Source organism: Blautia schinkii (assembly GCF_013304825.1).
Taxonomy (GTDB): domain Bacteria; phylum Bacillota; class Clostridia; order Lachnospirales; family Lachnospiraceae; genus Blautia_A; species Blautia_A schinkii_B.
In genome coordinates this window covers 173,014-288,356 of the sequence record NZ_JAAWUO010000001.1, presented here as the reverse complement: position 1 = coordinate 288,356, position 115,343 = coordinate 173,014, and the positions used below count along the sequence as shown (strand labels likewise).

Annotated in this window: 100 protein-coding genes, 7 tRNA genes and 3 riboswitches (2 of these 110 only partly in view); of the genes, 14 read left to right on the top strand and 93 right to left on the bottom strand. The window is 45.2% G+C overall.

Features of this window, described 5'->3' with window-relative positions:
- From HFM85_RS01290 to HFM85_RS01255, 8 genes are all read right to left on the bottom strand, one after another.
- On the bottom strand, positions 1-282 hold the 5' portion of the coding sequence (locus HFM85_RS01290) for a BMC domain-containing protein (protein WP_173736893.1). It extends 57 nt beyond the left edge of the window; the window shows 282 of its 339 coding nt (coding positions 1-282); the start codon lies at positions 280-282; its stop codon lies beyond the left edge, outside the window.
- A gap of 43 nt (positions 283-325) precedes the next feature.
- Entirely contained in the window at positions 326-601 is a 276-nt protein-coding gene (gene pduA / locus HFM85_RS01285) for a propanediol utilization microcompartment protein PduA (RefSeq protein ID WP_015525952.1), read from the bottom strand.
- An 86-nt stretch (positions 602-687) separates the two neighbouring features.
- Positions 688-1,002 (bottom strand): BMC domain-containing protein, encoded by a 315-nt coding sequence (locus HFM85_RS01280; protein ID WP_015525953.1) that lies wholly within the window; start codon positions 1,000-1,002, stop codon positions 688-690.
- Between the two features lie 24 nt (positions 1,003-1,026).
- The gene (locus tag HFM85_RS01275; RefSeq protein WP_144092302.1) at positions 1,027-2,256 is read right to left on the bottom strand and encodes a zinc-binding dehydrogenase; all 1,230 of its coding nucleotides are present in this window, start codon (positions 2,254-2,256) and stop codon (positions 1,027-1,029) included.
- Positions 2,257-2,274: 18 nt separating this feature from the next.
- Positions 2,275-3,663, bottom strand: a complete 1,389-nt coding sequence (locus HFM85_RS01270) for an aldehyde dehydrogenase family protein (RefSeq protein WP_092070142.1) — start codon at positions 3,661-3,663, stop codon at positions 2,275-2,277.
- A 33-nt stretch (positions 3,664-3,696) separates the two neighbouring features.
- On the bottom strand, positions 3,697-4,572 hold the full coding sequence (locus HFM85_RS01265; protein ID WP_173736892.1) for a class II aldolase/adducin family protein: 876 nt from the start codon (positions 4,570-4,572) through the stop codon (positions 3,697-3,699).
- A gap of 187 nt (positions 4,573-4,759) precedes the next feature.
- A complete protein-coding gene (locus HFM85_RS01260) occupies positions 4,760-5,551 on the bottom strand; it encodes a glycyl-radical enzyme activating protein (protein WP_173736891.1) in 792 nt (263 codons plus the stop codon).
- Between the two features lie 20 nt (positions 5,552-5,571).
- On the bottom strand, positions 5,572-8,097 hold the full coding sequence (locus tag HFM85_RS01255) for a glycyl radical protein (RefSeq protein WP_173736890.1): 2,526 nt from the start codon (positions 8,095-8,097) through the stop codon (positions 5,572-5,574).
- Positions 8,098-8,396: 299 nt separating this feature from the next.
- Between HFM85_RS01255 and HFM85_RS01250 the strand changes: the two genes are divergently transcribed.
- A complete protein-coding gene (locus HFM85_RS01250) occupies positions 8,397-9,119 on the top strand; it encodes a phosphatase (protein ID WP_173736889.1) in 723 nt (240 codons plus the stop codon).
- Between the two features lie 88 nt (positions 9,120-9,207).
- Here the strand turns inward: HFM85_RS01250 and HFM85_RS01245 are convergent, their stop codons facing one another.
- The 43 genes from HFM85_RS01245 to argC form a co-directional block, all read right to left on the bottom strand.
- A complete protein-coding gene (locus tag HFM85_RS01245; RefSeq protein ID WP_173736888.1) occupies positions 9,208-9,522 on the bottom strand; it encodes a cysteine-rich small domain-containing protein in 315 nt (104 codons plus the stop codon).
- Positions 9,523-9,788: 266 nt separating this feature from the next.
- A riboswitch (cobalamin riboswitch) is annotated at positions 9,789-9,993 on the bottom strand.
- 163 nt (positions 9,994-10,156) lie between these two features.
- Positions 10,157-11,635, bottom strand: coding sequence for a C40 family peptidase (locus HFM85_RS01240; RefSeq protein WP_173736887.1), 1,479 nt, complete (start codon positions 11,633-11,635; stop codon positions 10,157-10,159).
- Positions 11,636-11,946: 311 nt separating this feature from the next.
- Complete coding sequence (locus tag HFM85_RS01235) at positions 11,947-13,443, bottom strand: N-acetylmuramoyl-L-alanine amidase family protein (RefSeq protein WP_243873771.1); 1,497 nt, start codon at positions 13,441-13,443, stop codon at positions 11,947-11,949.
- Positions 13,444-13,732: 289 nt separating this feature from the next.
- The gene (locus tag HFM85_RS01230) at positions 13,733-14,719 is read right to left on the bottom strand and encodes a diaminopimelate dehydrogenase (RefSeq protein ID WP_173736886.1); all 987 of its coding nucleotides are present in this window, start codon (positions 14,717-14,719) and stop codon (positions 13,733-13,735) included.
- A 109-nt stretch (positions 14,720-14,828) separates the two neighbouring features.
- A complete protein-coding gene (locus HFM85_RS01225; RefSeq protein WP_173736885.1) occupies positions 14,829-15,479 on the bottom strand; it encodes a J domain-containing protein in 651 nt (216 codons plus the stop codon).
- The gene (locus tag HFM85_RS01220) at positions 15,473-16,321 is read right to left on the bottom strand and encodes a DUF5685 family protein (RefSeq protein ID WP_173736884.1); all 849 of its coding nucleotides are present in this window, start codon (positions 16,319-16,321) and stop codon (positions 15,473-15,475) included. Before HFM85_RS01220 ends, HFM85_RS01225 begins: the two co-directional genes overlap by 7 nt.
- A gap of 1 nt (position 16,322) precedes the next feature.
- Positions 16,323-16,736 (bottom strand): hypothetical protein, encoded by a 414-nt coding sequence (locus tag HFM85_RS01215; RefSeq protein WP_173736883.1) that lies wholly within the window; start codon positions 16,734-16,736, stop codon positions 16,323-16,325.
- Positions 16,737-16,779: 43 nt separating this feature from the next.
- Positions 16,780-17,982, bottom strand: a complete 1,203-nt coding sequence (locus HFM85_RS01210; protein ID WP_173736882.1) for a class I SAM-dependent rRNA methyltransferase — start codon at positions 17,980-17,982, stop codon at positions 16,780-16,782.
- Positions 17,983-18,296: 314 nt separating this feature from the next.
- The gene (locus HFM85_RS01205; protein WP_173736881.1) at positions 18,297-19,895 is read right to left on the bottom strand and encodes a DUF1002 domain-containing protein; all 1,599 of its coding nucleotides are present in this window, start codon (positions 19,893-19,895) and stop codon (positions 18,297-18,299) included.
- 347 nt (positions 19,896-20,242) lie between these two features.
- Positions 20,243-21,346 (bottom strand): ABC transporter ATP-binding protein, encoded by a 1,104-nt coding sequence (locus HFM85_RS01200; protein ID WP_173736880.1) that lies wholly within the window; start codon positions 21,344-21,346, stop codon positions 20,243-20,245.
- 3 nt (positions 21,347-21,349) lie between these two features.
- Complete coding sequence (locus HFM85_RS01195; RefSeq protein ID WP_173736879.1) at positions 21,350-22,369, bottom strand: FecCD family ABC transporter permease; 1,020 nt, start codon at positions 22,367-22,369, stop codon at positions 21,350-21,352.
- A gap of 96 nt (positions 22,370-22,465) precedes the next feature.
- On the bottom strand, positions 22,466-23,611 hold the full coding sequence (locus HFM85_RS01190) for an ABC transporter substrate-binding protein (RefSeq protein WP_173736878.1): 1,146 nt from the start codon (positions 23,609-23,611) through the stop codon (positions 22,466-22,468).
- Positions 23,608-24,543 carry a hypothetical protein gene (locus HFM85_RS01185; protein WP_173736877.1) on the bottom strand — a complete coding sequence of 312 codons (936 nt, stop codon included), beginning with the start codon at positions 24,541-24,543 and terminating at the stop codon, positions 23,608-23,610. Before HFM85_RS01185 ends, HFM85_RS01190 begins: the two co-directional genes overlap by 4 nt.
- A gap of 117 nt (positions 24,544-24,660) precedes the next feature.
- A complete protein-coding gene (locus HFM85_RS01180; protein ID WP_173736876.1) occupies positions 24,661-25,977 on the bottom strand; it encodes a sirohydrochlorin cobaltochelatase in 1,317 nt (438 codons plus the stop codon).
- 157 nt (positions 25,978-26,134) lie between these two features.
- A riboswitch (cobalamin riboswitch) is annotated at positions 26,135-26,309 on the bottom strand.
- 257 nt (positions 26,310-26,566) lie between these two features.
- The gene (locus tag HFM85_RS01175) at positions 26,567-27,952 is read right to left on the bottom strand and encodes an NAD(P)/FAD-dependent oxidoreductase (protein ID WP_173736875.1); all 1,386 of its coding nucleotides are present in this window, start codon (positions 27,950-27,952) and stop codon (positions 26,567-26,569) included.
- Positions 27,953-28,071: 119 nt separating this feature from the next.
- Positions 28,072-30,339, bottom strand: coding sequence for a DNA internalization-related competence protein ComEC/Rec2 (locus HFM85_RS01170; RefSeq protein WP_243873770.1), 2,268 nt, complete (start codon positions 30,337-30,339; stop codon positions 28,072-28,074).
- A 39-nt stretch (positions 30,340-30,378) separates the two neighbouring features.
- Positions 30,379-31,332 carry a GerMN domain-containing protein gene (locus HFM85_RS01165; RefSeq protein WP_173736874.1) on the bottom strand — a complete coding sequence of 318 codons (954 nt, stop codon included), beginning with the start codon at positions 31,330-31,332 and terminating at the stop codon, positions 30,379-30,381.
- A gap of 10 nt (positions 31,333-31,342) precedes the next feature.
- The gene (locus tag HFM85_RS01160; protein WP_173736873.1) at positions 31,343-32,773 is read right to left on the bottom strand and encodes a sensor histidine kinase; all 1,431 of its coding nucleotides are present in this window, start codon (positions 32,771-32,773) and stop codon (positions 31,343-31,345) included.
- 3 nt (positions 32,774-32,776) lie between these two features.
- Positions 32,777-33,466 (bottom strand): response regulator transcription factor, encoded by a 690-nt coding sequence (locus HFM85_RS01155; protein ID WP_173736872.1) that lies wholly within the window; start codon positions 33,464-33,466, stop codon positions 32,777-32,779.
- A gap of 10 nt (positions 33,467-33,476) precedes the next feature.
- On the bottom strand, positions 33,477-34,253 hold the full coding sequence (locus tag HFM85_RS01150) for a ComEA family DNA-binding protein (RefSeq protein ID WP_243873769.1): 777 nt from the start codon (positions 34,251-34,253) through the stop codon (positions 33,477-33,479).
- Positions 34,254-34,361: 108 nt separating this feature from the next.
- A complete protein-coding gene (locus HFM85_RS01145) occupies positions 34,362-34,793 on the bottom strand; it encodes a DMT family transporter (RefSeq protein ID WP_173736871.1) in 432 nt (143 codons plus the stop codon).
- 90 nt (positions 34,794-34,883) lie between these two features.
- Positions 34,884-36,167, bottom strand: coding sequence for a nitrogenase component 1 (locus HFM85_RS01140; protein WP_173736870.1), 1,284 nt, complete (start codon positions 36,165-36,167; stop codon positions 34,884-34,886).
- Positions 36,164-37,507 (bottom strand): nitrogenase component 1, encoded by a 1,344-nt coding sequence (locus HFM85_RS01135; protein WP_173736869.1) that lies wholly within the window; start codon positions 37,505-37,507, stop codon positions 36,164-36,166. The genes HFM85_RS01140 and HFM85_RS01135 overlap by 4 nt, the downstream gene beginning before the upstream one ends.
- Positions 37,501-38,268, bottom strand: coding sequence for a nitrogenase iron protein NifH (locus HFM85_RS01130; RefSeq protein WP_173736868.1), 768 nt, complete (start codon positions 38,266-38,268; stop codon positions 37,501-37,503). Before HFM85_RS01130 ends, HFM85_RS01135 begins: the two co-directional genes overlap by 7 nt.
- Positions 38,265-38,534 (bottom strand): TM1266 family iron-only hydrogenase system putative regulator, encoded by a 270-nt coding sequence (locus tag HFM85_RS01125; RefSeq protein WP_173736937.1) that lies wholly within the window; start codon positions 38,532-38,534, stop codon positions 38,265-38,267. The genes HFM85_RS01130 and HFM85_RS01125 overlap by 4 nt, the downstream gene beginning before the upstream one ends.
- A gap of 130 nt (positions 38,535-38,664) precedes the next feature.
- Positions 38,665-39,672: a hydrogenase expression/formation protein HypE gene (gene hypE, locus HFM85_RS01120; protein ID WP_173736867.1), complete on the bottom strand. Its 1,008-nt coding sequence runs from the start codon at positions 39,670-39,672 to the stop codon at positions 38,665-38,667.
- 24 nt (positions 39,673-39,696) lie between these two features.
- The gene (gene hypD, locus HFM85_RS01115; protein WP_173736866.1) at positions 39,697-40,740 is read right to left on the bottom strand and encodes a hydrogenase formation protein HypD; all 1,044 of its coding nucleotides are present in this window, start codon (positions 40,738-40,740) and stop codon (positions 39,697-39,699) included.
- Positions 40,740-40,949, bottom strand: coding sequence for a HypC/HybG/HupF family hydrogenase formation chaperone (locus HFM85_RS01110; RefSeq protein WP_173736865.1), 210 nt, complete (start codon positions 40,947-40,949; stop codon positions 40,740-40,742). The genes hypD and HFM85_RS01110 overlap by 1 nt, the downstream gene beginning before the upstream one ends.
- An 11-nt stretch (positions 40,950-40,960) precedes the next feature.
- The gene (gene hypF / locus HFM85_RS01105) at positions 40,961-43,345 is read right to left on the bottom strand and encodes a carbamoyltransferase HypF (RefSeq protein WP_173736864.1); all 2,385 of its coding nucleotides are present in this window, start codon (positions 43,343-43,345) and stop codon (positions 40,961-40,963) included.
- Positions 43,346-43,367: 22 nt separating this feature from the next.
- Entirely contained in the window at positions 43,368-44,405 is a 1,038-nt protein-coding gene (locus HFM85_RS01100) for a nitrogenase component 1 (protein ID WP_173736863.1), read from the bottom strand.
- Positions 44,402-45,700 carry a nitrogenase component 1 gene (locus tag HFM85_RS01095; RefSeq protein WP_173736862.1) on the bottom strand — a complete coding sequence of 433 codons (1,299 nt, stop codon included), beginning with the start codon at positions 45,698-45,700 and terminating at the stop codon, positions 44,402-44,404. Before HFM85_RS01095 ends, HFM85_RS01100 begins: the two co-directional genes overlap by 4 nt.
- On the bottom strand, positions 45,697-46,527 hold the full coding sequence (locus HFM85_RS01090) for a nucleotide-binding protein (RefSeq protein WP_173736861.1): 831 nt from the start codon (positions 46,525-46,527) through the stop codon (positions 45,697-45,699). Before HFM85_RS01090 ends, HFM85_RS01095 begins: the two co-directional genes overlap by 4 nt.
- A gap of 471 nt (positions 46,528-46,998) precedes the next feature.
- Positions 46,999-47,355, bottom strand: a complete 357-nt coding sequence (locus HFM85_RS01085; RefSeq protein WP_173736860.1) for a heavy-metal-associated domain-containing protein — start codon at positions 47,353-47,355, stop codon at positions 46,999-47,001.
- Between the two features lie 18 nt (positions 47,356-47,373).
- Positions 47,374-47,571 (bottom strand): FeoB-associated Cys-rich membrane protein, encoded by a 198-nt coding sequence (locus HFM85_RS01080; RefSeq protein ID WP_173736859.1) that lies wholly within the window; start codon positions 47,569-47,571, stop codon positions 47,374-47,376.
- A 218-nt stretch (positions 47,572-47,789) separates the two neighbouring features.
- Positions 47,790-49,973: a ferrous iron transport protein B gene (gene feoB / locus HFM85_RS01075; RefSeq protein ID WP_173736858.1), complete on the bottom strand. Its 2,184-nt coding sequence runs from the start codon at positions 49,971-49,973 to the stop codon at positions 47,790-47,792.
- A gap of 56 nt (positions 49,974-50,029) precedes the next feature.
- Positions 50,030-50,254 (bottom strand): FeoA family protein, encoded by a 225-nt coding sequence (locus tag HFM85_RS01070; RefSeq protein WP_118062707.1) that lies wholly within the window; start codon positions 50,252-50,254, stop codon positions 50,030-50,032.
- Between the two features lie 246 nt (positions 50,255-50,500).
- The gene (locus HFM85_RS01065; RefSeq protein ID WP_118062708.1) at positions 50,501-50,713 is read right to left on the bottom strand and encodes a FeoA family protein; all 213 of its coding nucleotides are present in this window, start codon (positions 50,711-50,713) and stop codon (positions 50,501-50,503) included.
- A gap of 269 nt (positions 50,714-50,982) precedes the next feature.
- A complete protein-coding gene (locus tag HFM85_RS01060) occupies positions 50,983-51,987 on the bottom strand; it encodes a cytidylate kinase-like family protein (protein ID WP_119238967.1) in 1,005 nt (334 codons plus the stop codon).
- A 15-nt stretch (positions 51,988-52,002) separates the two neighbouring features.
- Complete coding sequence (locus HFM85_RS01055; protein WP_173736857.1) at positions 52,003-53,442, bottom strand: sodium:proton antiporter; 1,440 nt, start codon at positions 53,440-53,442, stop codon at positions 52,003-52,005.
- 368 nt (positions 53,443-53,810) lie between these two features.
- On the bottom strand, positions 53,811-55,001 hold the full coding sequence (locus HFM85_RS01050; protein WP_173736856.1) for an aspartate aminotransferase family protein: 1,191 nt from the start codon (positions 54,999-55,001) through the stop codon (positions 53,811-53,813).
- Positions 54,988-55,884, bottom strand: a complete 897-nt coding sequence (argB, locus tag HFM85_RS01045; RefSeq protein WP_173736855.1) for an acetylglutamate kinase — start codon at positions 55,882-55,884, stop codon at positions 54,988-54,990. The genes HFM85_RS01050 and argB overlap by 14 nt, the downstream gene beginning before the upstream one ends.
- Before the next feature lie 310 nt (positions 55,885-56,194).
- Complete coding sequence (gene argJ, locus HFM85_RS01040) at positions 56,195-57,418, bottom strand: bifunctional glutamate N-acetyltransferase/amino-acid acetyltransferase ArgJ (protein WP_173736854.1); 1,224 nt, start codon at positions 57,416-57,418, stop codon at positions 56,195-56,197.
- A 64-nt stretch (positions 57,419-57,482) separates the two neighbouring features.
- Entirely contained in the window at positions 57,483-58,523 is a 1,041-nt protein-coding gene (argC, locus tag HFM85_RS01035) for an N-acetyl-gamma-glutamyl-phosphate reductase (protein WP_119238962.1), read from the bottom strand.
- Positions 58,524-58,953: 430 nt separating this feature from the next.
- Between argC and HFM85_RS01030 the strand changes: the two genes are divergently transcribed.
- Both HFM85_RS01030 and HFM85_RS01025 read left to right on the top strand, forming a co-directional pair.
- Positions 58,954-60,186 (top strand): argininosuccinate synthase, encoded by a 1,233-nt coding sequence (locus tag HFM85_RS01030; protein WP_015526007.1) that lies wholly within the window; start codon positions 58,954-58,956, stop codon positions 60,184-60,186.
- Positions 60,187-60,318: 132 nt separating this feature from the next.
- Entirely contained in the window at positions 60,319-61,260 is a 942-nt protein-coding gene (locus HFM85_RS01025) for a DMT family transporter (RefSeq protein ID WP_456298179.1), read from the top strand.
- A gap of 98 nt (positions 61,261-61,358) precedes the next feature.
- On the opposite strand, the gene HFM85_RS01020 is transcribed toward HFM85_RS01025, so the two are convergent.
- Complete coding sequence (locus tag HFM85_RS01020; protein ID WP_173736852.1) at positions 61,359-61,751, bottom strand: metal-dependent transcriptional regulator; 393 nt, start codon at positions 61,749-61,751, stop codon at positions 61,359-61,361.
- A 401-nt stretch (positions 61,752-62,152) separates the two neighbouring features.
- Between HFM85_RS01020 and HFM85_RS01015 the strand changes: the two genes are divergently transcribed.
- The 3 genes from HFM85_RS01015 (at position 62,153) to HFM85_RS01005 (ending at position 67,112) form a co-directional block, all read left to right on the top strand.
- The gene (locus HFM85_RS01015) at positions 62,153-63,904 is read left to right on the top strand and encodes an ABC transporter ATP-binding protein (protein ID WP_173736851.1); all 1,752 of its coding nucleotides are present in this window, start codon (positions 62,153-62,155) and stop codon (positions 63,902-63,904) included.
- Positions 63,905-63,915: 11 nt separating this feature from the next.
- Entirely contained in the window at positions 63,916-65,802 is a 1,887-nt protein-coding gene (locus HFM85_RS01010) for an ABC transporter ATP-binding protein (protein ID WP_173736936.1), read from the top strand.
- A 263-nt stretch (positions 65,803-66,065) separates the two neighbouring features.
- Entirely contained in the window at positions 66,066-67,112 is a 1,047-nt protein-coding gene (locus HFM85_RS01005; RefSeq protein ID WP_119238959.1) for a transglutaminase domain-containing protein, read from the top strand.
- Between the two features lie 63 nt (positions 67,113-67,175).
- Here HFM85_RS01005 and HFM85_RS01000 read toward each other — a convergent pair.
- The 7 genes from HFM85_RS01000 to HFM85_RS00970 form a co-directional block, all read right to left on the bottom strand.
- Positions 67,176-67,255, bottom strand: a tRNA-Leu gene (locus HFM85_RS01000).
- A gap of 230 nt (positions 67,256-67,485) precedes the next feature.
- A tRNA-Lys gene (locus HFM85_RS00995) sits at positions 67,486-67,558 on the bottom strand.
- Between the two features lie 7 nt (positions 67,559-67,565).
- Positions 67,566-67,637, bottom strand: a tRNA-Gln gene (locus HFM85_RS00990).
- Between the two features lie 10 nt (positions 67,638-67,647).
- Positions 67,648-67,721: transfer RNA gene (locus HFM85_RS00985), tRNA-His, on the bottom strand.
- 5 nt (positions 67,722-67,726) lie between these two features.
- Positions 67,727-67,800: transfer RNA gene (locus HFM85_RS00980), tRNA-Arg, on the bottom strand.
- Positions 67,801-67,818: 18 nt separating this feature from the next.
- Positions 67,819-67,889: transfer RNA gene (locus HFM85_RS00975), tRNA-Gly, on the bottom strand.
- A gap of 27 nt (positions 67,890-67,916) precedes the next feature.
- Positions 67,917-67,991 (bottom strand) — tRNA-Pro (locus HFM85_RS00970).
- A 247-nt stretch (positions 67,992-68,238) separates the two neighbouring features.
- Here HFM85_RS00970 and HFM85_RS00965 point away from each other — a divergent pair.
- On the top strand, positions 68,239-69,012 hold the full coding sequence (locus HFM85_RS00965; protein ID WP_173736850.1) for a hypothetical protein: 774 nt from the start codon (positions 68,239-68,241) through the stop codon (positions 69,010-69,012).
- A 273-nt stretch (positions 69,013-69,285) separates the two neighbouring features.
- Here the strand turns inward: HFM85_RS00965 and HFM85_RS00960 are convergent, their stop codons facing one another.
- From HFM85_RS00960 to pckA, 8 genes are all read right to left on the bottom strand, one after another.
- Positions 69,286-69,765, bottom strand: a complete 480-nt coding sequence (locus HFM85_RS00960; protein WP_173736849.1) for a metallophosphoesterase family protein — start codon at positions 69,763-69,765, stop codon at positions 69,286-69,288.
- Positions 69,762-70,346, bottom strand: a complete 585-nt coding sequence (locus HFM85_RS00955) for an XTP/dITP diphosphatase (RefSeq protein ID WP_173736848.1) — start codon at positions 70,344-70,346, stop codon at positions 69,762-69,764. The genes HFM85_RS00960 and HFM85_RS00955 overlap by 4 nt, the downstream gene beginning before the upstream one ends.
- Complete coding sequence (locus tag HFM85_RS00950) at positions 70,346-71,500, bottom strand: THUMP domain-containing class I SAM-dependent RNA methyltransferase (protein ID WP_173736847.1); 1,155 nt, start codon at positions 71,498-71,500, stop codon at positions 70,346-70,348. Before HFM85_RS00950 ends, HFM85_RS00955 begins: the two co-directional genes overlap by 1 nt.
- Positions 71,497-72,039 carry a phosphodiesterase gene (gene yfcE / locus HFM85_RS00945; RefSeq protein ID WP_173736846.1) on the bottom strand — a complete coding sequence of 181 codons (543 nt, stop codon included), beginning with the start codon at positions 72,037-72,039 and terminating at the stop codon, positions 71,497-71,499. Before yfcE ends, HFM85_RS00950 begins: the two co-directional genes overlap by 4 nt.
- 87 nt (positions 72,040-72,126) lie before the next feature.
- Complete coding sequence (locus tag HFM85_RS00940) at positions 72,127-72,459, bottom strand: rhodanese-like domain-containing protein (protein WP_173736845.1); 333 nt, start codon at positions 72,457-72,459, stop codon at positions 72,127-72,129.
- A gap of 183 nt (positions 72,460-72,642) precedes the next feature.
- Positions 72,643-72,834 carry a hypothetical protein gene (locus HFM85_RS00935; RefSeq protein ID WP_173736844.1) on the bottom strand — a complete coding sequence of 64 codons (192 nt, stop codon included), beginning with the start codon at positions 72,832-72,834 and terminating at the stop codon, positions 72,643-72,645.
- 319 nt (positions 72,835-73,153) lie between these two features.
- A complete protein-coding gene (locus tag HFM85_RS00930; protein WP_119238952.1) occupies positions 73,154-74,083 on the bottom strand; it encodes a cation diffusion facilitator family transporter in 930 nt (309 codons plus the stop codon).
- 201 nt (positions 74,084-74,284) lie between these two features.
- A riboswitch (NiCo riboswitch) is annotated at positions 74,285-74,414 on the bottom strand.
- Positions 74,415-74,632: 218 nt separating this feature from the next.
- Positions 74,633-76,237 (bottom strand): phosphoenolpyruvate carboxykinase (ATP), encoded by a 1,605-nt coding sequence (gene pckA, locus HFM85_RS00925; protein ID WP_173736843.1) that lies wholly within the window; start codon positions 76,235-76,237, stop codon positions 74,633-74,635.
- Positions 76,238-76,558: 321 nt separating this feature from the next.
- Between pckA and HFM85_RS00920 the strand changes: the two genes are divergently transcribed.
- Positions 76,559-77,887, top strand: coding sequence for a threonine/serine exporter family protein (locus HFM85_RS00920; protein WP_173736842.1), 1,329 nt, complete (start codon positions 76,559-76,561; stop codon positions 77,885-77,887).
- Between the two features lie 95 nt (positions 77,888-77,982).
- On the opposite strand, the gene HFM85_RS00915 is transcribed toward HFM85_RS00920, so the two are convergent.
- Positions 77,983-78,738: a DUF4866 family protein gene (locus HFM85_RS00915; RefSeq protein ID WP_173736841.1), complete on the bottom strand. Its 756-nt coding sequence runs from the start codon at positions 78,736-78,738 to the stop codon at positions 77,983-77,985.
- 15 nt (positions 78,739-78,753) lie between these two features.
- Entirely contained in the window at positions 78,754-79,401 is a 648-nt protein-coding gene (locus tag HFM85_RS00910) for a YoaK family protein (RefSeq protein WP_173736935.1), read from the bottom strand.
- Between the two features lie 166 nt (positions 79,402-79,567).
- On the opposite strand from HFM85_RS00910, the gene HFM85_RS00905 reads away from it, so the two are divergent.
- Entirely contained in the window at positions 79,568-80,446 is an 879-nt protein-coding gene (locus HFM85_RS00905) for a LysR family transcriptional regulator (protein ID WP_173736840.1), read from the top strand.
- A gap of 28 nt (positions 80,447-80,474) precedes the next feature.
- Here HFM85_RS00905 and HFM85_RS00900 read toward each other — a convergent pair whose 3' ends face one another.
- Genes HFM85_RS00900 through HFM85_RS00890 form a run of 3 tightly spaced genes read right to left on the bottom strand, consistent with a single transcriptional unit; the run spans position 80,475 to position 83,795 of the window.
- Positions 80,475-81,302, bottom strand: coding sequence for a PRD domain-containing protein (locus HFM85_RS00900; RefSeq protein WP_173736839.1), 828 nt, complete (start codon positions 81,300-81,302; stop codon positions 80,475-80,477).
- On the bottom strand, positions 81,274-81,507 hold the full coding sequence (locus tag HFM85_RS00895; RefSeq protein ID WP_173736838.1) for a hypothetical protein: 234 nt from the start codon (positions 81,505-81,507) through the stop codon (positions 81,274-81,276). The genes HFM85_RS00900 and HFM85_RS00895 overlap by 29 nt, the downstream gene beginning before the upstream one ends.
- 35 nt (positions 81,508-81,542) lie before the next feature.
- Entirely contained in the window at positions 81,543-83,795 is a 2,253-nt protein-coding gene (locus tag HFM85_RS00890; RefSeq protein ID WP_173736837.1) for a PTS transporter subunit IIABC, read from the bottom strand.
- A gap of 375 nt (positions 83,796-84,170) precedes the next feature.
- Between HFM85_RS00890 and HFM85_RS00885 the strand changes: the two genes are divergently transcribed.
- Complete coding sequence (locus HFM85_RS00885; protein ID WP_173736836.1) at positions 84,171-85,892, top strand: ABC transporter ATP-binding protein; 1,722 nt, start codon at positions 84,171-84,173, stop codon at positions 85,890-85,892.
- Between the two features lie 261 nt (positions 85,893-86,153).
- On the opposite strand, the gene HFM85_RS00880 is transcribed toward HFM85_RS00885, so the two are convergent.
- The 9 genes from HFM85_RS00880 to HFM85_RS00840 form a co-directional block, all read right to left on the bottom strand.
- Positions 86,154-86,603: a hypothetical protein gene (locus HFM85_RS00880; protein WP_173736734.1), complete on the bottom strand. Its 450-nt coding sequence runs from the start codon at positions 86,601-86,603 to the stop codon at positions 86,154-86,156.
- Complete coding sequence (locus HFM85_RS00875) at positions 86,590-87,381, bottom strand: ParA family protein (RefSeq protein ID WP_092070221.1); 792 nt, start codon at positions 87,379-87,381, stop codon at positions 86,590-86,592. The genes HFM85_RS00880 and HFM85_RS00875 overlap by 14 nt, the downstream gene beginning before the upstream one ends.
- A gap of 228 nt (positions 87,382-87,609) precedes the next feature.
- Positions 87,610-88,785 (bottom strand): multiple monosaccharide ABC transporter permease, encoded by a 1,176-nt coding sequence (gene mmsB, locus HFM85_RS00870; protein ID WP_092070224.1) that lies wholly within the window; start codon positions 88,783-88,785, stop codon positions 87,610-87,612.
- 4 nt (positions 88,786-88,789) lie between these two features.
- A complete protein-coding gene (gene mmsA / locus HFM85_RS00865) occupies positions 88,790-90,328 on the bottom strand; it encodes a multiple monosaccharide ABC transporter ATP-binding protein (protein WP_173736835.1) in 1,539 nt (512 codons plus the stop codon).
- A gap of 85 nt (positions 90,329-90,413) precedes the next feature.
- Entirely contained in the window at positions 90,414-91,442 is a 1,029-nt protein-coding gene (gene chvE, locus HFM85_RS00860; RefSeq protein WP_227588556.1) for a multiple monosaccharide ABC transporter substrate-binding protein, read from the bottom strand.
- A gap of 308 nt (positions 91,443-91,750) precedes the next feature.
- Positions 91,751-92,830, bottom strand: coding sequence for a sugar ABC transporter substrate-binding protein (locus tag HFM85_RS00855; protein ID WP_244092489.1), 1,080 nt, complete (start codon positions 92,828-92,830; stop codon positions 91,751-91,753).
- A gap of 5 nt (positions 92,831-92,835) precedes the next feature.
- The gene (locus HFM85_RS00850; RefSeq protein WP_119238945.1) at positions 92,836-94,434 is read right to left on the bottom strand and encodes a response regulator transcription factor; all 1,599 of its coding nucleotides are present in this window, start codon (positions 94,432-94,434) and stop codon (positions 92,836-92,838) included.
- Positions 94,412-95,920, bottom strand: a complete 1,509-nt coding sequence (locus HFM85_RS00845) for a sensor histidine kinase (RefSeq protein ID WP_173736834.1) — start codon at positions 95,918-95,920, stop codon at positions 94,412-94,414. Before HFM85_RS00845 ends, HFM85_RS00850 begins: the two co-directional genes overlap by 23 nt.
- Positions 95,898-96,926, bottom strand: coding sequence for a sugar ABC transporter substrate-binding protein (locus HFM85_RS00840; protein WP_119238943.1), 1,029 nt, complete (start codon positions 96,924-96,926; stop codon positions 95,898-95,900). Before HFM85_RS00840 ends, HFM85_RS00845 begins: the two co-directional genes overlap by 23 nt.
- Before the next feature lie 141 nt (positions 96,927-97,067).
- Between HFM85_RS00840 and HFM85_RS00835 the strand changes: the two genes are divergently transcribed.
- Positions 97,068-97,652 carry a TetR/AcrR family transcriptional regulator gene (locus HFM85_RS00835; protein WP_119238942.1) on the top strand — a complete coding sequence of 195 codons (585 nt, stop codon included), beginning with the start codon at positions 97,068-97,070 and terminating at the stop codon, positions 97,650-97,652.
- A gap of 157 nt (positions 97,653-97,809) precedes the next feature.
- Positions 97,810-99,774: an oleate hydratase gene (locus HFM85_RS00830; protein WP_119238941.1), complete on the top strand. Its 1,965-nt coding sequence runs from the start codon at positions 97,810-97,812 to the stop codon at positions 99,772-99,774.
- Positions 99,775-99,917: 143 nt separating this feature from the next.
- Here the strand turns inward: HFM85_RS00830 and larE are convergent, their stop codons facing one another.
- The 12 genes from larE to HFM85_RS00775 form a co-directional block, all read right to left on the bottom strand.
- Positions 99,918-100,745 (bottom strand): ATP-dependent sacrificial sulfur transferase LarE, encoded by an 828-nt coding sequence (gene larE / locus HFM85_RS00825; RefSeq protein ID WP_173736833.1) that lies wholly within the window; start codon positions 100,743-100,745, stop codon positions 99,918-99,920.
- A 50-nt stretch (positions 100,746-100,795) separates the two neighbouring features.
- Positions 100,796-101,596, bottom strand: a complete 801-nt coding sequence (locus HFM85_RS00820; protein ID WP_173736832.1) for an MBL fold metallo-hydrolase — start codon at positions 101,594-101,596, stop codon at positions 100,796-100,798.
- 232 nt (positions 101,597-101,828) lie between these two features.
- Positions 101,829-101,951, bottom strand: a complete 123-nt coding sequence (locus HFM85_RS16395; RefSeq protein WP_264292053.1) for a hypothetical protein — start codon at positions 101,949-101,951, stop codon at positions 101,829-101,831.
- A gap of 112 nt (positions 101,952-102,063) precedes the next feature.
- A complete protein-coding gene (locus HFM85_RS00815) occupies positions 102,064-103,188 on the bottom strand; it encodes a DUF362 domain-containing protein (protein WP_173736831.1) in 1,125 nt (374 codons plus the stop codon).
- 39 nt (positions 103,189-103,227) lie between these two features.
- Positions 103,228-103,587, bottom strand: a complete 360-nt coding sequence (locus tag HFM85_RS00810) for an inorganic diphosphatase (protein ID WP_243873768.1) — start codon at positions 103,585-103,587, stop codon at positions 103,228-103,230.
- A gap of 70 nt (positions 103,588-103,657) precedes the next feature.
- Entirely contained in the window at positions 103,658-105,262 is a 1,605-nt protein-coding gene (locus HFM85_RS00805) for a xylulokinase (protein WP_173736830.1), read from the bottom strand.
- 165 nt (positions 105,263-105,427) lie between these two features.
- The gene (gene melA / locus HFM85_RS00800) at positions 105,428-106,753 is read right to left on the bottom strand and encodes an alpha-glucosidase/alpha-galactosidase (RefSeq protein ID WP_119238936.1); all 1,326 of its coding nucleotides are present in this window, start codon (positions 106,751-106,753) and stop codon (positions 105,428-105,430) included.
- Positions 106,754-107,064: 311 nt separating this feature from the next.
- On the bottom strand, positions 107,065-107,985 hold the full coding sequence (locus HFM85_RS00795; protein ID WP_173736829.1) for an AraC family transcriptional regulator: 921 nt from the start codon (positions 107,983-107,985) through the stop codon (positions 107,065-107,067).
- A 151-nt stretch (positions 107,986-108,136) separates the two neighbouring features.
- Positions 108,137-110,356, bottom strand: coding sequence for an alpha-galactosidase (locus HFM85_RS00790; RefSeq protein WP_173736828.1), 2,220 nt, complete (start codon positions 110,354-110,356; stop codon positions 108,137-108,139).
- 115 nt (positions 110,357-110,471) lie between these two features.
- Positions 110,472-111,311, bottom strand: a complete 840-nt coding sequence (locus HFM85_RS00785) for a carbohydrate ABC transporter permease (RefSeq protein WP_173754591.1) — start codon at positions 111,309-111,311, stop codon at positions 110,472-110,474.
- A gap of 15 nt (positions 111,312-111,326) precedes the next feature.
- A complete protein-coding gene (locus tag HFM85_RS00780) occupies positions 111,327-112,229 on the bottom strand; it encodes a carbohydrate ABC transporter permease (protein ID WP_021650445.1) in 903 nt (300 codons plus the stop codon).
- A gap of 99 nt (positions 112,230-112,328) precedes the next feature.
- Positions 112,329-113,582, bottom strand: a complete 1,254-nt coding sequence (locus tag HFM85_RS00775) for an ABC transporter substrate-binding protein (RefSeq protein WP_092070268.1) — start codon at positions 113,580-113,582, stop codon at positions 112,329-112,331.
- Positions 113,583-114,310: 728 nt separating this feature from the next.
- Between HFM85_RS00775 and HFM85_RS00770 the strand changes: the two genes are divergently transcribed.
- A complete protein-coding gene (locus HFM85_RS00770; RefSeq protein ID WP_173736826.1) occupies positions 114,311-114,955 on the top strand; it encodes a YesL family protein in 645 nt (214 codons plus the stop codon).
- A gap of 23 nt (positions 114,956-114,978) precedes the next feature.
- A protein-coding gene (locus HFM85_RS00765; protein ID WP_173736825.1) for an AraC family transcriptional regulator crosses the window boundary here: on the top strand, positions 114,979-115,343 show its start. The gene runs 454 nt beyond the window's last position; only the first 365 of its 819 coding nucleotides appear in the window; its start codon is at positions 114,979-114,981; its stop codon lies beyond the right edge, outside the window.

Sequence of the window (115,343 nt, the reverse complement as noted above, 5' to 3'; positions counted from 1 at the left end):
CTTCCACCGGCTCGCACTCAGCTCAACCAGTTTGACGATCTCCTCGTGAGGATTAGCAATTACCGCGTAACTGGCAGGTTTCTTAATGGCCTGCTCTACTGCTGCATTTACAGCTGCTGTAACTGCTGATACATCACCTTGTACGATCAGAGTCACCAGTCGTCCGCCCAGCTTACGCTCCCATGACGCCAGCTCAACGTCTGCCGTTTTGCACATGATATCCAGGGCATTAATAGCCGCAACGACACCTGTGATTTCTATAAATCCATATGATTTTCCCATGAGCGAACTCCTTAATTAATTTCTCTTTCTTTCAAAGCCTGAATTAAAGCTTCGGAAGAATTTTCTCAACATCTGTATGAGGTCTCGGGATCACGTGTGTAGCTACGAGCTCTCCAAGTCTGGATGCTGCTGCGCTTCCGCTCTCTACTGCTGCTTTTACAGCGCCTACGTCTCCACGAACCATAACAGTTACAAGACCGGAACCGATCTTCTCTGTTCCTACCAGAGCAACCTCTGCTGCTTTTGTCATTGCATCTGCTGCTTCGATTGCAGCTGTGAGGCCTCTTGTCTCAACCATTCCTAATGCTTCCTGTGCCATGATTCTATCCTCCTGAATCTTACATTCGTTACTTTTTTATCATATATGATTCCGCAACTTTTGTAAAGTTAAGTTCCGAAATCCTCTTAATCTTTATCCAGGGCGCTGATCTTCAGCATTTTCTGTGTACCTGGTTCCGGGTTGGGGATTATGTAATGCTGTACCACACCTGTCATGCTCTCTGCGACCTTCATGCCGGCTTCTACCGCTGCCGTGACATCTGACACGCTTCCGCGGTACTTGATGCAGACAAGAAGCGGTACTGGCAGGCTGTCCGCATTCGCCGGTTTATTCTTATCGAATACCTCCAGGTGGACATTTGCAGCCTTGCACCCGGCGTCAGCTGCCACAAAGGCTGTCGCAAGTCCGAAGACCTCCAGAATTCCTACAGCTTCTGCCATGTTGCTTCTCCTTTCCCGTTAAGGTTATTTGTTAACAACCGCAATCTTAAGACCTGTCATTGACAGGTTCTTCTCAAGTGCCTCGTTGATCTCTTCCAGCGGATACTTGTCAGTGATCAGCTCAGACATTGGAAGTCCGATTGCTTTTGCTCTCTTAAGGAAATCAAATGTTGTTGCATAATCTCTGAGGTTGTATACCCAGGAACCAACAAGGTTGATCTCTTTGGAGCAGAGGTCGAAATGCGGGTTGATGGTTGCATCTCCACCGTTGATGAAGAATCCAAGCTCGCAGAGGCCGCCGCCGTTGCGGATGAATTTGTAGATATTGGAATGAGCATGAGGATTTCCAGTGCACTGGAAAGCGAAATCTGCAAGATGTCCGCCCTGAGCCTCTTTCACAGCCTCAGTAAGTGCCTCAACACCCTTGAAGTTCATAAAGTTTACAGTTGTAGTTGCGCCCATTCTCTTGGCGAATTCAAGACGCTGCTCGTTTCCGTCTACTGCACAGATGTTGTGAACACCCATTGTATGAAGAACGGCGATACAGATCAGACCGATCGGTCCGCAGCCCTGAACAACAACTCTGCTGTTGAATTTCAGGATTCCCGTTGTTTTTGCTCTCTCTACTGCATGTACAAGTACTGCACATGGCTCGATGAGGATACGGGAATCAAGATCCAGATCACTTACATTGAAGAATGTGGAACCGAAGCTTCCGCCTCTGATGAAGATGTAATCAGCGAACCATCCGTTGAATTTAACATCATCGTCCGGAAGAAGTCCGTATACGTCAGCGCCGCCTACGTTTTTCTTGTTGAGGTCGAACATTGTGATTTCCGGATCATCTTTGAAGATCATACATGTAACGATCTTATCTCCGACTTTAACCGGTTTGCCAGCTGTATCAACCTTAACGTTTTTACCCATTTTTACGATCTCGCCGGTTCCCTCATGTCCGAGAACTACCGGAATAAGACCAAACGGATCATTTTTGTACTCATGAGCATCTGTTCCGCAGACACCGCATCCCTCAACCTTAACAAGGATGTCGTCGTCACCAACTTCCGGAAGATCATACTCCTGAAGCTCAAAATGTTTCTTCTCTGTCATCATTGCCACTCTTGCTTTTTTAGGAATTGTATTTCCTGCCGGAGCAGCCGGAGTGCTTGCAGCAGCTGCTGCAGGAGCGTTTCCTGTCATGCCGGAGAGAACCTGTTTAACGATTTCTTCGATATTTACATTGTTCATATCCATGATTTATGTTCCTCCTGATCAACGAATGCAAAGGCTGTCTGTCATTACGCAGCGTCTTCTCTTTGTGAATGTGCTTGCGCTTGTAAGTCCCTCACCTGTACGGCTTGCGATTGTAAATGTACAGAAGCCTTCTCCACCGAATCCAAGTGCGGAATAGGACGGACCGTTCTTTACAAGGATCGCTGTGTCGATTGCTTTCGCATATTTTGTAATGTTATCAATATTCTTGGAATGAATATGTGCGGAATGACGATTGCCATGCTCAAGCCATACAGCCTGCTCTACAGCGTCATCAAAATCCTTTGCTCTTACGATTCCGAGGATCGGCATCATAAGCTCTGTTGTGATAAGCGGATGTTCCTTCGGTCCCTCGAAGATGATGCAGCGGGTATTAGCCGGTGCCTGAACTCCGATCATGGAAAGAAGTGTCTTCGCGTCACGTCCTACACATTTACGGTTCAGCTTGCCGCCTGCAAGTACAGTCTCAACAAGCTTGTCCTGCTCTTCCTTGGATGCAAGGTAGCAGTCATTTTCTGTAAGCATGTAGTGCATTAACTCATCAACTACGGAGGATACTGCAACAACTTCCTTCTCTGCGATACATGGAAGGTTGTTATCGAATGTACATCCGTTTACGATATCCTGAGCTGCCTTACGGATATCAGCAGTATCATCAACCAGTGCCGGCGGGTTTCCTGCTCCTGCACCGATTCCTCTCTTACCAGAGGAAAGAACTGCTGTCACAACACCAGGACCTCCTGTTGCTGCGATCAGATGGATATCTTTATGTTTCATCATAATATTGCTTGTCTCGAGGGTTGGTTTCTCAACTGTGACAGCGATATTATCCGGGCCGCCTGATTCCAGGGAAGCCTCATTTAAAAGATTGATTGCGTAAATAGAAGTTTTAACTGCTGCCGGATGTGGATTGAATACTACTGTATTTCCGCCTGCCAGCATACCCATTGTGTTGCAGAGAACTGTTTCACTTGGGTTAGTGCATGGTGTGATCGCACCGATAACACCAAACGGTCCCATCTCGATCAGAGTCAGTCCTCTGTCTCCGGACCATGCAGTTGTTGTAATGTCTTCTGTTCCAGGTGTCTTGTCTGCTACCAGGTGATGCTTCAGGATCTTATCTCCCACATTACCCATACCAGTTTCCTCAACACCCATACGTGCCAGTACTTCCGCATTTTCTTTGATCTTCTTGCGGATGCAGGTGATGATCTTTTCTCTCTGGTCCATAGACATTGTCTTAACTACCAGCTGAGCCTTCTTGGCTGCTTCGATAGCATCATTCATATCCTTGAAAACGCCATGTTTTCCGGCCGGAGCATCTGCAATCTGCATCTTTGCCATAACTTCCTGTACAATTTCCTGTACCATATTCTCACTTATTGGCATGAGATTGTCCTCCTTAATTATTCCGTCAAAAGATTATTTCAGGCCAAGCTGAGCCATAACCTGTTTTGTGATCTGAGCTACAAGCTCTGCATCGTTGTTAGCCGGTGTTTCTGCTGGAGCAGCTTCTTTATCACAGTCTTTTCCAACGAAATCATACTGATATCCTGGGAACTGTTTGTAATCATCATTGTGGCATGCGCCGCCGCAGTTGTGGCAGTTCTTTCCGTCTTTGTTCAGGCAAAGGCTTGCCGGATGTTTACCTGGCATACCGAATTTACGACGGATAGCGTACAGTTTCTCGATGTTCTCTTTGTCGAATTCCTTCGGGCCACCAAGAAGTTTTGTCTGATACAGAAGCTGTGCGTAGAACTCTACAGACTCCATCTTCATGTATGCAGCGTTAAGGTCTGTGCTCCATGTAAGTGCTCCGTGGTTCTCAAGAAGTACTGCATCGAAATATGGAAGGTATTTCTCAAGGTTATCCGGAATCTCCATTGTGGAAGGTGTACCGTACTCAGCGATCGGAACACATCCAAGAGCGATAACTGCCTCTGGCATGATCGGCTGTGTAAGCGGAATTCCTGCGATTGCGAAAGATGTTGCATAGATCGGATGAGCATGTACAACAGATCCTACGTCCGGTCTCTTCTCATATACTCTCATGTGCATCTTGATCTCAGATGATGGTTTGAATCCCGGGTTAGCCTGGATTACATTACCCTTGCCATCTACTTTACAGATGAACTCTGGTGTCATGAAACCTTTAGATACACCTGTTGGTGTGCAAAGATACTCGTTCTCTGCGATCTTAACAGAAAAGTTTCCGTCATTTGCTGCAACCATGTTACGGTTGTAGATTCTTTTACCGATGTCACAAAGCTGTTTTTTGATTTCAAACTCGTTTACCATGCTTAATTTCCTCCTTGAGCATTGGATTGCACTATTTTGTTTCTGTCAATATTTTACTCCATACCACAGAATAAGTCAAGGGCAATCCGTTGTTTTATGTTGGTTTCTTGTTGCTTTTTATGTTGTTTTTATTGTTTTTTATGTTTTCTTTTGAAAAAGGATCTCATTCTTTATAAAGTGCTGTCTTTCAGCCTCCGATCTGGCAGTCCAGACCGCATACAGCATGTACAGCACCCTTAAGCATCTGCATATGTTCGGCAGTCGGTGGAAGAATTCCTTCCATTAAATAGGGTCTTCCAAGGCCTTCATACTTATCCTGTCCAAGTCTGTGATAAGGAAGCAGATGAATCTTATTTACGCCCGGAAGAGAATCCGCAAATCTGGCGATTGCCTGGATCTCTTCAACAGAATCATTAAATGTAGGAATAACCGGGACACGGATCACAAGCTTTGTTTTTCCATAGAGGGCAACTTTTCTTGCATTCTCCAGCATCAGTCCGTTGGCGCGTCCTGTGAATTCCTTGTGTTTCTCCTGATTCATGTGCTTGATATCCATCAGATATACATCCAGATACGGAAGAACCTGCTCGATCTTTTCCCACGGGGCACAGGCCATACTCTCCACGGCTGTATTGATACCGCGTTCTTTGGCTGCCCGTAGCAGATCTCTGGAAAAATCTGCCTGACACATACATTCACCGCCGGAGAGGGTGATTCCCCCTCCTGAACGGTAATAATATGCACGGTCTTTTTCTACTTCCTCGATCATCTCACGGACTGTCACATCACGGCCGATCACCTTGTCCTCGCCCAGTACTTTCATGTTCTGAATCCTGTACTCCTGCGATTCCGGATTACAGCACCAGCGACAGCGAAGGACACAGCCTTTCAGGAATACGATCGTACGGATTCCCGGACCGTCATGCACCGAATATTTCTGAATATCAAAGATCCTGCCCTTTGTATCCAAATAGTCCATAATTTACCTCTTAAATCCGGTTAAAATCCCTGTTCGGTACGGCGGATGATGTCATCCTGCAGAGAACGGGAAAGAGTTGTAAACAACGCACTGTAACCTGCAACACGTACGACCAGATGTTTATATTTCTCCGGATGTTTCTGTGCATCCAGAAGTGTCTCTCTGTCGACAACGTTAAACTGCATGTGCATACCCTTCTGATCGAAGTATCCACGGATCAGTGCCACGAATTTCTCCAGACCTTCTCTTCCGGCAAGTGCTGACGGATGGAATTTCTGGTTGAACAGTGTACCGTTAGATACAATGAAATGATCCAGACGTGATACAGAAGTAGCTGCCGCTGTCGGTCCCTTCACATCCTTGCCTGCTGACGGGGAAACGCCATCCGCAACAGGTGTATGTGCATAACGGCCATCCGGTGTTGCGCCGGTCTGTTCGCCAAGAGGAACGTTTGCAGATACAGGATAAAGTCCGGCCTGATAATGTCCGCCTCGTGGGTTCATATATTTCTGAAGCGGCTTGGTGTAAGTATAAGCCACATCTCTTGCAAAATAATCCACATCCGGGATATCGTTTCCGAATTTCGGAACCTCCTCGATCATCTTGTGGATCTCTTCGAATCTTGCTTTCTTCTCAGGAGATGGCTCTGTTCCGAGAGCTGCTGTCATAACAGCTGTTGCTGTCTGCTCATTCACACTGATACCGTTCTCCTGAAGCTTCTTCATTACAACGGTAGTGATATCTGCCGCAGACTGTGCATCAATACCCTTGCCATAGTTCCATGCCAGAGCCTCTTTCAGCTCTTCCATGGTCATCTTCTTCTCTTCATATACAAGCTTGCGGATTGCATACAGGGAATCTGCCATGTTGGCAATACCAAATCCCTGAGGACCTGTGAAGTTATAAACAGCTCCTCCTTCCTGAACGGATTTACCACGTTTCAGGCAGTCATCCACCATACATGAAAGGAATGGCAGCGGACATCTCTCCGCATGTGCCACATCAATGGCATTATCGGCATTTACAAGCAGGGAGATGAAATATTCCATCTGTTTCTTATATGCATCATAGAACTCGTCAAAAGTCTTCATCTCTGTGACATCGCCGGTCTGAACACTGATCTGCACCCCTTTGTCCATACCATTGGAGAAAACCATCTCCAGCGGACGGCACATGTTAAAGAATGCAGCATCATGCCAGCCCTCTGTCTTACCTGCTTTCTGCGGTTCTACGCAGCCGATGATATTATATTCTCTGGCATCTGCAAGAGAAAGGCCACGGTTCTGCAGTGCAGGAATGATAACCTCATCATTGTAGTAAGCCGGAAGTCCGATTCCTGTTCTTGTAAGCTCTGCTGCCTTGATCAGGAATTCATGCGGAGATCCGTTCCATACTCTTACTGAAAGAGATGGTGCCGGAAGATGTACATGCATAGATGCCTGGATGCACATAAAGGAGAGATCATTGGTCACATCCTCGCCTTCCTTGTTCTGTCCACCTGCGATCAGGTTCTGGAAAAGGCTGTAGCCTGCAAAGCCTTCTGCGGATGCAGCGTCACGGCATTTATTCAGGTCATTTAATTTAACCCAGATGCAGTCCATCAGTTCCTGGGCAAATTCTCTTGTAAGGTTGCCTGCCTCCATATCACTCTTATAATATGGATACATATACTGGTCAAAACGTCCCGGTGAAATGGAATGTCCGCTGCTCTCCATCTGGATCAGCTGCTGTACAAACCAGAAGGACTGGCATGCTTCGTAGAAGTTGCGTGCACCCTTAGCCGGTACGCGGCTGCAGTTGGATGCGATCTGAAGGAGCTCCTGTTTTCTTGTCGGATCCTGGCACTGATATGCCATCTGCTCTGCAAGCTCGGCATAACGATGTGCATAGTCGATAACCGCCTGACAGCTCATGATAACTGCTTCCAGGAAGCGGGATTTTTTTGCGTAATCGCCATCCCCTACATTGCACTCATCCAGCTCTTTCTGAGCTTTTGCAATGATTCCTTCATAACCGATAGCCAGCACCTCTTCGTATTTAACAGTTACATGACCTACACCATTGTAGAAATAATTTCCCGGTGTGAAGATGTTATGGTCAATAGCAAGAATTGCTTCCGGTGCCATATAGGAGGTTGCCAGTTCGCTGGTTGTCTTACCTTTCCAGTATTTATGTACCTCGCGAAGTTCGGCCTTAGTCTCCTCCGCAATATAGAATGGATCGGCTGTTCTGGTAGCTACTGTGTCCAGCTCATCCTCCAGCCACTGGAAGGAATACTCCGGGAATGTCTGACATCCTCTTGGTGCCAGTGTGCTGCTTCCTACGATCAGTTCCTCATCACGGATGATAATGGGAATATTGTGCAGGATGTGTGCAAAAGCCTTGGCTCTTCTTGTGATGATTGGCTCATCTTCTGTTGCCTTGTAGGATTCTGTGATCAGCTTGGCTCTGGCTGATTCGATCACCGGCATCTTCGCATAGAGGTTATCTACCAGATGGGTGATTCTGTCTGTTTTCGGGATATCTGCTATATGAAATTTCTCCATGATTCTCCTTTCTCACAACCGGTTGTTTCTGGTGATTTTTCCACACTTCCGGCTATGTGCTCATGTAATTTTATTATACCTCACCTGCAATTCAGTGTCAACGAAATCCAACACTCATTTATTGCTGTTTCTGTGGTTTTTATCAATCTGATTATGTCTGTTTTGTTTGTTTTGTGTAAATTTGATATTTTATATATTGACTTTGGTTTTCCGCTCTGCCATACTTGTTTTTATATAGGAAGTTCTTTTATTCTCAGTAAAAAACTCGTTATTTTAACTGTAAAAGAGGTGTTGATTTTATGTATCTTTCCGATATGCACACGCATTCCATTGCCAGCGGCCATGGCACTGAATGTACGATCACCAATATGGCCCGTGCTGCTGCTGCGAAAGGTCTTCGTCTCCTGGGGATCACAGATCATGGACCCGGCACTCTGGCAGCCGGAACTTCTTCTTATTTCCGCAGCCTTACCTACTCTCCCAAAAAGCATTTCGGAGTAGAGCTTCTCTACGGAATCGAACTGAATATCCTCGACAGAAACGGCAGCGTAGACCTGGATCAGGAATTATTATGTAAGCTTGATTATGCCATTGCCAGCATGCATTCCTGGAATTACCGTTGTGGCACCAGAGCCGAAAACACAGAAGCTTTTATCAATGTAATGAAAAACCCCTGTGTGAAGATCCTCGGACATAGTGATAACACTCATTACCCGGTTAATTATGATGTGCTTGCCAGGGCTGCTAAGGAAACCGGCACGATCTTTGAGATCAACGAGGCTTCTCTTGCACCATATGGCTATCGTGGTGATACCAGGGAGAACTGTTTCGAGATCCTTCATTACTGTCGCAAATACCGCCTACCACTGCTTCTTTCCAGCGACAGCCACGGACCGGAACATATCGGCGACTTTACATATGCCGCTGATTTTGTCCATCAGGCCATGTTTCCGGAGAGTCTGATATTAAACAACCAGATTCCGAAGCTGAAAGTATTTCTGCAGACAAGAAAACCGATTTAATTCTGCAAAAAGCCAGCTCTGACATTTTTATCCTGTGTCAGAGCTGGCTTTTATTTTATCTAATGTATTTATTTCTATATCTGTTTTCTTAATACGGTTTCTTCACATTTTCCGTGGAATTTTCCCGCTGTTTACGAACAAGTTCCGCAAGTTCCTTGTACTTGCCTGTGATATACCCGAAATTCTCTTTCTTATGCGGAACCTTACATCTGGAACAGTCCTTAATACCGCTGTCCAGGAAACGGAAATTACCACCGCATTTATCTCCCAGTGCATATAAAGGACAATAGCAGAACAGACAGTTGAAATTATCCGGATCTGCTCCTGTATGGCATGGAAAATATTCACAGTTCTTATGACTGAAATAGGAAAACTCCTTCCCCTCCCAATATGGTTTTGCCATGATCGTTACCTCCTCCCAAGGTTGTACACTCATGATTTTTCCCATAAAAAAAGAGGTAGCGATGCCACCCCGGGGTAGAAATATAATCCGTTCATGAGTGCGCGGAGGGAACGAATGTATCCGGAGTAGTATCGCCTGCCATTTAATCATGTATAATTCATATGAACAGGCGCATTCCATAAAAAAATGCCTACTCTCGTAAAAAAGTAGACAACGTCCCAGGGGTGCGGAGTCCCTGAAATGGTTGTTACACTTTACACGGAAGTTTAACCTCGCCATAACAAGCAGGTTTCCTGGCTCCGGGATCATGGCTTGTCTCTCCTTCTCATACATATGTACAATGGATTATGAGATTCGCTCCTCCGTTACAGTGACCGGATCGCTCAGGTTTCTCACCTGATTCCCTTTTCTGTGAGATTCCGATAATTATCAGATAACTGTCAGACTCCCGCAGCACTTGCTATGTTCAATATGGAATTATACTGACATCATAATAACACCATGTTAATTATATGTCAATATATTTTGAAAACTTTTTTCAAACTTTTCATCAAAAAACATCCCGGCAGAAAACCACCGGGATGCTGTATATTATTGTTATCAGACGGACAAAAGCATCCGCATTTGAACAAAATTATACAAGACGTCTTACAGACACGATTGTTCTGTATGTAGCATCATTGCTGACCTTGATTCCGTCCTGTGAGTTGGATGCATGGACGATCTGTCCGTTGCCCATGTAAATTGCAACGTGTCCACCGTAACAGATCAGATCTCCTGGCTGTGCATCTGCATAGGACACCTCTGTACCTGCATTCTGCTGCTCATAGGATGTTCTCGGAAGGCTGACGCCAAAGTTTGCATATACACTCTGCACAAAACCAGAGCAGTCTGCTCCATTAGTAAGGCTTGTACCGCCCCATACATATGGGTTGCCGACAAACTGTGTTGCATAATTTACAACCGAAGAACCGGAACCACTGCTGTAAGAGGAAGAAGAGCTCTCACTTTCGGAAGAAGATGTATCCTCTGAAGTATCTGCCTCAGAGTAATCACCGTTATCAGAATCAGCGTCTGTGTTGTCTTCTGCTTCATCTGTATTATCAGAGATCACATTTCCATCCTCGTCATACTGAACACCATCGTCCTCACTGTCATCTGTGTCTCCCTCTACATACTCATCATCGTCTTCTGCAGTGTCTTCGTCTGTATTCTCGATCACATCGCCATTCTCATCATACTGAACATCTTCACTCTGATCTTCTTCTGCCTGCTGCTCTTCTGCTTCAGCCTGGCGTCTTGCTTCCTCTTCTGCCTCAGCCTGTGCTCTCGCTGCAGCCTCAGCTTCAGCCTGACGTCTCGCCTCTTCCTCAGCAGCAATACGCTCAGCCTCTAATCTCTGAAGCTCTGCCGTCTGCTCTGCAAGAAGGTTCGCATAATCAGTTGCCTGCTGCTGTGCATAAGCAATCTCATTATCGTAATCTGCGGATGTGGCACGTTTCTCATCCAGCTGTACCTGCAGGTTCTGGGACTCCGCCTCATATTCCTGCTTCATTCCCTCAAGCTCTGCTTTCTCCTGTGTGTACTGTGTCTCCAGGTTGGCTACCTGCTGAATCGTGTTGGAATACTTCTCAAGACTTTTTCTATCCTGCTCATATGTCTTCTGTGTGTACTCAGCTCTTGTAAGAAGCTCTGACAGGTTCTCTGCATTAAGCATCATCTGAAACCATGCATCGTCGCCACCCTTCTCATAAAGATACTGAATACGTTTCTTCATTGCCTCGTACTGCTTCGCCTTGGCGTTCTTAGCCTTCTCAAGGTTAGTCTGTGTAGATGCAATGTCGGCTTCTTTATTGGAGATATCTCCTTCCAGTGTCTGAATAGAAACCATCACGTTTACAAGATTCGCATCAAGAGTAGAAATCTCACCTTCGATCTGGGATTTCTGAGCGGAAAGCTCATCCAATCTGGAGTATGTAGCGTTCAGCTGGTCATTGGTTGCATCCATCTCCTGCTGAAGTGCTGCTTCATCTTCTCTTGTTGCGCTTACGCTGACTACCTGTGCTCCGCTGATGATGAGCGCCAGTGTCAGACATAATATTCTTTTCTTCATGACTGTTCACCCTCACAATCTAATTCTGATTCTATAGCGGCAAAAGTTCTCCGCTGTTTCAAGTTTACTCACGTCTGTTGTTATTTCATTTTTAACAGTCCGTGTAATATTTTTGCAATATCTTGTTTCAATCTTTTTATATATTAACACAGTGTTATTTGGATTGCAAGGATTTTCTATTATTTAGTTTAAAACTTTGTAACATTTATTAATGGTTTTGACATTAAAAAACAGGGGAACCTGACGCATCAAGGATTCCCCTGTTCTGTTTGTTACATATTTTTTTCTTTTGTATCAGCTGTTCTTCTAATTTAGAACAGATCTGCAAGGATCTGATTCGCTGTCTTATTCAGATAGCCTTCCGGATCAGAAAGTGTATTTCTGTTCCATCTGAAGTATGCTCCGTTACGGATATAGTTACCACTTGACTCATGATAGTCATATTTGGTAACTCCAGGATACTTGGCCATATAAGTCTCTGCCAGTGCGATAGCCTGGCTACCATATGTTCCGCTCGGTGTCGGGGTTCCGGAAATCTGAACCCCCGCATTCGGTGTGCAGTGAAGGATCACAACACTCTTATCTGCACACTGTCCGAGAACCATCCATGTATGTCCGCCATTATATCCAATATCTCCAGGATAAAGCTTATATCCGGAGCTTGCAAGCTGCGCCTGTGAAACGATTGTTCCCATTCCTCTGCCTGAATATAAAGATCCGATGCTTCCTGAAACTGTTGTATAGTTCACACCGCCTGATTTATTCTGCATGATCTGATATACAGACCATCCTACATAGCCGGAGCAGTCAAGACCTTTCTGCTCTGTAGCTTCTGTAAGATCCATATAATATTTGTAATTATAAGAACTGGAGTTACTGTCGTACCACTGTTTCCATTTAGGGCTTACGCCCTTTCTGGTTGCATCGGAATCATTATGTCCTCCGCCCCATACATAAAGTGTCTGTCCAACCGGCTTCAACGCATTGGCCAGGAAATTCTTAATAGTTCTGGTTCCTGTGGATGGTGTCGTATTAGGATTATTATTCACCTGCAGAATTCCGCTGCTGTTGAATGTATATTTCTTACCGTCAATAGTCACAGTACCGGTTACCATGATACCAGTAGATGGATTAAAGTAATACTTATATCCCTTGGATGCATTTTCCACCCAGCCAGTTGCCATAACACCGCTGCCACTGTAGAAATAATATGTATTATTTCCAATCTTCTTAAATCCCTTGTACATAGCTCCTGTACTCGGATCAAAGTAACGTTTCTGGGACTTACTGTTTGTTGCCCAACCAGTTGCCATAAAGCACTTACTGGTAAAATACCGGGTAACCTTCTTGGTATCTGTAAGAAATGTGTTCTTGGCAGCAACACCATTGCCACTGTAGAAGTAATACTTCTTCTTGCTAATGGTCGCCCATCTGGTCGTCATGTATCCTGTGCTTGTATTGAAGTAACGGGTGTTCTTCTTACTGTCTGTAAGCCAGCCTGTTGCCATGTATCCTTTGACACCGTTGGCATTATAGAAGTAACGTTTACCCTTTCTGTCCTTGGCCCAGCCTTTTACCTGCACGCCTGTGGAAGCATTGAAGTAATACTTCTTGCCGTTCAGTGTAAGCCATCCCTTAACCTTCTTGCCATTCTTGTAGTAATAAGACTTTCCGCCTTCTGTCTTAAAGCCCTTCTTGGTTGCAGCCTGTACATCTGTTGCAGTTGTGTGTACAGTCGCCCCAGCTGCAAAAAACATCAAGATCAAAAAAAGTCCCCAAAATTTCCATTTCCTGCTTAATTTTCGCATACATACCTTCCTTTGATAGATAATTGATATTTACTATTTCTGAAGTCCGGCTGATCGTTAGCTGCTGAATTCATTACAATTCTGTTACAAATTTACGTCCATATTATATACCATTCTTTACTCTACGTCAACTATTTCCGTTTTTTCCACCATTTGCACATAACTATAACCAGCATTTTGTGATATTTTTACGTAGAAAATCCCCGGGACATCTGATATTCACAGACATTCCGGGGATATGATCATTTAACCAGCGTACAGCTGTTTATAACAGATCTGTTACAGACTCTTACAGGAATTTTTTGCGAAGCTCTGCTCCGTCAAGTGCACTTAAGTATGCAGGTGCAACATCAAATACAGTTTTGCAGCCCTTCTGTCCTTCCTGGTTCATGCGATATGCAGCTCTTGCATAGGCAACGATAACAGAAGATGTGAACTCCGGATTGGAATCCAGTTTCAGGCTGTACTCGATCACATGGCTGTTCTCGTTGTTCCAGCCGGTTTTGCCGCTGCGGATCACAAAGCCGCCGTGCGGGATTCCGCTGTGATCACGGTCAAGCTCTTCCTGGGAGATGAAATGTACAGTTGTATCATACTCATCAAAGTAGTTCGGCATAGTCTTGATCTCTTCCTCGATACGTGCAAGATCAGCACCCTCCTCAGCTACTACAAAGCACTCTCTAGTATGTTTCTGGCGTGTTGTAAGCTCAGGATTCTCTCCGTTTCTTACAGACTCAAGAGCAGCCTCTACAGGAATTGTATACTGTTTTGCGTCTTTTACACCTTTGATACGGCGAACTGCATCGGAATGTCCCTGGCTTACACCCTTGCCCCAGAATGTATAGTCATTTCCATTTGTAAGGATCGCATTTGCATACATGCGGTTCAGGGAGAACATTCCCGGATCCCAGCCTACAGAAATGATTCCTACATGTCCTGTCTCTTCTGCTGCCTTGTCAACATTCGCAAAATGCTCCGGAATTCTCTTATGTGTGTCAAAGCTGTCTACAACATTGAAATATTTTACATATTCCGGTGTCTGAACAGGAAGATCTGTTGCGCTTCCTCCGCAGATGATGAGAACATCAATCTCATCTTTCATTTTCTCAGCATCCTTTACAGAGTACACCTTAGCTGTCTCAGTAAGGATCTTTACAGTCTCCGGATCACGTCTGGTAAATACTGCAACCAGCTCTGTATCCGGATTATGTTTGATGGCGCACTCCACACCGCGGCCCAGATTACCGTAACCTAAAATACCAATTCTTATGCTCATAACGATTTCCTCCTCTTTTTCTTTGCAGATGCAGTTTCAGTCATCTGCAATCTATATCGCAAAACGGGTCTGCAGGATCCGTCTTACAAACTTTTTTAAATCCGCTGCATCAGCAGCAGAAAATACCGCCCGGCCAGCACATGGCACAGGCCATGGTCCTGCAACAGGCATCACACATATCATCCCCTGCTGTGGGCATACCTCCAAAAGGCCCCTGCTGCTGTTGGTACCAGCCGCCTCCGCCTTCCATACGCTGAAGCAGTATACGGTACTGCATGTTGTTCGGTTCCTGGCGGACTGCTTCCCGGATCTGATCCAGGGCTGTCACATTGTTTCCAAGTCCCATATTGGCCATGGCAGCCAGATAATACCACTCACCATTTTTCTGTCCAAGAGAATTCAGTACATTCATAGCTTCCTGATAATGACCGCTCTGTATATAATTGGCGGCTGCACGTCTGCGCATACTCTCCTCATCCTGGTAGGCCGTGGAATTACCATTGCTTCCATAGCCGCCGAATCCGCCGTAATTTCCGTATCCGCCATAATCACTGCCTGAGCTGCTGCCATACTCCCGTTCTTTCATGATCTGTTCGTATGCCTGCTGTACTTCCTTGAATTTCTCCTCAGCCTGATCCTTATTCGGATTGTTGATATTGGCATCCGGATGATACTTCCTGCTGAGTTTGCGGTATGCTTTTTTTATTTCGTCATCAGATGCGTTTCTGGGAACTCCCAGCACACTGTATGGATCTAACATTGTTTTTCTTTCTCCCGTTCTCCCTTGCGCTTCTGTCCGATTGCCGTAAAACGGCACCACACGCCGGAATATAAAATATTTCGGAGGATATCTCCATAACGGATAACAGGAAGTTTCTCGAATTCCCTGCATGCCTCGGAAAGCATCATGACCAGCATCCTGCGGATCTCCTCCTCGAACCCTTCCATCTTATATTTTTTGAGAAACGGATTGTAATTTCCGTTTTCTGCGTCTTTCTCCACATCATCGTAGGCATCCAGGATGTAAATAAATTTTCCCAGGTAAAAGCCCATTCTGCGAAGAGAGGATTCCCACATATCCTCACGAAAAGCCAGAATCTCTTCCATGATCCTGCCGGAGCAGCCGGCTACCAGATCCACATCTGTCTCTCCTTCTTTCTCCAGCCCGGAAAGCTCTGAAAGTGTTTCCTGAATCCTGCGCATTTTCTCCGGATAACCCGACATGTGCTTCCGACCGATATTCTTAAGAAGAGTGGCATAGGCATAACGGAAAGGCTTTCTTTCATCCTGCCAGTCATCCATACACTTATAATAAGAAAGGATCACATTCATATCTGCGCAGTACTCTGTCACTTCGTTTTTCCGCACAGGCTGCGCTTTCAGCGGATGGACGGCACAACGGGATTTTCCCTTTCTGGTAGGCGGCTCATAAAGCCCGCTTAAAAGCAGCACCACAAAGGTCATATCATAGGTCAGGGATACCTGTCCCGGAATCCCGTAACGCTCCCGCAGCTCCCGGCACAGGCCGCAGTAAAAAGAGCGGTACATATCAAAATCTTTGAATTTGATCTCAGGTTTGTTGACTGTCACATATCCAAACATGTCAGCTCCTCTTTACAAATTTCGTATGGCATTTGGGACATTCGATCTCGATTTTTCCCTTGCCTCGTGGAATACGGATCTTCTGTCCGCAGCCCGGACAGGCGTAGATGTGATGAGTTTTTCTCTGTTTCATTAAATTCTTTTCTTTATTGAAACGAAGACGGAGCTTCGATGTCATCTGAAGATATTTCTGGTTCTCTGCATAACGCTGCTGGATATTTCTGGAAAAAATACGGAAATACGCATACACGATAGCCGCGATTCCCAGGAAATCAAGCACACTTCCTACACTGCGGTTTACAATGTTCACAAACATAGTCAGTATGATAAGTGCCAGGGCAACTCCCATCGTAAATCTGGAAAGCTCATCCACACCGTAACGTCCCTGCATAAATTTATTAAATTTGTCTCTCATAAAAATCTGTCTCCTTTACATTTACCTCTCACAATGACAGTTCTTATCTGTCATTGCATACCTGGAAAATGTAGAATTTCAGATAATAGGACTCGTCTGCTGACCAGAGGATCGGATGATCCGGAGCCTGTGTGCGGTATTCTACCTGACGCAGTCTCTTATGAACGTTCTTCGCTGCCTGTCCGATGGTCTGTGTAAAAAGCTCATATGTCATAAAATGAGAACAGGAGCAGGTTGCCAGAAAGCCGCCGTCTTTTACAAGACGCATAGCACGGAGATTGATTTCACGGTATCCTTTTACTGCATTCTTCACAGAGCTTCTGGATTTCGTGAAAGCCGGCGGGTCAAGGATAACCACATCAAACTTCTCACCTTTCTCCTCAAGCTCAGGAAGCAGCTCAAAAACATCCTCGCAGATGAATTTCACTTTCCTGTCCAGCCCGTTAAGTTCTGCGTTGCGTGTTGCCTGCTTTACAGCTGTCTCAGAAGCATCTACACCCGTTACACTCTTAGCCCCTGCAATTCCCGCATTGAGGGCAAAAGATCCTGTATGGGTGAAGCAGTCCAGAACTTTTGCTCCTTTACAGAGTCTCTGGATCGCCAGACGGTTATATTTCTGATCCAGGAAAAATCCTGTTTTCTGTCCGTCTTTGATATCTACTTCGTATTTCACGCCATTTTCTTCGATCTGAACGATGGTCGGAAATTCTTCTCCGATAAATCCCTTGGTAAGTTCCATTCCTTCCTGGCGGCGTACTTTCGCGTCACTTCTCTCATACACGCCTCTGATATGGATCCCGTCTTCTTCCAGGATCTCTCTCAGCACGCGGATAATGGTGTCTTTCAGGCGATCGATTCCCAGAGCCAGGGACTGTACGACAAGAACATCCGAAAACTTGTCCACAACAAGTCCCGGAAGAAAATCAGCCTCACCGAAGATGATACGGCAGCTTCCGGTATCTACCACTTTCCTGCGGTAATCCCATGCGTCACGGACACGCTGTTTCAAAAATTCTTCGTTGATCTCTGTATGTTCGTCTCTGGTAAGCATACGAACCGCGATCTTGGAATTGGTGTTGATAAACCCTCTTCCCATGGGATAACCGTCAAAATCGTGAACCAGCACAATATCTCCGTTATTAAAACTTCCCATGATACTTGAAATTTCATTATCATATACCCATAGGCCTCCTGATTTCAGAAATCTTCCTTCGCCTTTTTTTAATGTTACTACTGCCAGGCTCATAAATTCTACCTTTTCCCTTTCTCATTTCCCGAGGCAGCGCAGAAATAAATTGGATAAATTCCTCTCACTGCCTGTGTATAAACCAATTTAAGGACAATTCTATCACAGAAAAAATCATTTTTCCAGTGCTTACCCAAATCCTTAATATAAATCACAGAAATTTCATAAGCTGCGAACTTGTCCGATTCCTTTAACAGAGTTCCCCGAATACTTATCCGGCAGATATTTTTCTTATATAAAAGACCCGCAGCAGAAGGTTAAAAAACTTCTGCCGCGGGTCATACTTGATTTTTTAATAAAATGCTGTTCTGATATTATTCTGCTGCAGACTCATCTGCTGCAGAATCTGTACTCTCACCATAAAGTCCTGCAAGAAATTTTATAGTGTCTTTATAGAGAGTCTTTTTATCTTCCTCTGTGACATCAGCAAGAAGGGCTTTAGTCTCGTCTGTAACATCTGTATCCTCCTCGGAATCGTCAATACCAAAAAGCTTCTTAAGCTTCTTATCCATCATGTTAAGCTCTGTGCTCTGGTAAGTTTCAGTTCCATCTGCCTCATAGGAATCTGTTCCATTATTGAGGATATCGTAGTAGTCCTTCTCAACTGTAGCAGCCAGATTCTTACCTGTCTGCTCATCCAGTGTCACTGTTGCAGCTTCTTCTGTATTCTCAGTTGCTGCAAGAAGAGAATCTGGATCTCCCTCATACTCTCCTTTTGCAAAAAGTGCAAATTTATCATAATTATTTCTGGCTTCCTCGCTGAGTACAGAAGTATCAGGTTCTGTGCTGTCAGTCTCTGTGGATGCAGCCTCATCAGATGCACTCTCATCAGAGCTGCCGCTTTCGTCAGATGTGCTCTCATCAGAGCTGCCGCTTTCGTCAGATGTGCTCTCATCAGAGCTGCCGCTGTAAGTTCCGTCATCTGTTGCATCCGGGATTCCTGTTCCGTTTCCGTCACTGCTGTCTGAAGAATTATCTGTCTCGATCTCAAGTGTGGGATCTTCTGTAGAACTCTGGATCACATCATCGCCAAGTACGCTGTCATCTACACTGTTTGTGATATCATCTGAATCACCGTCAACCTCTACAGTATCATCTTTGTTCTCTCCGTCCAGAGTATCATCACCTGAAGACGCCTGGCCGGTTGTGTTCTCATTAACCTGCTCCAGAGTTTCTTTTACATCATCGTAATTGTAGCCCTGCTCTGCAATCTTCTCGAGAAGAGATACGATCTTGTCAATCTCCTCCTGGCTTACAGAAACATTGTTCTGCTCTGCCACATTGATAACAATATTCTGGATCTCATCTGCATTCTGAACATTGTTCTGGATCACGTCCATCTTGGACTGGTTTACAACTGTAGTTGCCTCATTCTTTCCAACCTGATCTGCAAGATTTCCGGTAACTACCATCTCTTCGTTTGCAAGTTTTGTCTTGGTCTCGTCAAGCTTCTTTCCACTGGCCTGCTCATATGCCATCTGGATACCTGTAAGAGCACCTGTTCCGGATACTTCCATCGGGCAGGCTGCAACAACTTCACAGTTCTTTACGCCAGATGTGGAAAGTGTGGTTGCGATCATATTACCTGTTACCCAGTTCAGGTTCGCAGTACGTACCTTGATTCCTCCGGACTGTGTAGGCTTCACATATGCACAGCTCAAAGTTCTGGTACCGATCTGAGACTGCGGTGCGATATTGTCCAGATGGTTATGCTCATCCTGATTGGTAATGGTCATGATCTGTACCTGATCAGAACTTACATTAAAATATTTCATCATAGTCTGTTTCTGTGCATCTGTAAGGTCTGCACCAAGTGTTACAACTCTGGCTGCATCTGCCATTACTGGATTTACGCTGCCCGCAACAAGGCATGCACTGCAGAGTAATGCTGCGATCAAATTTCTTTTCTTCATTGAATTTCCCTCCAATTTATGACTTTTCAGGTTAATTGTACTATAGCTTTTTTATAAACTGCTGCTATAAGTTTACTGACGTTTTTTCTGTTTCATATTATAACACAGTTGTATAGATATTTGTAATTAAAAAAAGACCATCTCTGAGAAATGGTCTCTCCAAATGTTACTGTTCACTCCGTTCTCAGTAACACGCTTCGCGATGCACAGAATTTATGCTAATTGCATAAATTCGCGCGGTATGTCTCGGGTTTTCTGTGACCTTCGCTCACAAAAAACACCTCGCGGAACATTGCCAGTGAACAGTAACCTCCAAATACCAAATATCCTGTCGCTCCATATAGATATTATCCGATTTTCTTTAATTTTCCCAACTTTTCCGCTTCTTTCAGCAATTCCTGATTTCCGGCATTCATGGTGCCGAAATCTTTCAGCGGGCAGTAAACTTCCCGACATTTTTTCATGGCTTCCAGTGCCTTCTGATAATTCTCCCGTGAAATGCACTCAAAAGGTTTCTCTGCTATCACCTTACCGGCAAGCTCCCTTGCCACCTGATAATCCGCATCATTGGTATGAAGAACTCCTGTGATAAAAGGAATTCCCTGTCTCTGAAGTTTACGATATACCGGAATCCCACTTCCGTTGCCTCCGATCACAAATATCTCCGGTTCTCCGGATGGCGGCTCCATCTCCACACATCCAAACTCTGCATTATAGCTTCCGCGGGTAATTCCGTAAAGATTCTTAATATAATCTGATGTAAAAATCTCTTCCGGTGCGCCGTATTTTTCAATGTAATCTCCGTGAACACAGATCACCTGATCGGATATCTTCTGGGCAAGATCCAGCTCATGAAGAGACATGATTACTGTCACCTGTTTTTCCAGTACCATCTTTTTGAGGATAGCAAGAAGTTCCAGCTTATGGCGGATATCCAGAAAGGAGGTAGGTTCATCCAGGATAATGATCTCCGGCTCCTGGCAGATTGCTCTCGCCAGAAGGATCCTCTGTCTCTGTCCATCACTGATCGCTGTAAAATCCCGGTCTTTTAAGTCCCATGCGTGAACCATTTCCATTGCATTCTGAACCTTCTTTTTATCCTCCTCAGAAAGAATCCCCAAGGTTCCTGTATAAGGATAACGTCCGGTTGCTACTACATCTTCACATGTCATAAGTTCCGGGCGCATCCGTTCAGTAAGCACAACAGCCAGCTTCCTTGAAACTTCTTTATTTGTCATACGGCTCATTTCAGCCTGTTCCAGATAAACAGTACCACTGATCAGGGAAAGCTGTCTTGTGATGCTTTTCAGTATCGTGGATTTACCAGCTCCGTTTGGGCCGATCAGTGTCAGGATCTCGCCTTTGTTCAGTCTGATATTGATCTCTTTGATCAGCGGTTTTCCATCATAACCTACAGTAAGCTGATCTGTATAGAAAAAATATGATTTCATCTTTTATATCCTCTGTTGTCTGCGAATCATAATATAGATAACCACCGGTGCTCCGAATACCGCCGTTACAGAACTGATGCTGAGCTCTGTCGGTGCAAAAACAGTTCTTGCGATCAGGTCGCAGAACAGACAGAACACCGCACCCCCAAGAAAACAGGCCGGGATTACAAGGATCGGCTTTGCTGTTTTCAGAAGGCTTTTTGCAATGTGGGGAACTGCGATTCCAACGAAGGAGATCGGTCCTGCAAAAGCAGTAACACAGGCAGAGAGAATACTGGAAAGCAGGATCAGAAGAATCCGGAACAGCTTGATATTTACTCCCATATTCTGAGCGTAAGTCTCTCCCAGCTGGTATGCGCTAATGGGTTTTGACATAAAAAATACGATTACCATGGTAATCAGTACCACCACGACCATTGTCCGCACATTGCCCCAGGTCATACCGGAAAAGCTTCCCAGAGACCAGTTGTGGAGGTTGACGATATTGGAATCGTCCGCAAATGTCACCACAAAATCCGTGATGGCTGAGCAAATGTAACCGATCATAACACCACTGATAACCAGCATGGACATGTTGTGGACTTTTTTTGCCACAAGGAGAACAAAGCCCATGGAAATCATGGAACCTGCAAAAGCAGCCAGGATCATGGCTCCGGAACCGATGGATACGGATCTGCTTAAAAGAAAGATCATCAGCAGTGCCACGATCAGCTTGGCTCCGGAAGAAATACCCAGTACAAACGGTCCTGCAATAGGGTTGTTAAAAAATGTCTGCAGCAGAAATCCGGATACAGACAATGCCCCACCCAGGATGATAACTGCCAGAATTCGCGGAAGACGGATCTCCCACACAATATTATAGGAAGTCTGATCTCCCTGACGTTTGAATATGATATTCAGGATCTCATTCACAGAGAGATGGATACTTCCGGAATTTACATTCCATATAAATAAAATTATCAGCAGTACTGCAAGAATCACAAATGAGATTCCGTATCGGACTGCACGTTTTCGGTCGTTCATTTTTCTGTATGTCTCCCTCCGTGTTTATTTATAGCAGATCAGGCGGATCTTCTCAATCCGCCCAATCTGTTTTCCTGGTTTTAATAGTATTTTTATTTATTTCAGACGATGCATATAGGTCAACTCATCCAGAGAATCATCGTCACTGGTAAGCATGGTGTGGATATCCTCGATCATAGTTCCAAGCCCCGTTGTCTCCTGGAAAAGATTTTTACCTGTGCACCAGACATTGCCGTTCTTTACAGCCTTGAAATCTGCAAGAAGCTCGCTCTTGGAAAGAAGTTCATCTATAGTATTCAGCTCTCCGTCAATTGTGCTGTTGTAGATGATATAATCTGCATCTTTCGCTTTCGCGTAAAATTCTTCCATCTGCATATTCATGGTGGAAAGGGCATTATCATTCTCTCCTGTGTCTTCAGGGACATAATTGCCACCTGCAAGAGAAATCATCTCAGAAACATAATCTCCGCTCTTTCGCACATTTACTGCGCCTACAGAGTTGATATAAAAGAACGCTACGGTCTTGTCTGTCTTATCTGCTGTGAGAACTTTATCCAGCTTGTCTGTCTGCTCCTTGAAAACTTTTTCTGCGAGATCTTCTTTTCCAAGGAGAACTGCATAAAGCTTCATCCATTCTGTTCTTCCAAGCGGATGGCTCTCGTAGCTGGAACGCTCTACCATAACAGGGATTCCAAACTGCTCCAGTTTTTCCTGAACTTCCGGATTATGGTGGATCATGGTGGACTCGATTGCCAGATCACAGCCTTCATTTAAGATCAGCTCATAATCCGGTGCACTGTATTTGCCTGCATAGATCATCTTATTCTGTTCCATGGCATCCTTCGCTTCCTGGATATACCATCCGTCCTCTTTTGTACCGGAAAGATTGATGCTGTCGATTCCGTCAATAGCGCGGAAAAGATCCATAGCGGAAGTTGCCACCATATAAATATGATCCAATGGCTGTTTCAGCACTGCGATATCACTGTCCAGGCCTTCCGGAGCTTCTTTTCCCTCCGGAACTACAAGAAACTGTCCTTCCTGATCAATAGTGATCAGTGCGTAGCCGTCATCATAATAGTCTACATTGAACTCTTTCGCATAGGAAAGCTCCATGCTGTGGTCAAAAGTAAGTCCCGGGATATCTGCAGGCGTATGCTCTTTTTCAGCTGCCTGTACGCCTGATGTACAGCCCAGGATAAGAGCTATCGTCAGAAATATGTAGGAGATTATTTTTTTCATTTGTCTGCCTTTTTCATGCTTGAAGAATCAAAATTCAGGGTGTAGTCGATCTCATGAGGAGTGCTCATGGCCACTGTATCTGCAGTCACTTCCATCTCTGCATCAAAAACACTGACCGGAATTTCAAATGTAGAGTTTCCGTCTTTATTTACAGGCTCATATTTCTCACCGTCAACGATCATATAATCGTAATTCGGGCTGCTCCAGATGATGGTCGCTGTCGCTTCTTTGTCCTTGATCTCTACCTTTGCAGGAGATTCCACAGTTGCTTTTCCTGTACCGCCTGTAAGAGTTACTTCTGTCTCATAAGTTCCGTCCTCAAGCTTCAGATCTTTCAGCTTTTTGCCTTTGGATTGTTTATCGTCATCTTTCTCGTCGGAATCATCAGCAGTTTCTGCTGCATCTTCTTTTACCGGATTCTTAATACTTACTTTATGATCATACCATTTACCCTTTTCTCCCAGGATCGCTACATCAAACTCCTCGTCAATGGCAGGTACAGGGATATCAAATCCATACACTTCTTCTGTATAACCATCGCTGTATTTTACAGTATCTGTGGTCGGTTCAATGATATCTGCTCCGTCTTTCTGTGCATCTTCAGCTGTTCCCGCAAACAGATTTACGATTTTCTTGGAAACCAGGCTTACATGGATAGTCATCTCGCCATCTTTGACTGTGAGCTTTCCTTTTTTGTCATTTGCCTCATTTACATGGAACATGCTGCTGTCTGTGTCAAACTCAGCTGTGTAAACGCCATCTTCCAAGGTGTTCTCTTTATCTGTGGATACATCTTTCTCATCAGCTGCTTCTGCATTCTCCCCGGATTCCGTTTTCGCAGAATCACTCTCTGCCAGTACCGGTACGGAGCCAAGCATCAGGGCAGATGCACTTACCATTGCAAGAAGAAGATTTACGTAACGTTTTTTCATGATTGTTTCTCCCTTCCCTGTGACAAGAATCTGCCCGGAAGACAGTCTTTTTGATCTTTCCGGGCAGTTACTTTATTTCTTATATATATCCGCTTCTACACGGATATTCTATACTGTTTATTCTGCGGAATCCTCAGCGGAATCAGCCTCTGTATCTGCTGCTGCATCAGAATCTGCGGACTCATCAGTGCTTCCGATAGAATCGATAGCTGCTTTTGTGTGATCTACATAGATCTGCTCAACTGCTTCGATTCTTCCAAGACCTGCAATCTGAGTGTCAACATTCTCAAAGTTTCCGGATGCTACAAACTGGCTCTTCCAGGAATCCTCGTCATCACCAGCCATATCATTATTAGCGTGGTCTCCTGCAACAACCATCAGCGGACGAAGGACAACATTCTTGTATCCTGCTTCTTTTACTTTCTCGATAACTTTATCGCATGCTGTGTCTTCCGGCTTACCTTCTACAGTACCGATGAAAGCGTTCTTGAATCCAAGGTCTTCCATCTGTGTCTGCATCTGATCATATGTAATATTGGCTGTATGGGATGTACCATGTCCCATGAATACAAATGCAGTGCCAGCCTCAGCTGCTGCATCCATGCTGTCGAATCCGGCTTCTTTACAAGCTTCATCTGTGATTGCCTGAGCAACTGCTTTCTTGTCATCATTGATAACAGTTGCATCATCTCCAACCTCACCAAGCATTGGCTCTGCAATTGCCACAGACTCGAATTTATCTTTATATCCGTTAATAGCTTCTGTCATCTCATCATACTCAGCGCCATGCATCAGATGTGTAGGCTGAACAACAAGATTCTTAACGCCATTCTCTACTGCACGGTCAAGAGCCTGCTGCATGTTGTCGATGTTCTCCTCATCTCTTGCCTCAACATGGTTGATGATGATCTGTGCTGTGAAAGCTCTTCTTACAGACCAGTCCGGATATGCTGCTGCCAGAGCATCCTCGATTCCCTTGATATCCTCAGCACGGCTGTCGTTGAAGGAAGTACCAAAGCTTACAACAAGAAGCTCGTTCTCACCGATCTCATCCTGGTTACGCGGATCGTCTTTGGAAGCATCTCCTGTATCACGTCCGAAGTAATCCGGATCAGCATTCTCGCCTTCTACCAGCTCTTTCTGTGCGTCTGTCAGGGCATCCCATGCTTCTTTAGCTGCCTTGCAGTCCTCATCTGTTGTATCTGTTCTCTCCTGAACATAGATCTTGTCGATCAGTGCTGCTACATTATCAGCTGCTTTCTGATCCTCATCAGAAGCCTCTGTGGTATCAGCTGCCTCAGTATTTTCTTCTGCTGTGGTATCAGCTGCTTCCTCTGTAGCGGAATCATCAGCTGCCATTGCTGTTGTAGCTGCACCCATAGAGCATGTCATGGAAACTGCAAGCATCAGAGCTAACATAGTTTTTCTTTTCATTTCTTATAGTCCTCTTTTCATGTATTTCCAGATAACCAACATGTACAAAAAAGCGGCAGCTTAACGCGGCCGCCTGCTCCTACATAGGATTCTCTGCGCAATACATAAAAAGAAGTTCTGTATTGTTATGGAGAATACAGATTCGTAAACCGCGAATCTAAGATCTCACAATAAGGCAGTTCTCCTGACTTGGTTCAGCGTAGCCTTTCCTTCCCGGTCTCCCAGTGGTTCTCAAAAGCCACTCCCCTTCACAGTGACGGTATCGTTCCGGATTCGCACCGGATTCTCTTTTGCGCATCGGTTCTGATGCAACCTTATCGTTATAACATTTGCACATATTCAATTTAATCTGGTTTCTTCTTTTTTACCACAAAGTTACAAAAATGTCAAGCTTACTGTCGGACTATTCCAAAATCCCCCTCAAAATATTTGTGTTATTGTCAGAATGCTTTCAAATATTCATGCACACCAGGCATACCTATGCATGATATATGTTTTATTTTTATAGAATCTATAATTTCACCTGATCTGCGGTCTCTCTGGTTCAAATTATTTAGTCAGGCGAATATTCTCAATTGAAGCAGGGGACTTACTTGCTTCGATTAAAGTATTCCTGATCAAGATATCTTGCAACATAAACTCCGCTGGCTGATGCGTGGGAAAGAGAATGTGTCACGCCGCTGCAGTCTCCGATAACAAAGAGACCTTTGTGGCAGGTTTCCAGATTCTCATCGATCTCAACTTCCATATTATAGAATTTAACTTCCACACCATAAAGCAAAGTATCATCGTCTGCTGTTCCAGGTGCGATCTTATCCAGTGCATAGATCATCTCAATGATGCCGTCAAGGATACGTTTCGGCATAACAAGGCTTAAATCTCCTGGTGTGGCAGAAAGTGTCGGTGTTACAAAGCTCTCGTCAACACGTGCTTTTGTGCTTCGTCTTCCACGGATCAAATCTCCGAAACGCTGAACCATAACACCGCCGCCAAGCATATTGGAAAGTCTTGCGATACTTTCGCCATATCCGTTGCTGTCGTGGAACGGCTCGGAGAAATGCTTGGATACAAGAAGTGCAAAGTTTGTGTTGTTGGTGTGCTTTGCAGGATCTTCGTAGCTGTGTCCGTTTACTGTGATGATTCCGTTGGTGTTCTCATTAACAACAACACCTCTCGGATTCATACAGAAAGTACGTACCATATCCTCGAATTTCTCTGTTCTGTAAACAATCTTACTCTCATAAAGCTCGTCTGTCAGGCGGCTGAATACCTCTGCCGGAAGCTCCACACGCACACCAATATCCACACGGTTGGAAAGTGTCGGAATCCTAAGATCAGTACATACAGATTCCATCCATTTACTTCCGCTTCGTCCTGCTGAAATGATGCAGTATGTTCCCTCGTAACGCTGGTCACCTGTCAGAACTGCATAACCCTCTTCTGTTTTTTCCACTTTATCAACAGACGCATCAAAATAGAAATCTACATGATCTTTCATTTCATCATAAAGATTCTGAAGAACTACATAGTTGATATCAGTTCCCAGATGACGGACAGAAGCATCCAGAAGATGCAGCCCATTCTGAAGGCAAAGCTTGCGGATCTCACTGTTTGTTGTAGAATAGAGCTTAGTTCCCTCGCCACCATGCATCAGGTTCAGTTTATCTACATACTCCATCAGCTCTGTTGCTGTTTCCCTGCCGATATGCTGATACAAAGTTCCGCCAAACTGGTTGGTGATATTATATTTTCCATCGGAAAAAGCTCCTGCGCCTCCGAATCCTTTCATGATGGCACATGTTTTGCAGTGGATACAGGATTTTACTTTTTTTCCGTCAATTGGACATTTTCTCTTTTCCAGGGGATGACCAGCCTCAAAAACCGCGATCTTTTTCTCCGGATCATTATTCATCAGTTCATAGGCTGCAAAGATTCCTCCAGGACCTGCTCCTACGATCAGTACGTCATATTTCATAAATAAAAGCTCCTTATCTTGTGTTACTTTTATATGTTTCATTTTCACACAAACCCTGTTTATTCTACAACAAGTATCAGCAAAAGTCACCTGTTTTTTTCATGTTTTTCGGGGGTTTTTCAGTTGCTGTAAAATCTGAGGATCCTGAGATTTTTCCCATTGGTTTCCAGGGTGATCGCGCCATTTTTCATGGTGTATTCAATCTGACTTCCGCAGTCTTTCAGACGCTGTATCGTTTCCGGTGACGGATGGCCGTAGGTATTGGTGGATGAACAGGATATGATGGACAGCTCGGGTTTCAGTTTCTTTAAAAATGCCTCTGAGGATGAATATCGTGAACCATGATGGCCGACTTTCAGACAGTCAATATCACTAAGACATCCTGCAGTCAGAAGTTTTTTCTCCGTGTCTGCTCCGATATCCCCTGTAAAAAGCATCCGGAATTCGCCGTATGTAAGTTCCATAACCATAGCCTCCTCATTCACATCTTTTCCCCTGGCCGTACTTTCCGGCCACAGGATCTCAAATGTCGCTGTCCCGGAATGAATGATATCTCCTGTGTTTCCTGTCACTGTTTTTACCCCTGCTTTTTCGGCTGTCCTGGCAAGATCTGTCCAGGCTTCCGGCGGTTCTGACCATCCTGGCAGAACAAGATGACCGGCCCGGATAGTTGTGAGTCCTTTTTCCATATATTCCAGAAGTTCCTGCACACCACTTAAATGGTCTTTATCTGTGTGAGAAATGAAAATTCCGTCCAGATAGGAAATCCCCATACTTTTCAGAGCCGGAAGAAGGCAGTATCTTCCAAGCTCTGATTGGCTGCTGCTTCCTCCATCTATCAGATAATGTTTGTTATCCGGGGTCCGAACCAGGATTCCGTCTCCCTGACCTACGTCCAGACAGGTGATCTTCAGGGTTTCAGATTTAAAGAGATACCCGAAAGACCGAACGCCCAGCGTCAGTATACTCAAGGTCAGGAGAACAATGGCAGCTATACGAAGAATGTGTTGTAATCCCTTTGCCTCTCCCTTTTCCAGTTCTTTTTTCTTCTGATCTGATTCTTTTATATGCTGTCCAATAAACAGTACAGCAATTAATATCATATAATATACCAAAATCTGCCAGAGTTCCGGTTCGCCGCCAATCCAGGTGCACCAGCGGCTTCTTCCGGCCAGTTCACAGAGCTTTTCATATAGAAGCAGGACTCCCTTCGCAGGAAAAATCACAGCTCTGGCTGCCGGAATACTGACAAAGCCAAGAAGCATTGCAGCCACACCTCCTGAGAGAACAACTCCTACACTTGGCAAAACCGCAAGATTCAATATCAGTCCGGCCAGTGATACCTCACCAAAGAATTTCAGCATCACAGGAAGCGTCACAAGCCAAAGAGCCACCGATCCCCAGAAGGCTTTCGTAACCTTTCTCTTTGCTCCTGCGAGAGCGCAAATCCTTTCTGATGCAACACAGATTCCCAGAACACACCCAAATGACAGAAGAAATCCACTGTCCAGCAGATACGCCGGTGACTCTGCCAGGATCATCATGGCAGTGACAGACACTGCGCTTGGCATATCGTAGATCCTTCCTGTGATCCTGGCTCCCATTGCAATGAGAAACATGGTGACAGCCCGCATCGTAGACACACTTCCCCCTGTCATCATCCCATACTGCAGCATCACAGCCAGAGAAAAAATCCCTGCTGGCCAGATACCAAGCCCTGCACGTTTCAGCAGATTATAAAGCCCCATCCCCAGAATACTGATATGCAGTCCGCTGATCGCCAGAATATGTACGATTCCTGCCAGCTGATAACGCATCCGGATCTCCGGGTCCAGGCCTGTTTTCTCCCCAAGAACAATGGCATCAAAAACAGGTGCATCTTTTCCTGCTGTATTTTCCAGGATCTGTCTGCATTTCTCCTTCACCATAAGCATTGCCTGATGATAGCCGGAATATGTGGATGTTTTTTTCAGAAGTACAGCTTTTTTCATAAAATAATAAATATGGCGGCAGGCGTAATACTGACTGCTGTCAAAACCACCCGGATTTGTTGGGCCTTCCACTTCTTTCAGGATTCCTTTTACAAGAATCTGCATCCCAGGCTTCAGCTCTTCTTCTTTTTTCAGAAATACTCTTACATTATTAATTGGAAATTTTTTTGAATGATAGATGAGATATGTTTTTTTCAGATAAACAGACTGGGAGAATTCTGTGCTTTCGTACCGTTCCACCTCCCCGCAGATCTCGGAAGCGGGATGTACTTCAATCCAGGACTGCACACTGGCAGGAAGGGGATTCCCCCTGATAAGAGGAATCCCCGCCAGATCCGCAATGCCAAATGAAAGCATCATCAAAAAACACAGAAGACACATTGGACGTCTTATCATATGTTTCTCCCGTATTATATTTTTTTGCTGTCGGAATGATCAGTTCTCTTTCTTCTTTGCCGCTGAGCTGGCAAGAAGACTGTCATTCCATTCATAAAATTTATAAAGCTGCATATTTTTGCCGAAAGTTACTTCTTTGTTTCCTTCAATGGAAATCTCCACTTTATCCACTCCGGTGGCTGCGATCAGTGTATTTACCACCGAATAAACAGGAATCTCCTCAGAAACATTCAATGCATAATCCTGAAATACAGAATTGTAATCTACATAGCAAATGCCGTTCGCCCTTGTCAGGGAAAGCACTTCTGAGTTCTCCGGGATTGTAGGATAATGGCCTTTTTCCAGAGGGCCGCGCGCCAGCTGTTCCAGAACAACTGTCGCTTTCGGAAGATTTCGTCTGTACCGGACACTTCGCTGTTCTTCCACCAGCTTGTCTCCGTTTTTATTGGTAAAATACAAAGTAAAAGTGTCATAGCTGTATACATCGCCGTCAGAGCCGGAAAACTCCACAAAGGTATCGCCGTTCATAGCTCCGACTTCGTCACCTTTTGTATCTGTGAGAGGTTTTTTCCCAACATAGATTTCTACGGAATCGACTCCCGGAACCTGGACAAATATCTTCACAACTCCTGCTTTTACAAGAAGCTCCCTGGTACGGGACATCTTACCGAAGGCTTCATTGAATTCCAGACGGAGCACGCCGTCATTCACAGAATAGGAAGAAATCTTCACACCGTCAGGAAAAAGTGAGATTCCATCATCTCTTGTCTCACGATTATTCAGACTCTCTGAAAAATCACGGAGCATTACTTCTGCTGATTCTTTTTCAGGAACATATTTCTCCTCTTTCAGCTTTGTTTCTTCATTGTTGATATAGTAAAAACTGTACTGCTGCTCTTCGGTCTCTTTTTTACCTGAGAAGCTTATATACGCTACCATTCCCAGGAGAAGGCACGCAGCAGCCAGACAGATGATCCAGATCGTTTTTTTCATGCGCTACCTCCTAGGATGAGATATAAGACAGCGGAATCTTCACATTGAATGTGGTTCCTTCGCCTTCTTTGCTTGATACCTTGATGGTTCCATGGTGCATGACAATGGAACTTCTGGTGATGGCAAGGCCAAGACCAGTTCCGCCGATCTCCCTGGAATGGGATTTATCCACGCGGTAAAAGCGCTCAAAGATCCTCTCAATGGAATCCTCCGGAATTCCAAGTCCGGAATCTGCTACTGTCACATAAAAATACTTGTAGTCTGCATCCAGCGTTACCCGAACCCAACCTTCATCTACATTGTATTTGATTCCGTTTTCCACAAGGTTGCTGATAGCGAGCGTAAACTTCACCTCGTCCACATCAGCTGTAACCGGACGGAACGAATCCAGTATCAGGGCAATGCTTCTCTGATCTGCAATAGGTCGGAGACGCTTCAGGATATTCTCAAGAAGCTCATTGATATTCATATTGACAATGTTCATGTCTGCTGCTTTTTTGTCCATTTTTACAAGGGAGAGAAGGTCTGTGATGATCTTGTTCTCACGGTCAATCTCCTCTGTAATATCAGAAAGAAATTCCTGATAAAGTTCTTCCGGCACGCCCTGCTGTCCTACCAGGGAATCTGCAAGGACTTTCATGGAAGTCATCGGTGTCTTCAGCTCATGAGACACATTGGATACAAATTCCTGTCTGGATTCATCCAGAATCTTCATTCTGGAAAGCATCTTATTAAATGCCTCCGTAATCAGGGCTGTCTCTGTATAATCCGGAACTGAGATCTCTTCGTTCTGATAACCATCTGTAAGATCTTCGATTGCTTTCGTTACTCTTGCAAAAGGTTTCACAAGCACTGTGGACAAAATATATCCCAGGAAGATCGCCAGCACTACAATGATTCCGATGATCAGGATCCCTTTCTGTTCCAGCTCACGTATGGTCGCTGTTACTTCACTGGATGAAGCCATGATCATCATAGCCCCCTGCACCTGATTCACTTCCGGGCTTTTTACCGGGACTGCCAGAACGATCTTCTGGCTGGCCGAATCATAACGGTAGTCGTCTTCTCCCTTAAAACAATTCACTACTTTCTGGGATACAAGAGTCCTTCCTTCATCCACGCCGTAAGTATCCTTGATAATTCTGAAATCCCTGTCCACAATGAGAATTCTTCCCCCATAGATATTAGACAGCAGCTCCAGCTTGCTGTTTACCGTCTGCGAGCCGGAGTCATTCAGGTAATTCTCTTTGATCAGCAGGTCGCACATGATGTCACAGATATTCTCCATACTCTGCACACGGTTGGCAATGGCCCGGTCTTCATAATTGGCGATCACCATTTCCGTAACAATGACACTTGGTACGATTCCCAGTATGATCAGGATTATCATGATACGAAAGCGAAGACTTTTAAAGAATTTTCCGCTTTTTCTGAATTTCATGGATTATGCCTGAAAATAATATCCTACACCCCATTTGGTGTGTACATATTTCGGCTCACTGGGATTGGCCTCGATCTTTTCTCTCAAACGACGGATATGTACATCTACAGTACGTACATCGCCCGGGTATTCATATCCCCACACGATATTCAGAAGGTTCTCTCTGCTGTATACCTTGTTCGGATTAAATACAAGGAGTTCCAGAACATCGAATTCCTTGGCTGTCAGATTGATCTCTCTCCCGCCAATGAATACGCGACGTCCTTCACAGTCCAGCTTCAGCTCGCCAACTTCAACTGTTTTGGCCTTTTCTTTCTTATCCTGGCTGTTTCCTGCCCGGCGGATGATTGCCTTGATGCGGGCTTTTACTTCCAGAATGTTAAAAGGCTTGGTCACATAATCGTCTGCTCCGTATTCCAGGCCCAGGATCTTATCCATGTCTTCTCCTTTTGCGGTAAGCATGATGATCGGGACATTGGAAAACTCCCGGATCTGCTGACATACCTCAAGGCCATCCATCTTGGGCAGCATCAGGTCAAGAAGAATAATATCATATTCTCCTGCCTTCGCCTTCTCCAGAGCTTCCTCTCCGTCATAGGCGCAGTCTACTTCCATTCCATCCTGCTCCAGACTGAAGCGGAGTCCTTTGACAATCAGTTTCTCGTCGTCTACTACCAATACTTTCCTGCTCATTTAACGCTCCTTATTCTATTGCTATTTTATCCTTGATCTTCTCATAGGTGCCTTCCTTGATGCCGGGAACATTCATAATATCCTCGACGGAAGTAAAAGGGCCGTTCTCTTCCCTGTAAGCGATAATAGCCAGAGCCTTGGACTCCCCTACTCCTGTGAGAGTGGTAAGCTGGGATACGTCAGCTGTGTTCAGATTGATCCTGGAATCGGCAGAACCTCCTGCGCTGTCGGATGTCGGCTGCTGATTATCTCCTGATGCCTTACCGATTTTTGTACTGTCAGTACTGCCTGTACCGTTGACATTATTGTCAGCAATGGTTCCAGTCTGAGTCGTTCCGTCCTGAGTCGGTGGAATCGTCTGGCTGTCCACCTCCTCCCGGGTCGGCACATAGATCTGCTGTCCATCTGAAAGACTCCTTGCGCGGTTAAGATAGCTGACTGCTGCCTCCGGGAGATATCCTCCTGCTTTCTCAATGGCCTGAAATACCCGGCTGTCAGATGAAAGCTCATAGACACCGGGCTCTGCCACTGCACCGCAGACATCTACGTAGATTGTCTCTGGGACATCTCCGGACTCTGACTGTGTACCGGAACTCTTCTGTGAATCGGCTTTCGGCTGCTGCCGGCTTTCCTGCTCAGAGGAATCCTGGCTGTTCTCTTCCTGCTCCAGTTCTTTTTCCAGAAATTCCGAATCCTTGTCCCGGCAGCCTGTCAGTCCTGCAAAGGTCAGGAACATGATCACTGAAAAAATAAGCTGAACATTTCTGATATTTAATTTATTTCTCATGATATGGTGGGCACTCCTTTCCGCTTGTGCAGTGGTAAGTGTCCCCTTACTCATACAAAACCATATCTTATTTTAACGAAATATTACAAATATTACAATACTAATATTTTATTTCCATTTGAAAATCACCACGCCGGCAATGCAGATCAGCATTCCCAAAAGTTTTCTCCACTGAAAATCTGCTTTCTCCACGCCAAAGAGTCCCATCAGTTCTATGAGATACGCAACAGCCAGCTGAGAGATCACGATCAGCATAACTGCCCTGGCAGGGCCTAAGCTTCCCATACTCCTGATTACTGTTATGGTAATAAATGCACCTATCACACCCCCAAGAAGCGTGTATTTATTCTCCACCTGCCACAGTGCGCCAATACTTTCCCGCCCTGTAAAAAGCCAGGCAGCAACACACACCAGAAATGCTGAAAACTGCACCCAGCCAGTTGATACCCACAAACTGGTCTGTTTTGTTACATTTGTGTTAAATACTCCCTGAATACTCATCAAAGCCCCGGAAATCAAAGCCGACAGAAATCCCCACATAAAAAATCCCTCCATATCCATCCGTTCAATAGTTCCGCCGTTATAAAAAGGCGCTGCATGTTCTGCAACGCCTTTACGGTTTCTTATAGTTTATGTGGTTTTTATGAGATTATGCGCATACATCTCTTTTATTTTCCTGAGGTAGATCCTGCCGGAAAAAGCGATATGCGGGAGCTCATAAAATCTGGCGGTTTCCGGGCAGATGGGACGATAGAGGGGATCTGCTATAATGATCTTTGCAGTTTTCAGCCCTTCTTCTATGGACTCCTCACCCCGAATAGCCTGATCCCCTTCCCGGAGAAGCCCTTCTGTGATCTCCAGGGGACAGAGGAGCTGAACTTTTTTTTCATATTTATACTCTATGGCAGCTGCCAGGGAACCCATGGTGACTGGCTCACCGATTACTGTGATGTCGGGCTGAGATGATTCTGTGGAAATGTAGATCACCTGATCCGGAGTTACTTTCCAAAGATCAGGAATTTCCTCGCTGATCCGGCATTCTCCCGTAACTTTTTCCGCCATCTCCGCAAGTGCATCAGATATTTTTTCCACATATCCATCTACAGGTGTCCCCACCAGAAAAGGAGTTCCGAATTTTCCCTTCAGCACATTAGCCGCAGGAATTCCCACTGAGGATACCACCAGATTCACATCTGCTTCACCGGCCTTTGCCAGTGTTTCCAGCGTGTCACCCATGGCCCAGGTGGAAATTATCTCCCAGCCCTGGTTTTCCAGACGTTTTTTCATGATATCTACAATGGATTGCGGGCCGAAATCCAGGGGAGTTACACCCAGAAGATTTAATTTTCGTCTGTTCATTTCTGACTTTATTCCCACACATTTCACAGATTTTCCGGTACTACCAGGGATTTTCTCATCATTAGTTTTTATTGAATGTTCGGATCCTCCCTTGTTCTTCTCTTCTCCTGCTCCTGTAAAATGTTTCGCAATCTCTGCCAGCGCAAGCCCGGCACCGTACACATAATCATGCATTCCACTGGTCGGAACAGAAAAAGCCGGAATTCCCGTCCCCACTGTCAATGCCCTGGCAAGTCCCGGAAAATCGGTTCCATTCATAAAAGGAATCGGCGAACTGGCAAGGGCAATAAATCTCGGCTGCAATTCTTCTGTTGCGTCCTCAATATCCTGAAGAAATTTCTCATCATTTCCCATGATCGCATCAATATCCGTCAGCCCCGAAATAAAGATCAGGCTATCCTGATCGTACCACCGGATCTCATCATGTGTATTATAGGTAGAATTACACCCGGAAGGATCATGCATCACCGTCATTCCCCCCAGCTCATACAAGGCTGAGCAGACACCTGACACATCTGCTGTATAAATTGGTATGATTCGATATGCCTGTCTCATATGCAGCTTTCGCACCCCCATCCTTTTCGCACGATCAGATCTTCCGGATCTTTTTCTGCTTCAAAAGCTTCGATCATCAGCTGAGCAGTCCGGCGGATTCCGTCAAAGCCATAAAGCCCACCACCCTGAACCATATTTACAAAATTCCTGCTTCCGGTAAACCAGGCTGCTTTCTGTCCAATGGCAAGGATCTTATTTTCAGAGCATCGTGTTCTCACACGCATCTCAGGCCGTATCGTTGAGATCAGCTTCAATTCCGGAACATTCTCTTTCAGCCAGAAAAATACGTCTTTTTCCTCCGGACTGATACTGTCCAGATAAATGGACTCTACTTTGAATCCATGGGTCAGCAGAAGCTTTGCCAGCCCCAGCGGTCTTGGATGAAAAAGATAATCCAGTGCGATGGGTGTATCCCCGATAATTTTCTTTGCATGAGAAAGTGCTTCCTCGCAGAACCGGATTTCTTTTTTTATATCCGGACCTGTGATTTCTCCCTTTAATTCTTTCAATTTCTCCAGCAGCTGTTCCTCCTGCCACTGTATTTCCTCATAATCAAAGCTTCCCGGCAGATACAGAAAAGGCCTTCCAAGTCTTTCAGCCTGCTGCTGCACTCCGAATTTTCCTGCCGGGTAACAGTCAATGATCAGGCTTCCTTCTCCCAGTTTCTGATACTCTTCCCATGTTTCACAGGCAGCAGTCTCGCGAAGCTTAAATCCGTTATGCTCTGATATTCTTCTAATATCTGCATCTGCGTCCAGCACAAAATCACTTCCAAGAAGCGTCACACATCCAGGGTCTGCCTCAGCTTCCGGCACTGCATCATACATGGCACGCCGTAACTTCTGGTCTGGTGTGGGACCGGTTTTCTGCATGATCGGGTCCATAAAACATCTCATAAAAAAGATCTCCGGAAAACGGCTTTCCAGCTCTCCATAAATCCGGTCCAGATCACTTCCCAGAAAATGATGCAGACACACTGTAAAAAGCAGAACCGCTTTCGGCTTCTTCGGCAGGCGGTTCAGCACATCTGTCACACCCTCAATGGTAATATCCTCCAGATTCCCGCCCAGAAGATCCTTTTCCTCCACGATCACAAAAGAAAACCTCTCCACCGCATTCATCTCTGCCGCTGTCAGCACAACACCTCGCATACAGTTATCCGCGCAGACATATATCTGCTGTGCCTCCGGAACCAGCATTCCTGTATGTACAATGTTCCAGTTTCCATGAGCAGGAGAATTAAATTCCAATCCCGGCTGAAACGGTGCCGGAAAAGAAGCCTCTCCTATCGTTACCTCTGTTTTCTCCGAAATCGCTCTGATTCCAATTCTTTTTAACATGGAGCTTCCTCCCTGCATGCTTCCAGGATCTGCTCTGCCAATGTCCGATATTCTTCTGCCATCTCACTGTCAGGGTAGACTTCCAGAAGAGTTTTTCCCAGTACTTCTGCTTCCTGCACCAGCTCGCTTCGTGAAAGAGTTCCTATCACCTTCGTATGAAAATCTTCTGCCAGCTCCTGCACTTTTTCTTCCTCCCGCGGCACATTCCGTCTGTTCAGAATGATACCGCCAAGGGAAGCGTAGCCTCTGTTCCGGAAATTTTCCACTGCCATGGCAATGTTCGCGCCTGCATGGATGGCCATATTTTCACCGGAAGTAATGATAAAAACTTTATCTGCATACCCCTTTCGCATTGGCATGGAAAAACCGCCGCACACAACATCTCCCAGTACATCATAAAAAACAATGTCCGGTTTATAAGTCTCATATGCCCCTGTTTCCTGAAGTTTTTCCAGAGCTGTGATGATCCCGCGGCCAGCGCAGCCAAGTCCCGGAGCAGGTCCTCCTGCCTCTACGCATACCACACCGCCATATCCGATCTGCACCATATCTTCAAGCTTCAGATCCTGTCTTTTCTTATTATAAAGATCCAGAACTGTGGAAGCTTCTTTCCCATGGCGGAGCAGGATCGTTGAATCCGCCTTTGGATCACAGCCGATCTGCATCACTTTCATTCCTTTTTCCGCAAGGGCAACTGCCACATTGGAAACTGTTGTGGATTTTCCGATGCCGCCCTTTCCATATACTGCGATTCTGATCATTTTCTGTCCTCCGCCTTTGTGATCACATTAGAATATGCTGTTTTTGCAGAAACACCATTCAGCCGTCCGATCTTTCCGGATAAAGAGCTTATCACATCCTGCGGTGCATCAATGGCAATACTTATAATGTTGATACCTTTTTCCCGATAGGGGATCCCCATTCTCCCGATAATATATTTTCCCGCTTCGTGAAGAAAACGGTTGATATCATCGATCACGTCATTGTTTTCCACAATGATCGAGATCAGTGCCACTCTTGTCTCCATAAGGTCTGGCTCTCCTTTCCGGCATTCCGTATTACTGTCCATTTTATCGTACTCTGCTTCTATCGCTGATTTTTCTCTGCAAAAGGCGAATCTTTCTTCCTGACCGCCTTTCATATTCTGAGCTTATCTGTCAGCAGATTCTCGGCAGCAGCTCGCCGCCAGGCTGCGGAAGCAGTGCCTGGGTTCCGATCTCTGTAGTCATGACGACTTTTCCCGGCTGATCAGCTGTAACTTCACCGATTATGGCTGCATCTTTGGAGTACGGACATTTATGCAGTACTTCCACAATCTTCTCTGCCTCTGATTTCGGAGCCATGATGACCATGCGGCCTTCACATGCAAGATAAAGAGGCTCCAGACCAAGCATACCGCAAACACCTTTTACCCCAGGAGCTACCGGCACTGCTGCCGCATCCAGGCGGATTCCTACATTGCTCTGCCCTGCAATCTCATAGAGAACAGTTCCCACGCCGCCTCTTGTTGCATCACGGATCACATGGATATCATGTGTTGCATCCATCACTTCTTTTACAGTTCCCCAAAGTGGTGCACAGTCGCTTGTCACATCCGCATCAATTCCAAAATCTTCCCTGGCAAGAAGAATGGTACAACCGTGTCTTCCCACATCGCCGGTAACAATAATGGCATCTCCTGGTTTTGCAAGCTCACCGCCTACCTGGACTCCGTCCTGGATCTCTCCCATTCCGGTGGTAGTGATAAATACGCCGTCAACCTGTCCTTTTCCCGCAACTTTCGTGTCACCGGAAACAATCCGGACGCCTGCTTCTTTTGCTGTTTTTTCCATTGCGGACGCGATCTCCTCCAGTTTTTCCATTGGAAAACCTTCTTCGATCACGAATGCACAGGTGAGATACATTGGCTTCGCTCCCATACATGCAAGATCATTGACAGTTCCGCAGATAGAAAGTTTACCGATATTTCCCCCTGGAAAAAATGCCGGCGATACAATAAATCCGTCTGTTGACACAGCCATTTTTCCGGTCGGCGGAACAAGAACTGCCGCATCATCTGCAGTGAGATCCGGGTTTGCAAAATGTGCTTTAAATACTTCATCGATCAGTTCCGAGGTCTGGCGGCCTCCGGCACCGTGAGCCATGGTTACTGTTTTATTGTCCATAATTGTCATCTTCTTTCTATGATATTAATTTCCATACATAAAATACGCAGAACATGCTCCCTCATTTGACACCATACATGCTCCTACCGGATGCTGCGGGGTACAGACTTTTCCAAATACTTTACAATCGGATGGCTTACATTTTCCCTGGAGCACATCGCCGCAGCGGCAGGCCGGATTCGGTTTGCCCTGGATCGGCGGCACTGCATATTTTTTTCTCGCGTCAAAATTTTCCCATTCTTTTTTTAATACAAGTCCTGAGCCTGGGATCACGCCAAGCCCCCTCCATTCGGAATCGCAGGGTTCCATCAGCTCTTCCATCAGCTTCTGTGCCTCCGGACTTCCTTCTTCTTTCACCACACGGGGATAACAGTTCACAAAGAACGGCTTCCCCTCCTGAAAACGTACCAATGCAACAGCCAGTGCAGTTAACAGTTCTTTCGCAGTAAAACCTGCCACCACACCACTGACTCCGTCCTCTGCCAGCTGCTCACAGAGTTTTGTTCCTGTGATAGCATTCACATGTCCGGGATAAAGAAATACATCTGCACTTCCTTTTAACGCCTGGTATGCCTGAGGCATGGTTTTGTTTGCCACAAGAAGGGAATAATTGGAAATACCGTCTTCCTTCGCTTTTTTTACTGAAAGGCATCCTGCCGGTGTGGTGGTCTCAAAGCCCACGGAAAGAAATACCACCTGCTCTTCCGGGTGCTCTGCCGCATACTTTTCCGCGTCAGCAGGGGAATAGACAATACGGATCTTTGCCCCTTGTGCCCTGGCATCTGCAAGACTCTTTTTTGTTCCCGGTACACGGACAAGGTCTCCAAATGTACAGATGGTCGCCTTTTTTTCCAATGCAAGATAAACTGCCTCATCAATAAATCCTACCGGGGTCACGCACACCGGACATCCTGGTCCGGAGATCAGTTCTACCTGGGGTGTAAGAAGCTTACGGATTCCCAGACGGAATATCTCATGTGTATGAGTTCCGCAGACTTCCATGATCCGCACAGGCGGTCCCTGATAACCTTCTATGATCTCTCTTGCTGTTTTCTTCTTCTCTTCCATTACAGCAGTTCCTCCATCAGCTGATCTGTTTCATCTTCGTCATCATCTGTGATCTTTGCAATGGCCACACCAGCATGAACCATTACATAATCACCAGGCTCCAGATCTCCCAGAAGCTGTGCGGAGACTTCACGCTTCGCGCCTCCTGCATCTACAACGGCAGTGCCGTCACTGATCTTTACTACTTTTGCTGATAATCCTACACACATATTTGTGCCTCCTATCGTGTATTTCTGTTCAGATATGCCATCCCATATGCAGCCTGTCCCAGTGCGATTCCTCCATCATTTGGCGGGATCAGGCTATGCTTCAGAACCTGGAAGCCTTTTTTCTGAAGGCCTTCGTCCACCAGTTCCAAAAGCAATCTGTTCTGGAAAACACCACCGCTCAATGCTGCTTTACGGATTCCTGTCTGCCGCTTTGCTTCCTCACAGGCTGCAATGATCTGCTCTGCCAGCTCTGCGTGGAATTCATACGCAAGTTTCCGCGGATCCTCTCCTGCAAGTCTGCTTTCTGTCAGATGGCGAACGATTTCACCAGTATTTAAAATAAATTTCCTCAGATCCTCCGGGGCATCCTCACTATTCTTTGCGAGATCTGCTAAATTGCCGGGGGCTGCCAGATTATCCGTTTCCGGATTCCTCTGCGGACTTTTTCTCCACTCTTCCGCCGCAAACTCCAATGCCGTAGATGCCTCCCCCTCAAAGGTAGAAGCTTTCTGGATTCCCAGGATCGCGCTGACTCCGTCAAAAAGCCTTCCTGCACTTGTAGAAGTTACCGCATTGATCTTACGCTGTGCCATTGTCACCAGAACCTTGCATTCCTGCTCTGTACAAAGTCCGAGTTTTCGGACAGTAGATAACGTTTCCTGCAGACTTCCTGTATTCTGCCAGATCAGGGAAACTGCAATACGCCAGCCTTCTTTTGCTGAAATATCGCCGCCCACCTGGACAAAAGGCTGAATGCTTCCAAGTCTTGTAAATCCCTGATAATCTGCCAGAAGGATCTCCCCTCCCCATATGGTTCCGTCTGTTCCATATCCTGTCCCGTCAAAGGAAACACCAATCACTTTTTCCTCACAGTCATTCTCTGCCATGCAGGATAAAATATGTGCATAATGATGCTGCACTTTCAGAACAGACAGACCCATTTCCTCTGCTACTACTGTAGAATTATATTTCGGGTGAAGATCACAGACAACTATCTCCGGCTGGACTTCCAGAAGCGTTTCCAGCCTTCCCATCGTTTCTTTCAGGGCTTTTACAGTACGAAGATCTTCCAGATCCCCCACATATGGGGATGGATAAAAGCGGTTGTCCACACCAATGCAGAAAGTATTCTTAAGCTCTCCACCTGCTGCGATCACCTGTCCGCTCCATGGTGCGGAAACCATAAACGGAAGCGGTGCATAGCCACGGGAGCGGCGGATCATATACGGCTTCCCCTTATAAAAATCCATCACCGAATCGTCTGCCCGGATGCGGATCTTCCTGTCATGAGAAAGAATGCAGTCACATAAGTGTGAAAGCTCTTCCACCGCTTCCTCATCATCCCGGCAAATCGGTGCACCGGATGTATTACCGCTTGTCATAACCAGAAGTTCCGGCATTTCGATTCCGTCATCATAATGAAAAAGTAAAAACTGAACCGGTGCATAAGGAAGCATCACGCCAACCTTCGGATTTCCCGGGGCGATGCTCTCACAGAGCCCAGGATGTTTGTTATATCCTTTCCCATCCACTTTTTCTGTCTTATCCAGCAGCAGGATCGGTTTCTGATGCCCTGTAAGTATCTTCTCCTGTTCTTCACTGACTTCGCAGATGGCTTTCACTGTCTCAAGATCCTGTGCCATAACCGCAAATGGTTTCATTGGACGGCGTTTCAGTTTTCGCAGTCTTTCTACTGCTTCCTGACTTGTGGCATCACAGCAGAGATGAAAACCGCCGATTCCTTTGATCGCTGCGATTCCGCCGGAAGCGATCACGCGCCTTGTCTCAGTAATTGCTTCCCGCCCCCGCTCTTTTCTTCCGATCAGATACACCTCCGGACCGCAGTCGTTGCAGCAGACAGGCTGTGCATCATAGCGTCTGGTATCCGGATTATTGTACTCGTCTGCACAGGACGGACACATGGGAAATTCTTTCATGCTTGTCCGCTCCCTGTCATAAGGAAGGGAATCCAGGATCGTCAGCCTCGGCCCGCAGCAGGTACAGTTGATAAAAGGATGCAGATACCGCCGGTTTTTCGGATCAAACATTTCTTCTTTACACTCATCACAGATCGCAATATCCGGGGAAACAAAAATCTCGCCTTTCGTTTTCTCGCTTTCAATAATATCAAACTGTCCAAACTCCGGCGCGTCCTCCACAGGCTCCACAAGAAGCTTCAGGATTGCCGCACGCTTCGGCGGTTTCTCCTCGATATCCGAAATAAAACCATCTACGTCCCCCTCTTTTCCCTGGGCAAAAATCTCCACATAAGGTCCCTTGTTGGAAACGCTTCCCCGAATTCCCCTTGCCATGGCATGTCTGCTCACAGTAGGGCGAAATCCCACTCCCTGGACGATCCCGTAAACACGGATCATTTTTGTAATTTCACGCTCCATATATTTCTCCGTTCCCTGTTATTTACCGGCACTTCCCCGACACTGCGAAATGCACCGCATCCACAAATTCTCCGTCAAATCCCGGTGTCATACGCTTCATGCACGGATCTGCAAAGATCACATCAAATCCATTACTCTCTGCCAGTTCGATATAGTCTTCCTCATCTCTCAGAGATACATCCCCCTCCTCAAGAAGATCTTTGTCCATGGAAAACCAGCTGGCCACAGTAACTGCTGCCCCTTCGCCACGCTTCCTGATCTCCGCTCTTATAGAATCCGCGATCACCTGCTGATGCACTACAAGGACTTTTTTCCCTGCATAATCCATATCTGGCACCAGCTCGTCCGCAAGAGGATAACCAGCTTCATAAGGAGTTCCAAAGGTTTTTTTAAGGTACTTCGCACATTCCAAAGCTGCCTGAGAAACTACAATATTCTTCTCCACGGAAGAAGCTTTTTTTACCTCGTCCAGGCCATCACCCATTCCATAGCAAACTGCCGTCAGCCCCTGCGCACGGAATTTCTCTTGGATCTTATCTGATGCGCCAAGATCACTGACATCCTGAGGTGTCATTCCCAGAATCCCGATCCTTCCAGGCTCCACAGGCAGCTTTTCTTTTGCAAACCCCTTAAAAAGCTCCACATAAGCCTTCCGTTCGCCCACATCATAAAGCTCCATTCCGTCCGTATCTACAGTCAGAACAGGTAGTTCTGTCTTTTTCTCGCACATACGCTTCAATGCCTGATAATCCGTTCCGATCACTGCCGGCACCGGTGTTCCGATAATCGCTGCAAAACCTGCTTCTACTTTCTCTGCCGCGTCCACAAGCTTGTCCACCAGCCTGTCATCACGCCCCAGGATGGCATCCATATCCCGAAGTCCTGCACTGAACACCGCGCTTTTCCGTTCAAACCACCTTGGCTCATCAAAACCGCATACATTTCCTGTGCATCCTCCCGCATCACAGATCACGATGATCCCGCCAAGTTCATACAAAACTGACACTGCGCCCGACTGATCCGGTGCGAAAGGTGTCAGATATTTTCGAAGTCCTCTCATTCTTTTTCCCCCTTCACCGTTGCTGTCAGCGTCTCAAACAGCCTTCGCACGCCTGCGTAGCCGTATGGCTGACGATCCTGGTTCCACACTGCATTTGGCTGATCCTGATGATAATAGCCGGCATCCTTTCCTATTGTAATATTCACGCCACTTGAAACCGGATCGTAATACAGCATGGTAGGCTCCATATTGGAAAAAACTCTGGTGTTCGGGCTCAATTTTGCCAGATTCCGTATGTATACAAAATTCTCAGCAGTAATGGTTCCGTAAATCTCCGGCACTTTAAATCCATATCTCACCAGTGCAAGCCCCAGCTCAAACGGATCTCCGTTCATGCACTCCCCAACTGCAAAAACCGCATCCGGACAGTCTTCCCGGAACTGTTCCACTGCTTCCAGTGCTTCTGCCTTATACTTTTTCTGGTCAAAATCAACTCCAAGAACCTGCCCAAGTGCACGGTACTGATTCTCGATCTTATCCATCTGATAAAGTCTTCGAAGCTCAATAAACGGAATCTTCAGCCGGTCATGAAAATCCTCCGCTGCAAACCTGGCTTCCGGATGCAGCACCAGGTTAAAATTAGCCTGGGACATCGTCTGATACTCTTCGTAATCCCTGCATCTGGAAATCTCATGAACAGTCTTCACCCCGGCCTGATGCAAAAGCTCGTAAAGCTCACAGTCATCCACAAGCGGAGAAAAAAATCCAAGAAGATTGACCACATTTCCTTTTTTCTTCTGCGGTTCCAGAAGAGAATACAGAGACTGCCGCACATGGACCATCGGCGGCTTTCTGCCTTCACGGGTCAGCGCGTACATGTAGCATGGCCGCACCGGAATATCTACCTTCTCCTCTGCTTTTCGGCAGACACGCTCCATATCAGTTCCAAGAAGTGCATCCACGCAAGTGATGCAGATCATCACAACAGAAGGCTTTTTCTCACAACAGTCGCAGATCTCCTTTACTGCCTTTGGGATTTTCTTCAGATGACGGCCAGTAACAATATCCGTCTCATCCATCATCAGGTAAAAAAATCTGTCATTGTATTCCGGCATGGAACTGATAAGCGATGTATTTCTGCCACAGCATCCTGGTGCCACAATGAGCATAATAGAGTCCGGCACTGCAAGCCCTGCACGCTTCACGCCGAATCCTTCTGCACCTGGCGAATTAAATGCCAAAGTTGCCGGAGAACTGTAGATCAGATGTTTCCCGGAGATCATCTGAGACGGAATCGCTTCCAGTCCGCCCCGGGCCAGGTCTTCCACTGTTGCAAAATATGCTTCCTTTTTCATACGCCCTCCTTTTTATCTGAATCTGTTTCTGAAACAGCAATGACTTTCTCTACTGCATTTTCTTCTGCAGCTTCACCATCACTTTCTAGCAGCTTTCGCGCCAGCGCAAAAAATTTCTCACTGATCTCAGAACTCCCATCTCCCTCAATCACGGTCTTTCCCTGATCCTCCCAGCGGATGATCTCGTCGCTTCTTGGAATCTCACCGACAATAGGAATATTACTTTTCTCTGCAAAAGCCTGCACTTTCTCAGTCTCATTTTCCACATTCCTGTGGTTCAGCACGATTCCGAAGATTCTTGCATAGCTGCGGTCCTCAAAATTCCTCACAGCACTGGAAATGTTATTGGCCGCATAAAGTGCCATCTTCTCGCCCGATGTAACGATCAGGACTTTTTCTGCATATCCCTCCCGGATCGGTGCTGCAAAACCGCCACACACCACGTCACCAAGCACATCATAAAGTACAACATCCGGCTTCCAGGTCTCAAAAAGCTTCAGATCTTCCAGTAGCTGAAAAGTTGCGATAATTCCTCTTCCTGCACATCCAAGCCCAGGTGTCGGCCCACCCGTCTCAATACAGAGAACACCGCCAAAGCCCTCTTTTGAAATATCTTCCAGTCTCTCCGGCTCCTCATCTTCTTCCCTCATGTAATTCATCACCGGCCGCAGTGGTTCCCCGCCCAGCAGATTGATAGTAGAATCTGCCTTTGGATCACACCCTATCTGTATCACTCTTTTTCCCATGGCTGCAAAAGCTGCCGCCAGGTTGGAAGTCACTGTGGACTTTCCGATGCCGCCTTTTCCGTATATTGCTATCTTCAGCATATAATCCTCCCTTACAGAATACTTCCGCTCCCACAAATTTTTTCATAAAAAAAGCTCTTCCACGCACAAGGTGAAAGAGTCCCGTATTCCACTCACAAAGCATAGCCAAACGGATAAAATCATCCGCATTTGCTATGCAGCTCTGCGCCGAATAGCTGCATAGCAGTTGATTCGGTTAAACTGTGCCAGATGAACAACGATTACCGCTCGGATATTCCTTGCCGTCAAAGTATGTTTCCTGCTGTATTCTGTTTTCATCACACATCATCCGGATAGAAAGAATTTTTTTCATTCCGTCTGAATTTTTCTGTTTTTATTATACAATATCGTTTATTAGTGAGTCAATTGTAACTCTGACTTTTCATACAAAAAAGACCTCTTGCCGAAATATTTTTAAGCATTTCGACGAGAGGTTCTTTCTCTGATCTGCCAGATAAGAAACTCCGGCAAACTTATATTTCCTGTATATCTTTACTGAATAGAAACTACGTGATATCCCCGATCCTCAACGACCTTTTTCAGCTCCTCGTTGGAGATCTCTCTGTCGTAGGAAACCACTGCCTCACCCTTTTTTAGGCTTACTTTTGCTGCCGCACCGTCAATACGGTTGATAGCTCTTGTGACGCTGGCCACACAGTTTTCACAGTGCATTCCTGTGATCTTCATGGTTTTCTCACCAAGCTTGGTTCCATCCAGTTTCTTCTTCGGGATTTCCGGCTTGCTGCCGCCTCCGCAGCAGGTACCTTCGCCCTTCAGATGTTTATATGCACCCTTTCCGGCAAACAACATAATAATAACAACAATGATAATGACAATTGCATTTGCCATGATCTTTCTACCTCCTGGTTACTTCTTCATTGTGCTGCATCCGGAGCAGCCGGAACAATGGCCGGAGCAGCCGCCGCCACAGCCGCCTGTACGTGTATTACCTGCACAGCCGACACAGCTGAGCCCCTGTTTCTTTCTTGAATAGAGATAACTGATCACAAATACGCCATATGCGATCACCAGTGCCAGTACAATAATATCCGCTATCATACTCATATCTGTCACCCTTTCTTTTGCTGTGCAGCCTATGAGCCGCTGCCAGCTTCTGATGAATCCTTTTATAAAAAATTTCATGTTTCTTCAGGTTCATTATAACACAGAAAGCCAGGTATTTATATACCCGGCCTCCTATGTTCTTATCATTCATCTGTTTTCACAGTATCATTTCAAAGCTATCATATGTACCGGATCTTTGCTGTATGACCGGTTATCAATTACTCTGTTGCCTGAACTGATCTTCTTGTAACATCGTTCTGGTTCTTGTACGGATCTGGTCTGAACAGAAGGAAGAGAATGATTGCTACAAAGATCAGAGCTACGATCGTTCCGATTCCAAAGGAACCGGCGCCTGTAACAACCAGGCCGATCTGATATACGCAAAGTGTTACAACATAAGCAAAAATGTTCTGGAAGAGAATTGCAAACCAGAACCATTTTCTGGACTGCATCTCATGTGCCATTGTGGAAATAGCTGCAAGGCACGGAGAATCAAGCAGGTTGAACAGCAGGAAAGAAAATGCTGCTACTGCTGTCGGGAACCATGCTTTGATCGCTGCACCAACAATCATGGTATCTTCTGCATCATCACCAGCTACGTTTGCAAGAACACCCATTGTACTGACGATGGACTCTTTTGCGGAGAATCCGGAGATGGATGCTGCAACCGGCTGCCATTTGCCAAATCCAAGAGGAGCAAAGATCGGAGCAAGGATACCGCCAAGGATAGCCATGATACTGTCGTTGCTGTCCTCAACAAATCCGATTCCGCTTCCTGTATTTCCGATACTGGAAAGGATCCACATGATAACTGTTGCAAGGAAAAGAATTGTACCGGCTTTGATGATGAAGCCTTTCAGTCTCTCCCAAACGTGAAGCAGAACTGTCTTTACAGACGGAATATGGTACTGCGGAAGCTCCATTACAAACGGAGCAGGTTTACCGGAGAACGGTTTTGTTTTCTTCAGGATGATAGCAGATACAAGAACTGCTACAACACCGATGAAGTACATCAGTGGTGTGATGAAACCAGCAGCTACATAGTCACCGGTTGCATAAGCTGTCATGATACCACCCATAAGAGCGATAACAGGAAGTTTTGCACCGCAGGGAATAAATGTTGCTGTCATAATTGTCAGACGACGGTCATTATCAGCCTCGATCGTTTTGGAAGCCATGATTCCAGGGATTCCACAGCCGGAAGAGATAAGGAGCGGAATAAAGCTCTTTCCGGAAAGTCCGAAATGACGGAATACACGGTCCATGACGAATGCGATACGAACCATGTAACCGCAGTCCTCAAGGATGGAAAGGAACAGGAACAGAATCGCCATCTGCGGAACGAATCCAAGCACTGCACCAAGACCACCGATGATACCATCAGATACAAGGCTTACCAGCCAGTCAGCAACGCCAGCATTACCAAGCCCATCCGATACGATACCCTGAATACTTCCAACAAAGCTGTCGTTTGTCCAGTCTGTTACCATAGTACCAACTGTTGTTACAGATACATAATAAACGATGAACATGGTAAGGATAAAGATCGGAAGACCAAGAACACGGTTTGTTACGATACGGTCGATCTTATCGGAAACTGTCATCTTATTTCCGCTTCTCTTAACGTTTGCGGAAACAACCTTCTGGATATACTGATATCTTCCGTCAGTTACGATACTCTCTGTATCATCATCCTCTGCTTTCTCAAGATTGGAAGCGATCTCTTCGATCCTAGACTGTGCAGAAGCCGGAAGGCTCAGTCCTTCTTTTACCTTGCTGTCTCTCTCAAGAAGCTTAACTGCATACCATCTTCTGTTCTCCTGTGAAATCGTCTCAGGAACGAATCCCTCGATCTCGTTTACAGCTTTCTCAACTGCTTTCGGGAACTCCATCTGTTTGGATGGTACTCTGTGCTGGTTAGCACATTTGATCGCCTCATCAACAACCTCCTTAAGGCCTGTTCCCTTAAGAGCAGATGTCTCAACGATCGGGCATCCAAGCGCGGAGCTTAAGCCTTTTACATTGATGTTGATGTTGTTCTTCTTAAGAAGATCCACCATGTTAAGTGCGATAACAACCGGGATACCAATCTCAAGAAGCTGTGTGGCAAGGTACAGGTTTCTCTCGATGTTTGTTGCATCAACAAGATCGATGATCACATCCGGTTTTTCTTTCAGAAGGTAATCACGGCTGACAACCTCCTCAAGTGTATACGGGGAAAGTGAATAGATACCCGGAAGGTCTGTTACTGTTACATCCTTCTGGTTTTTCAGTTTGCCTTCTTTTTTTTCTACAGTAACGCCTGGCCAGTTACCAACGTACTGGTTAGCACCTGTAAGAGCATTGAACATTGTAGTCTTACCACAGTTCGGGTTTCCGGCAAGAGCTATTGTTACAGACATTTTGCATCCTCCTTTTTGTTCAGATCAGAGCCTGCCGCTCTGTCATTTTTCGAAGTTTATTTCTGCTTTACTTCCACACATGCTGCGTCATGCTTACGCAGGGAAAGCTCATAACCTCTGATGGTGATCTCAACCGGATCTCCAAGAGGAGCTACCTTGCGGATATAAACCTCGCTGCCTTTTGTGATTCCCATGTCCATGATACGGCGCTTGTAAGCCGGGTCACCGGTGATTTTGGACACAACTACTGTAGAACCTACTGCTGCATCACGTAAAGTCATTTCTCTTTTCCTCCCTGTTTATATTCCAAATCCATTACTGATCCTCGGCTGCATCAGCCTCCAAAGATCCTGAAAGCTGCCCATCTTGCGGAGCAGTCACAGTAAAACAGGCCTCTCAGGTCTGTCTGCTGTTCATTTGTCATTGAACGTACTCTGCTGTTTACAGATCCGTTCGTAATCTATCCTCAACTGTATTCCTGTACAGTCTTGGGCAAATTCATTACCGGATTACGAGATACAGTGCGATTACACCATAATGTGTCTCGCCATTTCCTTATTGACTGCCACTCTGGAATCCTTGATGTTCACGATCAGGTTACCGTCAAACTGGGAAACGACTGTTACTTCTGCATTCTCCACGAATCCAAGTCCTGCAAGAAATCTTCTTGTATCCTCTGCTCCGGAAATACGTTTGATCGTGCCGGTATCACCTGACTGTAAAAATAAAATCGGCTGCATAGAAGTCCCTCCGTTTCTTCCTATTAATTAACTTCATCTAATTAGTTAATTCTAACTCAAAGGTTAGTTTATACTAAGTTTTTTTAAATGTCAATCCCTAAAATGAAAAAAGTTAATCAAAATTAATTTTTTATAAAAAATATATAAAAAGCTCCTGCAAAAATGTCTCTGCCTTACGGACAGGTGACATTTTGCAGGAGCTCTGTTAGCATTATTTTCAATTCTTTTACGACATGCCTTTGAAAAATCCAGCCGGACGCTGTCTGATTTTAATGTATCTGATCATCCAGAAGTTTCAGGATCAGATTCTCTGTTTCATTGATTCCATAACTTGCACTGTTGATACACAAGTCATAATTATCCGGTTTTCCCCAGTGCGCACCGCCATAGAAATTGTAGTATTTTCTGTGCTGGTTATCCATCTTCTTTAAGAATCGCGTTGCCTGTTTTATATCCATCTTTCTCACATCCATGACATGCTGCACACGGATGGCAAAAGGTGCTGTGATAAACAGACTGATGTGCGGAATGTGATTATTTTTCAGGATTGCATCTGCGCATCGTCCCATAATGATGCAGTCCTCTCTGGAAGCCAGATCACAGATCAGATCACTCATATTGAAAAATACTGCATCCTGTTTCGGAAGGCCATGATATCTGTTAAATTCCCGGAGCCATCCCTTAGGATCAAACCTGTGCTTCTTCTCATATTTATTGAAGTCCGCAAAATATTCCGCATCATTGACTGCGCCTTTTTCTGCTTCAAGCCTTCTTAAAACCTGGTCAAAGATCTCAACATCATAGTAATTGACGCGAAGCTTATCTGCCAGTCCGAATCCGATATCATTACCTGCACTTCCCTGTGTACGGCTGATGCAGATAACAAGATGGTCATTCTCGGAGATCTTCTCTCTCCGCTTGATCATATGGTTCAGCGCCACACGTTCCTTATCCATGATATCCGTAGCAACAAAAGTTTCCGGAAGTGTAAGGATCTCCTGAAAGATCTCGTCATACTTCTTCATCAGACGGCTTTTTTCCTCTTTATCCTTGATGGTTCTGGCCATGTTGCTGATCAGCGCCATCTCGCTTCGAAGAAGATGTCCATCCGGTTTCGTGTACATCAGGGCACTTAAATTCCGGATGGTACTCTCTCTGTCACCGGTAAAGGTACGTCCAAGGGAAGATCCTACGCTTTCATAAACCTCGCCGTCCAGCTCGTAAAGCCTGGTGGCAAGCTCTCTGCATTTCTCTCGAATGTTGTTTTCCTGCATATTGATCCTCCTCCCTTATAAAAAGAATACCAGCATATCGATGATAAACACCGGTACCAGGAAACAAATGGACCAGCCCATGTATCCGAAGAAGGAAGGCATGTTGATACCATTTTCGTCAGAAAGTGTCTTGACCATAAAGTTCGGTGCATTACCGATATATGTATTAGCTCCCATAAATACGGCGCCGCAGGAGATCGCGGAAAGAAGCTTCACAGGAACTGTTCCCAGCGTTGTGGCAATTCCATTTGTAAATCCAAGAGTTCCTGCAGTTGTCAGGAATACAAGATAGGTTGGTGTATTGTCCAGGAAACTGGACAGTGCTCCTGTAGCCCAGAACATCTGATAAGGCTCGGTGATTCCAAGGTTCGGTCCAACTGCTTTCAGAAGCATCAGAGCCGGCTGCATGGTAATAAAGATTCCGATAAAAAGTACCGCAACCTCCTGGATCGCACCCCAGGTAAAATGGTTCCGCACACGGATCTTTTTGTCTGTTGTCTTAAAGGACAAAAACGCAGCTGCAAGGATCAAAATAATCTCGATGATCGACGGATAACTTAAAGTAACCTCACCAAAAATATGGATTCCTTTTACATTTCCGGCTGCATCCTGAAATGCCGGCATACCTGGAAGCATACCACTTAAGATAACACCCACAACGATCATCACAAGAAAAATAATGTTGTGAAGACCTTCGATCTTAAACTCTGTACCAGGCTTGCTGATGTCCGGTTTACGTCCGTCTGCAATATCTCTCTTATAAGAACGCATATCCAGATGATAGAACACAAACAGAAGGATCACCATATTAAAGATCAGTACCGGGAAAAGATGCAGGCTCCAGAAAAACGGAACGCCTCGCATAAATCCCATAAGAAGTGGCGGATCACCGATCGGAGTCAGGCAGCCTCCCATGTTGGATACCATGAAGATAAAGAAGATCATGATATGACCCTTTCTCTTTCTCCAGGAATTCATCTTAATAACAGGACGGACCATCAGCATACTGGCTCCGGTAGTTCCGATACAGCTAGAAAGCAAAGTTCCCAGTGCCAGCAGACCTACATTTACTCTTGGCGAACCCGCAAAATCGCCTTCAACCGTAATGTTACCGGATACACAGAACAATCCGAATAACAGGATAATAAATGTAAGGTAATCATTGATCACGCACTCAAGTACTGTTTCTGCAGTTTTTCCGGCACCGTAAACAACTGCAAACGGAATGATCATAAGAATGATCCAAAATGCAACCACAATCGGCTGATGTGACTCCCACCACTCACCTTTTACCAGAGGCATCACTGCAACGCACAGAAGAAGACCTGCAAAAGGAATACAAAGCCACAGCGGCACAGCTGCTGTTTTCTCACTGTTTCCTGCTGCCCATACACCCACAGGACATGCCAGAAATACTGTCAGAAAAGTACATATGACGGTTAATAATTTTTTCAAAATTTTCACCCCTCACATAAATTTTTTAACCAGAGAAATTATAACATATGGGGTATCAAAATCAACTGTGTGGATGTGCAATTTAAGCTCAGAATCACTCGTTTTTTTGTGCATTTTGTTGGTAGGTGCTTCCCGGTTTTGTTTATTTTTCAACCCATAATCAGATTTTTTGGTATTATATGATATATCTATTATATATTTTTATATATATTGGTAAGCTTAACTATTTCCCGGCAACATAAAAACAGCAGTATCTTACATTCGAAATTTTACTTTTCTCATGAAAAAATACTGCTGCTTTGTTTTCAGGTTTGTTGTTCCTCTGTCTGCTTTTTATACAGCAATTTCAGAACTTTTTCTGTTTATACTTATTCCATGCACTCTGCAAGGATATCAGCCATCTTGTCGATGTCATCTTTTGTGATGACAAGCGGAGGTACAAGACGGAGTACATCGCTTCCTGCTGAGATCACAAGAAGACCTTTTGCAAGGGCTTTCTTTACCACATCGCCCACCGGACGTCCCTTGATCACGATTCCCTGCATGAAACCGCTTCCTCTTCTGGCTTCTGCACAATCATATTTCTCAACAAGTTCATCAAGTTTTTTCTCCAGATACGGAGTTAATCCCTGTACATGGGAAAGGATCTGGTCTTTCTCAAAGATATCGAATACTTTGCTGACCGCTGCACATACGAATGGGTTTCCACCGTATGTAGTTCCATGATCGCCCGGTTCCAGGGATGATGCTGCCGCTTTTTTATTGAGGACAAAAGCACCTACCGGAACACCGCAGCCGAGAGCTTTTGCACAGGTCATGATATCCGGCTGTACGCCGTATGCCTGCCATGCAAAATAATGTCCGGTACGTCCCATACCGCACTGGATCTCGTCCAGGATCAGGATGATATCCTTCTCATCACAGAGCTTGCGAAGACCTTCCAGGAATTCTTTTGTAGCCGGATAAATACCACCCTCGCCCTGTACTGTCTCTGCGATGATCGCACAAGTCTTATCTGTCACCTGGGCTTTTACGCTTTCAAGGTCATTGAAATCTGCAAATTTCACACCACCCATCAGAGGCTCAAACGGCTCTCTGTAATGTGCAGTTCCTGTTACAGAAAGAGCACCGATGCTGCGGCCATGGAAAGAATGGTTCATGGCAATGATCTCATGATCTGCATGTCCATCTCTTGCATAAGCATATTTCTTGGCAGCTTTCAGGGCACCTTCGATTGCCTCTGTACCCGAGTTTGTGAAAAAAGCCTTCTCCATATGACTGGCCTGTACAAGCTTCGCACCTGCATCAATGATCGGCTCATTGTAGTACAGATTGGAAATATGTGTCAGTTTGTCGATCTGGCTTTTAAGAGCTTCATCATATCCAGGATAGTGATATCCAAGAGCATTTACAGCAATACCTGCTGCAAAATCCAGATATTCTTTTCCTTCAGAATCATAAAGGTGACAGCCCTCACCTTTTTCAAATACTACCGGAAAACGGTTATATGTATGAAGAATACTAACTTCGGATTCTTCCATCTGATCATGCATGTTCATTGTAATATTTCTCCCCGTCATCTTTTAAAATTGCAGTACCGATACCTTTGTTTGTAAAGATCTCAAGCAGCAAGCTGTGCGGGATCCTTCCGTCAAGGATATGGACTCTGTTTACACCGTTCTCAATTGCATCAATGCAGTTTTTCAGTTTCGGGATCATACCGCCGCCTACATGTCCATCTGTGATCAACTGCTGCGCCTCGTCTACGCGAAGCTCGGAGATCAGAGTTGATGGATCTTCTGCATCTCTGTAAACACCTTCGATATCTGAAAGGAAAGCAAGTTTCTCTGCATTGACAGCTTCTGCAATGGCGCAGGCTGCATCGTCTGCATTGATATTGTATGTGTCAAAATTCTCATCAAAGCCGATTGGAAATACAATAGGAAGGAAGTCTCTCTCCAGAAGATCCTGAAGGATCTTCGGATTAACTTTTGTTACCTCGCCTACGTAACCGATATCTTCGCCTTTGGAAAGTTTCTTTCTGCACTGCAGAAGGCCGCCGTCCTTACCGCTGACACCAACTGCCTGTACACCGAGAGATTCTACCAGAGTTACCAGTTCTTTGTTTACTTTTGCAAGAACCATCTCTGCGATCTCCATGGTATCTTTGTCTGTTACGCGGAGACCGTTTATAAAACGTGGCTCCATACCGACTTTACCAACCCAGCGGCTGATTTCCTTGCCGCCGCCGTGAACGATGATTGGTTTAAAGCCGACCAGCTTCAGAAGAACTGCGTCCTTGATGACGTTGCGCTTCAGCTCTTCATCAAGCATTGCGCTTCCGCCGTACTTGATAACTACAATCTTGCGGTTAAACCGCTGGATGTATGGAAGGGCCTCAATGAGAACCTCCGCCTTGTCAAGATATTTCTGATTCACCATAGTGGTATCTCCTTTTTTGAAAAATGATATGGTTTGAAAAAGGTTTTTGTGTATGTTGTACTTTTTTCTTTAATTGGTTTTAGTGTTCTCTTGCTGAAGGAGCTGTGAACTAAGTTCCGAATCAATTCCAGCTTGTAAGCTGTGTAACTTTGCGAGGAGGGGAAGCACTCAGAGTTCCAAAGACCGTTTCCCCTCCTCGCGCTCCTCCCCTCTGGCCACGGGAAACGGGCTGTTGCCCGCTTTGCGGGCAAAGCGCCTGTGTGAATGGCTACGAAACACCGTTCGAACACCATTCTACAGGGCTCTTATATTAAGAACGGTAATCTGCATTGATTTTGATATAGTCATAAGTGAGGTCGCATCCCCATGCGGTTGCTGCTGCATCACCCATCTTCATATCAGCAATGGCTGTTACTGCATCTTCGGAGAGGATCTTTGTCGCTTCTTCTTCACTGTATCCTGTGGAAACTCCGTTTTCGATGATCTTGATCTTTCCTGCTTTGCTTTCGAAGTAGAGGTCTACCTTTTCAGGATCGAACTGGACTCCGGAATAACCAAGAGCACAGAGGATTCTGCCCCAGTTGGCATCGTGGCCGTAGATTGCTGCCTTTGTAAGGGATGAAGTCACTACAGACTTACTTAAGGTTACGGCTTCTGCCTTAGTTGCTGCGCCGATAACTTTGACTTCGAAGAGTGCTGTTGCTCCTTCACCGTCTCCTGCGATTTTTTTTGCAAGGGTTGTGTTTACGTAGTTGAGTGCTTTTTTGAACTCTTCATAGTCTGCATTTTTTTCTGTGATCTTCGGGTTGCCGGCCTGGCCGTTTGCCAGAAGAAGGACTGTGTCGTTTGTGGATGTGTCTCCGTCAACGGATACCATATTGTAGGTGTCCTTGATGTCCTCACTGAGTGCTTCCTGAAGAAGTTCTTTGGAGATATCCACATCACTTGTGATAAATCCGAGCATTGTGCACATGTTCGGGTGGATCATTCCTGATCCTTTGCACATACCGCCAACTGTAACTGTTTTTCCGCCGATCTCAATCTCAACAGCTGCTTCTTTTTTCTCGGTGTCTGTTGTCATGATGGCTTTTGCAGCCTCAAGTCCTGCCTCACGGGTTCCTTTAAGATTCGGAGCCATAGCAGTTACACCGTTTGCAATACGATCGATAGGGATCTGCATTCCGATAACACCGGTGGATGCTACCAGCACGCTGTCTTCCGGAATTCCAAGTGCTTTTGCCGCTGCCTCTGCTGTTGCACGGCAGTAGCTAAATCCCTCCTCACCGGTACATGCATTGGCAATTCCGCTGTTGCAGATCACTGCTCTTGCTCCCTGATGATTGTATACAATATCCTGATCCCATCTTACAGGAGCAGCTTTTACCACATTGGTTGTGAAAGTTCCTGCAGCCACGCATGGAACTTCACTGAACACCATAGCCATATCTGTACGGCCTTTATATTTGATCTGTGCAGCTGTTGAGGCAGCCTGAAAACCTTTTGCAGCTGTTACACCGCCATCAATTATCTTCATATTAATCTCCTCTCAACGATGGTGCCTTTTGGCAACCATCACATATATTTATAGTCTGTCTGATTTACGGACACATCGGGATCTGCTTCAGTCCTTCATTCTCATCGAATCCGAACATCAGGTTCATGTTCTGAACTGCCTGTCCTGCTGCACCTTTTACAAGGTTGTCAATTGCTCCCATCATAATGACTCTCTTTGTTCTCGGGTCGATCTTGAAGTTTACGTCTACAAAGTTGCTGCCCTCTACATTTCTTGTCTGCGGGCATACATCTTTGTTCAGCACACGTACAAAAAACTCATCTTTATAATATTTGTCATATGCTGCCTTCACTTCCTCATATGTAACGTCCTTTGTAAGGGAAGCATAAGCTGTCACCAGAATTCCTCTGTTCATCGGAACAAGATGTGGTGTAAAGTTGATCATCACTTCCTGTCCGCAGGCATATCCAAGCTGATCCTCGATCTCCGGAGTATGTCTGTGTGTTGCAACACCATATGCCTTGATGCTCTCATTGACTTCGCAGTAAAGATTCGGAACTTTCGCTCCTCTTCCTGCGCCTGATGTTCCGGACTTGGCATCAATGATGATCGTGTTCGGATCAATAAGACCTTCCTTTAACAATGGGTAAATAGATAATGTAGAACATGTCGGATAACATCCCGGGTTGGCGATCAGTCTTGCCTTCCTGATATCCTCACGGTTGATCTCGCAGAGGCCATAAACAGCTTCCTCAATAAACTGCGGGGATTTGTGCTCGATTCCGTACCATTTCTCATATTTCTTCACATCCTTAATACGAAAATCCGCGCTTAAATCGATCACCTTACATTTAGAAAGGATTTCTTCATTAATAAGGGATGCACACAGACCCTGCGGTGTTGCGGTAAAGATCACATCTACCTCATCTGCAAGTGCTGCCATATTGTCATCCATACATTTGGCATCTACCAGTTTGAAAAAGTTCTGATAAATATCTGCATACTGCTGATCTATATAGCTTCGGGATCCGAACCACTTGATCTCAACATCCTTATGTCCAAGAAGAAGTCTTACGATCTCATTTCCGGCGTATCCTGTAGCACCGATAATTCCTGCTTTAACCATCTTTCACATTCCTCCTCTGCCGTATCTCTTACGGTCTCAGTAAAAAGGCGTTTCTTATGTCCGCCTTGTCAATGGATAGATTATACATCTTCTGTGCATATTATGCAATAGTCATTTTCTTTGATTTTTCACGGTCTTTTCTGTTTTTCTTGTATTTTCTTATAATAATCCTTATTTTATGTTGTATTTTTATGCAAAATTATTTTTATATTTTTCAAATTATCTCTTGCATATTTATAAAATCTGGTGTATATTAAGCCATGTCAACAGGACAGCAGAAAATTTTGTATTGCTGTTCATGAATATTTATTCACTCTGGTAAAGTTATAAAACAGCATAATTTTTCCGGATAAAATTAAAGAAATCTCACCGTCCCGGAAATATTCCGGAACGATACAAAATTCCAAAAAATCTCAGGAGGACATATATTATGAAAGAAAAAGTTGTTTTAGCGTATTCCGGTGGTCTTGATACCACAGCCCTGATCCCGTGGCTGAAAGAAACATTTGACTATGACGTTGTCTGCTGCTGTGTAAACTGCGGACAGGGAAACGAGCTGGACGGTCTTGAAGAAAGAGCCAAAATGTCCGGCGCTTCCAAATTATATATCGAAGATATCGTTGATGAGTTCTGCGATGACTTCATTATGCCATGTGTAGAAGCCGGTGCTGTTTACGAGCATTCTTACCTTCTCGGAACATCCATGGCCCGTCCGGTCATCGCCAAGAAACTTGTTGAGATCGCACGTAAAGAAGGCGCAGTTGCTATCTGCCACGGTGCTACAGGTAAAGGAAATGACCAGATCCGTTTTGAGCTTGGTATTAAAGCTCTTGCTCCTGACATCAAGATCATCGCTCCATGGCGTATGACAGATCTGTGGACCATGCAGTCCCGTGAGGATGAGATCGAATTCTGTAAAGCTCACGGCATCACTCTTCCATTCGATGCAAGCCACAGCTACAGCCGTGACAGAAACCTCTGGCACATCAGCCATGAAGGACTTGAGCTTGAGGATCCATCCCAGGCTCCAAACTATGACGACATGCTTGTATTAAGCGTAACTCCTGAGAAGGCTCCGGATAAAGAAACTGAGATTACCATGACATTTGAGCAGGGTGTTCCGAAGACTCTTAACGGAAAAGCAATGAAGGTTTCCGAAATCATCACAGAGCTTAACAAGCTTGGCGGCGAGAACGGAATCGGTATCGTAGATATCGTTGAGAACCGTGTTGTTGGTATGAAATCCCGTGGTGTTTATGAGACTCCTGGCGGAACAATCCTGATGGCAGCTCATGACCAGCTTGAAGAGCTGATTCTTGACCGTGAAACAATGGAAGCCAAGAAGAAACTTGGCAGCCAGTTTGCACAGGTTGTTTACGAAGGAAAATGGTATACACCTCTTCGTGAGGCTATCCAGGCATTTGTTGAGTCCACTCAGAAATATGTTACAGGTGAAGTTAAATTCAAGCTTTACAAAGGCAACATCATCAAAAATGGTACAACTTCTCCGTACAGCCTTTACAATGAGTCCCTTGCTTCCTTTACAACCGGCGATATGTATGACCACCATGATGCTGACGGATTCATCACATTATTCGGTCTGCCGCTGAAGGTTCGTGCTATGAAGCTTGCAGAAGTTAAGAACAACCAGAATCAGAACTGATTTTGCCGAAGGCTGCTTCGACAGATCATAAAAATGCCCCGGGAAGCTATATAAGTTCCCCGGGGTCTTTTGTTATATATCGCTTCGATCTCATAATAAACGAAAGGATTTTTTATCATGAACTCACAGAAAATGCCTCTGAAAAATTCTCTCTGTCTGCTCCTGGCTGCCACTATCTGGGGAATCGCCTTTGTAGCCCAGAGTGTTGGTATGAAATATGTCGGCCCTTTTACCTTTAACGGCGTGCGTTCCCTGATCGGTGCCGCTGTTCTGGTACCGGTGCTCTTTATCCTGAACCGTTCCGGAAATAATTCATCTGCTGGCACAGATTCCGTAATACCGGACTCCTCATTAGAGCCCTCAAAGAAAGCTTCGTCTGCCACTCCATATAACCGCCGCGACCTGTGGACGGGCGGAATCGCCTGCGGAGCCGCCCTCTTTGCTGCCAGCAGCTTCCAGCAGTTCGGTATCCAGTACACAACTGTCGGAAAAGCCGGTTTTATCACTGCATGCTACATTGTCATTGTCCCGATCATCGGACTTTTCCTGAAAAAGAAATGCAGCCCTTTTATCTGGGCAGCCGTTGTTATGGCTCTGGTCGGACTTTATCTTCTCTGCATCACGGACGGTTTTTCCATTGGACTCGGAGATATTCTGGTGCTGATATGTGCTTTTCTCTTTTCCCTGCACATTCTGGTCATTGATCATTTTTCCCCGAAAGCAGACGGGGTAAAGCTTTCCTGCATCCAGTTTCTGGTCTGCGGAATCCTGTCCATGATCCCGGCTCTGATCCTGGAACACCCTCAGGTTTCCTCTATCCTTACCGCGTGGCTTCCAATCCTGTATGCCGGCATCATGTCCTGTGGTGTTGCCTACACCCTGCAGATTGTAGGCCAGAAAAATGTAAACCCGACAGTAGCTTCCCTGATCCTTTCCCTGGAGTCCTGCATCTCCGTGCTCGCCGGCTGGATGCTCCTTGGACAGAAGCTTTCCTTAAAAGAGCTGATCGGATGCGTCATCATGTTTGCGGCCATAATTCTGGCACAGCTGCCTGAGAAAAACACTGCAAAATAAACTATAGCACTCCCGGAAATCACCTTAAAAAAGAAGTGTATGAAAGTTTTCAGCATCCAACTCTCATACACTTCTTTTTTTATGTAAGCTTACGCTTTTTATTTTGCCTCTGTTTCTTCTTTCTTAACGAATTTATTATAATGTGCCTTGATCTTCTCAAAGCTCTCCTGACTGATATCATGCTCCATCTTGCAGGCATCCTCAAGTGCAATATCGGACGGAACGCCAAGTCCCTCAAGCATCTTGGAAAGGACTGTATGACGCTCATAGATCTGGTTGGCGATCTCTGCGCCTTTCTCCAGAAGTGTTACAGTGCCGTAACGGTCCATTGCAATATAACCATCCTCACGGAGAAGTTTCATCGCGTGGCTGACACTTGGCTTGGAAACGCCAAGTCTGGTAGCAATATCAATAGAACGGACCCCTCCGCCTTTCTTGGATAAAACCAGAATTGATTCCAGATAATCCTCTGCTGACTGTCTGATTTCCATATAAAATCCTCCCTCACATAAATTCCAGCGGATAAAAATCCGCGTTCACTGCTTTTTTTATAACCGAATATCTGCTTTTCTCACTGTTTATTGCTTTTCGCAATCCCACAGAAACCTGCCTGATCCGGTTATCCTATATAACCCTATAGCAGTTCCAGGGTTCATCGACTCTGCTGCAACAAGGGATCTGAATCACACATTATTTCTCTATTTTACAGGTGAATATTAACTTTTAATATACCGCTTAACCCGAATTATGTCAAGCTTTTCACACACATTTATCTTGACATTAAAAATATTTTCCCTGATAATAATATCTGGACAATACATCTGTTCTGTAGCAGCTCTTATTTTTTCTGAGGTGCTATCTTTTTGAACAGTAGAAGAAAGGAGTTTTTTTTATGCTCAAAACCCTGTTGGCCCAGGTCAGGGAATTTAAAAAGGCATCATTTCTCACGCCTTTTTTTATGATCCTCGAAGTTCTCTTTGAGACTCTGATCCCCCTGTCCATGGCTTCCATTATTGATAAAGGTGTGGAAGTCGGAAATATCGGCCATATCTATCGGATGGGTGCAATTATGACAGCTCTTGCCCTGTGCGGCCTGTGGGCCGGTGTCATGGGCGGAAAATACGGAGCACTGGCATCAACCGGCTTTGCCAGAAACCTCCGGAAAGCCATGTACACCAACATCCAGACCTTTTCTTTTTCTAACATCGACAAGTACAGCACTGCCGGTCTGATCACCCGTCTTACAACAGACGTCACCAATCTGCAGAATGCCTATCAGATGATCCTGCGCATGTGCACCCGTGCACCGGCCAGCCTGATCTGTGCCATGGTCATGGCATTTCTTATCAATGCGAAGCTTGCAAGCATCTATCTTGTTGCAGTTATCTTCCTTGGAGGCTGCCTGATCTTTATCATGCGAAAAGCTACTGTATATTTCCAGGCCGTATTCCGTAAATATGACGACCTGAACGCAAGTGTACAGGAAAATATCGGTGCTGTCCGTGTTGTCAAGGCTTACGTCCGTGAAGATTACGAAATCAGTAAATTCCAGAAAGCCTGCAATAAAGTATACGAAATGTTCTTAAGCGCTGAAAAGATCGTTGTCATGAACATGCCTCTGATGCAGTTTACTGTTTATGCCTGTATCCTTGGTATCAGCTGGCTTGGAGCCAAAATGATCGTAGGAAGCTCTCTGACTACAGGTGAACTTATGAGTCTCCTCACCTACTGCATGAATATTCTCATGAGTCTTATGATGCTTTCCATGGTTTTTGTTATGGTAACAATGAGTATTGCAAGTGCGGAACGTGTCACAGAAGTTATCAATGACACCGCTGACATTACAGACCCGGAGAATCCTGTAACAGAAGTCCCGGACGGAAGCATTACTTTTGACCATGTTGACTTCAGCTACAAAAAAGACAGCAAAGAGCCTGTTCTCAAAGACATCAATATCTCAATCCGTTCCGGCGAAACTATCGGAATCATCGGCGGTACGGGAAGTGCCAAGTCCAGCCTTGTAAACCTGATCAGCCGTCTTTATGACGTAACTGACGGTTCGGTTTGCGTGGGTGGCATTGATGTCCGTAAATACCATCTGGAAACTCTGAGAAACCAGGTTTCCGTAGTCCTTCAGAAAAACGTACTTTTCTCAGGAACCATTCTTGAAAATCTCCGCTGGGGTGACAAAAACGCCACAGAGGAAGAATGCCGCCGTGCATGCCAGCTTGCCTGTGCCGATGATTTCATCGAAAAAATGCCGGATAAATACAACACCTTCATTGAACAGGGTGGTTCCAATGTTTCCGGTGGCCAGAAACAGCGTCTCTGTATTGCACGTGCCCTTCTAAAGAAGCCTAAGATACTGATCCTGGACGACTCCACAAGTGCAGTTGATACAGCCACTGACGCAAGGATCCGACGTGCTTTTGCAGAAGAGATCCCGGATACTACCAAGCTGATCATCGCACAGCGCATCTCCAGTATCCAGAATGCTGACCGCATTATTGTCATGGATAACGGTACAGTCAACGGTTTCGGCACTCACGAGGAGCTTCTTAAGACCAATGCTATCTATCAGGAAGTATTTAATTCACAGACCGGCGGTGCCGGTGATTTTGACGAGGGAGGTGAGCCGGCTTGAAGAAACAGAATATGAAAAATCCTGGCGGTCCTGGTCCGAAAGGTATGGGAACACCTGAACAGCCGGGTAAGCTTCTCGGACGTCTTGCCCGCTATATTTTAAAAAGCTACAGTATTCATATCGTAATTGTTGTGATCTGTATTTTTGTCAGCGTTCTGGCTAATGTCCAGGGAACCATGTTCATGAAAACTCTGATCGACCAGTACATCACACCGCTTCTCAAGGCAGATACACCGGACTTCGGTCCTCTGACTGCCGCAATCGCACGTGTGGCATGCTTTTACGCCATCGGCGTTATTGCTACTTATACCTATAACCGCATTATGATCAATGTTTCCCAGGGAAGCCTGCGCAACCTGCGTAACGATATGTTCGCAAAAATGGAAACTCTTCCGATCAAATATTTCGACACACACGCACATGGCGATATCATGTCTATCTACACGAATGATATCGATACCCTGCGCCAGATGATCAGTCAGAGTTTCCCACAGCTGCTCTCCAGCGTGATCACCATTGTCAGCGTTTTTATCAGCATGCTGATCCTGAATATACCACTTACTGTTGTTACTCTTATCATGGTTGCCGTTATGCTTACCGCCAGCCGTAAGCTCGCAGGCTTAAGCGGAAAATATTTCCTGGAGCAGCAGACCAATCTCGGCATTGTCAACGGTTATATCGAAGAGATGATGGAAGGCCAGAAAGTTGTCAAGGTCTTCTGCCATGAAGATGAAAGTATCGAGAAATTCAATGAGCTAAACGACCAGCTTTTTACCAGCGCAGACAACGCCAACCGTTTCGCCAACATCCTGATGCCTGTTGTTGCTCAGCTTGGAAATGTCAGCTATGTAGTCTGTGCTATTGTAGGCGGTATTCTGGCAATCAACGGAATCGGCAATTTCACCCTTGGAGGACTTGCCAGCTTCCTGACTTTCAACAAGAGCTTCAACATGCCGATCAACCAGGTCAGCCAGCAGTTCAACAGTATTGTTATGGCTCTTGCAGGTGCCAAACGTATCTTTGATCTCCTGGATGAAAAACCGGAAGCAGATGAAGGTTATGTTACTCTTGTCAATGCCAGAGAAGAAAACGGCGTTCTCACAGAATCCGATAAGCGTACCGGACGCTGGGCATGGAAGCATTTCCACAAGGCAGAAGGCACCACGGATTATATTGAACTGAAAGGTGACATGGTTCTGGAGGATGTTGATTTCGGTTACAATTCCAATAAAATCGTTCTTCACGATATCAATATGTATGCACAGCCCGGCCAGAAGATCGCTTTCGTAGGCTCCACCGGTGCAGGAAAAACCACCATCACCAATCTTCTGAACCGTTTTTATGATATTCAGAAAGGCAAGATCCGCTACGATGGTATCAACATCACCAAGATCAAAAAAGACGATCTCCGCCGTTCCATGGGTATTGTTCTTCAGGATACCAACCTGTTCACTGCAACCGTTATGGAAAACATCCGCTACGGTAAACTGGATGCTACAGATGAAGAGGTTATTGCTGCCGCAAAGCTTGCCAATGCAGACGGTTTTATCCGCAGACTTCCCCAGGGTTATAACACGCTTCTGCGAGGAAACGGCGCAAACCTGAGCCAGGGACAGCGTCAGCTTCTATCCATCGCCCGTGCAGCTGTTGCTGACCCGCCTGTTCTGATCCTGGATGAAGCTACCAGTTCCATTGATACCCGTACCGAGAAGCTGGTTCAGGATGGCATGGATAAGCTGATGGAAGGCAGAACGACTTTTGTTATCGCCCACCGTCTTTCCACTGTCCGCAACAGTGACTGTATCATGGTTCTGGAACAGGGACATATTATCGAACGTGGTTCCCATGAGGAGCTGCTTGCGCAGAAAGGACGGTATTACCAGCTGTATAATGGCTGATCCCGTACCACAGTTATTGTCACATAAAAAACATGCAGGATACATCTTTTCCAGATGGTTCTGCATGTTTTTTATATACTCCGGGATCATATGTGTTATAATTTTTCTGTTATTTTTCCGGTTCATTCTCTTCGCTTAATATTTTATTCACTTTAAATATGATAATACTGAACTGAGTTGAGCTGAAAAATAATTTTGTAAAATTTTCAGAAAGGAGTTTCTGCAGTATCTTAAATTTTTGAGCTGCTGCAGACCATTTATATATGAAACAGGCTGAAGAATATTACTACGGCAGAATGCCGAAGGATAAACAGAATACATACCGGGCAATGCTGGCAGGACTTATGGATCTTTCTGATGAGATCCTGCTGCCCCAGGTCCCTACTACTGACGGAAACTGGCTCTATGACGTTTTTTTTCAGCTTCGTCTGGATCATCCGGAGATCTTCTGGGCTGTGGGATTTAAATACCGTCATTATAAGGATTCTCCCAACCTCATCCTGATCCCCGAATACATTTTTGACAAAAACAAAATCCGCGAGCACAAGAAAGCTCTGCACGCCCGCGTAGAGAAGCTTGTACGCCCTGCAGCGAAGTTTTCGGAATGGGATAAGGAAAAATATGTCCACGACTTTATCTGCGAAAATATCCGCTATGACAAACTGAAAAAGCCATACTCCCATGAGATCATCGGACCTCTTGGCCATGGTGTCGGCGTCTGTGAGGGAATCGCCAAATCCGTAAAAATTCTCTGCGATGCCCTCGGAGTCTGGTGTGTTATCGCCATCTGCGGAAATAATCCCGAAAAAGGTATCAAATACCGCCATACCTGGAACATTGTCCGAATCAACGGACAATATTATCATCTGGATGCCACTTTTGACAATACACTTGGCAGAAACGAGGATGATTCTGTCAGTATCCGCTACGATTATTTTAATCTGGATGACAAAAACATCTTCCGTGACCATGAGCCACTGATCGCTCCTGCTCCCGCCTGCCCGGACGGCAGCCACTCCTACTACCGCGAAAAAAAGCTTTCTTTCACCAAAATCGAAGATGTTTACAAGCGTGCTCTGCAGGCTGCCAGAAAAGGCCGTGAATTCACTTTTCACTGGAGAGGCAGTTATCTCACCCGCGAAGTCCTTGCAGATCTTGTCGACCAGATCCAGGCCGCAGGAAAGACCCGCGATAAAAAAGCCATCATTACACTTAACTGGCCCCAGGCCATACTGAGATTCCACTTCACAGATCAGCAGGCTGAGGACAAGGTATTTATTGAGGAAGTAAATGAAGGTGAGAAATTATAAAACCATGAAGACCTTCTGTAAATTTCAGAATTTACAGAAGGTCTTCATGTGATTGTTTATTGATGCGGATAACAGGACTTGAACCTGCACGGTTGCCCACTGGTACCTAAAACCAGCGCGTCTGCCAATTCCGCCATATCCGCATATGTCATTTCTTCAGACATGAATTATTACAACAAAAGATATTTTACAGGAAATTCTCAAATAACGCAAGGACATATTCAAAATTGATACAAGTAATTTCTCAATAAAAGTCCCCGTAATAAAATGTAACCACCTGTGCAAAAAAATTACAAAAACCAGAAAACCCGCATAAAACAGGTTTTTCGGACAAAAAAAGCACTGTCAGCTCGACAGTGCTTTTAAAATTCGATGAGGCATCGGGGATTCGAACCCCGGACAACTTGATTAAAAGTCAAGTGCTCTACCGACTGAGCTAATACCCCATAAGGACTGGGCTAGCTGGATTCGAACCAGCGAATGCAGCAGTCAAAGTGCTGTGCCTTACCGCTTGGCGATAGCCCAATGGGCGAAGGGTGGATACAGGGATTCGAACCCTGGGCCTCCAGAGCCACAATCTGGCGCGCTAACCAACTGCGCTATACCCACCACAGCGTGCCTGAAGGGATTCGAACCCCCGACCCACGGCTTAGAAGGCCGTTGCTCTATCCAGCTGAGCTACAGACACATGCTCTCTTTTCAGAGAAGCGGGTGATGGGAATCGAACCCACGTATCCAGCTTGGAAGGCTGGTGTTCTACCATTGAACTACACCCGCATGCTTGCGGTAATAAGTTTACAGCAGTCGGGGTGACAGGATTCGAACCTGCGGCCTCCTGGTCCCAAACCAGGCGCTCTAGCCAAACTGAGCCACACCCCGATATACCATTTACTTATGGTCTTTATTAAGTTGTTGTCGTTTTTGTTTCTCTTGCCTGACGACAAGTGATATTATATAATAGCGATCTACAAATGTCAACACTTTTTTTGAATTTTTTTAAAAAAACTTTTTTTCACGTTTTTTCCGTCTATTCAAAGGTTTTCTTGTCATTTGCGACTTGCTTATGTTATCATATTCCTGATAATAAAGTCAAGAAGAAAATCTGGAAAATTAAGGAGATGTTTTTATGGATATAAAACTATTTCAGCAGAAACTTAACGAAATCTGTGAGATCGCGGAGGAGAACGGCAAACAGCTCTCCCAGCAGCAGATCCGTGAACATTTCGATGAATCTGACCTGAATACTTCACAGCTCGTGAAGATCCTGCAGTATCTTAAATTGAAAGGAATTACTATCGAAGGCGCAGAAAAAGCTGCCGGTGCTTCTGTGCCTGATGCTGCAAGCACCCGGAATGCAAAGCAGGAAGAATTTCCCGGTACCCGTACAGCTCTTACAACAGAGGAACAGGCGTATCTCAGGGATTATATGGAGAGTTTTTCACCGGAAGGACTTGATTCCGAAGACCTCTCTTCTCTCTTCCAGGCCTTTGCCGATGGCGACACTGCTGCCGAGGGTGAACTTACACAGTTCTACATGGCTCAGGCAGCCCAGATGGCAGCTGAACTGAACTGCGAGGAGATTTATCTGGCTGACCTGATCCAGGAGGCGAATCTGGCACTTCTAGCTGCTCTCAAAGAATCTGAGCCGCTGGTGAAAGACGATACCTGGATGCGCGGCCGTATCCGCAGCGGAATCCTTCATGCCATTGAAGAACAGACACAGCAGAAATTCCGCGATGATTATCTTGTATCCAAGGTAGAAAACCTGGAATCCGCGGTAAAAGAACTCACAGACGATGATGACACCACCAGGTTCACCATCGATGAGCTTGCCGTGATCCTGGATATGAACGTAGACGAAATCCGGGATGTGCTTCGCCTTACCGGAGATGATAAATAATCAGTATCACAGTAAAGCGGACATTCGCAATCCGCTTCGCTACTTGCTCATGAACGCAGTCGCTTCGCGATCTGTCAGTGGAAGCTTTCAACTCCCACTGACATAAGCATCCCCCCTCACCCGCCGCTTAGTGCTCCGCGCACTTGAAGTGGGGGAATGCTTATCTGCGTTCAAAAACAGCGACGGAGATGCTTTTTTCTCTGCCGCTGTTTTTATTTTTACATAACAGTAGTTTCACCATTTACACTGGATCAGATAACTGATCATATTATATTACAGATACCGGATCTCCACATTCATCTTTCCATTCCCGTCTGTCTCCAGCACCGCATAGCTTGGCCTGCGGCCTCTTTGTCTCGGAAATGCCAGACTTCCCGGATTTACAAGAAGAATTCCGTCTTCTGTCTCCAGCACTGGCATGTGTATATGTCCGAAAAATGCCGCGTTACAGCCGCGCTGTTTTGCCGCATCTGCAAGCTGGTCAAAAGCCATGGACACTCCATAATAATGTCCATGTGTCACCAGTACTTTATTTTCCTCAATATCGATCACTTCTTCTCTGGGAAGATCTGAGAAAAAGTCATTATTCCCGGAAACAATGCTGCAGGGACATTCCGCAAGAGCTTCGATATAGAACTCCCGTCCTTCCACATCTCCGCAGTGTACCAGCATGTCAAAAGGTGCTTCCCTGTTCACTGCCAGTTCCAGGTTTTCGTCTCTTCCGTGGGTGTCACTTACGATCAGTACCTTCATACCAGCTCTTCCTTTATCATGCGAAGAGCTTTTCCCCGGTGGCTGATCTTGTTCTTCTCTTCCATGGAAAGCTCTGCAGATGTGCATCCATATTCCGGAAGATAAAAGATCGGATCATATCCGAAACCGTTCTCCCCTTTTTCCTCATATCCAATGCGGCCTTCCATGGCAGCACGTACTGTCTTTCTTCTTCCATCCGGAAAAGCTGCTGCAATGGCACAGACGAATCTTGCTGTACGCTTCTCATCCGGCACACCATCCAATCTCTCAACCAGATTTGCATTCTTAATATGATAGGAAGTATCTTCGCCCATATAACGCGCAGAATAAATACCCGGCTCTTTGTTTAGAAAGTCGATCTCAAGCCCGGAATCATCAGCCAGCACGATCTCGCCGGTCATCTTACAGATGGCCTCAGCCTTGATCATGGCATTCTCCTCGAAGCTTTTTCCATTCTCATCAATGTCTGCATGGATTCCGGCATCCTTCAGGGAAAGGATCTCAAGAAACGGATCTGCCAGGATCCTGCGGATCTCTTTCATTTTCCCCTCATTTCCGGTGGCAAAAATAATCTTTTTCATTATTTCATACTTCCTTTCTTTGGCGGACGCGGTCCAAGGAACTGATAATAGTAGGTTTTCATCATTCCGTTGTAGATTTTTCTGTTCTTATCAGCCTTCCGTCCGATATCATTCTCAGCTTTATCATAAGCAGTGATCAGATACATGGACCAGCGATCCAGACGCTCATAGCTCTCTCCGATCTCGCGGTAAAGTGCCGGAAGATTGGCCTTATCCTCGATTCGCTCACCATATGGTGGATTTGTCACAATAAAACCAAAAGGCTTGGAATGGCGGAGTTCGCTCACCGGACGCTGCTGGAAATGGATCAGCCTGTCCACTCCTGCCATTTTTGCATTGGCGCGAGCTGCTTTGATGGCTGCCGCATCAATGTCAAAACCCTGGATATCTGTCTCAATGTCAAGATTTACCCTGTCTCCGGCTTCCTCTCTGGCGTCTTCCCAGCATTCCTTCGGAATCAGATGTTCCCAGTTTTCAGCCAGAAAATGACGGTTCATTCCAGGTGCTATGTCCGCCGCCATCATAGCTGCCTCGATCGGGAAGGTACCGCTTCCGCAAAACGGGTCTACCAGAATGCGGTCTTTTTTCCATGGGGTAAGCATCAAAAGTGCACTGGCAAGTGTCTCTGTGATCGGCGCTTTGACCGTCATCTGACGGTATCCCCTCTTATGAAGAGAAACACCTGATGTGTCGATTCCGATCAGTGCGATATCTTTCATAAATGCCACTCGGATTGGGAATTCCGGACCGTCTTCCGGGAACCAGGATATTCCGTAAATGCCTTTGAGACGTTCTACGATGGCTTTTTTCATAATGGACTGGATATCGGACGGACTGAACAGCTTACTCTTGATGGAGTTTGCCTTGGCTACCCAGAATTTTCCATTCTTCGGTATGTAATTCTCCCATGGAAGAGCCTTGGTTTTCTCAAAAAGCTCATCAAAAGTCTCTGCCTTTACCTCGCCTACTTTCAGCAGTACACGCTCCGTTGTCCGCAGGAACATATTAGCATCTGCCACACCCTGAGCATCAGCCTGAAAAGTTACTCTTCCGTCTTCCACCTTGGTCACGTCGTATCCAAGATCCAGTATCTCTCGTTTCAGTACCGCCTCTGTTCCGAAATGGCAGGGCGCAGTTAATTCCCACAGATTCATAAAATAATCTCCCGTACTGTATTTCCTTCAAAGTCTTTGATCGTAAAAATTCCGTTCTCATATACCGCATAAGTTGGTGGATTGCCTTCTTTCGGGATAGACACGGAGCCAGGATTCAGAAGGATGTAATTTCCCATATTCTCTGCTTTCAGCACATGTGTATGGCCATGGATAAGGATGTCGCCGTCCATCATTGGCGGAAGGTGATCTTTATTGTAGACATGGCCGTGTGTTGCATAGAAAGTTTTTCCATCAAGAGCCAGGATACAGTAGTCTGCCATTACCGGAAACTCCAGTACCATCTGGTCTACCTCTGCCTCGCAGTTTCCGCGTACTGCATAGATCTGGTTTTTTCTCTCATTTAAAAGGCGGATGACTTCCTTTGGTGCGTATTCCTTCGGAAGATCATTTCTCGGTCCATGATAAAGCAGATCTCCCAGAAGTACCAGTCTCTCCGCCTTCTCTTCGTCATATGCTTTCAGCATTTTCCGGCAATAATATGCCGAACCATGTACATCTGACGCAAACATATATTTCATAATCTTTTCTCCTTGTGATTTTTGTTGATTTTCTATTTCTGTTCTTTACATTATCATGATTTCATTTAAAATACAAGATTTGTTGTTTTATCCACTCACAAGATTTCTTCCTCTATATGCCGCAAAACCGCCAATTACGGATCTGGTACGGCAGCCTTGTCTTGCCAGATTCCTGGCTGCCTGCATGCTGGCTCCTCCACGGTCACAGTAAAAAACAAGCGTTTTATCTCGCGGAAACCGATACTTCTGATCCTGTTTTTTCTCAAGATATTCTTCCAGCTCACTGTATGGGATGTTTATTGCATTCCGGACATGTCCCTTCCTGTAGGAAGCCAGGTCCCGGAGATCTATAATAATGGCGTCACTTCGCTCCACATAATAGTCCAGCATTTTCGCAGAGATAGTTTCGATCTGAAACATGGAAAAAACTCCTCTTTTTGCTATATTATATGGTATGTTCAAGAAGAAGGTTCCCTGTAGAAAAAGCAGGAAAAAGCTTACTTCTGGCTTTTCCCTGCTTCAATCGGATAGATGTCAGACGGATATTTGCAATCTGTACATTTTCACCTTATTCTTTATTTGTCCAAAATTCCCTCCGGCAGATCAATATCTGTCAGATTCGCTGTTTTTCTCAGATTCGTATTCATCGGACGTTTTGTTTCCGTAACTGTTGCCATAGCTGTTTTTGGATTTGTTCTTAGAACTGTTTTTTCCGCAGTTTCTGGAATCACTTTCCCCGAAATTTTTGCCCGCATAGTTTGATTCGTTTCTGTTTGTTTCATAATTTTTTGCCATTTGAATTTACCTCCTGATGAAGTTGATTTTGTGGCTTTTTAAACGTTTATCAAACATTTTTGCCACTTTTTATTACAGGAATTAGTATCCCAAAAAGTTTGGAGATTATTCGCCAAAATCATATTGCTTTTTTTTCCAGTTTATATTATAATCATTCTTGTAAAAAGAATTTACCCTTCAAAAATTTTTTTTACATAACCCCTTATTTAATTATTTATACTCCCCTCGAAACACCCGGTAGCTCCCCTACCGGGTGTTTCTCTATACAAAAACAAGCCGCCGGGTGACGCTCATAAGTTCATTCCGGCAGCTTGTTTTTTTATCCGTTGATAGGATTCACATGCACCATACAGTGCTTTACATCTTTGAATTTGTTCTCGATCGTATGATGTACATTTTCCGCAATATCATGTGCATCGCGAAGGGAAATATTTCCATCTGCTGCGATCTCGATATCCACATATATCTTGGATCCGAAAAGGCGGGTTTTAAGAAGGTCTACTCTTCTGACTCCCGGTACCCTGAGGATCTCTCTCTTCATGGATTCCTCGGTTTTTGCATCACAGGAATGATCTACCATCTTGTCAATGGCATCCCTGAAAATATCGATGGATGCCTTTGCGATCATAAAGCAGATCACAATGCTGGCGATCGGATCCAGGATCGGATATCCCAGTCTTGCTCCGAAAATACCGATAAACGCTCCTATGGAGGAAAGCGCATCCGAACGATGATGCCATGCATCTGCCATCAGGGCTCCTGAATTGATCTTCTTTGCAGCACCTCTTGTATACCAGAACATCCACTCTTTTACCACAATGGATACCACTGCTGCAATCAGTGCAAGTGTTCCCGGAATGGCAATTGTTCCACCGGATGTGCTTTTTACAATGTCACGGGCACCGGTAACTCCGATTCCAAGACCTGTTACAAGCAGCATTCCTGCAAGGACAATGGAAGAAACACACTCCATTCTTTCATGTCCGTACTGATGCTCTTTGTCTGATTTCTTTGCAGAAAGGCGGACACCGATAATTACGATGAAGGTGCTTCCCACATCTGATGCAGAATGAATGGCATCAGAGATCATTGCTCCTGAATGTGCCACAATACCTGCGATCAGTTTAAATACAGATAATAAAAGGTTTACCAGAATACTGATCCCGGATACCTTCATTGCTGTCTGCTGTTCCCATGAAGCTGTTTTTTCTGTATCATGTATAATTGTTTTGTTTTCTGTGTGTTCCATAAACAGGACCTCCTTTTAAATATATGATCAGGTTCTTCTTATGGCACAACATTTCCCGTGAAAAAACCGACGGTTTCTTCACTACTCGCTGCAGTGCGATTTTCCGCCGGTGTTCTTTCTTTTATATATATGGATATCTCAGCTTCTACCATCTGTACCATCCATATTTTTGCAGTAAAAAAGACATACCTGCGAAACATACACTGTCCCGCAGATATGTCTGAAAGCAAAGTCACATTCCATATCCGCTGCCACTTCCTGCGGCCCGGCCCCATGCCTTCGAATAAATATTTTCGATTCCGAAAGGCATCGCCTGCTCAGTTTGTACTGTTGATCTCGCATCCTGTTCGAATGTAATGCAGTGCAAAGAGAATTTTTGCAGTCTTACGGGTCTCCCGCTCAACTTCCCAGAAAGGATACACCCTGTACCCTTTGTTAGTCAAGCCAAAGATTTTTTATTTTACAGATGGATAGTTTGTCAAAAAAATCGGGAGCGGATAAATCCGCTCCCGGTTAAGTCTACGATCTGTATTCAGTTGGAATGACTGATTATGCCTGCGGGCCAGCAGCAACGAGTGCTTTACCAGCTGCATTTCCCTCATATTTAGCAAAGTTCTTAACGAATCTTGCAGCAAGATCTTTGGCCTTTGTCTCCCACTCTGCAGCATCTGCATATGTGTCACGTGGGTCAAGGATTGCAGGATCTACGCCCGGAAGCTCTGTCGGAACCTCGAAGTTGAAGAACGGAATGCTCTTTGTAGAAGCTTTAAGGATAGATCCGTCAAGGATAGCATCGATGATACCACGAGTATCTTTGATGGAGATACGTTTTCCTGTTCCATTCCATCCTGTATTAACGAGGTATGCTTTCGCACCGCTCTTCTCCATTCTCTTAACGAGCTCCTCAGCATATTTTGTCGGATGAAGCTCAAGGAATGCCTGTCCGAAGCAAGCGGAGAATGTAGGAGTAGGCTCTGTGATTCCACGCTCTGTACCAGCAAGTTTAGCTGTGAATCCGGAAAGGAAGTAGTACTGTGTCTGCTCCGGTGTCAGGATAGATACTGGAGGAAGTACGCCGAATGCATCTGCGGACAGGAAGATAACCTCTTTAGCTGCCGGTGCAGAAGATACAGGGCGAACAATGTTCTCGATGTGGTTGATCGGGTAGGAAACACGTGTGTTCTCTGTTACGCTCTTGTCAGCGAAGTCGATCTTGCCCTCAGCATCAAGTGTTACGTTCTCAAGAAGAGCGTTTCTCTTGATCGCATTGTAGATGTCCGGCTCAGACTCTTTGTCAAGGTTGATAACCTTAGCGTAGCATCCGCCCTCGAAGTTGAATACTCCGTTGTCATCCCAGCCATGCTCGTCATCACCGATCAGGAGACGCTTAGGATCTGTGGAAAGTGTTGTCTTACCTGTTCCGGAAAGACCGAAGAAGATTGCTGTGTTCTCTCCGTTAAGGTCTGTGTTTGCAGAGCAGTGCATGGAAGCGATGCCCTTAAGCGGCAGATAGTAGTTCATCATGGAGAACATACCTTTCTTCATCTCTCCACCGTACCATGTATTAACGATAACCTGCTCACGGCTTGTAATGTTGAACATTACAGCTGTCTCAGAGTTAAGTCCTAATTCTTTGTAGTTCTCAACTTTAGCCTTGGATGCGTTGTAAACAACGAAATCCGGCTCAAAGTTCTCAAGCTCCTCAGCTGTCGGCTGAATGAACATGTTTGTTACGAAGTGTGCCTGCCATGCAACCTCAACGATGAAACGGATAGCCATACGTGTGTCTTTGTTAGCTCCGCAGAATGCATCTACTACGAAAAGTTTCTTGTTGGAAAGCTCCTTCTTGGCAAGATCTTTAACTGCATTCCATGCTTCCTGAGTTGCCGGATGGTTATCGTTCTTGTACTCATCGGATGTCCACCAAACTGTGTCCTTGGAGTTCTCATCCATAACGATGTATTTATCTTTAGGAGAACGTCCTGTGTAGATACCTGTCATTACATTGACAGCACCAAGCTCGCTGACCTGACCTTTCTCAAAGCCCTCAAGCTCCGGTTTGGTCTCTTCCTCAAATAATGTCTCGTAGGAAGGATTGTACACGATCTCAGTTGTTCCGGTAATACCATACTTTGTTAAATCGATTTTTGCCATCTTAACATTTACCTCTCTTCTTTAATAGTAATTATGATAGCCACCTACTGCTGCAGGTTTTTGTCATCCTGCCATAGGAATTGGTCATTCCAACATCCCTATCCACAATTATACATAAATTGTACGTAAAAGCAACCAAAAAAATTCATTTTCCGCAAAAAAATGATAAATCTTTAACAGTGACGTTTTGGTACTGTCAGATTTTACTCCATCTACACTTGACTTTTTCAGAATAATGGCTACAATATATCTGATTATAGTTATTATATATATTTATAATAGCAACTATATGATTTTAATATATAGAAAGAAGTGATTTCTATGTCAGATATTCTGATCAAACGTAATCATATGGAAATCCCCTGGCACAACTACGTAAGTACCAGGAGCAGCCAACCCATTACCGAAGCTTCTCTTTCCGAAAAAGCTTCCCTGATCGGCCGTACAGGCATGATGCTTCTCTCCTGTGGAACCGGTGCCTGGCGGGTACGGAGTTCCATGAATACATTGTCAGAAGCACTTGGCATCACCTGCTCCGCAGATATCGGACTGATGTCTATAAGCTACACCTGCTTTGACGGTGAGAGCAGTTTTTCCCATGCCCTTAGTCTGACTACCACCGGCGTAAATACTTCCAGGCTGAACAGGCTGGAACATTTTGTCAGTGATTTTCCTGCGGAAGGTATCCATATGAGCGGTGAAGCACTGCACAGTCAGTTAGATGAGATTGAGCGAATCCACGGGCTTTATTCCCCTGCAGCCCTGGGACTGGCTTCTGCACTGGCCTGTGGTGCATTTACTTTTCTTCTGGGCGGTGGCCCACTGGAGATGATCCTGGCTTTTGCAGGCGCAGGTATCGGAAACGCCATCCGCTGCAAGCTTGGCAAGCATCATTTTACCCTTTTTATGTGCATTGCAGTTTCTGTTTCCTCCGCCTGTCTTGTATATGCAGGTTTCCTGAAACTGGCAGAGCTTCTGTTCCACATTTCCGTCCAGCATGAGGCCGGATACATCTGTTCCATGCTGTTTATCATTCCGGGCTTTCCGTTTATCACAAGCGGGATCGACCTTGCCAAGCTGGATATGCGTTCCGGACTGGAACGACTGGCCTACGCCATTATTGTTGTAATGGTGGCTGCTGTCTCTGCCTGGCTGATGGCACTGCTTCTTCATCTGAAGCCTGTGGATTTCCTGCCTCTGAAGCTTTCGGCAGCTCAGAGGATCCTGTTCCGGCTTCTGGCAAGCTTCTGCGGGGTATTCGGCTTTTCAGTCATGTTCAACAGTCCTTTCCGACTTGCCGCAACTGCCGCCTTCATTGGTGCACTGTCCAACACCTTCCGGCTGGAGCTTGTTGATCTTGCCGGTTTCCCACCTGCCGCTGCAGCTTTTCTCGGAGCACTGACAGCCGGACTTCTGGCTTCCCTCATCAAAACAAAAGTGGGATATCCCAGGATTTCCATTACCGTACCATCCATTGTGATCATGGTTCCCGGGCTTTATCTCTACCGGGCGATCTACAATCTGGGGATCATGTCCCTGAATGTTTCCGCCTCCTGGTTTGCAGCTGCGATCCTGATCATCGTTGCTCTTCCTCTGGGCCTTATTTTCGCCAGGATTCTTACAGACAAAATGTTCCGCTACTGCACCTGATGGGCATACAAAAAGGACTGCTTTCTGTAGCTTCCGGTCATCAACTATCCTTCTGATAACCGGAGCAATACAAAAGCAGTCCTTTTTTGTACACTCTATTTCATTACGATCTCATCAGCGATCCCGATCATTTTTTCCAGGCGGTCCGCAAATTTATGGATGGGGAGAAAAACGCCCAGTCCGTCATAACGTTTTCCACCATCCTCCACAGAATCCTGCCCATAATACACAAAAGCTCTTGGAAGCTTCTTCTGAATTGCCATCATGATATCCCATACAGCCGCATAGGCCTGTGCCTCCGTTTCTTTTTCCTTTACGCTGTCCGGAAGCTCATACACCAGCAGCACACCGATATGTTCGCCCATTTTGTACTCTTCTACTTCCATGGTAGCTTCATCATAGGCATGTCGCTTCCGGTAGCCATACGCCAGATACATCTTTACACCAGGTTTCTCCCTGTATATCCTGCGGAACCGGTCGTAATCCCTGTCACTTACATGGATTCCCTTTTCCCGCAGAAAATTTCCTTTTTCATCTGTGAGAAACACCGGATTCTCCTGTCCATCTGCATTGAACCTGAACGGTGCCAGAAAAGAATTGCGCAGAAGATCAAACATACTGTTCTGGCAGATCGCCATAAGGAGAGCTGTCAGATCACGGTTTTTATATGCGTCCAGCAATGCATAAGCGAATTTTTCCGGAGGAAGATATCCGCATTCTATGTCTGTATCCGCATCCATGGATTCATAGAAGGTCTCCGTCAGCCGTCTGCACGCCTCCGGATCCTTCAGGATCTTTTCAAATAAAAGCTCCGCCTTTTCCTCTCTTGGGAATAATGTGCTGTTTTCCACAATTCCTCACCCTTTCTAATCTCTATGTTTACTGGAAAACATCAGAATAAAGCTGAGCAGAAGCAAAACATCCGATACCCAGATTGCCGGGATCCCCAGCCTCATGGACAGATTTCCTCCGCCACCGGCTCCAATGGCAAAAAAGAAAATTATTCCGAAATAATAAAGAGCCTGCTTCAGCTGTTCCGGACGTTTTTCACGACAATACACGGACAACGCCGCCGTGCCGCTTCGTAAATTTCCGATGCACATAGTGCTTGCATAGGAATAACCGCCCACCTTCCGGAAGGTCTGTACCTGCATGGCGCAGGAAAAGGATACCAGTACGGTTGCCAGCATATCCAATTCTCCCGGCATAAATCCCACAACAAAAAGGATCAGGATCTCGATCAGCAGGATCATCTGCCTCCAGTGAAGTTTTTTTGCATATTTAAAGGTACTCTGGATCCGCTCCGCCGCTACAACACCAATGGCAAAGGCTAAAACAGGGAACAGGTACCTTAAGCCCTCTCCCCACTGTCCTGTCATAAAATTTTGGCTCATCAGAACCACGTTGCCTGTCTGGGCGTTGGAAAACACCTCATCTCTTGTAAAGTATGTGTAGGCATCCTGAAATCCGCCGGACATTGCCAGAAATACACTTGTGATAAAAGCTTCTGACATCTGCCGGTCTGCGCTCTGCAGCTTTCTGCCTCCTGAAACCACTCTAAATCACTCCTGTCATTGATTTTTTTCCTCGGGTGTATTATAGTTTGCTCAGAAGCAAATGTAAAAAGTATTATTAATATCGTAAACATATTAAAATCATATTATAAGACGGAGAACACACATGATCACTTACGACTACTATCGAATTTTCTATTATGTAGCCCAGTATAAGAGCTTTACCAAGGCAGCAAGAGCTCTTCACAACAACCAGCCAAATATCACCCGCTGTATGAACAACCTGGAGCAGGAGCTGAAATGTACTCTCTTTCTCCGCTCCAACAAGGGAATCGCACTTACACCGGAAGGCCGCCAGCTTTATGAACACGTTGCCCTGGCTTTTGAGCAGCTTTCCATCGGTGAGGAGGAGATCCGCCAGAACGGTGAGCTGGAGCATGGTCTGGTTTCCATCGGTGCCAGCGAAAATGCCCTGCGTCTGATCCTTCTGGAAAAGCTGGAGCTGTTCCGCGAGCAATATCCTCATGTGCGCCTGCGCCTCTTCAACCATTCTACTCCACAGGCTGTACAGGCACTGAAGAATTATGCGGTGGATTTCGCCATTGTCACCACTCCGATTTCCATCCGCAAGCCTTTACAGAAAAAAAGTCTCCTGCGTTACCGGGAGATTCTTGTGTGCGGAAGCAAATATAAGGATCTGACTACTGCCCCCATCAGCATCCATGAGCTCCAGGACCTGCCCTTTGTGGGTCTTGCGGAAGGGACCAGCACCAGAGAAATGTATATGAATTACTTTATGGAAAACCGTGTTTCTTTTCATCCTGACATCGAGGCAGCAACTACAGACCAGGTTCTTCCCATGATCGTCCATAATCTGGGAATCGGCTTTTATCCGGAACCACTTGCTCAGGAAGTGATCGATGACGGGAAGGTTTTTGCCCTTCAGCTTAAGGAGCCGCTCCCCCAGAGGGAGGTCTGCCTAGTCACAAACAGCAGTACTACAATGAGTACTGCTGTCAAAAAAGCCATTGAATTTATTGTGTAAATCTCTGAGACTGCTCAGCCATTTATGTTTACTGCTCCACTGTCCTCTCAATATGCATGGCAAGATAACCAATTTCAATAGGATCCAGCTCTTTACCCAGGCTTTTGCCCAGGCTCTTACATACATCCTCCGCGATCCTGTAGGATTCCGGATATTTTTCTTCTATATAATCATTCATATCCAGCTTCAGTGTCTCCCCTGTGGAGACACGGGCTACCATATATTTAATATGGTTCATCATACGGTTGTAGGACAGGGAGATCACATCGATCTTCTTACCTGTAGCCATCTCGATCATGGCGATACATTCCCGGACAGCTCTTGCTGTCTGCATGGCTACGGACACCTTCTCATCTCCCAGTGCAGAGTGAATATGAAGTGCCACATATCCCACCTCATGATCATCGATCTCAATGTCCATTTGTTCTTTCAGGATTTTCTTCAGTACCTCCGCCACCTTGAATTCGCTGTAAAAAAGCACCTTGATATCATCAGTCAGGGGATTGCTGATCTGTTCATGATTACGAATACGCCCCACTGCAAAAGAGATATGATCAGCCAGCGGAAAAATAATTCCTTTATCTATAGTATCCCCGAAGGTCTTCTCCGCTTCTCTTAATATCTCATCTGCGATCTCCAGAAATTCCGGTGCCACGCTCTTTGCCAGTTCTTTTGCTGAGCCACGTTCCGTCTCCTGAGCCAGCCTGTAAAGGGTACAGTCTGCCGGAGCCTCAAAACGCTGGCTGACCTTCTTTCCGAATCCAACCCCCTTCCCCAGAAGCACATATTCCTGGTTTTCTTCCATATTTATGGCAATGATGCCGTTATTATTCAATACCTTGCTCACTCTGTACATCTTTTTTCCCCACCATTTTTATATATCCTGCTGCTTTTCCACATTCCACCACTGTCTGCCCCGGATTTTCAGTCAACATTTTTGTCTGCAGCTGTTGATTTTCTTTATCGTAACAGAATCTGTCTTTTGTGTAAAGTCCTTCTGACGGACAGTTGTTTTCTTTGCTACAGGAAAAGCGCGCCCGGGCATTAGGCGCGCTTTTCACAAAAACAATCCTCTATATTATTGCTGAAAAATTTCCTATTCTTCCACAGTCTCCACTGCGAACAGCGGCTCTCCTGCCTTGATCTCTCCATTTGCAAGAAGGCGTACTCTCTGGTTATCCTCGATCTCTGTGCAGAGGATCGGAGAACATAAGGACGGAGCGTTTTCTGTGAGATACGGGATGTCGATCTTCATCAGCGGCTCGCCTTTTTTCACATGCTGTCCCTGCTCTACCAGGATCTCGAAGCCTTTTCCTTCCAGCTTTACAGTGTCAATGCCTATATGAAGAAGCATTGGAAGATCTGTATCTGTCTGGAATCCGATGGCATGCTTTGTGTCAAAAATAAACTCTACCTCGCCGTCTTCCGGAGCACAGATCACCGGATCCTTCGGTGTGACTACCGCACCCTCTCCCATCATTCCTTCTGCGAAGCCTTCATCCGGTGCTGTGGAAAGGTCTGCTGCAATACCGGTTACCGGGCTGTAGACGATAGCTGTTCTGAGAACCTTTTTCTCCTGCTGCGTGTTGGCTTCGGATGTCGGAGCTGTATTCTGAGCAGCCTCACCTGTACTTTCTGCTGTATGCTCTGTATCAGACTGAGCCTGATTTTCTGCATTGTCTGTTACTGCCTCATTTGCGCCTTCAAAATATTCATTCGGCGCTGTCTCCAGATAATCCTCCAGTTTAGACTTGATCACAGTTACCTGCGGACCGTAGATGATCTGGATACCCTGGCCCTTTTTCACGATTCCTCTGGAGCCTGTTGTTTTCAGAATGTCGTCGTTGACTCTTGCAGCATCATGGACAGTGATACGAAGTCTTGTTGCACAGCAGTCCACATCGCTGATGTTTTTCTTTCCGCCAAGACCGGCAGTGATTGCTTCGCTTACCGGATCTGCGGATGTGCTTCCTGCTGCTTCACCGGATTTACCGGCTTCTTTTCTTGCGTTTACATCTGCTTTTGTGTAAAGCTTTGTTTCTGTGTCGTCATCCTCACGTCCCGGAGTCTTGAAATCGAACTTTTTGATCAGGAAAGTAAAGATCACATAGTAGAGAATAAAGTAAATGATACCAACCGGGATAATTCTGAGCCAGCTTGTCTTTTCATTTCCCTGAAGGATTCCGAACAGGAACAAATCAAGAAAACCGCCTGAGAACGTAAGTCCTACCGCAATGTTCAGCATATGTGCGATCATATAAGCCGCACCTGCAAGAACAACCTGTACTGCAAACAGTGCAGGAGCTACAAACAGGAAGGAGAACTCCAGTGGCTCTGTGATTCCTGTAAGCATACATGCAAGAGCTGCGGAAAGAAGAAGTCCACCTGCTGCTTTTTTCTTCTCAGGCTTTGCACAGCGGTACATGGCAAGAGCTGCTCCCGGAAGACCGAAGATCATGAAAATAAACTCTCCGGAAAAATATCTTGTTGCATCTGCGCTGAAATGTGCTACATTTGCGGAATCCGCAAGCTGGGCGAAAAAGATGTTCTGTCCGCCCTGTACCATCTGGCCTGCAACCTCCATGGTTCCGCCAACGGCTGTCTGCCAGAATGGCATATAAAATACGTGATGAAGTCCGAAGGGGATCAGCGCACGTTTAATAATACCAAAGATCAGGGTTCCGATATAGCCGCTGCCTGTTACAAGACCGCCCAGAGCATAAATGCCGTTCTGAACTGCCGGCCATACGAAATACATCAGGATTCCCACAAACATATATACAATGGTGGAAATGATGGGCACAAATCTGGAACCGCCGAAGAAGGAAAGTGCGTTTGGAAGCACGATCTTATGAAAACGGTTGTGCAAAGCTGCAACACCAAGGCCGACGATGATACCGCCAAACACACCCATCTGTAAGGACTGGATGCCGCAGACAGAGGTTACAGTACCTTCCAGAACGCTTTTTGCGATCTGTCCGTCTGCTGTGATCTTACCATTTACTACCAGCATACCATTGATGGCTACATTCATAACGAAGTAAGCGATCAGTGCAGAAAGAGCTGCTACCTCTTTCTCTTTTTTTGCCATACCGATGGCCACACCTACTGCAAAGATCAGCGGCAGGTTATCAAATACCGCGCTTCCGACTTTGTTCATAATGATCAGGAGTGCATGTAAAATCGTTCCGTCTCCCAGAATCTTCTGAAGTCCGTAGGTTGCAATGGTTGTTTCATTTGTGAAGGAACTGCCGAATCCAAGAAGCAGGCCTGCCACAGGAAGGATTGCTATGGGAAGCATAAAGGAACGTCCCACTCGCTGCAAAACTCCGAAAATCTTGTCTTTCATGTTTTCTCTCCTTTTCTTTCGACGTTTTGGAGCGGGAGTCTTTTAAGTGGGCAACAAAAAAAGACACCAACCCCCATAAACGTCAAATAAAAATAATAACATTTATGACTGGTTAATGCCTGCTTATCAGTTACACACCAAATCTGAAATACACTATACGGGGTTTGTTCTTCTGTGTCAAGGAGTAATTTGAATTTTTCGTAAAAAATCCGGTACGGCTATTATTCACCGGCAAACGATATGTGCCGGACGAACCCGAAATTCCCTGGCTTGACTTTATTCTTTCTTATGTTAAGATGAACATAGACTGTCTGACTGCGATATTTTTTCCGTGTTCAGACCATACATTTCATAAAAACGGAGGTACTTTTTCCGATGAATACCATCAAGAAATTCATCCACTACTACGGCCCGTACAAAGCGGTCTTTTTTATTGACCTGATCTGTGCAGCCGTTATCAGTCTGGTAGATCTTGCTTATCCCCAGATTCTTCGTACTATGACAAAAACTCTCTTTACACAGGATAAGAATGTTATTCTTCATGCCCTCCCTGTGATTGCAGCTTCTCTTTTTGTTATGTACATTGTGCAGAGTCTCTGCAAATATTATGTAACCTGTCAGGGACATATGATGGGTGCAAAGATGGAACGTGATATGCGCCGGGAGCTTTTTGACCATTACCAGGAGCTGTCTTTTTCCTATTACAGCAGGAATAATTCCGGTCAGATGATGAGCAAACTGGTCAGTGACCTTTTTGACATTTCCGAGTTTGCACATCATGGTCCTGAAAATCTTTTTATCTCTCTGGTAAAGATTGTCGGTGCTTTTATCTTCCTGTTCTTTATCAACAGGAAGCTTGCACTGCCTCTGATCCTCCTGGTGATCGTGATGTTTGTTTTTTCTTTTCGTCAGAATGCCAAAATGCAGGAAACCTTCATGGAAAACCGTCGTAAGATCGGAGATGTAAATGCCAGTCTTCAGGATACGCTTTCCGGAATCCGCGTAGTACAGTCCTTCGCAAACGAGGACATCGAGCGTGCCAAATTTAAGAAAAGTAATGAGGCATTCCTTGTTTCCAAAAGAGATAATTATCACTGCATGGGAAGCTTCATGAGTTCTAATCTTTTCTTCCAGGGTATGATGTACCTGGTAACTCTGGTTTACGGTGGCTATCTGATTGCCCAGGGTGAAATGCAGACTTCAGATCTTGCCATGTATGCCCTGTATATCGGAATCTTTATCAGCCCCATCCAGATTCTGGTAGAGCTTGTGGAAATGATGCAGAAGGGTCTTTCCGGTTTCCGCCGTTTCCTGGATGTGATGGAAACAGAATCCGAGATCAGGGATGCAGACAACGCTGTTGAGCTTACGGATGTGAAAGGACATGTGCGTTACGACCATGTTTCTTTTCATTACAGTGATGATGAAACTCCTGTGCTTTCCGATATCTCTATTGATATTCCGGCTGGAAAATCCATTGCCCTGGTGGGACCTTCCGGAAGCGGAAAAACCACGATCTGCTCTCTCCTTCCCAGATTCTATGATGTGACCGGCGGTTCCATTACTGTAGACGGAAAGGATATCCGCGGGCTGACTCTTAAGAGCCTTCGAAGCCAGATCGGTATGGTACAGCAGGATGTCTATCTTTTTGACGGAACCATCAAGGATAATATTGCCTACGGAAAGCCCGGAGCTTCCGATGAGGAGATCATTAATGCCGCCAAATGTGCAAGTATCCATGACTTTATCATGGAGCTGCCGGATGGATATGACACTTATGTGGGAGAACGTGGCACACGCCTTTCCGGCGGACAGAAGCAGCGGATCTCCATTGCCCGTGTATTCCTTAAGAATCCTCCGATCCTGATCCTGGATGAGGCCACCAGTGCACTGGATAACGAAAGTGAACGTTGGATCCAGAAGAGTCTGGAGGAACTTTCAAAAAATCGTACTACCATTACGATCGCACACCGATTGTCTACAATACGCGATGCGGATGAGATCATTGTGATCACGGAGGATGGTATCGCCGAGAGAGGCACTCATGCTGAGCTGCTTGAGAAGAATGGATTGTATGCTGCGTATTACAATATGTAAATAAGATACGAGGGAGGGTCATCTCAGAGTTGCGAAGCCCGAAGACCCTCCCTCGAGCTCCCTCCCTCTTGGGCACGCCTGATTCATCAAGACAGAATGGGCTGAATGATGACTGTGACGTACGGACGTGGGAGGCGCTTCGCTGTCCCACTGGATGTAGCAATATATAAAAACTGCCGCACACGCTGTGTCTGGATTATGGCACAGAGTCTGCGACAGTTTTTTTTAATGAACTTTGTGAATATTTCTTCTGTATTACAATTACAGCAGATAAACCGGAAGCTCATCCTTGATTCCTACCGGCTGGTTGTTGTCCGGCTCGTCTTTCTTTGGGGTGAGGAACTTGGCCTGAAGTTCATCAGCGTTTCCTCCACTGATCACATTCTGAGCTACGGTTCCTGTTGTGGTTTCTGCGGCGACTGTTTTCTTAGCTGCAGTTTTTCGTGTTGTCGTCTTTCTGGTGGTTGTTTTCTTTGCTGTTGTTTTTGTTGTGGCTGCTTTCCTTGCTGTGGTTTTTGCTGCTGTCTTTTTGGCAGGAGCTTTCGCTGCTGTTTTCTTTACAGTTGTTTTTTCTGCTGCTTTTTCCTCTGTTTCAGCTTTTACCTCTGCTGCTTTAACCTGGGCCTCTTTTACCTCTGTAACTTTCTCTTCTGTCTTTGCTGTTTTCTCTGCATTTACTGCTCTTGCGATGCTTGCTTTACCTACTGACACGATCCATTACCTCCTCTGCCAATGCTATGTATTCTTTTGCGCTGCGGCTGCTTTTTTTGAATTCCACAACCGGCTCGCTGCTGTCCTGTGACCATTCGATAGAGCTGTCCACACGGATAAAGGATTCGAAAAGATAGATTCCCTCCATCTCTTTGAGAGTCTCCATGGTCTGTTTGAAATAATTCTTTCTGGCATCTGCCTTTGTCACAACGATTCCCAGGACCTGAAGGGCCGGAGCGATCTCACGTACCTCATTCAGGAAATCGAACATATTTGCAAGACCAAACATCCCCCACGGGCTTGCCTCCACCGGAACCAGAACGTAATCCGATGCGCACAGGATATTCATCACCCAGCCGCCAAGAGTCGGCGGTGCATCAATAAGAATGTAATCGTACACCCCGGAATCCTTGATCTTCTGCAGACATTTCCGCAGGATAAATTCTCTCTGCCATTTCGTAAAAAGCTCATATTCCACGGAGCTCATCAGCGTGGATGACGGAACCAGATCCAGATTCTCATACTTCGTATGCACGATAAAATCGCTGAGATCCGACTGATGACCAATGGCATAGTAGAGATTTTTTTCCCCGGCAGCCATTTTCAGAACTTCTTCTTCATCAAAAAATGAAAGGGAAAGATTCAGCTGCATATCGCCGTCCACAAGAAGAACCTTCTTCCCCATACCGGCCAGTGCCGCACCTACATTGGAACAGCTGGTGGACTTTCCGCTGCCGCCCTTATTATTCGCAAAACAAATCGTCACTGTATTTCCCATCACAGCCTCCCGACAACACAAAATCGTAAATCACTAACTTTCCCTTATTATAATATAACGCTCCCCTAAAAACAAGCATATCACCCATAAAACCACAAAATCTGGCAAAAAACTCTCACATAAAACAACAACAAAAAAAGAATCCTGTTGCGGAACAATTTCCTATGCAAAAAAGCAGCAGACTTCAAATCTTTCCGAAAGCCTGCTGCTAAACTTCATTCATTTTTATTATTTTACGATAAAGGATTTTCTCTTACTTACAACATCAAAGATAACGGCTGCAAGAAGAACCATACCTTTGACAACCTTCTGGATATTCTGGTCAATACCCATGATACTCATACCAAGGTTCAGAACACCCATAAGGAGGGCACCAATGATAACACCGGGAACTGTACCGGTACCGCCATAAGCAGAAGCACCACCGATGAAACATGCACCGATCGCATCCATCTCGAAGTTTGTACCTGCCTGTGGGTTGGATGAGTTCAGTCTGGCCATTGTCACCATACCTGCAATAGCTGCCAGAAGGCCCATGTTCAGGTAAGCAAGGAAATAAACCTTGTTTGTATCAATACCGGAAAGCTTTGTTGCCTTCTCATTACCGCCAACTGCATAAAAATAACGACCTGTTGTAGTCTTGGAAGCAATGTATGTATAGATTGCGATGATCACTGCAACCCAGAGAAGGGAATTCGGGATACCTTTGTACTGAGCAAGTCTGAACATGAATGCAAGAACAACTACACAGATCAGAACCATCTTCACTGCAACACCACCGAAAGACTCAACACTGTAGCCTTTTTTTGCACGGTCTGCACGGTTTTTCATAACAAGTGCAACATAGACGATGCAGACAATAATGCCAACTACGAAACATGTTCTGTTAAATCCTTCACCTCCACCAAGGAAGTCCGGAATATAGTTATTGAACAGAGCCAGATAAGCATCCGGCATCGGAGCCAGGGTCTGTCCTTCCAGAACTACGTTGGAAAGGCCACGAAAAGCAAGCATACCTGCCAGAGTAACAATAAATGGAGGAATTCGTACATAAGCGATCCAGAATCCCTGCCATGCACCAATGGCAATACCCACAAGAAGCATCACAATCATAGTGAGATACGGGTTCATACTGTTGAGAACCATCATCTTACCACCGACAGCAGCAACAAAGCATACAACAGAACCAACTGACAGATCGATGTTACCACCTGTTAAAATACAGAACAGCATACCGGTTGCAAGAATAAATACATATGCATTCTGGGCTACCAGGTTATTTACATTCTGCGGAAGAAGCATAACGCCCTTTGTGTTCACAGAAAACATGATCACAACAAATACCAGAACAATGACCATGGTATATTTTTTTAATATTTCTGAAAAACTAATCTTTTTCTCCATCTTCTTACTCTCCTTTACCTGACTTCACGATCCTGGACATGATCAGCTCAGATGTAGCTTCCTCACCACTTACCTCTCCTACGAATCTGCCCTCGTTCATGATATAGATTCTGTCTGACATTCCAAGCACTTCCGGAAGCTCAGAAGAGATCATGATCACAGATTTTCCTGCTGCGACCAGGTCATTGATGATACAGTAGATTTCATATTTGGCACCTACATCAATACCCCTTGTAGGTTCATCCAAAATCAGAATATCCGGCTCTGCAAACATCCATTTTGCAAGAAGAACCTTCTGCTGATTACCACCGCTCAGGTTTCCGACATTCTGCTCAACTGTCGGGCACTTGGTTTTCAGTTTCTTCCTGTATTCCTCAGCAACTGCGTATTCTTTGTCCGTATCGATCACTTTTCCATTACTGATGCCCGACATGTTTGCAAGTGTAGTGTTCATCTTTATGGACTTGGAAAGGATCAGTCCGTTTCCTTTTCGATCCTCTGTAACATAGGCGAGCTTGTTGTCAATAGCCTCCTGAACTGTATTCAGCTTCACTTCTTTTCCGTTCATGAACACCTGTCCGGAAATTTTAGTTCCATAGCTCTTGCCAAAAATACTCATAGCCAGTTCTGTACGTCCGGCTCCCATCAGTCCTGAAATACCGACAACCTCACCTTTATGTACTTTAAAGGATACGTTATTTACCACCTTACGTTCTGTATACAGCGGATGATAAACATTCCAGTTTTTAACCTCCATGGAAACATCGCCGATCTTTACATTTGGACGTTTCGGGAACCTGTCTGTCATCTCACGTCCAACCATTCCCTGAATGATCCTCTGCTCAGAAAAATCGTCTTTCTTTTTATCCAGTGTTTCAATGGTAGATCCATCTCGGATAACTGTGATCTTATCTGCTACATAGGAGATTTCATTTAATTTATGGGAAATGATGATAGACGTCATTCCCTGCTTCTTGAATTTCAGAAGAAGATCCAGAAGAGCTTTGGAATCATCTTCATTCAGTGATGCGGTAGGCTCATCCAGAATGAGCAGCTTTGCATTCTTTGCAAGTGCCTTTGCGATCTCAACCAGCTGCTGTTTACCTACACCAATATCCTTGATCAAAGTTCTGGAGGATTCCTCCAGTCCTACTATTTTCAAATATTTATCTGCTTCTCCATAAGTTTCATTCCAGTTGATGGAAAAGCTTTTGCCTCTTTCATTACCCAGATACATGTTCTCCCCGATGGTCATATACGGGATCAGAGCAAGTTCCTGGTGGATGATTACAATTCCTTTATGTTCACTGTCCTTGATAGTGTTAAACTTACAGATCTCACCATCATAAATAATATTTCCTTCATACGAACCGTACGGATAAATACCACTTAATACATTCATCAATGTAGATTTACCGGCACCGTTTTCACCTACCAGTGCGTGGATCTCGCCTTCCTCGACCTGGAGATTAACATTATCCAGTGCCTTTACACCTGGGAAAGTTTTGGTGATATTTTTCATTTCCAGAAGTATCTTAGCCAACTCAATTTCCCTCCCTTTCCACTGTTCATGCAGGCGGTTATATTCCCCGCCTGCATGTGATAAATTTCTTTCTTGAAAATTCTGATTATTTGATCTGATCCTCTGTGTAGTATCCGGAGTCGATCAGGATTTCTTTGTAGTTATCTGTTGTAACAACAACCGGATCGCAAAGGTATGTCGGGATGACACCTGTTCCGTTATCATAGGATTTTGTATCGTTCACTTCCGGCTCCTCACCTTTCATGATGGAGTCAACCATTTTTACTACTGCAGATGCAAGAGCTCTTGTATCTTTGAATACAGACATTGCCTGTTTTCCTGCTACAAGGTTCTTAACGTTTGGTGTGTCACAGTCCTGACCGGTGATGATCGGATATTCTCCTGTGTAGGAAGCTGCCAGTGCATTCTCAACACCAAGTGCCGTGGAATCATTGGAGCAGAGAACTGCGTCAAGATTTGTTCCGTCAGAGTAGTTACCTGCGATGATAGTATCCATTCTGTCCTGTGCTTTTGCACTGTCCCAGTTTGCGGTAGCAACCTGCTCGAACTCTGTCTGTCCGGATTTTACTACCAGCTTACCGTCATCGATGTATTTCTGGAGAACATCCATTGCACCACCGAAGAAGAAGTTACAGTTGTTATCACCAGGATCTCCTGTGAACAGCTCAATATTGAATGGTCCGTCCTGATTGTCAAGATCCAGTGCATCTACCAGGTACTCGCCCTGTTTCTGACCTACTTTGTAGTTATCAAATGTTGCATAATAGGTTACTGCATCGGAATTCATAAGAAGACGGTCATAAGAGATAACCGGAATTCCTTTTTCTTTGGCCTGTTTCAGAGGCTCGCCAAGGCTGCTTCCATCGATGGATGCCACAACCAGAAGGTCGCATCCGTTTGCTACCTGGTTCTCAAGCTGGGAAACCTGTGTGCTTACATCATTGGATGCATACTGAAGGTCTACCTCATATCCTGCTGCCTCCAGCTCTTTCTTCATGTTATCGCCATCCTGGTTCCATCTCTGGAGATCCTTGGTCGGCATGGTAACACCGATCAGTTTCTTGTCTGCTGCCTGTGCTGTTGCTGCCGGAACTACCACCATACCAGCTACCATTGTTGCGCAAAGAAGTGCAGATACCATTTTTCTTTTCATTGTAAAATCCTCCGTTTCATTATTTGTTTTTGGAATCACGTTTCCTTTGATGATGTTACTATAGCACAGGACTGTCTGGACATAGTTGGCAAGGACAGAGACATTTTTTTGCAAAAGAAAAATGCCCTGCATCAGGCAAGACATTTTTGCACCAAAAATCTGCTATTGATTTTTGTCATAATTGTGTATTATTGCGCATATGGATACACTGCCACATTACTTGCAGAATTTCACCGCCACATATATGCCGGTATGCAATCTGTTCTGCATTACTCTGTATCGTAATCTATATTGAGATATACTTCATCTCGTCTGTGGAAACCGCCGTCAATGATCACCTCATCAATATTATCCCTTGTAACGGCAACCGGTTCCAGCACCTTCGCCGGGATATCATAGCTTCCATCGCTCATGGTATCTGTCACATCTGACGAAATCTTTCCCTCTTCTGCCATCTTCACCGCATATTCAGCTGCCTGGCGTGCCAGATCTTCGATAGATTTAAATGCTGTCATGTACTGGGTTCCTTCCACAATACGCTGACATGCAGCCAGATCACCATCCTGGCCTACCACGATCACCTGTCCGGCAAGCTGGTTTTCCGCAAGAACCTGTATCACCTGGCTGGCAATATCATCATTTCCGCACATGATTCCCTTTACATCAGGATATTCTTCCAGTGCTTCCTCCACATAATCAGCTGCCAGCTCTGCGATCCAGCCCTCACAGTTGGCTTCGTAAACTACCTTCAGAGCACTATTTTTCAGAGTGTCTTCAAATCCCTCTTTTACCATGTCTACATTGTTATCTGAAGCAGATCCCTGGATCATAAAAATCTTTCCGCCATCAGGGATTGCTTCCATCATGGACTGTGCCATGACCTCTCCGACTTTCCGGTTATCAAAGGAAATATACATGTCTGTATCCGCATCATTTACCATGCGGTCATAGGAGATCACCCTGATTCCTACATTGTGGGCACGCTCCACGGCCTCAGATAATGCTTTGCAGTCTCTGGCAATGATCACGATCACGTCCATATGCTTCTTGATAAAATAGTCGATCTGGCTGATCTGCTCTTTTGTATCTGCTCCCGCATCCTGAACATTCACTTCCGCTCCCAGCTCCCTTGCTGTTGCCACGAATACATCCCTGTCACGGATCCACCTCTCAATAACAAAAGAATCCACTGTAAGACCGATCTGAATTTTCTTTTCTACTCCGTCTTCCTCTGTATCTATTTCCTGCGTAGCTGCCTGCTCTGTTTTTTCGGAAGTGCAGCCACTTAGCATCAATGTCAGCAAACACAGTAAAATCAACAGCTTCCTGATCATTTTCCCCCCGCTCATATTGTCTACCTCAACCTCTCTCTGAATTCACTTGGTGTCACGCCTTCGTATTTCTTGAATATCCTGCTGAAATAATTGGGGTCGCTGTATCCGGATTCCGCACAGATTTCCTTGATGGAAAGCCCTGAATCCTTGAGAAGTTCTCTTGCATTCCGAAGCCGCACTTCTGTAAGATACTCGATAAAATTTCCTCCGGTCTCCTGCTTAAAAAGCTTGCTGAAATAATAAGGGCTGATATCCACCTCCCGTGATACCTCATCCAGTGAAATATCTTTTTTGTAATTGTCCCGAATATAGGACTTTGCTTTTTCAATAATGGAAACCGCTTCTTTTTCCCTTGCGCTTTCCATGTTGCTGCAAATTTCTGATGTTTTGCCCAGGAACCATTTTTTTATCCCTTCTATGTCTGTATATTCCTGAATCTCATGAATATAATTTCTGCGGTAGCTGATCGCATATTTCACGGTACCTGCAAAAAAAGCCTTTTTTTCCACTCCCATCACAAGCTCCAGAATCTTGATGCGCATGTCCTCCAGATCTACTCCCTGCTGCTTCTCCATCCACCGGATAAATTCCTCGGCACAGCTTAAAGCTCCTGCCACATCCTTATCCATCACCCGCTTTTCATAGCGACGTTCCAGATCTCTTGGATATTCGCCGTCATATTTCTGTGCAGCCGGAACATCCTCAATATGTATCACATGGCTGGTACTTTCCCGAAGTGCGATCATGGCCTCCTTGAAGGATTCTTTCATGGTGCTTCCCATCTCCTTCACCCGGCCGATACCACAGCGAAATTTACTGTCAATCCTGCTTTCCAGCTTATGTACCATGTTTCTGGTTCTTGTTACAACCTCCACACGTTCCTCATAGGACTCCCTGGAATTACGGTACGGAACAAGCAGTACAATACGGTTTCCCATAATAGGTCCTACCAGACATTCAAAAAATCCCTGAGCGATTTCCCGGAATGTGGAATAAAATTTGTTTGCCTTCACACTGGCCCCCACTGCATTTGTAAGAACGCCATTTTCCGTAGAATCACCGAATTCAGCCACGATCATATATCCGTATTCTTCCCGGATATCCAGAAGCTCCCTGTAATTATCCTGGTATGTCTGAAAATCATCCTGCAGAAGAATATTATTGATATATCCGCTTTCGATCATAGGCACAACTGTTTCCAGCTTTTCACGGATACGGAGATCGTCGCTTCGCTTCTGTCTTGTGGAATCTACCCTTTCCATAGCTTTGGAGCATATTTCCAGAATCACCTTTTTGTTTACCGGCTTGGTAAGAAATTCCATAACTCCGAGATTTACCGCTTCCTTGGCATAATTAAATTTATCATAGGCTGTAATTATTACAAAGACCACAGATCTGTTAAATTTCTGAATTTCCCGGATTGCCTGGATTCCGCTTAAGCCCGGCATCTGAATATCCATAAAGCAGATATCCGGCGGATATTTCTCCGCCTCTTCCACAACCACACGGCCTGTCTTGGCTGTGTGGATCTCACATTCATTTCCATAATTGGAACTTATAATATTTTTCAGGGATTCCAGCATGATCCCTTCGTCATCAGCAAGCAGGATTCTGTACATTTTTTTCACTCCTCTCCAGAGGAATATTGATCACTACCTCTGTTCCCATTCCTTCACCTTCACTGTATATCTCCATCAATCCGTCACACTCATAATACAGTTCCAGACGGCTGATCACATTGTTCATTCCGATTCCCGTGGAATCACCCTCGCCCGAACTGCTGTGGACTTTTTTGGACAGGACTCTTTCTATCTGTTCTCTGGTCATTCCCAGTCCGTTATCTAGGACACTGATCTCAATATGATCGTCCCATCGCTCCACGCTGAGATTAATATGTCCCTCCCAGTCAATATTCCGTATTCCATGATTAACTGCGTTTTCCACAACCGGCTGCAGGATCATACTGGGAACACGCACATTTCCCACATCACATTCCACTTTTTTTGAAAAATGGATATCTCCGGCAAACCGCACGTTCAGAATATAAATGTAATTATCCACGGCCTCCAATTCTTCCTCAAGCGTCGCATCTTCCTCACCCTTCTTTACATTGTAGCGAAAAAAATCTGCCATCTTTTCCACAAAGATGCTGGTTTTTTCTGCATCCTCCATCATAGCAAGCTGTACTCCTGCATTTAAGGAATTAAAAAGGAAATGCGGGTTGATCTGAGACTGGAGATACTTAAGCTGCGCTTCCTTGAGATGTGTTTCCATCAAAAGCTCCCGCTCTATCATCTGCTGTTCTTTTTCCATGCCGGCCTTTGTCCTGGCAATGTAAAGACTAAGATTCTCCACCATGGTATTAAAAGCTCTTGTTACCTCTCCAAGCTCATCCCTGGAATCTGTCGGGGGCATCTTTACATTAAAATTCCCCTGACCTACCAGCTGTGCAGTTTCCGCCATATTGGTCAGCGGCAGGAACATCTCCCTTGTTGCTGTGATCAGAAGGAACATTCCACAGACCACCACCAGAAGCATGATCACCATATTACTGATCTCCAGATATCTCATAACCGCCCGGAGAGCTGCATAGGTCTGGGAATTTTCTTTAAAAAGCTGCTTGTTCAGCTCATCCATAGAACTCTGGATATAACTGTAAAGCTCAAGGCTTTTATCATATTCCTGCTTATATTTTTCCACATTCCTGCCTCTCTTGGCAGCTACAGTTCCTGCTGTACAGGAAAGATATGCTTCCGACATCTTACGTATCTTCTTCTCCAGAAGTTTCACGGAATCATCAATATTCTGTTCATTTAACTCCTCCAGCTCCTGCCTGTATTTCGCCTCATTCTGATAGTAATCCATTAATGCCTGAGAATTTTTTACCTTCAGATACTGGTACATGCTGTCCTGCACATCGTCAAAAACCTGCCCAAGCTCTGTGATCTGGGCATTACTGGCATACACATCGTCCATCTCCTGCATGGAGTTGTTGATCCGCGCATAAAACAGCATATTGATGCTGAACAGTAAAAGTGCCAGCACTCCAACCTCCAGCATGATCTTGCTTACAAGAGAAAAGTCACTCCAACGGATTTTTTTCATCTGTGACTGCCTCCCTCCTCATCTTCTCCACTGCTGTTTTGTCAAGAAAATTAATGTCTACGTTATAGAAAGAATTGGTTCTTCCATCTTCTATATAGCTGGTAACTGCCTCCACGCTGTACTGTCCCAGCTGGGTCGTGTCCACATCACAGGTAACTGAAATGACACCTTTTTCTACTGCTGCAAGGATATCCTCAGATGTATAGTAACCGATGATCTCCACCTTTCCTGCAAGATTAAAATCCAGAACTGCCTGTCTTGCACACTCCGTTGTCTCTTCATCCATGCACACCAGGATATCCGGAATATTCCGCTTCTGCTGAAAAATATCAGTAACTGCCTCCTCTGTCTCAAAGGTTCCTGTTGACAGAAGATTCCTTCCCTTGATCTCAATATCCGCAGAACCGACCGCTGTCTGAACTGCATTACTGATCTGGGTATATATCTGACTTTCATTCATATCGTCAATATCCCGTTTCTGCAGGATCAGGATCTTCTTCGTGTTCTCATTCACATATCTGGCAACAATTTCCCCGTAAGCCATGCCAAGCTGATAATCGCTGACTCCCACAAAGCTCTGGCGGCGGCTGTGCACCGCATCACTCATGACTGTAACTACCGGTATTCCGTTTCTTACTGCAGTATTGATTGCTTCTTCCAGACCGGCTTCTCCATTATACTGCAGGATAATACCATCCGCCTTGGCCGCAATGCTCATATTCATATAATCAAGTTTATTATAGGATGTTTCTCTATCCGACCCCATGATCTCAAGCAGTACATTATTGGAAGCTGCTTTTTTCTTCGCACTGTCATATACTGCCTGCCAAAACTGGGAATCAGGGCTATCCACAATCATGTCGTACTGGTATTTATATATTTTCTCTTCCTGTTCATCCAACCCTGCTTTTTCACTGATTCCTCTGTAATAGGATTCTCCTGTCATATAAGTAAGTACTATCACGGCAGCAAAAACCAGCAGGATGCAAGCTGATTTCTTTTTCATAATACACTCCATTCTGTTTCACAAAACATTCCGGGTTTCAGTTTATCATAATTTCACAGAAAAGTCACTGTTTGACATGGATTTTCTGTGCACTTTCATGTTATATTAATAACCATAAACCTACCAAAGGAGGGTGTACTTATGACAAATGCAACCAAGCTTGCCCTGGAAGAATCCCTGAAACATCTGCTTCTTAAGAAGCCTTTAGATAAGATAACCATCAACGACCTTACCACTGACTGCGGAATCAGCCGCATGACTTTTTACTATCATTTCAAGGATATCTATGATCTTGTGGAGTGGTGTTGTCTGGAAGATGCCAGAATTGCCCTTCAGGGCAAAAAAACCTCTTCCACCTGGCATGAAGGGCTTCTACAGATCTTTGATGCCGTGATGGAAAACAAGCCATTTATCTTAAATGTATACCGCTGCGTGGGACGGGAACAAATCGAGAATTATCTGTTCCAGCTTACCTGCAATCTTCTTATGGGCGTGGTAACAGAAAGATCAAAAGACATCCCCATCACGGATAAACAGAAAATTTTTATCGCAGATCTGTATAAATACAGCTTTGTAGGGATCATGCTGGACTGGATCAAAAACGGCATGCGTGAAGATTATCGCGGGATCGCGGATGATACCGCAACTGCACTATACGGAAGCATCGACAACGCCATCCGTAATTTTGCCGCCAGAAACAAAACTGCAGAAATGCATACAGAATAAAAACTTATCAAAACAGACATAATGATAAAAAACTGAACACTTTCGGTGTTTTGTAAATAGAATCTTTTTTCCGGATGGGCTATCATAGCATCAACAGCAACAAAGAACAGTTAATCCGATACAAACAGGTATCTCATTTATGAAAGGTGGATGTCATATGTCAGATAAAAAAGGATTCATGGGACTTGCAGCACTTGCAGCAGCCGGAGCCGGCGCAGCCATACTGATGAAAAAAACAAAAGAGATCAATGAAGAGGAAACTTTACATGTAAAGAAAACTACCGAAAATTACCGCAATACAGAGCGCGGAAAATATGACAAAAACAGTAAAGGAATTTATTACTCCAACGGTAACTACGAAGCTTTTGCCCGCCCTGAGAAACCGGAAGGTATTGATGATAAACATGCCTATATCGTAGGAAGCGGTCTTGCTTCCCTTGCGGCTGCCTGCTTCCTTGTAAGAGATGCACAGATGCCTGGTGAACACATCCACATTCTGGAAGCCATGGATATCGCCGGCGGTGCCTGCGACGGAATCTATGATCCGTCAAGAGGCTACATTATGCGCGGCGGCCGTGAGATGGAGAACCATTTTGAATGTCTGTGGGATCTTTTCCACAGTATTCCTTCCCTTGAAAAACCGGGTGCTTCCGTTCTGGATGAATTCTACTGGCTGAATAAGCATGATCCGAACTACTCTCTCTGCCGTGCAACTGTGAACCGTGGCCAGGATGCACATACAGACGGCAAGTTCAATCTGAGCCAGAAAGGCTGTATGGAAATCATGAAGCTGTTCATGACCAAAGATGAGGATCTCTACGATAAGACTATTGAAGATGTATTTGACGATGAGGTGTTTAATTCCACCTTCTGGCTGTACTGGCGCACCATGTTTGCTTTTGAAAACTGGCACAGTGCACTTGAGATGAAGCTTTACTTCCAGCGTTTTATCCATCATATCGCAGGCCTTCCGGATTTCAGTGCCCTGAAATTCACGAAATATAATCAGTACGAATCTCTGATTCTTCCTATGAAGAAATATCTGGAGGACGCAGGTGTTGACTTCCAGTTCAACACAGAAGTCACAAATGTTATCTTTGATTTCAAGGATGGCAAAAAGACCGCTTCTGCTATTGAGTGCAAAGTAAAAGGCGTTGAGCAGGGTATCCTTCTCACAGAAAATGATCTTGTTTTCGTCACAAACGGAAGCTGTACAGAGGGCACGATCTACGGTGATCAGAACCATGCACCGAATGGTGATGCAGAGGTACGTACCAGCGGAGTATGGTCCCTGTGGAAAAATATCGCAGCTCAGGATCCGTCTTTCGGACATCCGGAGAAATTCTGCTCAGACATTGCCAAGACCAACTGGGAATCTGCTACCGTCACCACACTGGATGACCGTATCATCCCTTATATCACTAACATCTGTCAGCGTGATCCACGTACCGGCAAGGTCGTTACCGGTGGTATCGTAAGCTGCCAGGATTCCAAATGGCTCTTAAGCTGGACCATCAACCGTCAGGGACAGTTCAAGGAGCAAGATCCTGATAAAGTCTGCGTATGGGTTTACGGACTTTTCACAGATGTTCCCGGCGACTATATCAAGAAGCCGATGAAAGACTGCACAGGTAAAGAGATCACTGCAGAGTGGCTGTACCACCTTGGTGTTCCGGTGGATCAGATCGATGATATGGCTGAGAACAGTGCGATCTGCGTTCCGACCATGATGCCTTATATCACAGCTTTCTTCATGCCGCGTGCCAAAGGTGACCGCCCGGATGTTATCCCGGATGGCTGTGTGAACTTCGCATTCCTCGGACAGTTTGCCGAAACTCCGCGTGATACTGTTTTCACTACAGAATATTCTGTACGTACTGCAATGGAGGCTGTATATGGCCTCACTGGTGTAGACCGTGGTGTTCCGGAAGTATGGGGAAGTGTTTACGATATCCGTGAGCTTCTGGACAGCTCCGTGAAACTGATGGACGGCAAATCTCCTCTTGAGATCCAGCTCCCCGGACCTCTGAATGCACTGAAGAAGCCTCTTCTGAATGTTGTGAAGGGAACTGTGGTTGAGAAAGTACTGCGGGATCATAATGTTCTGAAGGATTATATGTAAGATATACAGCCCGCCAGGCAGATATTCTCAATTCAAAATTTGAAATTTGAAAACAGTAATTGAGCCTCAGGTTCTATTTGTGCAGCAATCCCCCGGAAATACTTCTCGTGCGGTATTTCCGGGGGATTATTTATTTTCCGATACTATTTTCCCAGTGTTTCATTCATACTTCCGGACCGGAAGCCCTGAAGATCCAATGTTACGTAGGAGAATCCCAGAGTGCAGAATTTCTCTGTGATCTTTGTTCTTGTCTCATTATCTGCAATTTTCAGGATATCCTCTTCCGGGACTTCGATCCTCGCCATTGTTCCATGAATGCGTACGCGGAACTGGTGGAAGCCAAGCTCCATCAGAAACTGCTCAGCCTGGTCTACCATGTGAAGTTTTTCCTCAGTAATGGTTTCACCGTATACAAATCTGGATGCAAGACAGGCAAAGGACGGCTTGTTCCAGGTTGGAAGGTTCATGTGCTTTGACAGCTCACGGATCTCTTCTTTATAGAGGTCTGCTTCCTGAAGAGGACTTCGCACGCCAAGCTCCTGGATGGCTCTTTTTCCCGGGCGATAATCGCCTAAGTCATCCATGTTGGAGCCTTCTGCGATCATATTCATATTATGCGCTTTCGCTGCTTCCCAGAGTTTTGTGAAAATGGCTTTTTTGCAGATGTAGCAGCGGTCCGGTGGATTCTGCCGAAATCCCGGGATCTCAAATTCATTGATCCTGCAGACTTCCTGGCAGATGTGGTTCTCCTGGCAAAATTCCTCCGTTTCTTTCAGCTCTCTGTCTGTGAAAGAGCAGGGGCATGCAGTGATGGCCATAGCCTTGTCACCAAGTGTTTCCTGTGCAGCTTTCAGCAGAAATGTGGAATCTACACCGCCGGAAAATGCTACAGCTACGCTTCCAAGAGAATGAATGATATCCTGGAGTTTTCTGTATTTTTTTTCAAGTATGATGTTGTCTGTTTCTGGCATGTGTTATGTTACCTCGCACTTCCGGTCTTTTCTTTTTACTTCATAAAAAATTACATTTCGATCACATCAAGATCATCCGGAACAAACAGATTTCCGTGATAATACTCTCTGCCTTCTGCTCCGTAAAGTTCTTTACGATTCTTAATGTTCTTATCCTCTGTGTGATACAGTACAAGATTCTTTACGCCAAGCTGCTGGGCAAGCTCGCTGGCATCCTTAACTGTGGAATGATGTTTCTCATAAGGATTGAAGATGTCACGCTGTCCATACAGGCAAAATGCTTCGTGAAACATCCAGTCGCTGCCTTTCGCATATTTCTCCTCGCATTCGTTGTATGGCTCATCTCCGCAGCATGTCAGCACCTTGTTATCTCCGTAGATCATCTGGAAACCGAACTGTTTCGCCTTGGTAGAACCGATATCGAAAAATGTTATTTTCTTATTGAGAATCGTTTTCTCTTCGCCGTCTTTTATCTCGATCAGATGAAGTCTATCACCGATGTACTGTGTCTCTTTCTTGTTGAGAAGCTTAAATGCCATGTCTTTCAGAAGTCCGATTACTTCGTCATGTGCGTAGATATTGGCCTCGCCCTGATAAGCACCCTTCTTCATGTTCTGGCAGATAATTCGGATCACCCAAACAATTCCCATGATATGGTCAACATGCTTATGTGTAACAAAGATCTCATGAACATCCATCAGATCTACGCCTGCTTTCTTAAGCTGGGAAAGCACAGTGTTTCCACCGCCGCCGTCAACCAGAAAATGGCCGTACTCATCGCTGAGCACGAAGCATGTATTATAGCACTCCGTTACCAGTGCGTTGCCTGTTCCAAGCATGGTTAATTTCATTATTTTTTCTCCTCCTGTATATCACAGCGAATTTCTGCAGTTAGCCACCTGCTGCTCTTTCGCTGTCCGACTGGCTGTAATCTGTTGTAACGTATGTACTTACTATTAACAGCCTGGTATTTTTATTTTCTGTGTTTTTCGTGTCTCATGATACCATTAAGGAAAAATATTTTCAATAAAATTTTCACTGATCATCTCATGAACCAAAGGGCTGGAAATGGCATATTCTCTCTTACGTTATCACCTTTGTTCCACGGTACATTTTCCTGTCTTCTTTTCTGCCTTCTTCTCTTCCTGCCTCAAGTACCTCTGCTTTTGCAAATTCATATACGGATTCCTTCCATCTTTTTGCCATAGGCAACACCTGCTGTTTTGCAGGAGTGGAAGAACATTTTGGGCATATAAAAAGCAGGTGCTATCACATGTCATCCATGTCTGCTCCTGCTTTTTATCATTTGATATATTTTTTATTTAATCTTCTTCAGCTCATACTCTCTTGTTCCCAGGCCGATCTTTTCTGCCTGGTCCAGAGTTGCTTTCCATTCTACATTAGGGTTGGAATCTTTGAAATGATCGTGATGACAGTGCCATCCTGGCTCTGCCAGATGCTCTCCAAGCTGGCTGTTTTCGATCGGCGTTGCCTTGAGACAGGCATCTGCACATGCCTGATCCAGAGCTACCGGGTCAAAGCTTGCGAACATTCCGATATCCGGAAGGATCGGCGCATCGTTCTCACCGTGGCAGTCGCAGTTCGGGCTGATATCCTGTACCAGTGCAATATGAAAATGTGGACGGCCATGACAGACAGCCTGTGCATACTCAGCCATCTTGCGGTCAAGCATTTCATTAGCACTGCTATTCGGATTGTAAACAGCATCAAAACTGCAGGCTCCGATACAGCGGCCACAGCCCTTGCATTTATCATAATCAATAACTGCTTTTTTGTTTACATAAGTAATGGCATCACTTCCACATTCTTTCGCGCAGCGTTTGCATCCACGACAGACTTCTTCGTTGATGGCAGGTTTACCGCTGGCATGCTGCTGCATCTTTCCTGCACGGCTTCCGCAGCCCATACCGATATTTTTCAGAGCACCGCCGAATCCTGTTGACTCATGCCCTTTAAAGTGACTGAGACTGATAAAAATATCCGCATCCATGATCGCATGTCCGATCAGCGCAGTTTTGCAGTATTCTCCGTTTACTACCGGAACCTCTATCTCATCTGTTCCTCGAAGTCCATCTCCAATAATGATCTGGCAGCCTGTAGTAATGGTATTAAAACCATTGAGGTTTGCACAGTCCAGATGCTCCAGAGCATTCTTTCTGCTTCCTGGGTAAAGAGTGTTGCAGTCTGTCAGAAATGGCAGCCCGCCCTGTTCTTTGCAGAGATCTGCCACAGCTTTTGCATAGTTCGGGCGAAGAAATGCCAGGTTTCCCAGCTCACCGAAATGCATCTTAATGGCTACAAATTTTCCGTCCATGTCAATGTCTCTGATTCCGGCAGCAACACAGAGTTTTTTCAGCTTATCAAGCTGGCTGGTTCCCACAGGACAACGAAAATCTGTAAAATAAACTGTTGATTTTTCCATTGTGATGTTTTCTCCTTATTTAATATCACTTGCTGCCTTTTATTCAATCATCTCTATCTCTGTCTTAAAATACTGTTCCTGAAAACTTACCTGTGCCATGATTTCCTCGGCCGTCATAGTCATGTTTTCCGGTACTGCCACCCATTTATCTTCCACATCATTAAGACGGTGGATAACAGCGATGATTTTACCTGTAAATTCCTTTATCTGGTAATCCACGCCCAGAACATATACATCCTGTTCCTCGCCATCCGGAGCAATGATTCCTTCTATGTATCCATAATTTACCGGATAGAAAAGCTCCTTGTGCTCCGGATGGTAAGTATTCATCGGACGATCGATCACGACATGTACGATCTGGCCTGGAGCCGGTTTCTTTTCATGATCTGTCTGTTTCATTTATATTCCTCTGATTTCATTTTCATTATTCCTGTAAATCAAAGATTTATATTTCAATCCGTTCTGCTCTTTACCAGATCCTGGATTCTACAGCCGCACGCTCAATGCCAAGGCCTTTCATATACCGATTCATGAACGCATCAAATCCCTTCACACCTTCTGCTTCCGGTGCCAGTGTACTTCCTTCATTTCCTTTGAAGACATTTTCATCCAGAAAATCAGCAAGATCTTCACCATCATTTTTGTTAATGAGATAAGATGCCAAGATCGCGATTCCCCAGGCTCCGCCTTCTCCTGCGGTTGACATAACGGAAACCGGTGCATTCACTGCATCTGCAAGGATCTGCTGGCCAACACCTTTTGTCTTAAAGAGGCCGCCATGTCCAAGAAGCTTGTCGATCTTCACATGCTCCTGATTAAGAAGGATATCAAGACCTACACGCATAGCTCCAAGACAGGTATAAAGATTGTTTCTCATAAAATTGGCAAGTGTAAATTTGCTCTCCGGAGAGCGGACAAACAGAGGACGTCCCTCCTCAAAGCCAGTCATATGCTCACCTGAGAAATAACAATAGGAAAGAAGTCCGCCACAGTCAGGATCTCCCTCCATTGCTTTATTGTAAAGTGTTCCGAACAATTTGTCCATATCCACTTCCATGCCCATTGCTTCCATAAATTCCTTAAACACATTCACCCAGGCATTCAAATCAGATGTGCAGTTGTTGGAATGTGCCATGGCAACCGGATCACCGGCAGGTGTTGTGACCATATCGATCTCTTTGTACGGTTTGGAAAGGGCTTTTTCCAGGACGATCATGGCAAATACAGAAGTTCCTGCTGAAACATTTCCTGTCCGCTGACGCACACTGTTTGTGGCAACCATACCGGTTCCTGCGTCTCCCTCAGGCGGACACATCGGGATTCCTGCTTTCAGTCTGCCGGTTACATCAAGAAGCTTTGCTCCTTCTTCTGTAAGAGTACCCGCATCCTGTCCTGCAACCATAACCTCCGGCATGATATCGCGGAGTTTCCATGGGAATCCATAAGGAGCTACCAGCTCATCAAATTTCTTCACCATCTCCTCATTGTAGTCTTTTGTTTCGCTGTCGATGGGGAACATACCTGCCGCATCACCGATACCCAGAACTCTTTTTCCGGTAAGCTTCCAGTGTACATAGGCTTCCAGAGTTGTGATATAATCAATATCTTTCACATGCTCCTCGCCGTTTAAGATCGCCTGGTACAGATGTGCAATGCTCCATCTCTGAGGGATATTATAATGGAAAAGTTCTCCAAGTTTCTCAGATGCCTCACCTGTGATATTGTTTCTCCATGTGCGGAACGGAACCATCAGCTCGCCTGCTTTGTTAAACGGCATATATCCGTGCATCATGGCACTGACTCCAAAAGCCCCTACGCTTGTCAGCTCCACTCCATATTTTTCCCGGACATCTTTTGCCATATCCTGATAGCTGGCCTGGAGACCTTTCCAGATTTCCTCCAGGCTGTATGTCCAGATACCATCCACATACTGATTCTCCCATCCGTAACCGCCGGATGCGATAGGCTGGTTCTTATCATCAACCAGAACTGCCTTGATCCTTGTAGAACCAAACTCGATTCCAAGTGCTGTGCGGTTCTCAAGAATCGCTGTTTTTGCCTCATTTGCTCCCATTGTAAAAATCCTCCCGTATTATTTGCTGAAATACATATCCCAATTATAATATTCCTGTGAAAAAACATCAACATTTTACATCATAAAAAGGCCGGAACATCCATTTTAATGATCCGGCCTGTCTATTCAGAAAACTGCTCGGGAGTCCCCTGACATACCTTTCATTTAGCGGTACATCTTCATATAATCTCCATGTGCCTCGATCAGCTCATCACACATTGCCTGGATATCTTTGATATTCAGCTCTGCACCTGTGTGAGGATCCATCATAGCTGCCTGATAGATCTTCTGGCGGTCTTTGGTCACTGCTGCCTCAATAGCAAGGAGCTGCGGGCTGACATTGGATGAGTTCATAGCTGCCAGCTGTGTAGGAAGCTTGCCCACTTTTACCGGGTGTACACCGGTTCCGTCAATATAACATGGAACCTCTACGCAGGCATCTGACGGAAGGTTGTCGATATAACCGTTGTTAAGAACGTTTCCACCAATCTTGTACGGTGTGTTTGTAACAACAGCCTCCATGATGTAGGAAGCATACTCTTTACTTCTCTCATGGCCGATCTTGCCGTCTTTGAGGATATCCTCACGCTCTTTTTCCCAACCCTCGATCTGTTTGATACATCTTCTCGGATATTCGTCAAGTGGAATATTGAATTCCTCGATCATCTCCGGATATCTGGATTTGATAAAGAACGGATTGTACTCTGCATTGTGCTCACTGGACTCTGTGCAGTAGTAGCCAAGATGACGGATGTACTCATAACGTACCATATCCTCATGTTTCTCACCGGAAGTATTCTTCTCCTCTGCAATTCTGCGGATCTCCGGGTACAGATCGTTTCCGTCTTTATCATGGATTTCAAGAAGCCATGCCATATGGTTGATACCTGCGATCAGCTCGGTACGTCCCTCAAGCTTGTCTTCCATTCCCATTCCCTCAAGAAGCTTCTGGGAGCAGACCTGAACGCTGTGGCAGAGACCTACTGTACGGATCTTTGTGAAGCGCTGCATATAACCGGTAAGCATTGCCATCGGATTGGAATAGTTCAGGAACAGAGTGTTCGGGCAGACCTCTTCCATGTCCCGGGCAAACTCTTCCAGAACCGGAATGGTACGAAGTGCACGCATGATTCCACCGATTCCCAGAGTATCTGCGATTGTCTGTTTGATGCCGTATTTCTTCGGGATCTCAAAGTCTGTTACTGTACATGGCTCATAACCGCCTACCTGAATGGCATTAACTACGAAATCCGCATCGCGAAGTGCATCTTTACGGTTCTCGGCACCAAGATAGGTTTTGATCACTGCGCGGTCCTCGTTTACGTTGTGATTGATGGCACTTAAGATAATTCTGGAATCCTCCAGTCTCTTCTCGTCAATATCATAAAGTGCGATCTCGCTCTCGCGAAGTGCCGGTGTGCACATACAGTCTCCAAGTACATTTCTTGCGAAAACCGTGCTTCCAGCTCCCATGAATGTAATTTTGATCATGTTCGTTTCCTCCTGTTCTCTTTATTAGATCTCTTATCCGGAATTGTTATATTTTTCTTTAAAATTCCTGATTTTCTGCTATTTCTGCGGTGCAGTCCCGCTTCGTTTTCCTTGTGAGCTTATCATACTACCGGAAACTTGTTTAAAATATGTACTTTGATGTTAATAATTGTTGTTTTGTTGCATGAGATACCCAGAAGTAATTTTCTATAACATTTCTTATGACATAAAAAACTCTCTGCCCGATACCAGAATTTTATATATTCTGGCACAGACAGAGAGTTTTTTTCTTCGTGAAATATATCACAGGCTCAGGCCTCAGATTCCGTATAATCGCCCTTCTTTCCATTCACTACAAGTCTTCTCTTTTCTTCCTTGTATTCTCTCGGACTTCTTCCTGTTCTTGCCTTGAATACCTTGGAAAAAGCCAGCGGATCTCCATACCCTACTCTTGCAGCTACTTCACTGACCTGAATATCTCCGTTTTTCAGAAGAGTTTTCGCCTTCTCAATGCGAAGATTCATAAGATATTCCTGCGGCGAGCATCCAAGGCTTTTTTTAAATGAACTGGTAAGATAGCTCCGGTTGACGCCAATGCGGTCTGCCAGCTCATTGATCTTCAGCCTCTTGTCAAAGTTGGCTGCAATGTAATCCACTGCCTGCTCCACATAAACGGAATTTGGATATCTGTGGGATGGAAGAAGCTTGCCTTCTCTCAAACATGCATCCCGGTTATCTGTGATCAGGTCAGAAAAAAGAAGCAGCAGAAGTCCGTTTCGTTTCAGCTCATTTTCAAAAACGAGCTTGTTGGTCCGTACCATTGCATCAATATACTTCGCAGCATTTTCCATGCAGTGGATCCTTCGGACCGGATTTTCCCGGCTGAAACCACTTACATGAATCACTTCCTCGGCAATCATTCCCTCAAATCCTACCCAGCGGTACGTCCAGGGATTGTCCATGTCTGCCTCATACCAGGCCTCCACACCGGGTGGGATCAGAAATGCTTCTCCACCGGTCAGATGATACTGATAGCCATCCATCTCAAAAACCCCGGTTCCGGATTCCACGATATGAAGTACATGAGAGATCCTTTTATTTGGTCCAAATCGATGTCCCGGATCACAGCTTTCCCACCCACAGTAAGTAAGACAGAGATCCACCGCACCTTTCTTTAAATTCTCCAGACATTTATAGCTGTCTGAGTTTGTAAAACCAACTGTATGAAGCAACTTTTCACCTCCCTGATATTCTGCGTTCTTTTTTTCAGATCAAACGGATATCCGTAATCTACAGCTCTGTTCAGACAGCCGGCAACTCAGCAACAGACCGCCATATCCGGCGGTCTGTCTGTACCAGCTAACTGTTCTGCAGCCGATCCGATCAACCCTCTGCCTCAATTGTATACAATACAGAATGGAAATCACCGTTTGTCTTGTTGCAGTAGTCACGATCAACCGGGATTCCTGCATACATCAATTCATTTCCATATGCTTTCAGGCACTTATCTTCCCATTCTACTCTGTAGAGCTGATCCTCGTCAAGACCTTTGAAGCGCAGACGCATCCAGGAAGCATTAACCTTGTTCAGTCTCTCATAATAACCGGCAACTGCCTGTTTCTTATCCCTGGAAACAACCATCCACGCAGTATCATTTCCTTCGAACGGACTTAAGATACGGTAAAAATCACCCTCCACCTGAATCAGGTCACGGTGTTTCTTCATGAATTCAACCTGTGCCTTTACCTCATCGATCTCTTTGGCACTTAAAAGGTTCAGATCCAGCTCATAGCCAAAGGTTCCGAAATATGCCACATTTGCTCTTGTGGAAAGCGGTGTGGTACGGTGCAGCTGATGATTCGGTACTGCCGATACATGAGATCCCATGCTGACGATCGGATAGACAAAGGAGGTACCGTACTGGATCTTTTCTCTCTCAGCAGCATCGGTATCATCACTGGTCCATGTCTGCGGTGCAAAATACAGCATTCCCGGATCAAATCTTGCTCCGCCGCTTGCGCAGGATTCAAAGAGGATGTCAGGGAATCTCTCTGTCAGTCTTGTATACAGCTCATAAACACCAAGGATATATTTATGCATGGTCTTACCCTGATCTGCTGCAGATGCGCCGCGGCTGAAAGGCTCAGACATGTAACGGTTCATATCCCATTTAATGTAGGAAATGGAAGATTCCTCGATAACCTTGGAGATGGAATCATAAATGAAATCCACAACCTCAGGTCTGGAAAAATCAAGAACGTGCTGATGTCTTGAGTGAGACTCAAAACGGTCCGGTGCTCCGATGAGCCAGTCCGGATGTGCTCTGTAGCAGTCACTGTTCTTGTTTACCATCTCAAGCTCTACCCAGAGACCGAATTTCAGGCCCATCTCCTCGATCTTACGGGAAAGTCCGGAAATTCCGTTTGGAAGCTTATTCTTATTTACGAACCAGTCACCAAGGCCCTGGTAATCATCATTTCTTGTTCCAAACCATCCGTCATCCAGAACGAACAGCTCTACCCCAACCTCTTTGGCTTTTTTTGCAATATTGAGGATTTTTTCCTCATCAAAATCAAAATAGGTTGCTTCCCAGTTATTAAGAAGGATCGGGCGTGCATGGTTTCTCCATTTTCCACGCATCAGGCGGTCACGGTACAGTCTGTGGTAAGCCTGGCTCATTCCATTTAAGCCCTTATCACTGTATACCATAACAACCTCCGGAGTCTGAAATTCTTCATCTCTGGAAAGCTCCCAGGAAAAGCCCTGAGGATTGATTCCCATCATAACTCGTGTCATCTCATAGGTGGAAACCTCAACCTGTGCAAGGAAGCTGCCGCTGTACACAAAGCTGAAGCCGAAAACCTCGCCTGTGTCTTCTGTTGTATGAGGACGTTTCAGTGCGATAAACGGATTCTGCTCAGAGCTGGAACCGGTTCCTGCAAGGCTCTGTACAGCCTGTGTCCCCATCTCAAGTTTGCGTGTTTTTACATAACGCTCACGTGCCCACGCACCGGAAAGATGGATCATCTCATAATCCATATCCGGAAACTCCACTGCTGCACTCATCACATTCTCAAGCCGGATCCTCTGATCCCCTTTCTGAACAAGGCGTGCGCTTCTTGTGATCACCGGATAATCCTCATATACGGAATATGTAAGAATAAGATCTGTATCCATCACAGAATCATGAAGTGTGATATCCAGAGATGTTGCTTCCTCATCACTTTCTGTATAAGTTGCCGGAAGACCTGCAAGCTTCTTCTTGCCACCATAGATCTCATGAGAAACATATTTGAAATCTACGATCTCGCTTCCGTTCTCCTGACGAACAGTAAGGGCAGGGTTTCTGTAATCACCGGTTCCGTAAACAGGATACTCCTGTTTGGTATACTGCATGGAAAGAAGTCCTGGCTCCGGAACACATACAGCCATCAGGGAACGCATGATCTCCTCGTGGAGATAGCTGAAATCCTCTTTATCGCGGATGGCTTTTCCATAGTAAAGATTCTCCATCTGGCCATTTTCCATGATACAGGTGATGTAGCTTAAATGTTTGTTATAAATGTGGAATGTCTTTGATCCCTCGTGAAATTTGATCGGCATAATTTTCTCCTTTTTTTGTTTACTTCGATAAAAATACCGCTGACAACCTCAATAACCAAATGCTCAGTTATATACATTGTCAGCGGTCTTGTATTACCTTATGTAATATTTCTGATTACAGTTTTCCACCGCTGGTAGCAATACCTTCGATAAACTGTTTCTGGAAGATCATGTAGATCACGATCATCGGAATGCAGGCGATCAGAGATGCAGCCATCAGTTCCGGGAATTTGGATACGTACTGGCCCTGCATCTTTGCAAGTGCGGAAGAAAGTACCAGCATATCCTTATCTGTATTAACGATCATCGGCCACATCAGGTCTTTGAATGCGAATACAGCTGTGAAAATTCCAAGTGCGACCATACTGGATCTTGTAAGTGGTGCCATGATGTAAAGGAAGGTCTGACCGATGTTACATCCGTCAAGTCTGGCAGCCTCCTCCAGATCCTTCGGCAATCCCATATATCCCTGTCTCAGAAGGAAAGTACCGAATGCAGTAACAATACCTGGGAATACAAGGGCAAAGATCGTATTCAGCATACCCATCTTGCTGACCATCAGGTACTGCGGGATGATGAAAATCTGTACCGGAACCATCATCTGGAACAGTACAAGACCGAAGCAAAGATCACGGCCCTTGAAGTTCAGTCGTCCAAATGCATAGCCTGCCATAGTTGCTGTAAGAACCGCACACACTACTCGGAAGAAGATCAGAAGCAGTGTATTCTTGTACAGAAGCAGGAAGTTCATGTTATTGATAACAGAAATAAATGCGTCTTTTCTCCATATTTTCGGGAAAATGGTGAAAGGATCTACAGATGTTGCTTCAGTTACAGTTTTAAAAGCTGTCAGGATCATCCAGATAAATGGCACAAGCATCGTTATGGACACAATGATCAGTATGACATGTATTAAAATAGTGGTTAATTTCTTTTTTGTTTCCATACTATCCATGGTTAATCCCCCTTTTTAGTTGTAGAATACCCATTTCTTCTGACCGATCATCTGGAATACTGTCAGGATCATGGTGATAATAAGAAGTACTACTACGATCGTAGCGCCGTATCCCATGTTCTTATTGATAAATGCATATTTATAGAACAGGTAAACCAGTGACTGAGTCTTGGTAAGTGCCGGGTTTGACTTGTCAATAACCATATAGATCAGGTCGAATACCTGAAGGGATCCGATCACACGGGTAACAAGCACGAAGAAAATGGTTGGTGAAAGAAGCGGGACCGTGATGTTAAAGAATGCATTCACGCCTGTTGCACCGTCAATGGATGCTGCTTCATAATAATCTCTCGGGATTTCCTGAAGTCCTGACAGGAAAAGAACCATATTGTAACCGATGATAGACCATACACCGATGATCGCAACTGCAAATACTGCAATTTTCGGATTAGAAACCCAGTTTACATGAACATGGAAAACGTTATTGATAAGACCATAATCAGAGTTGAACAGCCATCTCCATACCATGGCTACCGCTGCCGGAGCTGCTACCATCGGGAGGAAGATGATGGTTCTGTAAATAGAACGGCCCTTCATCTTTCTGTTAAGAAGTACTGCAAGAACAAGTGCGATGACAATGGAAAAAGGAACCTCCACGATCGCATATTTGAATGTGTTGATCAGTGCCTGCCAGATCTCTTTATCTGCAAAAACCTTCTGATAGTTCTGTAAACCGATAAAGATATTTCCTTTACCAAAATCTCCTGTTTTGAAAAAGCTCTGGTAAATAGTCTGGAAGATCGGAATGATGTTCAATACGATCAGTCCGATGGTTGTTGGGAGAATAAACAGCCAGCCCCAGAGGAACTCACTGCGCTCTCTCTTTGTCCGTGCCTGTGACTTGGTAGTTTTAGCCATAAGAATCACTCCTTCTATTCCTTCTATGTATGAGGCCGCTGCACCTGAGTGCGGCGGCCCCTCTCATTACTGCACTTAATTATCGGTGTTTCTTAATGCTTACTCCTCAGCCAGCTTCTCGTTCATCTGATCAGCCATCTGCTTGCAAGCCTCTTCCATTGTGATGTCGCCTGTGTATACGCCCTTAAGGATCTCGTTGTCCTCGTTCTCCCATGTTACAGTAGATTTGGAGTATGGACGGATCTCCATGTCATCCATCATGTTCAGATAAGCCTGAAGGTTGAAGTCTGCGGATTTAGCCCATGCATCAGATGTATCTTTGTATGCACTCATTGTAACACCAAGCTCAGCCTGTTTCTCCTGAGCCTCTTTGGATCCGAGGTACTCGATCAGCTGCCAAGCTTCGTCTGTGTGCTCACCGGAAGCAGATGCTGCCCATCCAAGTCCGTTATATAAGGAAGCTCTTCTGCCTGTCTCAGCGTTTTTAGGAAGCTCTACACAATCACAGTTAGCTGCTGTGTACTCGTTCTCTTTAAATGCTGCAAGCATCCAGGAGCCCTGGCATGTCATAGCGATCTTGCCAGCCTCGAAAAGTACGTCCTCGTTGTTCTCGGACATTGTCTCAAGAGACGGGATCACGCCATCCTTGATCCATCCTTCCAGTGTCTGCATAGCTGCGATCGTCTTCTCATCATCCCAGCCGGATTTTGTCTTGTCATCGCTGATGATGTATCCGCCGTTATCATAGATCAGGTTGTAGTATCCGGCCTGGTTGTTATCATTTCTCATTGCGAGACCGTACTGGGAACCATCATCCTTAGTAAGCTTCTTAGCTGCCTCTGTAACATCATCCCATGTCCAGTCAGCTGTCGGATAATCAAGTCCTGCCTCGTCAAATAATGTCTTGTTGTACCAGAGAGCGATTGTATCTATATCCTTCGGTACTGCATAATATTTATCATCGTATGTATACAGTCCCCAGATATCCTCCGGATAGTTCTCCGGATCGATCAGATCGCTGTCTTTGATCTTATCGGTCAGATCAAGAAGCATATCGTTGGACATGTATCTCTGACTCTCGTTGGAGTGCATCCAGAATACGTCCGGAAGGGAACCACCCTGTGCACCGGCCTCGAGCATTGTCCAGTACTCATCCCATTTAACAACGGAAATCTCTGTCTTGATTCCTGTCTTCTCTGTGAAGTCTGCGAGAATTTCTTTGATTCCCGGCTCCTGGTTGGTGTCCCAGATGGATACGGAAAGTGTAACATCGTCACCTTTTGCATATACCGGAACTGCTGTCATTACCATGGCACCTGCTAACAATAATGCTGCTACTCTTTTAAAATTCATAACTTCTTCCTCCTTTTAAATCTTTCTTATTTTCCCTCTTTCTTTGGTCAGTTTTTATATTTTTTCACGCCCCTGACCGTTGATATTATTATAATTGCACATGGAAAAATGATAAATGGATTATTGTCATTTCAATATGGAAAAATGTTATTATTTGTTCATTTTATCTATTTTTTGTTCATACTTTGTTAATTATCCGTCATTTTTTTCCTGTATTTTTATGTTTTTTTATATTTTCCCATAATTTCCACTATTTTTGAGTATGTTTTGAAACCATTTTGTTTCTTTATGGCAAAACCAACATTTTTACATGTCTGTTTTTGTATGTTTTTACTAACTCAAAACATGTACAAATGTCATTTGACGAAAAAATTGTTTTCCCGTTCCTAACATAATTCCATGCGTGCCATTATTTCTACATATGCACGCAAAGTTCCATGTTTTTTATTCAGTCCCATAAAATGTGCTGTATCCTCCTGTTTTCCCTCAAAAGATTTTCAGCCACACCGGTTTTCTCACAGTCAGACGGGTATTTACGATCCGCATTCACAGCGAAGCGTATTACTGTTCACTCTGTGGCCAGAACACACTTTATAATGCACAGGATACTTATCTGTGTTCCCTCTCTTTACACACAGTCGAAAACTGTGCTAAGATTACCTGTATCGGACTTTACAACTGTGGTCTGTTTTTCATTTTTATATTTCTATATAAGGAGGTATTTCGTTATGAATCTTTTGAATGAAGATAATGTTGTTCATGTATTTCTCAACAAACTGGGCGACATCGTGATCGCCAATCTTCTTTTTATTCTCTGCAGTATTCCGGTGATCACCATCGGGCCGTCACTGACTGCCCTTTATCACTGCATGATGCGTACAGTAAAGGGGAATAACAACGGCACGACGAAAACATTTTTCAGAGCTTTTAAGGAAAACTTCAAACAGTCACTGATCGTATGGCTGCTGATCCTTGCTGCCGGAGCCGTGATCATCCTGAATATACGTTTCCTGCTCCATGCAGAAGGAAGTGCTGCACATATGCTCTTTTATCTTTCTGTGGGAGTCCTGACTCTGCTGATTATTTTTACTTTATACATCTTCCCGGTGATTGCAACCTTTGCCAATACGCTGGGAGCACTTTGCAGAAATGCATTTCTGCTGGCATTTATGCATTTTCCCACAACGATCGCCATTGCAGTGATCACGATCTTTCCATTATATATGACTTATCTTGATGTAAAGCTGCAGCCACTTTACGTATGCTGCTGGTTTTTCTTCGGATTTGGACTTGTAGCTTTTATCAATTCGATGCTTTTGTATCGTTTTTTTAAGAAACTGCTTCCTCCGGAGGAGGATATTACACTTTTGTGACAAAAAACAGGAGGCCCAGTCAAATGAAAAAAGAACCCAACCCCCAGCACGCTCTTTCCGTCTACTTCTGCGGTCAGGAAGACTGTGGCCCGAACCACTCCTTCGGTCCAGCCATGCGCCCACACTACCTCCTCCACGTGATCTTCCACGGCAAAGGCATCTACCAGTGCAGCGGCCACACCTACCATCTGAAAGCAGGTGATGCTTTTCTCATCCGTCCAATGGACTCCATCTACTACCGCGCTGACAGCTCCGAACCCTGGAGCTATGCCTGGGCGGGCTTTGACGGCTCTACCTGCAAAGAAATCCTGAAACAAACCATATTTTCCGACTCTCTCATCTTCACCCCGGAAACACCCTCCCTGAAAAACAGCCTCCTTACCCACAT

What these genes read in the sequence shown, in the direction of transcription:
- pduA (WP_015525952.1), bottom strand. Translation starts at nt 601, where the DNA reads ATGGCACAGGAAGCATTAGGAATGGTTGAGACAAGAGGCCTCACAGCT.
- HFM85_RS01280 (WP_015525953.1), bottom strand. Translation starts at nt 1,002, where the DNA reads ATGGCAGAAGCTGTAGGAATTCTGGAGGTCTTCGGACTTGCGACAGCC.
- HFM85_RS01275 (WP_144092302.1), bottom strand. Translation starts at nt 2,256, where the DNA reads ATGGATATGAACAATGTAAATATCGAAGAAATCGTTAAACAGGTTCTC.
- HFM85_RS01270 (WP_092070142.1), bottom strand. Translation starts at nt 3,663, where the DNA reads ATGCCAATAAGTGAGAATATGGTACAGGAAATTGTACAGGAAGTTATG.
- HFM85_RS01265 (WP_173736892.1), bottom strand. Translation starts at nt 4,572, where the DNA reads ATGGTAAACGAGTTTGAAATCAAAAAACAGCTTTGTGACATCGGTAAA.
- HFM85_RS01260 (WP_173736891.1), bottom strand. Translation starts at nt 5,551, where the DNA reads ATGGACTATTTGGATACAAAGGGCAGGATCTTTGATATTCAGAAATAT.
- HFM85_RS01255 (WP_173736890.1), bottom strand. Translation starts at nt 8,097, where the DNA reads ATGGAGAAATTTCATATAGCAGATATCCCGAAAACAGACAGAATCACC.
- HFM85_RS01250 (WP_173736889.1), top strand. Translation starts at nt 8,397, where the DNA reads ATGTATCTTTCCGATATGCACACGCATTCCATTGCCAGCGGCCATGGC.
- HFM85_RS01245 (WP_173736888.1), bottom strand. Translation starts at nt 9,522, where the DNA reads ATGGCAAAACCATATTGGGAGGGGAAGGAGTTTTCCTATTTCAGTCAT.
- HFM85_RS01240 (WP_173736887.1), bottom strand. Translation starts at nt 11,635, where the DNA reads ATGAAGAAAAGAATATTATGTCTGACACTGGCGCTCATCATCAGCGGA.
- HFM85_RS01235 (WP_243873771.1), bottom strand. Translation starts at nt 13,443, where the DNA reads ATGCGAAAATTAAGCAGGAAATGGAAATTTTGGGGACTTTTTTTGATC.
- HFM85_RS01230 (WP_173736886.1), bottom strand. Translation starts at nt 14,719, where the DNA reads ATGAGCATAAGAATTGGTATTTTAGGTTACGGTAATCTGGGCCGCGGT.
- HFM85_RS01225 (WP_173736885.1), bottom strand. Translation starts at nt 15,479, where the DNA reads ATGTTAGATCCATACAGTGTGCTGGGAGTTCCCAGAAACGCATCTGAT.
- HFM85_RS01220 (WP_173736884.1), bottom strand. Translation starts at nt 16,321, where the DNA reads ATGTTTGGATATGTGACAGTCAACAAACCTGAGATCAAATTCAAAGAT.
- HFM85_RS01215 (WP_173736883.1), bottom strand. Translation starts at nt 16,736, where the DNA reads ATGAGAGACAAATTTAATAAATTTATGCAGGGACGTTACGGTGTGGAT.
- HFM85_RS01210 (WP_173736882.1), bottom strand. Translation starts at nt 17,982, where the DNA reads ATGAGCCTGGCAGTAGTAACATTAAAAAAAGGCGAAGGAAGATTTCTG.
- HFM85_RS01205 (WP_173736881.1), bottom strand. Translation starts at nt 19,895, where the DNA reads ATGAAGAAAAGAAATTTGATCGCAGCATTACTCTGCAGTGCATGCCTT.
- HFM85_RS01200 (WP_173736880.1), bottom strand. Translation starts at nt 21,346, where the DNA reads ATGAAATCATATTTTTTCTATACAGATCAGCTTACTGTAGGTTATGAT.
- HFM85_RS01195 (WP_173736879.1), bottom strand. Translation starts at nt 22,369, where the DNA reads ATGAACGACCGAAAACGTGCAGTCCGATACGGAATCTCATTTGTGATT.
- HFM85_RS01190 (WP_173736878.1), bottom strand. Translation starts at nt 23,611, where the DNA reads ATGAAAAAAATAATCTCCTACATATTTCTGACGATAGCTCTTATCCTG.
- HFM85_RS01185 (WP_173736877.1), bottom strand. Translation starts at nt 24,543, where the DNA reads ATGAAAAAACGTTACGTAAATCTTCTTCTTGCAATGGTAAGTGCATCT.
- HFM85_RS01180 (WP_173736876.1), bottom strand. Translation starts at nt 25,977, where the DNA reads ATGAAAAGAAAAACTATGTTAGCTCTGATGCTTGCAGTTTCCATGACA.
- HFM85_RS01175 (WP_173736875.1), bottom strand. Translation starts at nt 27,952, where the DNA reads ATGAAATATGACGTACTGATCGTAGGAGCAGGTCCTGGAGGAATCTTT.
- HFM85_RS01170 (WP_243873770.1), bottom strand. Translation starts at nt 30,339, where the DNA reads ATGATAAGACGTCCAATGTGTCTTCTGTGTTTTTTGATGATGCTTTCA.
- HFM85_RS01165 (WP_173736874.1), bottom strand. Translation starts at nt 31,332, where the DNA reads ATGAAAAAAACGATCTGGATCATCTGTCTGGCTGCTGCGTGCCTTCTC.
- HFM85_RS01160 (WP_173736873.1), bottom strand. Translation starts at nt 32,773, where the DNA reads ATGAAATTCAGAAAAAGCGGAAAATTCTTTAAAAGTCTTCGCTTTCGT.
- HFM85_RS01155 (WP_173736872.1), bottom strand. Translation starts at nt 33,466, where the DNA reads ATGAGCAGGAAAGTATTGGTAGTAGACGACGAGAAACTGATTGTCAAA.
- HFM85_RS01150 (WP_243873769.1), bottom strand. Translation starts at nt 34,253, where the DNA reads ATGAGAAATAAATTAAATATCAGAAATGTTCAGCTTATTTTTTCAGTG.
- HFM85_RS01145 (WP_173736871.1), bottom strand. Translation starts at nt 34,793, where the DNA reads ATGTGGGGATTTCTGTCGGCTTTGATTTCCGGGGCTTTGATGAGTATT.
- HFM85_RS01140 (WP_173736870.1), bottom strand. Translation starts at nt 36,167, where the DNA reads ATGAGACAGGCATATCGAATCATACCAATTTATACAGCAGATGTGTCA.
- HFM85_RS01135 (WP_173736869.1), bottom strand. Translation starts at nt 37,507, where the DNA reads ATGTTAAAAAGAATTGGAATCAGAGCGATTTCGGAGAAAACAGAGGTA.
- HFM85_RS01130 (WP_173736868.1), bottom strand. Translation starts at nt 38,268, where the DNA reads ATGATCAGAATCGCAGTATATGGAAAGGGCGGCATCGGAAAATCCACA.
- HFM85_RS01125 (WP_173736937.1), bottom strand. Translation starts at nt 38,534, where the DNA reads ATGGAGACAAGAGTGGCACTGATCTCGATCATTGTGGAAAACAATGAC.
- hypE (WP_173736867.1), bottom strand. Translation starts at nt 39,672, where the DNA reads ATGGACAATAAAACAGTAACCATGGCTCACGGTGCCGGAGGCCGCCAG.
- hypD (WP_173736866.1), bottom strand. Translation starts at nt 40,740, where the DNA reads ATGGAAGAGAAGAAGAAAACAGCAAGAGAGATCATAGAAGGTTATCAG.
- HFM85_RS01110 (WP_173736865.1), bottom strand. Translation starts at nt 40,949, where the DNA reads ATGTGTGTAGGATTATCAGCAAAAGTAGTAAAGATCAGTGACGGCACT.
- hypF (WP_173736864.1), bottom strand. Translation starts at nt 43,345, where the DNA reads ATGGAGCGTGAAATTACAAAAATGATCCGTGTTTACGGGATCGTCCAG.
- HFM85_RS01100 (WP_173736863.1), bottom strand. Translation starts at nt 44,405, where the DNA reads ATGAGAGGACTTCGAAAATATCTGACACCTTTCGCACCGGATCAGTCG.
- HFM85_RS01095 (WP_173736862.1), bottom strand. Translation starts at nt 45,700, where the DNA reads ATGAAAAAGGAAGCATATTTTGCAACAGTGGAAGACCTGGCCCGGGGC.
- HFM85_RS01090 (WP_173736861.1), bottom strand. Translation starts at nt 46,527, where the DNA reads ATGCTGAAGATAGCAATATACGGAAAAGGCGGCATCGGAAAGTCCACA.
- HFM85_RS01085 (WP_173736860.1), bottom strand. Translation starts at nt 47,355, where the DNA reads ATGGCAAATGCAATTGTCATTATCATTGTTGTTATTATTATGTTGTTT.
- HFM85_RS01080 (WP_173736859.1), bottom strand. Translation starts at nt 47,571, where the DNA reads ATGAGTATGATAGCGGATATTATTGTACTGGCACTGGTGATCGCATAT.
- feoB (WP_173736858.1), bottom strand. Translation starts at nt 49,973, where the DNA reads ATGTCTGTAACAATAGCTCTTGCCGGAAACCCGAACTGTGGTAAGACT.
- HFM85_RS01070 (WP_118062707.1), bottom strand. Translation starts at nt 50,254, where the DNA reads ATGACTTTACGTGATGCAGCAGTAGGTTCTACAGTAGTTGTGTCCAAA.
- HFM85_RS01065 (WP_118062708.1), bottom strand. Translation starts at nt 50,713, where the DNA reads ATGCAGCCGATTTTATTTTTACAGTCAGGTGATACCGGCACGATCAAA.
- HFM85_RS01060 (WP_119238967.1), bottom strand. Translation starts at nt 51,987, where the DNA reads ATGCAGGAAAACAACATTCGAGAGAAATGCAGAGAGCTTGCCACCAGG.
- HFM85_RS01050 (WP_173736856.1), bottom strand. Translation starts at nt 55,001, where the DNA reads ATGAACATGCATGATCAGATGGAAGAATCCGAAGTTAGTATTCTTCAT.
- argB (WP_173736855.1), bottom strand. Translation starts at nt 55,884, where the DNA reads ATGGTGAATCAGAAATATCTTGACAAGGCGGAGGTTCTCATTGAGGCC.
- argJ (WP_173736854.1), bottom strand. Translation starts at nt 57,418, where the DNA reads ATGAAGATAATTGATGGCGGTGTAACAGCTGCAAAAGGTTTTCAGGCT.
- argC (WP_119238962.1), bottom strand. Translation starts at nt 58,523, where the DNA reads ATGGTTAAAGCAGGAATTATCGGTGCTACAGGATACGCCGGAAATGAG.
- HFM85_RS01030 (WP_015526007.1), top strand. Translation starts at nt 58,954, where the DNA reads ATGAAAGAAAAAGTTGTTTTAGCGTATTCCGGTGGTCTTGATACCACA.
- HFM85_RS01025 (WP_456298179.1), top strand. Translation starts at nt 60,319, where the DNA reads ATGCCTCTGAAAAATTCTCTCTGTCTGCTCCTGGCTGCCACTATCTGG.
- HFM85_RS01020 (WP_173736852.1), bottom strand. Translation starts at nt 61,751, where the DNA reads ATGGAAATCAGACAGTCAGCAGAGGATTATCTGGAATCAATTCTGGTT.
- HFM85_RS01015 (WP_173736851.1), top strand. Translation starts at nt 62,153, where the DNA reads ATGCTCAAAACCCTGTTGGCCCAGGTCAGGGAATTTAAAAAGGCATCA.
- HFM85_RS01010 (WP_173736936.1), top strand. Translation starts at nt 63,916, where the DNA reads ATGAAAAATCCTGGCGGTCCTGGTCCGAAAGGTATGGGAACACCTGAA.
- HFM85_RS01005 (WP_119238959.1), top strand. Translation starts at nt 66,066, where the DNA reads ATGAAACAGGCTGAAGAATATTACTACGGCAGAATGCCGAAGGATAAA.
- HFM85_RS00965 (WP_173736850.1), top strand. Translation starts at nt 68,239, where the DNA reads ATGGATATAAAACTATTTCAGCAGAAACTTAACGAAATCTGTGAGATC.
- HFM85_RS00960 (WP_173736849.1), bottom strand. Translation starts at nt 69,765, where the DNA reads ATGAAGGTACTGATCGTAAGTGACACCCACGGAAGAGACGAAAACCTG.
- HFM85_RS00955 (WP_173736848.1), bottom strand. Translation starts at nt 70,346, where the DNA reads ATGAAAAAGATTATTTTTGCCACCGGAAATGAGGGGAAAATGAAAGAG.
- HFM85_RS00950 (WP_173736847.1), bottom strand. Translation starts at nt 71,500, where the DNA reads ATGAATCTGTGGGAATTAACTGCGCCCTGCCATTTCGGAACAGAGGCG.
- yfcE (WP_173736846.1), bottom strand. Translation starts at nt 72,039, where the DNA reads ATGAAATATATGTTTGCGTCAGATGTACATGGTTCGGCATATTATTGC.
- HFM85_RS00940 (WP_173736845.1), bottom strand. Translation starts at nt 72,459, where the DNA reads ATGTTTCAGATCGAAACTATCTCTGCGAAAATGCTGGACTATTATGTG.
- HFM85_RS00935 (WP_173736844.1), bottom strand. Translation starts at nt 72,834, where the DNA reads ATGGCAAAAAATTATGAAACAAACAGAAACGAATCAAACTATGCGGGC.
- HFM85_RS00930 (WP_119238952.1), bottom strand. Translation starts at nt 74,083, where the DNA reads ATGGAACACACAGAAAACAAAACAATTATACATGATACAGAAAAAACA.
- pckA (WP_173736843.1), bottom strand. Translation starts at nt 76,237, where the DNA reads ATGGCAAAAATCGATTTAACAAAGTATGGTATTACCGGAACAACTGAG.
- HFM85_RS00920 (WP_173736842.1), top strand. Translation starts at nt 76,559, where the DNA reads ATGTCAGATATTCTGATCAAACGTAATCATATGGAAATCCCCTGGCAC.
- HFM85_RS00910 (WP_173736935.1), bottom strand. Translation starts at nt 79,401, where the DNA reads ATGTCAGAAGCTTTTATCACAAGTGTATTTCTGGCAATGTCCGGCGGA.
- HFM85_RS00905 (WP_173736840.1), top strand. Translation starts at nt 79,568, where the DNA reads ATGATCACTTACGACTACTATCGAATTTTCTATTATGTAGCCCAGTAT.
- HFM85_RS00900 (WP_173736839.1), bottom strand. Translation starts at nt 81,302, where the DNA reads ATGTACAGAGTGAGCAAGGTATTGAATAATAACGGCATCATTGCCATA.
- HFM85_RS00890 (WP_173736837.1), bottom strand. Translation starts at nt 83,795, where the DNA reads ATGAAAGACAAGATTTTCGGAGTTTTGCAGCGAGTGGGACGTTCCTTT.
- HFM85_RS00885 (WP_173736836.1), top strand. Translation starts at nt 84,171, where the DNA reads ATGAATACCATCAAGAAATTCATCCACTACTACGGCCCGTACAAAGCG.
- HFM85_RS00875 (WP_092070221.1), bottom strand. Translation starts at nt 87,381, where the DNA reads ATGGGAAATACAGTGACGATTTGTTTTGCGAATAATAAGGGCGGCAGC.
- mmsB (WP_092070224.1), bottom strand. Translation starts at nt 88,785, where the DNA reads ATGGAGAAAAAGATTAGTTTTTCAGAAATATTAAAAAAATATACCATG.
- chvE (WP_227588556.1), bottom strand. Translation starts at nt 91,442, where the DNA reads ATGGTAGCTGGTATGGTGGTAGTTCCGGCAGCAACAGCACAGGCAGCA.
- HFM85_RS00855 (WP_244092489.1), bottom strand. Translation starts at nt 92,830, where the DNA reads ATGAGCGGGGGGAAAATGATCAGGAAGCTGTTGATTTTACTGTGTTTG.
- HFM85_RS00850 (WP_119238945.1), bottom strand. Translation starts at nt 94,434, where the DNA reads ATGTACAGAATCCTGCTTGCTGATGACGAAGGGATCATGCTGGAATCC.
- HFM85_RS00845 (WP_173736834.1), bottom strand. Translation starts at nt 95,920, where the DNA reads ATGAAAAAAATCCGTTGGAGTGACTTTTCTCTTGTAAGCAAGATCATG.
- HFM85_RS00840 (WP_119238943.1), bottom strand. Translation starts at nt 96,926, where the DNA reads ATGAAAAAGAAATCAGCTTGCATCCTGCTGGTTTTTGCTGCCGTGATA.
- HFM85_RS00835 (WP_119238942.1), top strand. Translation starts at nt 97,068, where the DNA reads ATGACAAATGCAACCAAGCTTGCCCTGGAAGAATCCCTGAAACATCTG.
- HFM85_RS00830 (WP_119238941.1), top strand. Translation starts at nt 97,810, where the DNA reads ATGTCAGATAAAAAAGGATTCATGGGACTTGCAGCACTTGCAGCAGCC.
- larE (WP_173736833.1), bottom strand. Translation starts at nt 100,745, where the DNA reads ATGCCAGAAACAGACAACATCATACTTGAAAAAAAATACAGAAAACTC.
- HFM85_RS00820 (WP_173736832.1), bottom strand. Translation starts at nt 101,596, where the DNA reads ATGAAATTAACCATGCTTGGAACAGGCAACGCACTGGTAACGGAGTGC.
- HFM85_RS16395 (WP_264292053.1), bottom strand. Translation starts at nt 101,951, where the DNA reads ATGGCAAAAAGATGGAAGGAATCCGTATATGAATTTGCAAAAGCAGAG.
- HFM85_RS00815 (WP_173736831.1), bottom strand. Translation starts at nt 103,188, where the DNA reads ATGGAAAAATCAACAGTTTATTTTACAGATTTTCGTTGTCCTGTGGGA.
- HFM85_RS00810 (WP_243873768.1), bottom strand. Translation starts at nt 103,587, where the DNA reads ATGAAACAGACAGATCATGAAAAGAAACCGGCTCCAGGCCAGATCGTA.
- HFM85_RS00805 (WP_173736830.1), bottom strand. Translation starts at nt 105,262, where the DNA reads ATGGGAGCAAATGAGGCAAAAACAGCGATTCTTGAGAACCGCACAGCA.
- melA (WP_119238936.1), bottom strand. Translation starts at nt 106,753, where the DNA reads ATGATCAAAATTACATTCATGGGAGCTGGAAGCACGGTTTTCGCAAGA.
- HFM85_RS00790 (WP_173736828.1), bottom strand. Translation starts at nt 110,356, where the DNA reads ATGCCGATCAAATTTCACGAGGGATCAAAGACATTCCACATTTATAAC.
- HFM85_RS00785 (WP_173754591.1), bottom strand. Translation starts at nt 111,311, where the DNA reads ATGGATAGTATGGAAACAAAAAAGAAATTAACCACTATTTTAATACAT.
- HFM85_RS00780 (WP_021650445.1), bottom strand. Translation starts at nt 112,229, where the DNA reads ATGGCTAAAACTACCAAGTCACAGGCACGGACAAAGAGAGAGCGCAGT.
- HFM85_RS00775 (WP_092070268.1), bottom strand. Translation starts at nt 113,582, where the DNA reads ATGAATTTTAAAAGAGTAGCAGCATTATTGTTAGCAGGTGCCATGGTA.
- HFM85_RS00770 (WP_173736826.1), top strand. Translation starts at nt 114,311, where the DNA reads ATGAATCTTTTGAATGAAGATAATGTTGTTCATGTATTTCTCAACAAA.